We start from the raw sequence: 111,557 nt of genomic DNA on the forward strand, positions 1-111,557 counted from the left end.
CGCACATCGCCATAGCGGAAAGCGGTGGATTCGGAATGGTCCGCATTGTGGAGAATGAGACGGTCATCGCCATAGCCGCGGGAGTTGAACGGCGTCTCCACTTCGATGAAGCCCTTCTCGCCGTGAAAGATCATTGTCTGGCGCGCGGCCATCTGCGTTGAGACGTAGAAGCTCAGCTCGAAATCCCCGAAATCCGCCTTGGCGCTCGCGTAAATATCGGTGCCGAATTTCGGATCGCGCTCGACCACCGCCTGCACGCGCAGGGGCTCCTTGCCGGTCACGAAGCGCGTGGTGACGGTGGGGTAGACGCCGATGTCGGGCAGTGCGCCGCCGCCGAGCTCTGGCCGGTTGCGCATGTTGTTGGGATCGACATTGTAGTAGGAGAACGCGCCCTGCACGTGCCGCAGCCGGCCGATGGCGCCGTTGCGGACGAGTTCTCGCGCCTTCAGCCACTGCGGATGGTAGGTGACCATATAGGCTTCGGAGACCAGCACCCCGTTGCGGTCGCGTGCCTCGATGACCTGCTGGATATCATCCGCCCTGAGCGCGAGCGGCTTTTCCACGAGCACGTGCTTGCCCGCATCCGCGGCCTTCACCGCCCATCCCACATGCTGCGAGGTGGGCAGCGGGATGTAGACGCCGTCCACTTCTGGTGAAGCCAGCAGCGCCTCATAGGAAGAGAAGACGTGCGGAATGGCGAAACGCTCCGCAAGCGCTCGTCCCCGCGCCTCGTCGCGGCTGGCGATGGCCGTCACCACGCCATTTTCCGAATCCATGAGCTGCGGGATCACCTGCTCGCGGGCGATCTTGGCGGTGGACAGAATACCCCAGCGGAACATGGCTTCCTCCTCGATTCAGGTCCGCCATTCATATCCGCACGTCGACGGGGTGTGAATAGCAGGCTCCCGCGAAGGCCGCTTGCGTGCCGGTCAGGCGTTTTCGATTTCCTCGATTAAGCTCTGCAGTTCGCCCAGGTGCGGCAGTTCGCGGTAGCGCAGCTCGCCTTCCGGCGGATCATCATGCTCGAACGTCCAGGTGAGTTCATGGGGAACGAAGACGCCCCAGCTTCCCGCGCGGATCGCCGGGATGACGTCCGATTTCAGCGAATTGCCCACCATCATGGAGCGTTCGGGGCCGTCGCCATGACGGCGGAAGATGCGGGCATACGTCTCGACCGTCTTGGTGCTGACGATCTCGACGCCGTCAAAGAAGCCGCCCAGACCCGATTGGGCGAGCTTGCGCTCCTGGTCGAAGAGATCACCCTTGGTGACGAGCACAAGCCGGTAGCGCCCTGCGAGCGCCTCGAGGGTGTCGGCCACATGTGGCAAGGGTTCGATCGGATGCCGCATGAGGTCGCGGCCGATCTCCATGATCCGGCCCAGGACCTCGCCTGGAACCCGGCCCTCCGTCACCTCGACTGCTGTTTCCATCATCGAGAGCACGAAGCTCTTAATGCCGAAGCCGTAGAATTCGAGATTGCGCATCGCCGTCTGAAGCAGGCGCTCCGACAGATGCTGCGTGTCGGCATGATCTGCTAGAAGTGCGGCGAAGCGCTCTTCTGTCAGGCGGAAGTACCGCTCATTTTGCCAAAGGGTGTCGTCTGCGTCGAAGCCGATGGTGGTAAGCCGCATGAAGAAGGCAAATACCGGCGAAAGTCGGCCAAGTCCACCGTTGGAGAGCGTGCGCGGTCACCCATAGGCGGCATCCCTGCAAGGGTGTTCGCGACCGCCACACGGGCGCCACGCCCGAACGGGCTAGGGGGCCGGATGTTCGGCGGCGAGTTCCTCGATGATGGGGCAGTCGGGGCGGTGATCTCCCTGACAGCTTGCGACCAGGCGGACCAGCGTGTCGTGCAGGCTCATCAGCTCGGCGATCTTGCGGTTCACCTCCCTCAGCTTCGCCTCGGCAATCGCCTTCACGTCGGCGCTTTCGCGCGAGGCATCGCCATAGAGCGACAGAAGCTGGCGGCACTGTTCCACGGTGAAGCCCAAGCTACGCGCACGCTGCAGGAAGCGCAGCCGATGGACATCCTCGGCCGAATAGTCCCGGTAGCCATTTTCCGCCCGTTCGGGCTTCAACAGGCCGATTTCCTCATAGTAGCGGATGGTCTTGGCCGGCAGGCCAGACGCCCGCGCGACGGCTCCAATATTCATGGCCGAACCTCGTGCAACATTCGCCCGATAGGTGGTCGCTTCCGCACGGCCACGCAAGCCTCACTTCAAGGGAAGGCTACGCAGCCGCAGGGCGTTGGCAATCACCGAGACCGAGGACAGGCTCATGGCCGCCGCCGCGATCATGGGTGACAGAAGCGTGCCGAAAACCGGATAGAGCACGCCCGCGGCGATCGGGACGCCGAGCGAATTGTATACGAAGGCTAGGAACAGATTCTGCCTGATGTTGCGGATGGTCGCCCGCGCCAGAAGCCTTGCCCGCACGATCCCGGCGAGGTCTCCCTTCACCAGCGTGATGCCCGCGCTTTCCACCGCCACATCCGCGCCCGTGCCCATGGCGATACCGACATCGGCGGCGGCAAGGGCGGGGGCGTCGTTGACCCCGTCCCCGGCCATGGCCACGCGGGCGCCCTTGGCATGCAACTCGTCGATGAGCTTCTTCTTGTCTTCGGGCAGCATGTCGGCGCGCACTTCATCGATGCTCAGAACACGCGCGACGGCATTTGCCGTGCGGGCATTGTCGCCCGTCGCCATCACGATGCGGAGACCGGCCTGGTGGAGAGCGCGGATTGCGTCGGCGCTCGTCGCCTTCACCGGGTCTGCGACGGCGACCATTCCCGCGAGCCGGCCGTCAACGACCACGAACATCACCGTTTTGCCCTCATCGCGCAGCACGCCGGCGCGGGTCTCCAGCGCCCCGCTTTCCACCACGAGATCGCGCATCATCGCGCTGTTGCCGAGCGCCACCGAGCGGCCGGAGACTGTGCCGGTGACACCCTTGCCCGTCACCGCCTCGAAATTGGCCGCGTCGGAAAGCGGCACAGAGCGCTCCTGAGCGCCGGCGACGATGGCTTCGGCAAGCGGATGCTCCGAGCCCCGTTCGAGGCTCGCCGCCAGGGTGAGCAGTTCGCCTTCGCCGAAACCGTCCGCAGCGATGACATCGGTGAGGCGCGGCTTGCCCTCTGTCAGCGTGCCGGTCTTGTCGACGATCAGCGTATCGACGCTGGCGAATCGCTCAAGAGCCTCAGCATCCCTGATGAGCACGCCCATCTGCGCGCCCCGGCCCGTCGCCGTCATGATCGACATAGGCGTGGCAAGGCCGAGAGCGCAGGGACAGGCGATGATGAGCACCGAGACAGCCGAGACAATGGCGAAAGCCATGCTCGGCGCCGGACCGAAGATGGCCCAGACAATGAAGGCCAGGATGGCGACGGCCACGACGCTCGGCACGAAATAGGATGAGACCCGATCGGCCATGCCCTGAATGGGCGCGCGGGAGCGCTGCGCCTTGGCCACCATCTCCACGATCTGCGAAAGCATGGTCTCGCGACCGACCTTTTCAGCGCGCATGACAAGCGTGCCGTTCTTGTTGATCGTTCCGCCGGTCAGCCGGTCGCCCCCGGTCTTTTCGACGGGGACGGGCTCGCCGGTAATCATCGATTCGTCCACGGACGAGCGGCCTTCGACCACGACGCCGTCCACCGGCACGCTGTCGCCCGGCCGCACGCGCAAGAGGTCGCCCGCCTGCACCTCATCGAGCGGTATGTCGGCTTCCGTTCCATCGTCAGCGAGCCGCCGCGCCGTCTTGGGCGCAAGGTCGAGCAGGGCGCGGATCGCCGAGCCGGTGCGCTCCCGCGCGCGCAGCTCCAGCACCTGGCCCACGAAGACCAGCCCCACGATCACGGCCGCCGCCTCGAAATAGACGGGCACCGCGCCATGCGCTGCGCGGAACTGCTCCGGGAAGATGTTGGGAAAAAGCGTGGCCGCGAGGCTGTAGCCATAGGCGGTGCCCACGCCCATGGCGATCAGCGTCCACATGTTCGGGCTGCGGTTGACGATGGAATCGTAGCCCCGCCGGAAAAAGGGAGCAGCCGCCCATAGGACCACCGGCGTGGTAAGCACGAGTTCGGCCCACGCGGCGGCGCGTTCGCCCATCCATTCGCGGATGGGCAGGCCAAGCATTGGCCCCATCGCGATCACCAGAAGAGGGATAGAGAACAAGGCGCTCACCCAAAGCCGCCGCGTGAAGTCCACCAGTTCGGGATTAGGGCCTTCCTCTCCTGTCGGCACGCCCATGGGCTCGAGAGCCATGCCGCAGATCGGGCAAGCGCCGGGCGCATCCCGCACGATCTCGGGATGCATGGGGCAGGTGTATTGCGTGCCCTTGGGCATGGGCTCGGCGGCCGGCCGCGGTTCGAGATGTCGTTCCGGGTAGTCCTCGAATTTCTTCTGACAGCCCGCCGAGCAGAAATAGTGACCGATGCCTTCATGGCGCGTGAAATACCGTGCCGTGGCGCGGTCCACCTTCATGCCGCAGACGGGATCGGTCGCCTCCAGATACGCTTCGGGATTTTGCATGAACTTGTCGCGGCAGCCCTGGCAGCAGAAGTGGTAGGTGTGGCCCTGATAGGTTGCCTTGGGTTTTCCGGCCTCTGGGTCCACAAGTATGCCGCAGACCGGATCGCGGGTCACACCCGCTTCCGCGCCAGGCGCGGCATGGCTGTGCGGCGCCGCGGGGAAATGGGCATGATCGTGGTCGTGGTTCGCGTGCGCGTCTTTCATGGGCGTGCTCCTTAACGCCCGCCCCTGTAATCCTTCCAGTAACTGGAAGGTCAAGTGCGAAGTGCTTCCCGCCTGTTCATCAATGGTCTTGCCGCCATTCCGTTGCCCCGCGGGTGGCGTATAAGCGGTTTCAGGCGCCTTTCTGCCGCAGGCGGTTCCAGAGGATGGGCAGTGCGATCACCGTGATGAGGAGCAGGCCGGTAAAGATCGACATGACGATGCCCGGCACGTTGAGAAGGCCAAGCCCGAAGGTGACCAGCCCCATGATGATGGCGGCAAGGACGACGCCGGGAATGCTGCCCGCGCCGCCCAGAATGGACACGCCGCCTAGAACCACCATGGTCACCACCTCCAGCTCCCAGCCGAAGGCGATGGAGGGGCGTGTGGAGGCAAGCCGGGAAGTAAGGCAGATCGAGGCGATGCCCGACATGAGCCCCGTCAGGCAGAAGAGGATGAATTTCACGCGCTCCACCGGCACGCCCGAGAATGTTGCGGCGACGGGGTTGTTGCCGATCGCATAGATGGTGCGGCCGAAGCTCGTCCTGTGGAGCAGCACGCCGAAGACGAAGGCGGCAACGATGAACAGCACAAGTTCGAAGGAAATCACCCACCAGACATAGCCCTGGCCGAAGAAGGCGAAGCCTGCCGGATAGCCCTTATAGGCCTGGTCGCCGAGGATGATGTAGGAGATGCCGCGAAAGAGACTCATCGTGCCGATGGTGACCACGATGGAGGGCAGACCGAGCCGCGTGACCAGGGCACCGTTGAAGATGCCGCAGGCAAGACCGGTGCCTATGGCGATCAGCACAAGAACCGGCGTGTCTGCGCCCGCCTGCACGGCCATGCCCATCATGGTGGAGGAAAGGGCGATGATGGCCGCGACGGAAAGATCGATTTCGCCGGCGACGATGAGCAGCGCCATGGCGAGCGCGATCAGCCCCTTTTCCGTGAAGTTGAAGGTGAGGTCCGAAAGTGACCAGACGTTCAGGAAATAGGGCGAGGCTAGACTGTTGGCGATGAAGATGGCGACAGCCACCACGATCAGAAGCGTCTCCCAGCTGAACAGCGCCATGCGCCAAGGGTTTTCCAGCCGGTCGGGAATGTGGGGGCGGGTGGAAGCGACTGTCATGCTTCGGCTCTCCGAAGGATCAGACGGCCTTTACGGCGCTCGGCCTGCGCGTTGAACCCCACGGCAAGGATGATCGCCCCGCCGGAAATGGCGAGCTGCCAGAAGGGCGAAATGTTGATGACCGGCAGCGCGTTCTTGACGATGCCGAAGAATAGCGCGCCAAGCACCGTACCGGTGACCGATCCTATGCCGCCCATGATGGAAATGCCGCCGATGACGCATGCGGCGATGATGTCGAGCTCGAAACCGCCGGCGATGTCGACATAGGCCACCGCGTAGCGTGACACCCAGAGATAGCCCGAAAGGCCAGCCAGCGCTCCGGCCAGCGTGAAGGCAGCAAAGCGGGTGCGGCCCACATCGATGCCCGTATAGATGGCTGCGGTGGGGTTCCCGCCTGCCGCATAGAAGGCGCGCCCCAGCGGGGTGCGCGTGATGAAGAGTGCCATCACGCCCATCATCACGACGGCGATCCAGGAAAGCAGCGGCAGGCCCAGCAACACCATCCGCGGCAGGGCCTTGAAGGCAGGGCTCATCTGATGCGCGTTCACCCATTCGCCGCCCGAGATCACGAAGATGATGCCGCGATAGATGGTGAGCGTGCCAAGCGTGACGACGATCGGCGGGATGTCGAGCTTCCACACGAGCAGGCCATTGACTGCGCCGAGCGCGGTGCCGATCACGATGCCGAGGGCGACAAGCAGAGGGATGGGTATTTCCGGTATTACAGCGTTGATCATGGCGACCACCATGCCGCAAAGGGCGAGATTCGCCGCCATGGAGAGATCGATGCAGCGCGTCAGGATCACCATCATCTGGCCGAGGGCCAGGATGATGAGGATGGAGGTGTCGTTGAAGACATTCGCCAGATTGGCGGGACTCACGAATCCCGGAAAGCGCAGGGCGATCAGCGCCAGCAGAACGAGAATAGCAGCAAGAAGCAGCGCCTCGCGGGATTTGAGAAACCTGGTCATGCCGCGCCTCCGATACCTGCCGCGGTGCGCACCAGCTTCTCCGCGTCGGCTTCCTCGCGCGCGAATTCAGCCGCGATCCGCCCCTCGCGCATGACGATGATGCGGTCAGACATACCCAGGATTTCCGGAATCTCGGAGGAGACCATGATAATGGAAAGGCCCTGAGCCACCAGCTCGCTCATGAACTCGTGGACCGCCGCCTTGGAGCCGATGTCGATGCCCTTGGTGGGCTCATCGAGGATGATCACCCGTGGTATGGTGGCAAGCCACTTGGCAATCACCACCTTCTGCTGGTTGCCGCCGGAAAGCGTGCCCACATCGCGGTCGAGGCTCGCGGCGCGGAGGTCAAGCCGCTCGGCATATTGCCGGGCAAGTCTGAATTCCTCCGCAAGTCGCAGGAAGCCGTAGCGGGACGTTCGCTTTAAGGCAGGCAGGGTGATGTTCTGGAAGATCGGCAACCCAGCAATCGCGCCCTGCCGGCCGCGCTCCTCCGGCACATAGACCATGCCATAGCGGATCGCCTGCTCCGGGCTGCGAATGATGGCCACCTTCCCGTCGATTTTGACCGCGCCCTTTGAAGGCTTGGTAACGCCGAACAATGCCTGCATCAGCTCGCTGCGGCCAGAGCCCACGAGGCCATAGAAGCCAAGGATTTCGCCGCGTCTGAGCTCAAAGCTGATGTCCTCGAATTCCGTCGGATGGCAATAGCCGGAGACGGTCAGAACCGGTTCCCCGATCTCGACCTTTTTCTTCGGAAAAATCTGGTCCACCGGCCGGCCGACCATCAGGCGCACCAGGGCGTCATGATCGGTTTCGGATATCAGTCCGGCGCCCACGCTTTCCCCGTCGCGGAAGACGGCATAGCGATCCGCGATTCGGAACACCTCGTCGAACTTGTGGCTGATGAAGAGGATGGCCTTGCCGTCGGCTTTCAGCCGCCCGATGAGCGCGAAAAGCTCCTCGATTTCCTTCTGCGAGAGGGCGGCGGTCGGCTCGTCCATGATGACGATGCCCGCCTCAATGGAAAATGCCCGGGCGATCGCCACCAGATGCTTGCTGGCGATGCCGAGATCGCGCAGCCGCGCCTGCGGGTCGATGTCGGCGCCGATGCGCTTGAGCACGGCGGCCGCTTCCGCGACCATGCGCTTGCGGTCGATCAGGCCGAAGCGGCCGCGCGGCGCGTGGCCGAGAAAGATATTCTCCGCCACCGAAAGCTCGTCGAACAGGACGGTTTCCTGATGGATGGCGGTGATGCCCGCTCGGTGCGCGTCATAGGCGCTGGAGAAGGAAACTTCCTTTCCGCCGAGGAAGATGGTGCCCTCGTCCGGCTGGTAGATTCCGGTCAGTATCTTCACCAGCGTGGACTTGCCTGCGCCGTTTTCGCCGACAAGCGCGGTCACTTCGCCGGGATAAAGCTCGAGCGAAACCTTCGACAGCGCGCGCACGCCCGGGAAGCTCTTAGACACGCCGGAAAGCGCCAGCACCGGCTCATGCGCGCGGGCAGGGCTTTTCTCTACCGGTCCATGTCGTGCGTGCTGAAGCATGGCGCGATTGCTGCGGTTTCCTCTTGGCGGCGCGACAGACGCGCAGGGCGCGAAACCCTTACCGGCCTTGGCCGCCTCTCGCTTCGGAGCGCCGGGCTGCGATTCCGGCGCCTTTCCCCACCCATCCTGAGGGAGGAAGAGGTGGCGAGGGGCCGGCTCACAGGTGCCAGCTCCCTCCGATGCCCTTAGAAGATGTCCTTGAACTGTTCGATGTTCGAGGCATCGTAAACGAAGGGCTCGGCCATCGCGCCCTCGTTGTTCTGGTCAAGCGTCACCGTGCCCACGCGGCCCATGCTGATCTGGGCGCCCGGCTCGGCGGTGGCCTGACCGGTGGCGAGGTTGTAGGCGATCATGGTCGCGGCGTAGCCAAGATCAATCGGATTCCAGATGGCAAAGCTCTTGGAGGCGCCGGATTCCACATGTGCCGCCATCTCCGAAGGAAGCCCGAGCCCGGTGACGTTGATCTCGCCGATTTTGCCTGCGTCGGTGACGGCCTGGGCCGCTGCCACGATGCCGACCGAGGTGGGCGCGATGATCGCCTTCAGGTTCGGATAGCTTTGGATCAGGCCCTGCGCCTCACGGTAGGACTTGTCGGCCAGATCGTCGCCATAGACCGTGGTGACGAGGTTCACGCCCGGATATTCCGGCAGAACCTTCTTCATCTCCGCGATCCAATTGTTCTGGTTGGTGTGCGTCGCCGAGGCGGACAGGATGGCGACCTCGCCGCCGCCCTCGGGCAGGTGCTCGGCGGCCATCTTCACGCACATTTCCCCGATCAACTGATTAGACGAGGGGTTGAGGTGCATCTGCCGCCCCTCTGGGGCAACGCCGGAGTCCCAGGAGATCACGGTGATGCCGCGGTCCATCGCCCGCTTCAACGTCGGCACGAGCGCGTCCGTGTCATTGGCGGAAACCGCTATGGCGTCAACATTCTGGGCGATGAGCGAGTTGATGACTTCGATCTGCCCTTCCGCCGTGGTATCGGTGGGTCCGGTGTAGATTACCTCCACATTGCCCAGTTCCTTGGCGGCTTCCTGTGCGCCCTCATTTGCGGCCTCGAAGAAGCCGATGCCCAGCGCCTTTGCCACCAGGGCGATACGCACTGTCTCCTGCGCATGCGCGCTGCCGACCATAAGAGCCGCCGTCGCGGCGGCGGTCACCAGAAGTTTCCTTACAATGCTCATTGTTTCCTCCCTTGAGCGCTTGAAAGGCTGTCCGCTCGCTCCTCATGCGGGCAGCGACGATTCCTCCTGTCTTGGCGATCCGCTGCGGGCAATGATCAGACGCACGCCCGCATTCTTGAGCATTTTGGCTTCGCGGTCTTCTATGCCCTCATCCGTGATGACCGTGGAAATGCGTGAAAGGCCGCACAGGATGAGGCTAGAACGCTGTCGGAATTTCGAGGAATCCGCCAGCACGACTAGCTCCTCGGCCTGGTCGATGAGTTTCTGTTCCGCCTGAATCAGCAGCGGATCGCTTTCCATCAGCCCTAGCGGCCCCAGGCCCTGCGCCCCCATGAACATGCGCCGCGCATAGAAGTTGCGCGTAACGTCGTTGTCGAAGGGCGACAGCACGATGTTCTGCTCACGATAGATCGTGCCGCCGGGCAGCACCACCGTATTCTTGGAATGCTTGATGAGGTGCTCGGCGATCACGAAGGAATTGGTGAGAATCGGCATGCGCCGGTTCGTGAGGAAATGCACCATCTGGAAGGTGGTCGTCCCGCCATTGATGATGATCGGCTCGCCATCCTCGCACAGCTCCACCGCCTCGCGGGCGATCGCCCGCTTCTCCGCTGCATGCAGGGCCTCGTTCACGCGGAACGGACGACCGGCTAGTCCCACGATCTGCGGCGGGTTGAGCGCCTCCGCCCCGCCGCGTACGCGACGGAGCCGCTTCTGCACATGAAGGGCCGCGATGTCGCGCCTGATCGTCGCCTCGGAAGACGAGGTCATCTCGACCAGCTCCTGCACCGTCACAACAGGCTTTTCCTGAACGGCGGACAGGATGATCCGGTGGCGTTCCTTCTCGTGCATGATTCCTCCCAAACGCAATCATCAAGGCATTCAAAACGCGCATTGTCAATCAAATTCAATCACAATCTTCCCATGTCCGCTGCAGCATGATTGTTATTGATCGTTTATGATTGACATTAGCGCGAGCCAGGTGTGAATTGAGACATATGCGCCTCTCTTCCAGGCGCTACGGGAGGATTCCTAATGCTGGACAAACGCCCCGCCGCGCGGCTCGCCAATCTGTGGGACGAGGCGAAGGTCGCCACGATGAGCGAGCCGGAGCAGTTGCTCTACCGGTCGAACCTGCTCGGCTCCGACAAGCGCATCACCAATTACGGCGGAGGCAACACCTCGGCGAAGATAACGGAAAAGGATCCGCTCACGGGCGAGCCCGTGGAGGTGCTGTGGGTGAAGGGCTCGGGCGGCGATCTCGGCTCCATCAGGCTCGCCGGCTTTGCCACGCTCTACATGGAGAAGCTCAAGGGCCTGAAGCGTCTCTACCGCGGCGTGGAGCACGAGGACGAGATGGTGGGGTATCTGCCTCACTGCACCTTCAACCTCAATCCGAGAGCGGCTTCCATTGATACGCCGCTGCATGCCTTCGTGCCGAGGAAGCATGTGGACCACATGCATCCCGATGCCGTTATCGCCATCGCGACGGCGGAGAACAGCCGCGAGCTGACGGCGGAGATCTATGGCGGCGAAATCGGCTGGCTGCCGTGGAAGAGGCCGGGCTTCGAACTTGGCCTGTGGCTGGAGCGGTTCTGTCGCGAGAGCCCCGAGGCCAAGGGTGTTGTGCTGGCGGGCCACGGGCTCTTCACCTGGGGCGAGACCGCGCGGGAATGCTACGAGACTACCATCGCCACAATCAACCGTGCCATCGAATGGCTGGAGGCAAAGACGGCGGGCAAGCCGGCGTTCGGCGGGCCCGTCCGGCCCGTGCTGCCCGCCGGGGAGCGGCAGGCCGTTGCTGAGCGGCTGATGCCCGCGATCCGCGGCATGATTTCCGGAGCGGAATGGAAGGTTGGCCATTTCGACGATTCCGACGCGGTGCTGGAGTTTGTCGGCTCCCGCGACATGGAGCGGCTAGCTGCGCTGGGGACGAGCTGCCCTGACCATTTCCTGCGCACCAAGAGGACGCCCCTGGTCGTGCCCTTCGATCCGGCTCGCCCCGATGTGGAGCAGACTGTCGCAAGCCTTGCTGGGGCGCTGGAGGAATACCGCAAGGGCCACGCGGCCTATTACGAGCGCTGCAGGCGGCCTGACAGTCCGCCTATGCGCGACCCCAATGCCGTGGTCTATCTCGTGCCCGGCGTCGGCATGATCACTTTCGCCAAGGACAAGGCAACGGCGCGGGTTTCGGCGGAGTTCTACGTGAACGCCATCAATGTCATGCGCGGCGCCTCTGGCGTTTCGTCCTATGTCGGCCTCGAGGAGCAGGAGGCCTTCGACATCGAATACTGGGTGCTGGAGGAGGCCAAGCTTCAGCGCCTGCCCAAGCCAAAGTCTCTAGCGGGGAAGGTGGCGCTGATCACCGGCGGGGCAGGGGGCATCGGCCGGGCCACCGCCGAGCGGCTGCTTAGGGAGGGGGCTTGCGTGGTTCTGGCGGACATCGACGAGCATGCGCTTGCCGCGACCGACGAAGAGTTCGCGAGTCGCTACACCTGCGACCAGGTCCGCTCCGTCCGGCTGGACGTGACGAAGGAGGAGGATGTTGCCCGGGCCTTCGCCCATGCAACGCGCGAATATGGCGGGCTGGACATTCTCGTTTCCAACGCGGGCATCTCGTCAGCCGCGCCGGTAGACGAGACGGAACTTTCGCTGTGGAACCGGAATATGGAGATTCTCTCGACCGGCTACTTCCTGGTCGCGCGGGAGGCTTTCCGGCTGATGAAGAAGCAGAATACGGGCGGAGCCATCGTCTTCATCGCCTCGAAGAACGGCCTCGCCGCCTCACCCAAAGCTTCCGCCTACTGCACCGCCAAGGCGGCAGAAATTCATCTTGCGCGGTGCCTTGCGCTGGAGGGGGCGGAGTTCGGCATCCGCGTCAACACAGTGAACCCCGACGCGGTGCTGCGCGGCTCCAAGATCTGGTCGAGCGAGTGGCGCCAGCAGCGCGCGGCGGCCTACAACATGAGCCCGGACGAGTTGGAAGAACATTACCGCAAGCGCTCGCTCCTGAAGCTCAGCGTGTTCCCGGAGGATGTGGCCGAGGCCGTCTATTTCTTTGTTTCCGACGCGTCGGCCAAGTCGACGGGCAATATCCTGAACGTCGATGCGGGCAACGCGCAGGCATTCACGCGCTAGACCGGTTCAGTGTTAAGGAGCGGCACAGGGAGCACATTTCTGAGGAGGAGGAAATGAGCGAAGCTGGAATCGACGCCGGCCTGATCGAAAAGCACAATGAGAGCCGCATGGAGGCGCTGCGCCGCGACTATGAGGCGCTCGGCGAGCAGCTCGACCGGCGCGGCATCGCCATCGACGCCATCAAGGAAAAGGTGGCTGCCTTCGGCGTTGCCATCCCCTCTTGGGGCGTGGGTACAGGAGGCACGCGGTTCGCGCGCTTTCCTGGGCCAGGGGAGCCGCGCGACATCTTCGATAAGCTTGCCGACTGCGCCGTCATCCAGAGTCTCACCCGCGCCACGCCCACCGTCTCGCTCCACATCCCTTGGGACAAGGCTGACCCTGCCCTGCTGCGCGAGGCGGCCCAGCGCCTGGGGCTCGGCTTCGACGCCATGAACTCCAACACGTTCCAGGACCATCCGGGTGACCGCTATTCCTACAAGTTCGGCTCGCTCTCGCACACGGATGCGGCCACGCGCCGGCAGGCGATCGAGCACAACATCGAGTGTATCGAGATCGGCAAGGCCATCGGCTCCAGGGCGCTCACGGTGTGGATCGGCGATGGCTCAAACTTCCCCGGCCAGAGCAATTTCACCAAAGCCTTCGAGCGCTATCTAGACTCCATGCGCGCCATCTACGCCGCGCTGCCGGATGACTGGCGCATCTTCACCGAGCACAAGCTCTACGAGCCGGCCTTCTATTCCACCGTCGTGCAGGACTGGGGAACCAACTACATCATCGCCCAGGAGCTTGGTCCCAAGGCCTTCTGCCTGGTCGACCTCGGCCATCACGCACCCACCGTGAACATAGAGATGATCGTGGCGCGGCTCATCCAGTACGGCAAGCTCGGCGGCTTTCACTTCAACGATTCGAAATACGGAGACGACGATCTCGACAGCGGGTCGATCGACCCCTACCGGCTTTTCCTCGTCTTCAACGAGCTGGTGGATGCCGAAAAGCGAGGCGCGGCGGGCTTCAATCCGGCCCATATGCTCGATCAAAGCCACAATGTCACGGACCCGATCGAAAGCCTGATGGTCTCGGCCACGGAGGTGGCGCGGGCCTACGCGCAAGCGCTGCTGGTGGACCGCAACGCGCTGGAGGCCTACCAGGAGTCGAACGACGCCCTCATGGCCACGCTCACGCTGAAGGCCGCCTTCCGCACCGACGTGGAGCCGATTCTCGCCATGGCGCGCGTGGAGAAGGGCGGTGCGGCCGATCCGGTGGCGGCCTTCCGTGAAAGCGGCTACCGGCGCAAGGTGGCGGAGGAGCGACCCGCGGTTGCGGGTGGCGGCGGCGGGATCGTCTGAGGCGCGTCTCAGATCACCCGAAGATCAGGTTCGGCAGGAAGAGCACCGCCTCCGGCACGAAGACCAGGAACAGCGTGATCACGGCCACAGCCGCAAAGAGCGGTATCGACTCGCGCGTATAGGCGCCGATCGGGCATTTCAGGATCGAGCAGACCGCATACATCGCCGCGCCCACGGGCGGGGTGAAGTTGCCAATCGTGGCGGCGACGAGGAAGATCATGCCAAAATGGACGGGATCGCCGCCAAGCTGGCGGATCAGCGGCAGGAAGATCGGCGTCAGCATGATGATCAGCACGGTGGCGTCGATGAAGAAACCGGCCGCGAGAGTGAAAAGCGCAATGAGCACCATCACGCCTTCGAGGTCCTGCGTAATGCCCAGGATCAGTCCGGAGACCACCTCCGGCACTCTCTCAAGCACGATGCCGTAGCTGAAGATCGCCGAGAGCGCGATGAGGAACATCACAGAGCCGACATCGCTGAGGCTGCCTTCGAGCGCCTCCAGGAAGGCGCGTGTCTTCATCTTTCGGTAGATGAGCACGCCGATGAAGATCGCGTAGACAACGGCGAAGGCACCGATCTCGGAAGGCGTGAAGACGCCCGTGCGCAGGCCGAGAAGAAGGAAGACGGGAAAAAGAATGGCCCAAATGCCGCCCGTGAAGGCATGAGCGGTCTCGCGTAACGTCGGCCGCTTTTCGCGCTCCGGCTTGTAGCCGCGCCGCTTCGCCGTCAGCCACACGGTAGCCGACAGACCGATCCAAAGCAGGATGGCGGGCACGAAACCGGCGGCGAACAGACGGCCGATCGAGACCTGCCCGATCGTGCCGTAGAGAATCATGCCAATTCCAGGTGGTATGGTGGGTGTCAGCACGGCACCGAAGGAAAGCACCGCGGAGGCAAACCCGAGCGTGAAACCGCGCTTCACCATTTCCTGTCCTAGCATCCGTGCCTGCATGGCCGCGTCCGCGATCGCCGAGCCTGAGACGCCGCCCATCAGTGCCGAAAGCGCGAGGGAGACCTGCGCTAGGCCGCCCGTCATCCGGCCGGTGAGAACCGAGGCTAGCTCTAGAAGCCGCTCGGTGATGCCGGAGCGGTTCATGAAATTGCCAGCCATGATGAAGAGCGGAACGGCAAGCAGGGCGAAATTCTGCGTCTGGGAAACCGTGACCTGCACGGGAATCGTAAAGGGCAGTTCCGGATGCTGGAGGAAGAACAGTGCGCCCGAAATCCCGATGGCGAAGGCCACCGGCATGCCCATCAACAAGAGAATGAGGAAGGCAATGGCCACGATCAGCATGAGGCTTCACCCTTCCGCCGCGGCGCGCGGACGAAGCCATCCTCCCGCAGCGCCGAACAAAGCCTGATGAGCGTGGTGATGAGCAGAAGCACTCCGCCCACCACTATGCTTGCGGTCACCCATGAGTAGCTGACGCCCGGCATGCCCTGAAAGGCGCGCGCCCGGCTGACCCAGGACAGCCACACGCCCGCATAGATCACGTAGACCAGGAAACCGGCGATGATCATATGATTGATGTAATCAAGCGCCCGGGCGGCTTTAGGCGGCAATCGCCGCGTCAAAATCTCGATGGACATGAGCCCGTCCTGCCGCCAGGCGATGTCGGCGCACAGGAAGCAACCCCAGGCGAAGAAGCAGGTGGCAAGATCGATGGTCCAGTTGAGCGGGTGGCCCATCATGCGCGCCACGCCGTTCAGGAAGATCAGGATCACCATCAGGAGCAGCAGGGTTCCGGCAAGGACCGCTTCGGATTTTCGCAAGAACATGAAGAGCGCGTTCATCCATCCTCTCCGGAACCCTCACCCGGCAAACCGGATCATTCCGGCGTTCATAAAGCGCCGGAATGATCTCTAAGCTTTTGATTTATTTCAATTTCGGACGGAAAGCGGCATCCGCTTTTCCAGAATCGCCTTAGTTCCGAATCTCCGACTGCACCTTGTTCTTCGCCTCGACAAGGCCGAGCGCCTCATAGGCTGCTTCGCCCGCCTTGCGGAAAGCGTCGAGATCCACATCCTCCACAATGGTCATGCCGCGCTTGACGAGCTCCGCCTTGGCGTTTTCCTCGGCCTTCTGCATGACCGCAGAGGTCTCCTGACCCGCCGTCCGGCACTCCTCCACCAGCGCGGTCTGGTACTCTTCAGGCAGGCTGTTGAACCACTGCGAGCTCACTACCTGGAAGTTCACCAGAAGTATATGCTTCGTCTCGCTGCCATGGCTCAGGACCTCGTTGAGGTTCGCTGCGGTGATGTTGGGATAGACGAGCTCTGCCCCGTCCACCGCCTGCTGCTGCAGGCCGGGATAGATGTCGCCGAAATTCATCGCCGTAGGCACAGCACCCAGTGCGCGGACGGATTCCTGCCAGATTGGTGCAGGGGGCGTGCGGATGCGCAAGCCGTCCAGATCCTCCGGCGTGCGGATCGGCTTGTTGGTGAAGAAGTGGCGGAAGCCCTGCACCCAGTCGAAGCACACGACCTTCAGCCCATGCTGATCGGCAAGTTCCTGCTGCCATCCCTGCATGGTGGGCGAGTCGGCGAGCTTGAAGGCTTCCTCATAGGACTCCACGAAATACGGACCGTTCACGACGGCGATCCCGGGCACATAGTTGCCGAGACGTGCCGAGTCCGTGTTCTGACCGATATTGGCGCCCTGGCGGATCTGCTCGATGATATCCTCCTCCACGCCAAGCTGGGCACTGTGGAAGACTTCGACGGTGAGCCCTCCATTGGTCCGCTCCTTGACGCGCTCGGCCCATTTGAGGAAGCCCTGATGGAAGGGCTCGCTCGGTCCCAGCACGTGATTGAAGCGAAGGGTGTATGTCTCCTGTGCCTGGGCGGTGCTATGCGCGAGCGCAAGGGCCGCGGCGGCGCAGGCGGCCGAAAGCATTCTTCTCAGTCCGTTCATGTCTTCTCCTCCTTGTTCAACTCACCCACTCCACCTGCCGGAGACGATGATCAGCGTCCCGCTTACGCGTCACCGTTTCCCGGCAGTCCGACGCCATACCCTTCCGCAAGGCGCCGGAAAGCCTCCAGCGTGTCGGGATCCAGCGGAATTCCCTCGGCCGCACGCCGGTCCGCTTCCGCCCACTCCCGGTCGCCCGGCGCCATGACCTTGCCGCCCGCGCGCGCCGGCGAGCCGCGCAGCGTGGCAAGATAGCGCCGCATCCCGTCCTCGAAACCCGTGTCCTCGCCGAAAGCGTCCGGCCGGATTGCCATGACGAAAGCGCCCAGCCCACGGGGCGTTGAATAGTCCGGCCCGAACATGGGCGCGATCTCGAAGGAAAGCCGCATGCCGGAAAGCACGGCGCTGAAGATTTCGGCGAGGCCCGCAAGACCCGCGCCCTTGTAGCCGAACTCACCTCCGAGCGGCGCAAGCATCTCGGCCTCGCCGGGCTCTTCCGTGTCTTCGCCGTCGCCGCGCGAAGCCGTGCCCGCGGGCAGCTTGCGGCCGAGGCTCTTATAGAGCTGGATGCGATTGTAGGGGATCGCGCTTGTGGCCATGTCGAGCAGCCAGGGCCGCTCGCCGGACACCGGCACCGCGCAGGCGATCGGGTTGGTGCCATGAAAGCGCATCGCGCCGTCATGCAGCCGCACGAAACTGTCGGAATTGCACATGGCCATGCCGATCATGCCACGCTCTGCGGCCGCGAGCGCATAGGCGCCGGCCGGCCCGAAATGGGAGCTGTTGCGGATGGCGACCGCGCCGATGCCGAAGCTTTCCGCCATGCGCACCGCCTCCTCCATGGCGAAGAATGCGGCCAGCGCGCCATGCGCGTCATCGGCGTCGAGCGTGGTCGTGGCGCCGCCCTTCCGCAGAAAACGCAGGTTCGGATTCGGGTTGACGCGACCTTCAGTAAGGACGCGGACATAGTGGTCGAGCAGGCGCACGCCATGACTGTCGATGCCGAGGCGGGAGCCATGCATCATGGCGCGGGTCGCCGCATCCACCGTCGCTTTATCCGCTCCGGCGGCCGCAAGCACGTCCCTGCAGAATTGCTCGATCGCGTCCGCCGGGAAGCGACGCGGGGTGCTTGAGTGCGCTCCGTCTGCGGCGGCCGTCACAGGGTCTGCCCTCCGTCTACGATCATCACCGTGCCCGTGGTGAAGGCAGACTCGTCGCTTGCCAGGTAGAGCGCCGCCGCTGCCATTTCCTCCACCTTGCCGAGCCGCCCCATGGGCTGGCGCGCGATGAAGGTGCGGCGGGTCGCCTCCGGATCTTCAGTCGCCGCGATCCGCTCTTCCAGCGACGGCGTATGCGTTGTGCCGGGGCAGAGGGCGTTCACCCGCACGCCGGTGCGGATCACATCGCGCGCCACGGCCTTGGTGAGGCCGATGACGGCCGCTTTGCTGGCACCATACGCGGCGCGGCCCGGCACGCCGGTGATCGAGGAGGCAACCGACGCCACATTGACGATCGAGCCCGAGCCAAGCTCAATCATTCCGGGGAGTGCGGCGCGCATGGTGTGGAAGCAGGAGGTGACGTTCTGGTCCAGGCTTCGCGCCCAGTCCTCCGGCGAGCAGTCGAGCAGCGTGCCATTGTGCACCCAGCCCGCGCAGTTGACCAGAATGTCGAGAGGACCCGCCGCTTCAATGGCGCGGGCAACGGCGGGACCATCCGTCACGTCGAGCGCAACGGGCGTGATGGAGGGCGAAATCTCGGGCAGGTCCCGCATCTTCTCCGCCGTCCGGCTGGCGGCAATGACGGTAGCCCCTTCCGCCGCGAAAGCGAGCACGATGGCGCGCCCGATGCCTTGTCCCGCCCCGGTCACGAATGCGCGCTTGCCGACGAGCCGATCTGCCACTTCCGCTTACCTCCCGGCAGAAACTGCCTCCAGTTCCGCTCATAATGTCTATTGTGTACACTATACGATATCTGCGCGCTGGACAAGTTGTCTTCGCCCGGGCAAGCAGGGGCATGATGCGGCAATCAGGAGAAAAGATGCGCGGTACATCGGCTCGCACTGCAAGCGGGGATGAGCGTTTGTCGAAGGACCTGCTGAGCGGTGGCCTTGCGCCGCGGCTTTACCAGCGTGCCTACGGGATCATCCGGTCGCAGATTGCCGAAGGCGTGTTGGCGCCGGGCGCCAAGCTCACCGAATCGGCGGTGGCCGCCCAGTTCGGCATCAGCCGGGCGCCTGCACGGCGGGCGCTCGCGGAGCTTGAGCGGGATGGCCTTCTCATCAAGGCGGCCGGGCGCGGCTATGCCGTTCGCCCGCTTGCCGGAGGGGCGGGCGCCGTGCCGCGGCCTGCTGCGGCCCCGGTGGATGAGGATGTCCGCCTCGTGTCGCGTTCGAGCTGGGAGCACATTTACGCCGAGGTCGAGGAGGAGATCATTGGCCGTATCTCTTTCGCAAGCTGGCGGGTCAATGAGGCGGAGCTGGCGCGCTGCTATCGCGTGAGCCGCACCGTGGCGCGCGACGTGGTAAGCCGGCTGCACAGTCGCGGCCTTCTGCGCAAGGATGAACGCTCGCGCTGGTATGCCCCCGCGCTCACGCCGAAGCATGTGGGCGAGCTATACGAGCTGCGCAGCATTCTGGAGCCCGTGGCACTTGCCAAGGCGGCCGCGCGCATTCCGCCAGGATTCCTGGCTGAAATGCGCGAGCGTCTGGAGGACGCGATCGCCCATGCCGAAACCATCGAGGGGCCGACGCTCGACCGGCTGGAGCAGGACATGCACGTCACGCTGCTCAGCCATTGCGGCAATCACACCCTAATGCAGGCGATCACCATGCCGCAGTCGCTACTCATCGCGCACCGCTTTCTCTACCGCTGGACGCCACGGCTGTTCGAAACGGAGCCGTTTCTGGCCGAGCATATGGAAATTCTGGAGCATTTGGGGGCGGGCAGCGTTGACACTGCGGCTGCCGCGCTGGAACGGCATCTCAAGGGTTCGGGCAGCCGGGCCCTGGCGCGCGTGGATGTCATCAGGCGGGAATTCCGCCCCGAAAGCCTGCCCTATCTCGAGCGCCTGGAAGACAACTGACCGGTGATTTCTGCACACATCCGGATGCTCGGCTACTCGGCGGCGACCGGTGCGGACCGTGCGGCCTGCTGCTCGAGCCGCGCCCATGATGGCCGCTCGAACAGGAAGCGGCCGTAGCCCAACCATTGCACGAGACCGTAGAGGATCACCGGTCCGGTCACGCCCGCAAATGTCACTATGAGGGAGACGAGCCCGATGTTCTCGATGAGCCCCGTCTTCAGAAGGAAGACGCGTGTGGCCGCCATCGGCAGGAAGAAGGCGAGATAGACGACGATCGAATGTTCGCCCAGCCAGACCAGCCAGCGCATCGGCCGCAGGAGAGAGACAAGTGCGGCGACGCCGACCACCAAGCCAGCGCCCGCCAGGCCGAGCAGCAGCGAGATCAGCGGCAGTTCTGAGAAGCCACCCGTGGCACCGGAATTACCCGGGTCCGGCTGCAGCCAGGATGCGAGAGAGGCCGGCGCGGGTGTGAAGACGAGGAAGGTGTGAAGCGCGGCCCAGCCGAGACAGAGCGCCAGAAAGGCGGCGGGCCGCTGCCGCACCCACGCGGCGAAGCTAAACACATGGGCGGCGAAGGCGTATCCCGCGAAGAAATAGACGTAGCGGCCGCAGAACTCGTCCAAGATCACTGAACCCGTATGAACAGGCAGCGCTTCGAGCACGGCCGCGCCTATGAATATTACCCAGACGGGAACCGGCCGCAGCAGGCGCGTGACGATGAAGAAGACCGGCAGCAGATAGATGAACCAGAGCGTGCCGAACGGTTCGACATAGGCGGTAAGATAGGCGCGGAGCGCGCCGCCCCAGCCTTCTTCCGCTGCGATGCCGGGCGCCTTGAAGACGAACTGGATGGTCAGCCACAGCACATAGAAATAGGCGAAGTGCACCACCTTCCGGTCGATATAGCGCAGCCAGCCCCGGTCGATCGTAAGGCCCAGGAAGAGGCCTGAGATCAGGAAAAAATCGGGCATACGGAAAGGACGGGCAAAGGCCACGACCCAGTGCATGAAGCCCTCGCGTCCTGCGGCAAGTTCGACCCCGATGGTCGAGTGCATCATGACGACCATGATGATGCAAAGGCCCTTGGCCGCGTCGACCCAATCGATGCGCTGCCTTCCGGACGTAGCGGCATATTCCGGCACTGTCGTCACTCCTCGTTTCGCCCGCACGGCGGCCTGAAAAGCCTGCCCGAGCCCATCAAGCTGTGGATGAAGACGCTTAACGGGCCCTTAAATCCCCGCAATTAGCCTGCGCGAAAGGGACGATGGCCGCCAAGCGGCCTTCTTCGGGGACCGGACAGGGGATGGCCAAGCGTAAAAAGCGGCAGACTCGCATCGAGCCGACCTTCGGCGCATCCGCGCCGCGCCGGCGCGCTGGCAGCCTTACGGTCGGCCCGTCGGACCGGGTGTTGCCGCCCTCGCGGCGCAGCAGGGGTGGCAAGCGCAAGTCCGGCAGGCGGCGGACACGGCGCTCCGGCTTTTTCGGCCTCCTGCACGGCCTCGTCTACTGGTCGCTCGTTCTGGCGCTGTGGGCCGGTATCGCGGGTATAGGCCTTGCCGCCTATTACGGCGCGCAGATGCCGAGCGCGACCACCTGGGCGATTCCCGACCGCCCGCCCAATGTGAAGATTCTCGCCGCCGATGGACGGCTGATCGCCAATCGCGGCATGACCGGGGGCGAGGCCGTCGGCCTGCACGAGATGTCGCCCTATATTCCGCAGGCGGTCATCGCCATCGAAGACCGGCGGTTCTATTCCCATTGGGGCATCGATCCGCTCGGGCTTGCGCGCGCCGTGATCGAGAACCTGATGCAGGGGCGGATCAGCCAGGGCGGTTCCACAATCACCCAGCAGCTCGCCAAGAACCTGTTCCTAGAGCCCGACCGCACGATCGAGCGCAAGGTGCAGGAGGCGCTGCTCGCCCTCTGGCTGGAGCACAAATACGCCAAGGACCAGATCCTGGAGATGTATCTCAATCGTGTCTATTTCGGCGGCGGTGCCTATGGCGTGGAGGCAGCGGCACGGCGCTACTTCAACAAGTCCGCGCACGACGTCACGCTGGCCGAGGCCGCGCTTCTGGCGGGTCTGCTCAAGGCACCCTCGCGCCTTTCGCCCGCGCGTGACCCCAATGCCGCCGAAGAGCGCGCACAGGTGGTGCTGACCGCAATGCGAGAGCAGGGCATGATCGGCGACAGCGAGCTGGCGGCGGCCATCAGCGCGCCCGCCACCCGAGCGGCCGCCTATTGGACTGGCTCGGAGCACTATGTCGCCGATCGGGTGATGGAGGAGCTGCCGGATCTCGTCGGCAACGTCCAGAAGGATATCGTCGTGCGCACCACCATCGATCTCGATCTGCAGAAGCAGGCGGAAAAGACGATCCGCCACCTCATCGACGAGAAGGGCAAGGAGCTCAAGGTAAGCCAGGGTGCGCTGGTATCGATCGACGGCTCAGGCGCCGTGCGCGCTATGGTGGGCGGCTATGACTATGCCCACAGCCAGTTCGACCGCGCTTCCGAAGCTCGCAGGCAACCGGGCTCCGCCTTCAAGCCCTTCGTCTACATGGCCGCGCTCGAACAGGGGCGCACGCCGCACAGCGTGCGCAACGACGCGCCGGTCAGAATCGGCAACTGGAGCCCGGAAAACTATCAGGGCAAGTATTATGGGCCGGTCACGCTCGCCGAGGCGCTCGCCCGCTCGCTCAACTCGGTGGCCGCACAGCTCGTCATGGAGGTCGGGCCGAAGGCGGTTGTGGAGGTCGCGCACCGGCTGGGCATTGAATCCGATTTAAGGGCCAACGCCTCCATTGCGCTCGGCACTTCTGAGGTGACGCCGCTGGAGCTGACCGCAGCCTATGTTCCCTTCGCCAATGGCGGCTTCCGGCCGCAAATCCACATCGTGGAGCAGGTTACGACCACCGATGGGCGTCTCGTCTACAAGCATGAGAAGGGATCATTCCCGCGCGTAGCAAGCCCGCAGGTCGTCGGCATGATGAACGCCATGATGGCCGGCACGATCGAATATGGCAGCGGCAGGGGTGCCGCCATCGGCCGGCCTGCAGCCGGAAAGACCGGCACCACACAGGCTTCGCGGGATGCCTGGTTCGTGGGCTATACCGCCAATCTCGTCACCGGGGTCTGGTTCGGCAACGACGACGGAAGTCCCACAAGAGCGACCGGAAGCAGCCTGCCGGTAACGGCCTGGCGCGAATTCATGACCTTCGCCCATGAAGGCCTGACGGTCGCGCGCCTGCCGGGTGAGTGGCGCTCCGACCGGATGCCCCCTGCGACCGCGGAAGCCCGGCAGCCCGCGGCCACACCTGCCAGCGCGCCGCGCGCCGGAGGCCGGCTGGTGCCGCCTGCCGAGGTGGGCGGGCCTCCGCAAAGGCGGGAGCTTTCCATCATCGACATCATTCTCGGCCGCTGAGCTTTTGGCTCTACCGCATTCGCCGCGCAGCAGCTACATAGGCGACATGAGACGGAGGAAGCGGTGAGCAGGGCCGACGAGAGGAAGACATTGGTGCTTACGGGCGCGAGCCGCGGCATCGGCCATGCAACCGTCAAGCGCTTCTCGCGCGGGGGATGGCGGGTCATCACCTGCTCGCGCCAGGCCTTCTCCAAGGACTGTCCCTGGCCCGCGGGGCCGGAGGATCATATCCAGCTCGACCTGTCGGATCAGGAGGGCGTGGGCATCGCCATTGCGGAAATCCGCCACCGTCTCAGCGCCAATGGCGGGCGGCTCCATGCGCTCGTCAACAATGCCGCCATTTCGCCGAAACTCGAAGGCGGCGGGCGCTTGAACTCCATCGACACACCCATGCATGTGTGGCGCGATGTCTTTCAGGTGAATTTCTTCGCCCCGATCATGCTGGCGCGCGGCCTCTTCCGGGAACTCTCGGCGGCAAAAGGCTCGATCGTCAATGTCACTTCGATAGTGGGGAGCCGCGTGCATCCTTTTGCCGGTACGGCCTATGCCACGTCCAAAGCGGCGCTTGCCGCACTCACGCGGGAAATGGCGGCCGACTTCGGCCCGCATGGCATTCGTGTCAACGCCATCGCTCCGGGCGAGATCGAAACCTCGATTCTCTCGCCCGGGACGGACAAGCTCGTGGAAACCATTCCGCTGCGCAGGTTAGGCCGCACCGAGGAAGTGGCGGAAACGATCTTTTTCCTGTGCTCCGAGAGCGCGTCCTATGTCACGGGTGCGGAGATCCACATCAATGGCGGCCAGCACGTATGAACGCCCGCTTCCTGAATGAGCGCTCGCTCATCTACTCCCGCGTCAGCACTTTCTCGATTTCGTAAACAGCGTGGTTGGTGAGCGTCTTCGGCACCTCGCCCGCCACGCGCCGGTCCACCTCCTTGTGCAGTGCCTTGCGCAAGGCTCCAAGCACGGCGGGCGGAGCGACGAGGACGATCTTTTCGAAACGCCCCTTGTGGGCGAGATGATAAAGCTGGTCGGCGACTTCCTCGGCAAAACGTTCTTTCTCGATGCGGTGCCAGTCCGTTTCCTCGAAGCTGCTTTTGTTCGGCATGCCTGCGTCGAAATAGCGGCCGGGCTTGTCCGTCCCCTGTTCGCGGGTTGGCGGATTCTCGTCCCGCAATTCGCGCACCACCTCCAGATTGGGATACTCGGCGTCGCCTTCGTTGCGCAGGAACAGAGCCTTCTCGCCGTCAGCCACCAGAACCCAGATTCCATGGGCCAGCCGGATTCCCGCCATTCAAGCCTCCATCGACAAATCAGTAACCGTTGACGAAACGCTTCGAATAGAGGCCGCGTTCCACCCGCGGCGGCAGTGGATGAATTTTCTGCTGCTGCGCAACGAGGCGCAAAAGAGATTTGAACCGGCATGCTCCGGCGCGACTGGGTTTCTTCTGAAAATGCCAGCCTGTAGGCACAATCCAGCCGGTCATCCAGGAGACTCGTCCATCATGGCTGCAGGGCCCGCCAAATTGAACGCATTTCCCGTTTTCATGCGGGTGGAAGCCCGGCGCGTCGTCATCGTTGGCGGCGGCGAGGAGGCGCTTGCCAAGGCGCGGCTGATGGCGCAGTCGAGCGCGGAGCTGATCGTAGTCTCTGCGGCGCCCGAGCCCGCGCTGATCGAATGGGCGACGGCAAACAGCGTAGAGCTCATCCAGGAGCCATACGGGAAAGCCTTTCTTGAAGGCGCGGCGCTTGTCTTCGCCGCCACGGGCGAGGAAGAGGCCGACCGCGCCGTCGTTGATGACGCGCGATCGCTGTCCATTCCGGTCAATGCCGTGGACCGCCCGGAGCTTTGCGATTTCTTCACGCCAGCGCTCGTTAACCGGGCTCCCGTTGCCGTCGCCGTCGGGACGGAAGGGGCAGGCCCGGTGCTTGCGCAGATCATCCGCGCACAGATCGACCGGCTGCTTTCACCATCGCTCGGTCGGCTCGCCGTGCTCGCCGCATCCTATCGCGAGGCGGTGGAACGGCGCGTGCCGAAGGGAGCGCCGAGACGGCATTTCTGGAAGGCGTTCTTCGGTGGCACGCCCGCGCGCGCGGTGGCGACGGGCGACATCCGACGCGCGGCGCTAGCGGCCGAACGGCTGCTGCAAAACCCGGCTGCCGGGCAAGGCCATGTCGCCCTGGTCGGCGCGGGCCCCGGCGCGGAAGACCTTCTCACCCTTCGTGCGCAGCGCCTTCTGATGGAGGCGGACGTTATCGTGCATGACGCGCTGGTGCCGGAAGCGGTGGTTGCGATGGGTCGGCGCGACGCGGAGAGGATCGCTGCAGGCAAGCGCAAGGGCTGCCATTCCAAGACCCAGGAGGAGATCAATGAGCTCCTCATCCGTCTGGCCAGAGAGGGCAAGCGCGTCGTGCGGCTGAAATCCGGCGATCCGCTGGTCTTCGGCCGCGCGGGCGAGGAACTGGCCGCGCTGCGCGAGGCCGGCATTTCTCATGAAGTGGTGCCGGGGGTGACTGCAGCTGTCGCCGCCGCTGCCGACTTCGAACTGCCCTTGACGCTTCGCGGCGTCGCCTCCTCACTAGTCTTCACCACCGGGCACGATCTGAAAGGCGAGGCGCTGCCGGACTGGGCGCGCCTTGCGATCGATGGGGCCACCGTCGCGGTCTATATGGGCCGTTCCACCGCCGCTGAAGTGGCCGGGCGCCTGCAGGAGGCGGGGCTTTCGCCGGACACGGCCGTCGCCGTTGCGGAGAATGCCAGCCTGCCGCAGCGCCGGCTGTTTCACGGTACGCTCTCCGATCTGCCAAGCCTTCAGGATCGCGTGGACCTGACCGGCCCGGTGCTCACCATCATCGGCGATGCGGTCGCCGGCGCCAGTTTCGAGGGATCACAGCCGCTTGCCGCCTGGCGCGGCAGCAAGGCGAAAAGCCGAAGGAGGCTGACCACATGAAGATTCTCGCGGCAAATCGGCTGACCGACGGCGTAGCCGTGTGGCTCGGAGAGGACGATGTTTGGGTCGAAGACATAAGCCAGGCGCGGGTCGTCCGCGACAAGGAAGGCGAGGAAAGCCTGCTCAGGACCGGCGAGGTGGCGTTTCAGCGCAATGAGGTCGTAGACGCCGAACTGGTCGACGTTGAGGTTGTGGACGGCGCCATCCGTCCGCTGCGCCTGCGCGAGCGCATCCGCGCGGCGGGGCCGACCATCCATCCCGAAATCGGCAAGCAGGCGCTGAAACGCGCCGTCACCCTGGTCTGAGGATCATCAGGATGTACCGCTACGACGAATTCGACCATGCCTTCGTGAAGGCCCGCGTCGCCCAGTTCCGCGATCAGGTTGAGCGGCGGCTTTCCGGCGAGATCACGGAGGCGCAGTTCAAGCCACTCAGGCTGATGAACGGCGTCTATCTCCAGCTCCACTCCTACATGCTGCGCATCGCCATTCCCTATGGCACGCTGGCGCCCAGGCAGATGCGCATGCTGGCACATATTGCGCGCACCTACGACAAAGGATACGGCCACTTCACAACCAGACAGAACCTGCAGTTCCACTGGCCTGCGCTGAAGGACGTGCCGGAGATTCTGGAGCATCTGGCCTCGGTCGAAATGCACTGCATCCAGACCAGCGGAAACTGTGTTCGCAACATCACGGCCGATCACCTGGCGGGGGCGGCTGCAGACGAGGTGGCCGATCCACGGCCCTATGCGGAGATTCTTCGCCAGTGGTCGTCGCTGCATCCGGAATTTTCGTTCCTCCCCCGCAAGTTCAAGATTGCGGTTACGGGGGCGGAGCGCGACCGGGCGGCCATTCAGATTTATGATATCGGGCTGCATCTGAAAAAGGACGCGGCTGGACGGCTGGGCTTTGCCGTCTATGTCGGCGGCGGGCTCGGCCGCACGCCCATTCTCGCCAAGAAGATCCGCGATTTCCTGCCGGAGGAAGACCTTCTCGCCTATGTGACGGCAATCCTGCGTGTCTACAATCTCTACGGCCGGCGCGACAACAAGTGGAAGGCGCGCATCAAGATCCTCGTGCACGAGACAGGCGCGGAGGAGCTGAGAAGCCAGGTGGAGCACGAGTTCGCCGGGATCAAGAAAGGCGGCGAACTGAAGCTTCCTGAGGCAGACATCCGCGCTATCCAGGCCTATTTCGCACCGCCCGCTCTCGAGCCCCGGCCCGAGGGGGATGCAGCTGTTGCGAAAGCGGCTGCCGAAGACCCAGGATTTGCTGCCTGGATCAGCCGGAACCTGCATACGCACAAGAACCCGGACTATGCCTGCGTCACCATCTCGCTGAAGGGCATCGGCGAGGTGCCAGGAGACATCTCGGCTGATCAGATGGAGGCCGTCGCCGACATTGCCGAGCGATTCGCCTTCAGCGAAATCCGGGTCAGCCACGAGCAGAATCTGGTGCTGCCGCATGTGGCGCGCGCCGATCTCAAGCAGGTCTACGACCGTCTGGTGAAAATCGGGCTCGCAACGGCCAATGCCGGGCTCGTCACCGACATCATCGCCTGCCCGGGTCTTGACTATTGCGCGCTTGCAAATGCCCGGTCCATCCCTGTCGCCCAGCAGATCGCCACCCGCTTCGCGGACCCGGTTCGGCAAGAGGAGATCGGAGAGCTCAAGATCAAGATCTCCGGCTGCATCAATGCCTGTGGGCACCACCATGTGGGCCACATCGGGATACTCGGCGTGGAGAAAAAGGGATCGGAGCTCTACCAGGTCACGCTGGGCGGTTCGGGCGACGAGAACGCGGCACTGGGCGAGATCATCGGCCGCGGCTTCGGGCCGGATGAGATCGTCGACGCCGTGGAGACCATCATCGAGACCTATCTCAGCCATCGTCTGGACAAATCCGAGACCTTTCTCGCCGCCTACCGGCGGCTGGGACCTGCACCATTCAAGGAGGCGCTTTATGGCAGCGAAGCAAAGGCTGCTTGAGGCCGAAACCGAGGCGCTTGAGCTCGACGCCCGGTACGGCCATCTTAAGGCCGAGGCGATTGTCGAGCTGGCGGTCGAACGCTTCCGCGATGCCGGCGGGATCGCCGCCATCTCCTCCTTCGGCGCAGATTCGGCAGCGCTCCTGCACATGGTCGCCAGCGTGGACAGGTCGGTGCCGGTGGTGTTCCTCGACACCGGGCAGCATTTTGGCGAGACGCTGGAATACCGCGACCAGCTTGCCGAGGATCTGGGCCTCGAAAATCTGCGCGTCATCCACCCCAGGCAGGAGACGCTTCTTACGCGAGACCCTGACGGGAAGCTTCACGCATCCGACCCGGATCAGTGCTGCGAAATCCGCAAGGTGGAACCGATGGCGCGGGCCGTGGAGCCCTATGCGGCGTGGTTCACCGGGCGCAAGCGGTATCAGTCGGCAACCCGAGCGAAGATGCCTGTCTTCGAGGCTGTCGGCCCGCGAATCCGAATCAATCCGCTCGCCCGATGGACCACGGCCGATCAGGCTGCCTATATGCGCGCCCACAATCTGCGGGAAAATCCTCTGGTGGCGTTCGGATACTTCTCCGTCGGCTGCTTCCCGTGCACGGAGCCGGTGAAGGCCGGTGAGGATCCGCGCAGCGGCCGCTGGGCGGGAAGGGCCAAGACCGAGTGCGGCATCCACCTGCCCGGCCTCGAAGAACTGACCACCGCGGCGTGAGTTGGCGATGACATCAGCAGTCTTCCAAAGAGGCATCGGCATGAGCAGTGAGGATACCCTGGTTCCGGCGCATCGCCTCTGGACACCGGAGGGTTTTCGCGAAGACGAGTGGCGGCACGCCGAGAGCGCCGAGGCGCTCGAGGGCAACGGCAACGTCATCCTGCCGCTCCCCGTCTTCCTGGAGCTTGATCCGGCCTTGCGCGAGAACGCGTTTTCGCGAATCGGCGTCAAGCTGGCGCCGGGCGAACCGCTCGATGCGATCGTGCCCTTTCTCGACCGGCTTCTTCTGGTGGCGCTGGTCTTCCCTGCCTACAATGACGGGCGCAGCTACTCCAAAGCCGAGCTTCTGCGCTCCCGCTACGGATATCGCGGCGACATCCGTGCGGTGGGCGACGTTCTGATCGACCAGGTTTCGCACATGCTGCGCTGCGGTTTCACCAGCCTTGAGGTGACGAATCCCGTGGCGATCGCGCGGCTCAAGGCGGGGCGGCCTGGCGGCCTTTCGCTTTACTCCCAGCCAAGCGCGGCAACCCCCGGGCGGCCAAGCAAATACGCCTGGCGCAGGATTCCGGTGCAGGCCTGATCACGCGAAAATCCGCGGGGCATCTACAATCTGCGGCCGCGCGCACTATATATTTTGTCATAAGGGGTAACACGGCGCGCGAATGCTGCTATAGCTCGCGCGCCTTCCGAGTCGCTGCTGACGGCGTCTCCATGCCGGCTTATAACCAACTTGCTCGCGGCCAAGCCGGCGATCCTTTCTGAAACACCAACAGGAGAAGGAAGAACATTGCAGGTTATCGTTCGCGACAACAATGTAGACCAGGCTCTCAAGGTGCTGAAAAAGAAGATGCAGCGAGAGGGCATTTTTCGCGAAATGAAGTCTCGCCGCGCCTATGAGAAGCCTTCGGAACGGCGCGCGCGTGAACGCGCCGAAGCCATCCGGCGCGCGCGAAAGCTCGCGCGCAAGCAGGCCCAGCGCGAAGGCCTTTTGCCGAAGAAGAAAAAAGCCGCGTAGGCAGGCAATCCGAAAAGCGGAACCTGTTTTCCCTCGGAATGCGGGAAGCCAGAACGTGGATCATCTCGGCGTTTTTATGAAGCGCTGAAATGATTCACCGGCCTCTGGCGCTTCCCGCAGTCGCATTACCATGCCGTGAAGTGCTTTTTTCGGCCTCCTGCAGCTTGCGCAGGAGGTCGTGCCATTTTGCCGGCAGTTCGCGTCTCAACTCGAAACCGGGCAAGCCGTTCAAATAACGCATGTTTTCCGCGCGGCGGATCTGCTGGCTGATGACAAGCGCAATGTCCGGCGCACCCGCCGTCCTGTAGTTATTGCGCCGCATCGTCATTCCCGTGTTGCAGGACTTACCTTCAAATTTCCGGAAACAACGCCTTAGGGGCAAAAATCGTTCCGGAACAATGATTAAGACATCTGATTCGTAGAAGTTTGGTAAATATTTCATAAAACTGTGATCTTTCGCAATCTTAACTCCGGATGGCAAGGGTCATAAAGGGCTTTTCTCCACCACTTTTTACCATATCAATCGCTGCCCTAATCCAAGACAGGCCAGGCGCCTCAAGCGCATCCGCCAGCAAAACGTCAACCTTTAATTAATTACGCGTGTAACGGGAAAATTAACCCTAATTTGACCTTTAGCGGACAATTTCGCCACCAGTAGCGGCTTTGTGGGGATTCGGGGGGCGGCTCGATGAACAAGTCCCGCATCATTATTCTGGGCGTCGCGGCGCTTGCCGCGATCGGCGCGGGCTATATGGCCAAGAACCTTGCGACTCCCGAGCAGCAGGTTGCGGCGGAGCCTGTTCCCGAAACGCCAGCGATAGAGCTGGCCGAGGTGCTCGTGCTGGCCCAGGACGTCCCGATGGGCGAGCCGGTGGGCGAAGCACTGCGCTGGCAGCCCTGGCCGGCCGAAGCCGTCAACGAGAACTTCATCACGCGCAACCGGGAACCCGACGCTGCGGAGGAGCTGCGCAATGGGATCGCTCGCGTCAATCTTTATGCGGGCGAGCCGCTGAGGCGCGCGAAGCTCATTCGCGCTGATTCGAGCTTCATGTCCGCCATGCTGCCACCGGGCAAGCGGGCGGTGGCAACGCAGATCGCGGCCGACACCTCAGCGGGCGGCTTCATTCTGCCCGGCGACTATGTGGACGTCATCATGACGCGGCGGGCCGCCAGCGGCATGACCGCCAGCGGCTTCATCACGGAAACCATTCTGGAAAACGTCCGCGTGCTCGCCATCGACCAGATGATCCATGAGGATGAGGAGGGCCGGCGCGTCCAGGTGGGCGAGACGGCCACGCTGGAGCTGACGCCGGAGCAGGCGGAGATCATCACCGCCGCCCAGCAGATGGCCGACCGCCTAACGCTCGCCCTGCGATCCATCGCCGATGTCGACCAGGAAGCCGGGACCCAAGGTTCCTATCTCGTCACCGGTGCCGGGAGCGGCAACAGCATCCGCCTGATCAAATCGGGCGAGGTCACGATTGTGGGGGCGCCCAGATGAATGCCAAGACAAGCAAATCAGTTTTCCGGCGAATTGGCCGCGCGGCCTTTCTGATGGCCGCAGCCGGCTTTGTCGCCGTGCCGGCAAGCCTGCCCGCCCTTTTCCCTTCGGCGGCTCATGCGGGGGACGTGATCCAGGCGAGGACCGCCCCGCAGCGAATCAAGCTCGGGCTCAACAAGTCGCTGGTCGTGGATCTTCCGCGCGACGCTTATGACATTCTCGTCGCAAACCCTGCGGTGGCCGATGCGGTTACCCGTACGGCGCGGCGCATCTATCTTTTCGGCAAGCAGGTGGGGGAGACGAACATCTTCGTCTTCGGCCCCAATGGCGAGCAGATCGCCAGCCTCGACATTCTGGTGGAGCGAGACGTCGCGGGGCTTGAGGATTATCTCAAGCGCTTCGTCCCGAACTCCGACATCCATGTCGAGCTGATCAACGACAATGTCGTGCTGACGGGCACTGTGGAGACGCCGCTTGACGCCATGCGCGCCGCGCAGCTCGCGCAGGCCTTCGTCACCGGCGGCGAGGCCACCACGGGACAATATGCGCTCACAGCGGCGGCACCCACCGATGGCGGCGGCGTCGACATCAACAATCCTGACGGGCAGCGCCAGAGAAGCAAGATCATCAACATGCTGCAGATCCTGGGGGAGGACCAGGTGACGCTGAAGGTCACGGTCGCCGAAGTCAGCCGCTCGGTGATGAAGCAGCTCGGCGTGAACATGATCGCTAGCGGCTCTGTGGACGGCATCACCTGGGGCGCGATTTCCGACAGCGTGTTTGGCCTCGGCAAGCCCATCTCCTCCTCCCAGCTGGCGCTCGGGGGCTCGCTGATCGACGCCTATATCAACGCCATGGAACAGGCCGGTGTGATGAAGACGCTGGCTGAGCCGGCATTGACGGCGGTTTCCGGCGAAAAGGCCACCTTCCGTGTCGGCGGCGAATTCAATCTCGTCACGGAGATCGACTCGGACGATCAGGGGCGCAGCTACGAAGTCGAAAAGATCGAATACGGCATCGGCCTCGAATTCCTGCCGACGGTGCTGTCGGCGGGGCGGATCAGCTTGAAGATCCGCACGCAGGTGTCCGAGCCAACGATGCAGGGCAGCGTCGCCGCAAGCGGCGGTGAGGGTATATTCCGGCGGGGTAGAGGCTACACAGCCGGCACAAACCTGATCTCCATCCGCAAGCGGCTCGCCGACACGACGGTGGAGTTGCCGTCCGGCGGCTCCATGATGATCGCCGGCCTCGTGCAGGACGACGTGCGCCAGGCCATCAGCGGCCTGCCGGGCCTGTCGAAGGTGCCGGTGCTCGGCACGCTCTTCCGCAGCCGCGACTTCGTGCGCAACGAGACCGAGCTCGTTGTCATTGTCACGCCCTATCTCTCGCGGCCGGTGGCGCGCACTGCGCTCGTCAAGCCGGACGACAATTTCAACCCGCCGAGCGACGGCGCCGGAACATTCCTTGGCCGTGTCAACCGCATCTACGGGACGATGAAGACCAATCTGCCCGACGGCCGATATCACGGCGTCGTGGGCTACATCTACAAGTGATGGGGAGGGGCAAGCCATGTTCCTATTCCAAGCAAAGAAGGCGGCGCCGATCCTTGTTGTGGCTGCGGGTCTGCTCTCCGGCTGCGCCGGGCGCGACTCCGTCACCGTTGGCGCCGTGCCGGACGACTACCGCACCCGCCACCCCATCGTGTTGAGGGAAACCGAAAAGACGCTCGATATTCCGGTGAGGATCCTCTCGCACCGGCTATCGCCCCAGCAAAAGGCGACAGTGGAAGCGTTCCTGGAGGATTACGGCGACAGCGGCCCCTCCGTGATGACGATTCTCGTCCCGGAGGGTTCCGCCAACAGCGGCGCGGCGAAGGGTGTGGCGGATGACCTTGCCGCCTTCCTGCAGCGGCGTGGTGTATCCAAGGGTTACCTCCAAATCTTGCCCTATGACGCAAGCGGCGAGGTCACCGCACCGATCCGCCTCTCCTACGGAAAGCTTTCCGCTTCCGTGGAGCCCTGCGGACGCTGGCCTGACGACATGCTCAATACTTACCAGAACCGGAACTATGCCAATTTCGGCTGTTCCTACCAGTACAACCTTGCTGCCCAGGTGGCCAACCCGATGGATTTCCTGGGTCCGCGCAAGCAGACTACGATCGATGCGGAAAACCGCACCGGCGGGATCGAGAGATACCGGGGCGTGCCCGAGCCTCAGTATAAAGCCGGGCAGGTCTCGGACGCCGTCAGGGAAAACAGCGAAGTCTTCTATTAACCAACCAACGCAGGCACGCGATGTCCGATCTTGCCTACGAGACCGAACACCCGGAGCGCTGGAGCCCCGAGCAGGAAACCGAGGTGCTGCAGGCGCTGCGCCCGGTGCCGCGCATCTCCATTCAGGCCTTCTGCGAGACGGAGGCCATCGCCGATCCCATAGAGCGGGCCGCGCAGGACCGCCGCATGGCCAAGGCGCATCTGAAGGTGCATATGGGCGGCATTGCGACGGCGATCGAGTTCTACCAGAGCGCCGCCACGCCCAATCTCATCATTCTGGAATCGCGCTCCGAGCCCAAGGAGTTGCTCTCCGCCCTTGGCAAGCTTGCCGAAGTCTGCGATCCCGACACCAAGGTAGTGGTCATCGGTCATTACAATGACGTGTGGCTCTACCGCGAGCTGATCCGCGCCGGCATCTCCGAATATGTGGTGGCGCCGGTTTCCATGGCTGACATCATCAGCGTGATCGCCGGCATTTTTGTTGATCCGCAGGCCGCGCCCCTAGGGCGCACCATCGCCTTCACCGGTGCAAAGGGCGGTGTGGGCTCTTCCACCCTGGCGCACAATCTCGCCTGGGCCATGTCGCGCCTGTTCGAGAGCGAAGTGCTGGTGGCCGATCTGGACCTTCCATTCGGCACGGCCAACATCAATTTCGACCAGGATCCGGCGCAGGGGATTGCGGAAGCCGTGTTCTCGCCGGAGCGGATCGACGAGGTCTACCTCGACCGGTTGCTCGCGCAATGCGCGGAGCGGCTTTCGCTGCTTGCGGCGCCTTCCACGCTCGACCGGCCCTACGATTTCGATCCGGAGGCCTTCTCCCAGATCATCGACACCGCACAGCGCACGGCTCCGCTGGTCGTGCTCGACGTGCCGCATATGTGGACGGGCTGGTCGAAGACCACGCTGGCGCGCGCCGACGATGTGGTGATCACGGCCACGCCCGAGCTCGCCAATCTACGCAATGCGAAGAATCTGGTCGATACGCTTCGCAAGCTACGACCTAATGACGGGGCACCGAAGCTGATCATCAACCAGTCGGGCGTACCCAAACGCCCGGAGATCAGTGTCGACGATTTCGCCGACGCTCTCGAGATCACGCCGCTCGCAGTCATTCCGTTCGAGCCGCAGCTTTTCGGCAAGGCCGCTAATAACGGTCGCATGCTGGGCGAGATGGACCGCAACCACCCCATCGTCCAGACCATAAACGAACTGGCGCATGTACTGACCGGCCGTCGTGAGCTCAAACCGAAGAAGAAGACCGGCCTGTCGGCGCTTTTCGGCAGGCTGACCAGGAAGTAGGCCATGTTCGGTAGAAGAAGCACGGGCGCGGGCACGAACGGTTCGGCAAGGCCTGCCGGCCTCCGGCCAGGGCTGGCGGACGGCGAAACGATCGTCGCTCCCGAGCCCGCGCCTGCCGGCCCCTTGTCCGGCTCCTCGGCTGTGCCAATTCCGCCGGGTAGCGCCGCACCGGCGGCCCGAAGCGCGCCGCCCAGCCGCGCCGCCGAGCAGAGCTCTGCACCGTCGAGCGGCACGGCGCGCGTTCCGCGCGAGCGCAGTGAAAGCTACTACGATACCAAGGCGCAGGTCTTCTCTGCGCTGATCGACACGATCGATCTTTCGCAGCTTGCCAAGCTCGACGCCGACAATGCGCGCGAGGAAATCCGCGACATCGTCAACGACATCATTGCGATCAAGAATTTCGCGATGTCCATCGCCGAGCAGGAGGAACTGCTCGACGATATCTGCAACGACGTTCTGGGTTTCGGACCGCTAGAGCCGCTGCTGGCGCGGGACGACATCGCAGACATCATGGTGAACGGCGCCCACAACGTCTATATCGAGGTTGACGGCAAGGTGCAGGAAACGAACATTCGTTTCCGCGACAACCAGCAGCTTCTCAATATCTGCCAGCGTATCGTTAGCCAGGTGGGCCGCCGCGTGGACGAGTCGAGCCCGATCTGCGACGCGCGCCTGCCGGATGGGTCGCGTGTCAATGTGATTGCCCCGCCGCTGGCGATTGACGGCCCGTCGCTCACCATCCGCAAATTCAAGAAGGACAAGCTGACGCTCGATCAGCTCGTCCGTTACGGCTCCATTTCGCCCGAGGGCGCAGAGCTTCTGAAAATCATTGGCCGCGTGCGCTGCAATGTCATCATCTCCGGCGGCACGGGCTCGGGCAAAACCACGCTGCTCAACTGCCTCACCCGGTTCATCGACCCGACCGAGCGCATTATCACCTGCGAAGACTCGGCCGAACTGCAGCTCCAGCAGCCGCATGTGGTGCGGCTGGAGACGCGGCCGCCGAATCTGGAAGGCGAGGGCGAGGTCACCATGCGCGAACTGGTGCGCAACTGCCTGCGCATGCGGCCGGAGCGCATCATCGTGGGCGAGGTGCGCGGGCCTGAGGTTTTCGATCTGCTCCAGGCCATGAACACGGGCCATGACGGCTCCATGGGCACGATCCACGCCAACAGCCCGCGCGAATGCCTGAACCGCATCGAATCCATGGTGGCAATGGGCGGCTTCCAGCTTCCGCAGCGCACGGTGCGCGAAATCATTGTCGGCTCCGTGGATGTCATCATCCAGGCGGCCCGCCTGCGCGACGGTTCGCGCCGCATCACCCACATCACTGAGGTGGTCGGCATGGAGGGCGATGTCATCGTCACCCAGGATCTGATGCTTTTCGACATCAGGGGCGAGGACACCTCCGGGCGCATTCTGGGCAAGCATGTATCGACCGGCATCGGCCGGCCAGCGCTGTGGGAGCGCGCGCGCTATTTCGGCGAGGAGGCGCGGCTGGCGGCTGCCCTCGAGGCCATGGAAAAGAAGGCGGACTGATGGACCTCTCGTTGCTGGGCTTCGTTCTGCTTGCTGCGGTGAGCGCGGCGGCGGTGGCCTATGCGCTGATGTTCAATACGATCTCCGCGGAGCGGAAGGCCGAACAGCGGCTGGAATCCGTGAAGCGGGTGGAAACCGACCGTAATGTGATTCGCGCCACGCGTGAGCGCGCCAGTGAGGCGGCCAGGCGCCGCAGAACCATCCAGGAATCGCTGAGCGAACTCGAAGCCAGACAGAAGGACCGCGACAGGTATCTCACAAGGCCGCCGCTCAAGATCCAGCTTCATCAGGCCGGAATCGAGATGCCCATGCGGCGTTTCTATATGCTCAGCACGGCCGGCGGTATCTTTCTTGCGTTCCTCGCCCTGATTGCGGGCGCGCCGCTGTGGGTGGTTCCCGGTGCCCTGCTGGCGGGCATCTTCGGCATACCGCGCTGGATCGTGGCCTATTTGCGCAAGCGGCGCGTGAAAGCCTTTCTGGACGAGTTCCCCAATGCGCTCGACGTCATCGTGCGCGCCGTTAAATCCGGCCTGCCGCTCAACGATGCGGTGCGCATGATCGCCGCGGAAGCGCGCGAGCCCGTGAAGTCCGAGTTCCGCCGGCTGGTGGAGGCCCAACAGCTCGGGCTATCCATGGCGGAAGCCGCCATGCGCATGTCGGAGACGATTCCCTGCCCCGAGGCCAACTTCTTCGGCATCGTCATCCAGATCCAGAGCCAGTCCGGCGGCAATCTTTCGGAGGCGCTGGGCAATCTGTCGCGCGTGCTGCGGGACCGCAAGAAGATGAAGGCGAAGGTGCAGGCGCTCTCGATGGAGGCGAAGGCATCCGCCGCCATTATCGGCGCTCTGCCGGTCGTCGTGGCGGTCCTCGTCTACATCACCAGCCCCGGGTACATCATGCCGCTTTTCACCACGAGCGCTGGACATCTCGTCCTCGGCGTCTCGGCCGTCTGGATGTGCATCGGCATCTTCGTCATGCGCCAGATGATGAATTTCGAGGTGTAGCGTGAGCGCCGATTACGTGGTCAATACGCTCACCGATCCGAGCTTCCTGCTCGCGCTTCTGGTGTCCATCGCCGTCTTCGCGACGGTCTTTACGATCCTGCCGGTGGTCGGCGGCGACACGCTCAAGGCGCGCATGAAATCAGTGGCGCTGGAGCGCGAGGAACTGCGCGCCAAACAGCGCGCGCGGCTGGCCGCCGAGGCCGACCGGCGCCGGCGCGGCGGGCTGCGGCAGCAGGACGCCTCACGCATGCGCGCGATCGTCGACCGGCTCGATTTGCGCAGGGCGCTCGCCGATGAAGCCACCGTGACCAAGCTCAGAACAGCTGGCTTTCGCGGCCAGAGCCCGCTGACGAAGTTCCTCTTCTTCCGCCTTGTGCTGCCCTTCGTCGGCCTGGCGATAGCGGCGTTCTGGATTTTCGGGCTCGGTGCGCTTTCACAGCAACCGCCGTTCATACGCATATTCGCATGCATACTGGCGGCCTATGCGGGCTTCTATGCGCCGGTGCTCTATATCTCCGACCGGGCTACCAAGCGTAAGAAATCGATCCAGCTCGCGTGGCCCGACGCGCTCGACCTGCTGCTGATTTGCGTGGAATCGGGCATGTCCGTCGAGGCGGCGTTCCGCCGCGTGGCGGAGGAGATAGGCTCGCAATCGGTCGCGCTGGCCGAGGAATTCGTGCTTACCAATGCCGAGCTTTCCTTCCTTCAGGAGCGCCGGCAAGCCTATGAGAACCTTGCCAACCGCACTGGGCTCGAAACGGTCAAAAGCGTCTCCCAGGCGCTCATCCAGGCCGAGCGCTACGGAACGCCCGTTGGCCACGCGCTGCGCGTGCTTGCAAGTGAAAGCCGCGACGCGCGCATGAACGCGGCGGAGAAAAAGGCGGCCGCCCTGCCGCCCAAGCTCACCGTGCCGATGATCCTGTTCTTCCTGCCGGTGCTGTTCGCCATCATTCTCGGCCCGGCGGCCATTCAGCTCACCGGCAGCGGCGTCATGGGGAACTGACATCAGGCCGTTTGCGCGGGCTCGGTGCAGGCCGCGCAGATGCCGCGGATTTCGATGACCGTCTTTGCAGGCTTGAAGCCGTGCGCATCCACCCATCCGTCCAGCCTCGCCTGCAGTTCCGCGTCGGCGAATTCATCGACGCGGCCGCAGGTCTCGCATATCGCGAACCCGATCACCTCGTGACGATGGCAATCCGGGTCGGCACAGGCAACGAAGGCGTTCAGGCTTTCCAGCCGGTGGACGAGCCCAAGCTCCTGTAGCTTTTCCAGCGCCCGGTAGACCTGGAGGGGGGCACGGAAACCTTCTTCGCGAAGCAGATCCAGGATCGTATAGGCGCTGAGCGGCCCCTCCGCCCGGTTGAGCGCCTCGAAGACGAGCGCCTGGTTGCGCGTCAGGTCGTGATGCATGCTCATGCGCCATGACTCCTGCCCATGACCCGTCTCAGGACGGGAAATGAACCCACACTCACAAGAAAGATAAGCAGGGCGGCGACCACGATCGATGGGCCTGAAGGCGTATCGAAATGAAGCGAGGCGGTAAGCCCCCCTGCCACTGCCGCCACTCCGCAGAGCGAGGCCGAGATAGCCATGGTTTCCGGGGTGGAGGCGAAGCGTCTGCCTGCGGCCGCCGGAATGATGAGCAGTGACGTAATCAGAAGAATTCCGACGATCTTCATGGCGATGGCGATCATGGCGGCCATAAGAAGCATGAAGACAAATTCGGCTCGCTCGGGCTTGAGACCCTCCGCCTCCGCGATCTCAATATTGACGGTGGCTGCGAATAGCGGCCGCCACAGCCACGCCAGTACGGCCAGCACCACGGCTCCGCCAGCATAAATCACGGCGATGTCGAAGCGGGAGACGGCGAGGATGTCGCCGAAAAGGAAGCCCATGAGGTCGATGCGAATCCAGCTCATGAAGGCGATCATCACCAGCCCCAGGGCCAGCGTGGAATGGGAAAGGATGCCGAGGAGAGCGTCGGTGGACAGCGTTCCCTTCCGCTGCAGAAGGACGAGCGCCAGCGAGGCGATTCCCGCGACGATGAAGACGCCGGCCGTCAATTCGAGCTGGAGCAGGAAGGCGAGCGCCACCCCCAGAAGGGCGGAATGGGCCATCGTATCGCCGAAATACGCCATGCGCCGCCAAACCACGAAACAGCCGAGCGGACCCGCCACCAGTGCCAGGCCGATTCCTGCGACAAGGGCGCGCGTGAAGAAGTCGTCAAGCATCATGCCGCTCCGCGGCCAGATCCTTCTCCGCCTCCCCGGCATGGTGATTGTGGCCATCCCCGCAGTCTTCGGCAATCGTGCCGTCCGCCAGCCTCACGCGGCCGTCCGGCAGGTGGGTGTGATCGTGATGGTGACGGTAGATCGCCAGCGTCTCACCTGCACGCGAGCCGAACAGCCGCGTGTATTCGGGGCTCCTCACGACGCTCTCGGGCGTGCCGCGACAGCACACATGGCCGTTCAGGCAGACCACCATATCGGTTTGAGCCATCACCACATGCAGGTCGTGGGAGATCAACAGGATGCCGCAACCCGTGCGGTCGCGCAGTTCACGGATAAGCTGATAGAGAGCTATTTCGCCAGAGAAATCGACACCCTGCACTGGCTCGTCCAGCACGAGCAAATCCGGCTTGCGCGCCAAAGCGCGGGCAAGCAGCGCGCGCTGGAATTCGCCACCCGACAGCGCCTGGACCTCCATATTTACAAGATGCGCGATCCCAACCGCCTCCAGCGCCTCCGTCATCGCATCGGTCCTTAAAGGACCCGTCAGTTGCATCAGGCGGCCCACCGTCAAGGGCAGCGTCCAGTCCACGCTCACCTTCTGCGGCACATAGCCCACCTTCAGGCCGCGTGCCCGTACGACAGTGCCCTCATCCGGCTTCAGCACGCCTATGGCGGTCTTGACCGTCGTGCTCTTGCCCGAACCGTTGGGCCCCACGAGGGTGACGATCTCGCCCCGCCTGACTGCAAGGTCCACGCCGCGGACGAGCCATCGTCCGCCCCTGCGGACACCGGCGTTTTTCATTTCCACCAGCATGGCGCCTTCCGCATTCAGATAAGACTGCAGCACCTTCGGCACCTCCTTGCGAAGCCGTATGGCACACGTTATAGCATTACGCAAGCGATATGTAATGTCATAACATTCAACTTCCCGGAGAACACGGATGATGAGTAGGAGCCTGGCTGTCCTTGCCGCCGCGCTGGTGCCGCTTTTTCCCGCCACCGCCGCCCTCGCCCTTGACGGCGTTGTGGCGTCGATCAAACCGGTACACTCGCTGGTGGCCGCGGTGATGGAAGGCGTTGCGGAGCCGCAGCTGCTGGCTAAAGGGGCGGGTTCCCCGCACACCTATTCGATGCGGCCTTCCGAGGCGGCGATGCTGGAGAAGGCAAAGGTGGTCTTCTGGACCGGCCCAGGCCTTGAGCTCTTCCTGGAAGCGCCACTCGATACTCTTGCGGGCACGGCCAGGGTCGTCGCGCTTTCCGAGACGTCCGGGCTTAGGCTGCTTGATCTGCGCGAGGGCGGCGCCTTCGAGGCCCACGCACATGAGGACGAGGCAGGCCATCATGATGGTCATCAGTCCAATGCCCATGATCACGAGCATGAGCATGAAGGGCACGCGCATGAAAACCACGAGCGCGGCGGGCATGGGGATAATGGGGCGCTCGCGGGCAAGGACATGCATATCTGGCTCGATCCGGAAAACGCACGGCTGATGGTGCGCCGGATCGCTGCCGTTCTCTCCGAGGAGGACCCCGGCAATGCCGAAGCCTACCAGGCAAATACAGGGAAGGTGGAAGCGAGGCTCGACGCTCTCACGGCTGAGGCAGAGGCAATTCTGGCCGGTGTGCGGGAAAAGCCCTTCGTCGTTTTTCACGATGCCTATCATTATTTCGAACGCCGGTTCGGCCTTTCGGCCGCCGGCTCCATCACGGTCAACCCGGAGACGGCACCCGGCGCCCGGCGCCTCGCCGAAATACACGAGAAGATCATCGATCTTGGCGCTTCCTGCGTGTTTTCCGAACCGCAGTTCGAACCCAAGCTCATCGATGTCGTGACCGAGGGAACGAACGTTCGTACGGGTGTTCTCGATCCGTTGGGCGCGGACATCGAAGACGGCCCGGAGCTCTATTTCACACTTGTCAGCAATATGGCCCGGTCGCTGGCGGGTTGCCTGTCTGGCCGGTAATCTCGTGCAGGGGCACCCCGCTACTCGTGCCTATCGGAATGATCGTGTCCGCCTGCTCTTCCCGGCAGGCCACGAAACGTCTAGCTTTCCCCGAATCTTTGGGGGAAGCGCACCGTGATCACCATCATCGGCTCGATCAATCTCGATCTCATTGCCCGTGTGGAGAGGCTGCCGGCGCCGGGCGAGACCGTACCCGGCCACGGCTTTTCCACCGCACCCGGCGGAAAGGGCGCTAATCAGGCGCTCGCGGCGCGCCGGGCGGGCGCCGCCGTGCGGATGGTTGGCGCCGTGGGCAAGGACGCCTTTGCCGCTGAAGCGCTCAGCCTTCTTGCCGATGCCGGGGTCGATCTTGCGTACGTCAAGGAGACCGCCGCCCCGACAGGAACGGCGATGATCCTGGTGGGCGGCGATGGGGAGAACATGATCGCTGTCGTTCCGGGCGCCAATGGCGAGGTCTCGCCTCAGGATGCGGAGGCGGCGGGTCTCCGCGAGGGAGGCTTCGTTCTCCTGCAGCACGAGATACCGCTTTCCACGGTGGAGGCGGCCCTGAACGCGGCGCGTTCTGCCGGTGCGGTCTCCCTGCTCAACACCGCGCCCTTCCATGCGGAGGCGGCCGGTTTTCTGGTGCTTGCGGATTATGTGATCGCGAACGAAACGGAGTTCGACCTCTATGCCACCGAACTCGCCCTCGAAGGGGCGAACCGCGAGGATAAGATGCGCGCCTTTGCCCACAGGACGGGGCGGAGACTTGTCGTGACGCTGGGCGCGAAAGGCGTTCTTGCGGCCACCAAGCAGGGCCTCCTGCATGTGCCCGCACCCTCCATCACGCCGGTCGATACGGTCGGTGCGGGTGATACGTTCTGCGGCTATTTGGCCGCCGGCCTTGCGGAAGGCCTGGAACTCGAAGCCGCCCTGCGGCAGGCAGCAGTGGCCGGCGCCCTGGCCTGCCTCAAGCCCGGCGCACAGCCTGCGATTCCCCTGCGGGTGGAGGTGGACGAGCTGATGGTCCGGCTCTGATGCCGCTCAACTGTGGGCGAAGATGTCCGTGTCCTCCCAGCCCATCAGATCAAGCCTGGCGCGGGCGGGCAGGAACTGGAAGCAAGCCTCGGCCACGGCCATACGGTTTTCGCGCTCCAGCCGCTGGCGCAGGACATCGCACAGGCGGTGAAGATAAAGCACGTCGGAAGCGGCATATTCGAGCTGCTCCGGCGAAAGCTTCTCTGCCGCCCAGTCGGAGGACTGCTGCGCCTTAGACAGCGTGACTCCCAGAAGCTCGTGGCAGATGTCCTTGAGCCCGTGCCGGTCGGTATAGGTGCGCGTCAGCCGCGATGCGATCTTGGTGCAGAAAACCGGCTCCGGCATGACACCGAAGGTGTGGTAGAGCACCGCGATGTCGAAGCGGGCATAGTGGAAGAGCTTGGTGATCTTGGGATTGCCGAGCAGCGCGGTAAGATTGGGCGCCGAGCTCTGCCCCGCCGCGATCTGCACGATATCCGCCGTGCCGTCCCCTGGCGAAAGCTGCACGACGCAGAGCCTGTCGCGGTGCGGTTTCAGGCCGAGCGTTTCTGTGTCGATGGCGACAGCCTCGACATCGTAGCGGGAAAGGTCCGGCAGGTCGTTCTGGTGGAATCGGATCGTCATGGCTCTATCCGCGCGCCAGGGCCGTCAGAATCCGCGCCCAGGAGCGCTGGCCTTTGTGGAAGGAGGAAAGCTCGTACTTCTCATTGGGCGAGTGGATGCGGTCGTCCGCGAGGCCGAATCCGACCAGCAGCGACTCCATGCCCAGAAGGTTCTGGAAACTGCCGACGATGGGAATGGACCCGCCCATGGCGATCGCAACCGCCGGCTTGCCCCACTCCTTGGTGAGCGCATCCTGAGCCTGCCTTACGAACGGCGAATCATGCCTAAGCTGGATGGCCGGCGAGCCGCCGTGGGGTGCAAAGGTCACGGAGCAGTCGGAAGGAACGCGGGCGCGCACGAAATCGCGGAACGCGGCGCGAATCTTGTCTGGGTCCTGCTTGTGCACGAGACGGAACGAGACCTTGGCCGAAGCTTCGGATGCGATCACCGTCTTGAAGCCCTGGCCCGTATAGCCGCCCGAAATGCCGTTGACCTCGGCTGTAGGACGCGCCCAGACTAGCTCCAGCGGGGAGCGGCCCTTTTCGCCGGCCGGCACGGAAAGACCGATGGGTCCGAGCATGCTTTCGGCGGTGCAGTTGAGCGCCTCCCAGCTCTTCAGAACCTCCGCCGGCGTCTCCTCCACGCCGTCATAGAATCCGGGAATGGTGACGCGGCCCTCCTCGTCGTGCAGATCGGCGAGAGCCTTGGCTAGGATGTGGATCGGGTTGGCCGCGAGGCCGCCGAAGAAGCCCGAATGCAGGTCGCGGTCGGCTGCCCGGACAGTCACCTCTTCGCCGACGAGGCCGCGCAGGCCGATACAGATGGCCGGCGTCTCCCGGTCCCACATGGAGGTGTCGCAGACCAGCGCGAAATCGGCCTTCAGCTCAGCCGCGTGTTTCTCAAGGAACGGAATTAAGGATGGCGAACCCGATTCCTCTTCGCCCTCGAACAGAACCGTCACCCTGCAGGGCAGCCGGCCATGCACCGCCTTGTAGGCGCGGCAGGCCTCCACGAAGGTCATGACCTGGCCCTTGTCGTCGGACGTGCCGCGCCCGGTGATAATCTTGCGTCCCGGCTCGACCTCTTTCACCGCCGGCGCGAAAGGATCGCTCTCCCACAAGGCAAGCGGATCGACGGGCTGCACATCGTAATGACCGTAGAAGAGCACGTGCGGCCCTTCTCCGTCATGGTGACCGACGACCATCGGATGACCCGCCGTCTCGCGCACGCTGGCGTCGAAGCCGATGGAGCGCAGGTCGTCCGCCAGCCATTCGGCCGCCTTGCGGCACTCCGCCGCGTAGGCTGGGTCGGTGGAGATCGACGGGATGGCAAGAAGGCTGAAAAGGCGTTCAAGGCTCTTGTCGATCGACTTGTCGAGATGTTCGAGAACGGGCGCGATGTCGGACATTTTGGAAGCCTCTCGTTGTCTCGCTTCTGCCGGAGGCGGCTGCCCCGCACTGTGCGGCGCATTGCCTTCGGCTCATGTTAAAAGGGGCCGCGGACGGCCCCCCTTTTTCCGTTTTCAATGCGTCCCTTACCAGTAAGGGCAGGAATTGTCCTCCAGGAAGTTGTGAACCTGGATTTCGCCGGAGATGATCTTCGCCTCGGCCTCCTCGACCGCCGCCTTCATCTCGTCCGTGATCAGCTCAGCATTGTATTCGTCAAGCGCGTAGCCGACGCCGCCCTCGGCAAGCCCAAGGTCTTGCAGCCCGTAGGTGAACTGGTCGTTCATGGCGTCCATAAAGGCGTTGTAGACCGCCACGTCGACACCCTTCACCATGGAGGTGAGCACGTGGCCCGGATGCAGGTAGTTCTGGTTGGCGTCCACACCGATGCCCAGCTTCCCGGCATCGGCCGCCGCCTGGAGAACGCCCACCCCGGTGCCGCCGGCCGCGTGATAGATGACATCCGCGCCCTGATCGATCTGCGTGCGGGTGATCTCCGCGCCCTTGGTGGGATCGTTCCAGGCCGCGGGCGTATCGCCGGTATAGTTGCGGATCACGGTCGCGTCGGGATTGGTGGCCTTAACGCCGCCCACATAGCCGCATTCGAACTTGCCGATGAGCGGGACCTGCATGCCGCCGACGAAGCCCACCGTGCCCGTCTCGGAGGCAAGAGCCGCCAGAACGCCGACGAGGTACGAGCCTTCATACTCCTTGAAGACGACGGAACGTACATTGGGCTGGTCCACCTTGTCGTCGATGATGACGAAGTCCACGTCGGGATATTCGGGCGCGACGCGGTTCAGATATTCCACCCAGGTGAAGCCGGCCATGACAATGGGATTGTGGCCGCGCTCGGCAAAGCGGCGGAGCGCCTGCTCGCGCTGGGCGTCGTTGGAAATCTCGAACTCGGCATACGCGATGCCGGTCTCCTCCTTGAACCGCTCGGCGCCCGTATAGGCCAATTCGTTGAAGGATTTGTCGAACTTGCCGCCGAGATCGTACAGCACGGCCGGAGAAAAATCCTCCTGGGCCATCGCTACCGTGGCCATTCCGGTTGCGGCCAGAAGGCCGAGAACGATACGCTTCATGTGATCCACACCCTGTCGGTTTCCTGGCACGGACCGGTGCGGCTTCTGCCCCGGCCCCGGCAGGGCTATACCCCGCCTGAGCGCACTTTTGCACGGGGCGCAGCAAAATTCACGCATAAATTGATACCCGAAACAGAACGCTCTTCTAAAGCCGGTCACTTCGTCGATGGCGAGCTGGACCTCACGAGCCGGCTTGCCCTCGGTTTCGCCTACGATGATTTCACCGACGATGACGGGCAAATTTGGCGCAACGGTAAGGGTAGCGTCTCCTATGAGTTCGATGAGCACTGGAAGCTGTCCTTCGGCGTCTCCTACACCGAAACTGATGTTGCCGCGGGCGATTGCGGCGTCCAAGTCCGGCTATGATGGCTCCGCCTCGATGCCGGCGTGCGCGTGGATTACCAGATCGATAACCACAGGCGCGTCTATGCCTTTGCCCAAGGCACGCTCGACCGCTCCGGCGACATCGACCGGAATGATCGGGCCGGTGTCGTCGGGGAAATGAAGCTTACCGACAAGATCGGCCTTAACGGTGAGATCTCCTACGGCATCCACGGGCCGGGGGCATTTCATGAACGCCGGGATGATCTGGATCCTTGATTCTTGCTTCCGTATTCCCGGGCGAACCGGTAATCACGACCGGCTCCCCGCCGTGTATGAAGCGGCGATGACACGCCGGCTCTTAATCACGTTCGAGAATCATGGGTCCGGTGTCGAAGCAATGATCGTTGCCCGGCAGTGATGAAGCACGCCAGCGAATTTAATTCAGTTCATTTGACTTAAAACCGGCATTTGCGTTACGGTCGATTTCGGAGGAGGCTGGGCGATGCTCAAAGGCACGAACCAGGAAGTGGGACGGCCGCATAACCGGCGTATCGTGCTTGAGACGATACGCCAGCATGGTCCTCTGTCGCGTGCCGAGATCGCCCGGCACGTCGGCCTGACGATCCAGACCGTCTCGACCATCACCTCAGAGCTGCAGGAGCGCGGTTTCGTGCGACTGCGCCCAGGCGTGCCAAAGGGGAGAGGCTTTCCCGCCCCCGTTCTCGAGATCGACCCGGATGGCGGCTATGCCTGCGGCGTGTATGTCACGCCGCGCGGGCTTGAGGCTGGCCTCGTCAATCTTTGCGGCAAGGTGCTCTCGCGCCGGGCCGTCGAAGCGCCGCGAATGTCCGCGGAAGAGGCGTTCGCCCGCATCGGCGCCATGGTAGCGGAGCTGAGAGCGGACTGTCCGCGGGAGCGCTTCATCGGTGTGGGCATGGCCATGCCCGGCCCCTTCGATATCGAATCCATGAGCTTCGTTGGGCCCACCACCATGGAGGGATGGGCGGGCGTGGACGTCTATGAAAGCCTTCGAGACGCCGTCAGCTGCCCGGCCTTCGTGGAGGTGGACAGCGCTGCCGCGGCCCATTGCGAGCGCCTTTACGGCGTGGGGGAGGAGCTGTTCAATTTCTATCATCTGTTCCTGGGCGTCGGCCTCGGCGGCTGCGTCATCTATGACGGGCAGGTGGTGCGCGGCGCTTGGGGAAACGCCGGAGAAGTGGGGCACATTCCGCTCGTGCCGGACGGTGATCCCTGCCCGTGCGGGAACCGGGGCTGTCTTGAGCGCTATCTCTCGCTTGAGGCCTATGTTCGCCGAACCGCCGTCATCGGCGAGGCGGAGTGGCTCAAGGAGGTCGCGCCCCTGCTGCGCGCGGCGATCGTGACCATCGAGAATCTCTTCGATCCGGAAACCATCGTGCTGGGCGGGCTCGCGCCCGTAGAACTACGGCTGAAGTTGCTCGCCTTGACGGCGAGCCTGCCCAATTCGCTCGCCGCGCGGCGCGACCGGCGCCACCCGCGGGTCATCCTCTCACGGTGCGGCACCGATGCCGTGCTGCGCGGGGCGGCCTCGCTTGCCATCACGCAGGTGCTGTCGCCACGCTTTGCTGGCCCGCCCCAGGCGGCCGCCAACCGGGCGGCGGGCGACCCCTTTGCAAGGACGGGGAGAGCGCGCGTTGAGTGAGAATCCGCCGCTTCTGAAGCTAGAGGCGATCAGCAAGAATTTCGGCGCGATCGAGGCGCTGAAGGGCGTGGACATGGAAATCCGCGCCGGCGAGGTCGTCGCGCTCTTGGGCGACAACGGCGCCGGTAAGTCCACTCTCGTCAAGATCATCTCCGGCGGGCTGCGGCCAAGTAGCGGCAGGATCATCATGGAGGGCACGCCGCGCGACTTCGCCTCGCCGGCCGAGGCGAAGGCAGCGGGCATCGAGACGGTCTATCAGGATCTCTCCCTCTGCATCAATGCCGATGTGGTGGCGAACTTCTTCATGGGCCGGGAGATCACGAAGCGGTTTTTCGGCATTCCGATCCTGCAGGAGCGGGCGATGGAAGCGGTGGTGGCGAAGGCGTTGGCCGATGCCGGAACCCGAATTCCTTCGCTCAGGACCAATGTGGAGCATCTGTCGGGCGGGCAGCGCCAGGCCATTGAGCTGAACCGCTTCGTCCATTGGGGCGGTAAGCTGGTTCTGCTCGATGAGCCTTTCGCCGCGCTGGGCGTCGAGCAGACCCGGCGCGGGCTGGATATGATCCGTCAGGTGGTCGCGCGCGGCATCGGCGTCGTCATCATCACACACATCATGGCTCAGGCCTTTCAAGTGGCCGACCGGATCATCGTCATCCGGCACGGCAGGGTCGCGGGGGACGTGAGAACCGATGAGACGACGCCCGAGCAGGTCATCGACATGATCACAGGAGGAACCCTGTCCGGCGCCGGCAAGGGCAGGGATCAGGGGAACAGCAGTCCGGCAACTGGCGAGAGGGAGTCCAGTCAATGAGGAGAGTTTTTGGAATGTTCGCAGGCGCCGTACTTGCCGGTGCCATGCTTGCGTCCTCGGCATTCGCCCAGGACAAGGGCACGATCTACTACATGGTGCCCACGCTGCTTGATGAATTTCAGACCGAGTCCGTCAACGCCATCGAAAGCTTCCTGGCGCAGGTGGGTTACGAAACGGTGACGCTGAACGCGGACAACAAGACCGATCTTCAGCAAAGCCAGATGAACGACACGATCCTGCTGGATCCCGCGGCGATCGTCATCGCGCCGGTGGACTTCAACGCGTTGGCGCCCGCGATCGAGCAGGCGCGGGAGGCGGGCATTCCCGTCATGGTCTTCGACCGGCAAGTCACCTCCACCAAGGTGGATTTCACTTCGGTGGCCGGTACGGTCGAGATCGGCCATGTGGCGGCCGCGGAGATCCAGCGCCTCCTGGAGGAGAAGAACGGGTCCGTTTCCGGCAAGGTCCTTCAGGTGCTGGGCGATCCGGGAGATCCCTATACGCTCGACATCCAGAAGGGCTTCGAGGAGCGCATGGCTGACCATCCGGAGGTGGAGATCATCTCCCTGCCTGCCATGCAGTGGGAGGCTTCGAACGCCGGCTCCATCGTCGCTGACCAGCTTCTGGCCAATCCCGATATCGACCTGATCTTCGTGCATGCCGCGCATCTGGCCGTCGCCGCCGTGGCCTCGCTGGAGGCCGCTGGTAAGCAGCCAGGCGACGTGCTGCTCGTCTCCTCCAACGGCGCGCCCGTTGGGCTAGACCTTATCCGCCAGGGATGGGAGCAGGTTGAGGTCGAGCAGCCGCTTTATGCGCAGGCGGCCGCGATCGCCATGTTCGCCGACAAGGTGGTCAATGGCGAGGAGATCAAGCCCGGCACGTACAATGTGCTGGGCCTCGAATCGGAAATCACCATCGAGGAATGGGGGCCGAACCTGAAAATTCCAGGTGCCGCGATCACTGCAGAGAATGTGGACGAGCCGCGCTTCTGGGGCAACCTGACCCCGCCGAGCGACCCTATCAAGCCGGTGGAATAACGGCGTAAGGCGCAACCCGATCGAAAGAGCCGGCCCGCTCCGCCGGGCCGGCACATTCCCTTCCACAGGACAGCCCGATGACGCCCGCGCGCCGCGCAACGATCGAATTCCTGCTCGACAATCTCGTATGGCTGATGCTGATTGTCGTGCTGATCGTCTTTTCGCTCACCGTTCCGCGATTCTTCCAGTTCGGCATCTTCGCCAACATCATCGAGCAATCGACCTTTGTTGGCGTGATGGCGATCGGTCTGGCGATCGTCATCATTTCCGGCAATCTCGATCTCTCAGTGGAATCCACCGCCGCGCTCGCCGCGATGGTGACGGGGCTTCTGTTCGCTACTCAAGGAATCGGCCTGGGCATCGCGCTTGAGCCGGCGTGGCTCATCCTGCCCGTCTCGCTCGCGATTGCGATGCTCGTCGGGGCGGCGGTTGGTATGGCCAATGGCTTCTTCGTGGTGAGGCTGGGCATGAGCGCCTTCATCGTCACGCTCGCCTCCTTCATTTGGGTGCGGGGCCTCGTCGTGGCGATCTCGGGAGGGCGCTCCGCACAGAGCCTGCCCGCTGCGATCCGGGTCGTGGGCACGGCCGATATCCTGGGCCTGCCGCTGCTTGCTTGGATTTCGGTGGGCTGCTTCGTGCTTTTTTCCTTCATCATGGCCAAGACGCCCTTCGGCCGCTACGTTACGCTCGTCGGCGGCAATCTCGAGGCGACCTATCGCGCCGGCATCAACAGCAACAGGATTCTCTTCGTGAGCTTCGTGCTCGCGGGCCTGCTTGCCGGCGTAGCCGGATGGCTGCTAGCCATCCGCACCTCTGGTGCCACGGCCAATTTGGGCGTGGGCATGCTTTTCAACGCCTTTGCCGCCGTCGTCATCGGCGGCGTGAGCCTGAAAGGCGGCATCGGCAAGCTACCGGGGGTCTATGCCGGCGTTCTGCTTCTTTATTCCATCCATACCGCCATCAATCTGATGGGGCTGCCGGCGCACTACACCCAGATGATCCTGGGAGCGCTCGTGCTTGCGGCGGTCCTGCTGGACACTTTGAAACTTCGGCTCAGGGAGAAACTGCTTTGACGGGACGGCTGAAGGATCGAGCGGCGCTGGTGGTCGGCGGCGCACGGGGTATCGGTGCGGCAATCGCCGAGCGCTTCGCTCAGGAGGGCGCGAGGCTCGTGCTGGCGGATGTGGAGGAGCAGGCGGGCGAGGAACGGGCTCGGGCGCTGAACGCGCTGTTCGTGCGCGCCGATGTCTCGCAGCCGGACGATGCCGAACGGGCGGTGGAATTGACGGTCGCCCAATATGGCCGGATCGACATCCTGGTTCAGAACGCGGGCATCTATCCATGGACGCTGATCGAAAACATCAGTCCGGAGGAGTGGGACCGGGTCTTCGCCGTCAACATGCGCGGGACGTTCCTTGTGGCCCGCGCGGCCCTGTCGCACATGAAGGCGCAAAAATACGGGCGCATGATCTTCACATCCTCGATCACGGGCCCGCATGTGACCAGCCCCGGCCATGGACACTACTCGGCCACCAAGGCTGCCATCAATGGCTTTATCCGCGCTGCGGCGCTCGAGTTCGCGCCCTACGGCATTACGGTCAACGGCATCGAACCCGGCAATATTCTCACGGAAGGCATGAAGGCCCATCGCAGTGAGGCCTTCATTCAGCAGATGGCAAGCTCGATCCCGCTCGGCAGGCTCGGCACGCCGGAAGATGTCGCCAACGCCTTCCTGTTCCTCGCCTCAGACGAGGCGGCCTACATCACAGGCACGACCATCGTCGTGGATGGCGGCCAGCTTCTCCCTGAGGGCGGCAATATCGGCATCAATCCCGATTAAGGGCATGGCGCCGTGAGCGCAAAGCTGAGCCGCTTTAGAATCCGTTTTCGATGCGCTGGAAGATGACGGTCGCGAAAGAGGAAATCTGCGCGCCGACAAAAGGGCCGGAAAAGGCGACGGCCAACAGGATGGCGACGATCTTGGGCACGAAGGTGAGCGTGATCTCCTGCACCTGGGTGAGCGCTTGCACCAGCGCAATACCGACACCCACGACCATAGCGACGATCACCGCCGGACTGGCCGCCGCCAGCACCGTCCATATGGCATACTGGACCAGATCGAGGGTGTCGGCTTCGTTCATCGCTCAGCGGATCACGACGCCAGGGCCGACGATCACCTCCTCACCGCTCTCCAGCTTGGCAACTACGCCGTCGCTGTAAAGCTTCACCTCGGTCACGATGCCGGTCACCTCGCCATCGGCGGAAGTGATCTCGCGGCCCACGAGACCGCTTGCCTGCGAAAGGGAGGAAGCGGCCAGGATCTGCTCCAGCTTCACGTTGATCTGCACCGACTGCTCGACCTGCGAGAAGGTGGCGAGCTGCGCCACGTAATCCGTCGATTCCATCGGGCTCGTCGGGTCCTGATTCTTCATCTGAGCGACCAGGAGCCGCAGGAAGGATTGGTAGTCCACAGTCTGGGGCGAGGCCACTTCCTGCTGGCTCCGCGGTACTGCAGTCACTGTCGAGACGTTCATGGCTATTGTCCCACCGCCCTTGGTAATGCGATTTCTGCGATTTCTTCCTGTGTTCCGGCATTCTGAAGAAGCTCGGCCTCCAGCGGATAGAGGCTGCGGATCACTTTCAGGGCTTCGTAGACCTGATCTTCCGACACCAGTGCGTCCACATGCTTCAGCCCGGCGAGCAAACGCTCATCGCTGAGAATCGCAAGAAGACGGGCGAGCATCTTGCGGTATTCCTCGCGGGAGCGGTCGGCCGTTTCCGGGTCGATCAGCATGAGCTGCACAGCGAAATAGAGCTGACGCAGCGGGGTCGTCGCATCCTCCGCCTGCAGAACATGGTGCTGCAGCAGGAACTGCACGTCGTTCAGGAACTCGAGCGAAACTTTCCGGTCAACCCGGACGACGGCGCCGTTGATGTAGATCTTGTCGTTGGCCTTGAGCGAGATCTTCAGCGTGCTGGTCATTTGAGCCCGTCGCGGATGATCTCGGAAACCTCGATCAGTCCATCGAAGTTCTGGGAGCGGCCCTGGCGGATCGCCTCGCCCTCGCGCAGCAGCCAGATTCCGATGGAGATCAGATTGGCGCGAAGTTCCGCGGGCAGCTCATTGTCGCTGCTGGCCAGATCCTCAAGGAAGGAGGTCCAGAGGCGGTTCATGAACAGGATGGCCTCGATCGCCTCGTGCGAGTTGGGCCCCGCTTCCCGCGCCGCGCGTAGAAGCTCGATCGAACGCGAGAGAACCTGACGTTCGCGGTCCTTTGCGTCAGCGATCGAATCGGCCTGAATCTCCTCATAGGAAAACTGGTACATGGGATCCCGTTTCGCTTGCTATGGCAGGTGCCGCAGGAGGCTGAGCTGCTGGATGCGCGCGGTTAGCGCGTAAGCCGTTTCGATCTGTGTCAGCAGCTCGTTGACCCGCGTGGCCGCCTCGTAGGGATCGACATTCTCCATGCCGCCGACCATGGATTTGAAAAGATCGATCTGCGCGGAGACCCGCTCGCTGGCCTGTGAAATCCGGTTCTCGACCAGACCCACTTCGGACTGAAGCTGCCCCACATCGGCGATCGCCTGGCTCACGACCCTGATCGAATGCTCGTAGAGTGCCTTGCGGGCGCTCTCGCTGAGCGGCATGCGCAGAAGATCCGAAAGGGCGGCTCCCACCATTGCCAGCCTGCGGAATCCGTTGTTGTTGGCGGTCGCGGATGTCTCGGCGTTTTCGTTGAGCGTGATCCGTGTGGTGATCTTCTGGTCGGAGGCATGGGACCATACGCCATGCCAGCCGTCGTTCAGGAAGCTGGCTTCCAGCTCCTGAAGAAACGCTTTCATCTCATCGCCGGTAATCTGGGCAGCCTGGTCATCGCCATTCGGAAAGCCGAAATAGTCTTCGAAGAACTCATCGAACGCCTGCTTTGCAGGCGATGCGGGGTCGGAGAAATCCTCGAACGGCCGGACATCCGTGTTGATGCCGGCAAAGAGATATTCCCCGTTGAGGCTCGTATTGAGCACGCTCGTCATGGCGGCCAGGGTGTTTTCCGCAGCGGCGCGGATCACCGCCGTATGTTCGGGGTTGGAAACGGCGCCCGTAAGCGTAGCCAACATCTCTTGGGCAAGTTCGCCAATATGCTGCAGCCCATGCTGGGTTGCGGCGAGCCGCTCGCTCGCCAGGCCGTTGGAGTCGAGCAGGCTTTCCAGCCGCGCAATGTCTCGCGAAATGGAGTAGCTGATGCCTGAACGTGCGCCCAGAGCTAGGCCGGTATCGGCGACCTTGCCGGTCGCCAGCTCCCGCTGGGCCTTGGTGATTTCCGTCTGCATGCGCATCACCTGATGGCGAAGGGCATGCGAGACGGTGCTGCTCGATACGAAAGAGGTCTTCATGGACGGCCGGCTACCTCCATCAATCTGGACAGCATTTCATCCACCACGCGTATGATCCGGGCAGATGCCTCGTAGGCGCGCTCCAGTTCCAGAAGGAGCGCCATTTCCTCGTCGATATTGACGCCCGTGGCATTCGACAGGATTTCCGCCGTGTGGCGCGCGAGCGCGCCTTTGGCCTCCAGGCCGCCGGCGGCATTCTGGCGCAAGCCCTCCAGCCATCCGATCGATTGGGCCGTGAAGGCGGACAGGCTTGCAGTGTCGTCCAGCCCCGCCTCGGCGTGGAATGAGAAGGGTTCGTCAAGCTTGTCGAGGAAGCTGTGAAGAAGCTCGGAGTAGGACGCCGAACCGTCGGTGTTGAAGGTGTAGGAAATCCCGTCGCGCAGCCGCTCCGGGTTGCTGACGACCACCGAACTGAGCTCGATTCTGCCGGCAAGCCCGTCAACAATGCCGCCAGCCGCCGGCAGGTCCGTATGCGGCGTGCCGTCCTCTTCCGTCCATACGAACAGCCCCGTCGACGCGGCGCCAGAGGGAGGCTCGGCGAAGGCCATGATGACGCCGCGTGCGATCTCGTCGAGCTGACGCTGCATGGTGACTGCCGCGTCGTCGCGCAACTGCAGGAGCGCGGCGAGGCTTCCCATCGCGCTCGTGTTGCCGCCCTGGCCCGGTGCAAGCGGCACGCCATCGATGAAGACGGGGTTGCCCACCGTGCCTGCTGCATAGACAGGAGTTGCAGCAAAGGCGACGGGACGCGGCACGGTTTCAAAAAGCGTCACGCCGTCTGCGGTGGTCAGGATCACGTCGTTGTCAGCCCGCGTGATGACCGACACCGGGACGATCGCGGAAATCTGCTTCAGCAACGCGTCACGCCTGTCGAGGGCGTCGGATACGTCCTGACCGGTGCGCGTGCCCGCCACGACCTGCCGGTTGGCGGTCTCGAACTCGCCAAGCAGCCGGTTGAGATCGTTCACCGCCGCCGCGATGTCCCGATCCACCTCGGCCCTGAAGGACTGGACCGCTGCCGCGCCCTCGTTGAGGGAGCGAACCATGCCACGCGCGGCCTCGACCGCCGCCGCGGCCAGGGCCCGGTTTGACGGCGTGGCGGCATAGGCCTGAAGCGCTTCCTGAAGCGCGCCGAGAGCGGCTGCGGGCGAGGCCGCGTTGTCTGCGCCGTTCACCCTGAGGCGCAGGGTATCAAGTCGCTCGGTAAGCACCGACTGCGCTTCGGCGCCTGAAATGGCGGCGAGGTTCTGACGGAAAAGGACGGCATTGGTCGCTCGGCGGATTTCAGCGATGCGGGCGCCAGGCGCCATGCTGGACAGGACGGCCGAACGTCTTGCGTAATCGGGATTGGAAGCCTCCGACACGTTGCGCGAGACGATGCTTGTCTGGCGCGAGGTATTGAACAGTGCCGATTGTGCGATGCTCAACGCGGAGGTCAGCGACATATCCCTGTTTTCCGATCCTTTTGACGTTCCTGCCCGTTACCGCTTCAGATTGACCAGGAGTTCCATCAGGTCCGATCCGGTCTGGAACACCTTCGAGTTCGCTGTGTAGTTGCGCTGCGACTCGATCATGTTCGTAAGCTCCTCGGCGATATCGACATTGGAGCTTTCCAGTGCGCCGGAGACGATGCTGCCGAAGCCAGTCGCGCCGGCGAAACCGATTCGGACCGCACCGGATGTGGGCGACTCGGTGAAGATGTTGCCCGAGAGCACCTGCAATTGATCCGGGCTTGCCACATTCGCGAGCGGAATCCGGTAGAGGGGCTTGAAGGAGCCGTCTTCATACTGTGCGTAGACAATGCCGTCGTCGCTGATCTTGATGCTCTCGACGGTGCTCGGCGGGCTTCCGTCCACATAGGCGTTCTGGACCTGGAAGCCCGCATCGAGCTGCGTAACCTGGGAGAGGTCGAGAGTGACGGTATCGCCGCCCGGAACCGGGATATCTATATTCGATGTGCCCGTCAGCTGGCCGGTCGTAGCATCGAAGGTCAGCGTCCCCAATACCAGCGGACCGGAGCTGTAGGGGAATGACGTCTCCGGGGCCGCATCCGCCCGGTTAAAAACGGCGACCTCCCACTGATTCGCACTGGTCTTGGTGAAATAGACGTCGAGCAGAACCTTTTCGCCCAGGTTTCCGTAGGCCACCAGCGAGGTCTTGGCGGAATATTGAGCGCCGGCACCGTTGGCGGAGGGCAGGTTCGCGGCAGCAACAATCTCGGCATCCAGCGGAAGATTGCCCGCGAAAACGCCGTTGCGCGAAGGCGTAGCCACCAACTCCGACTGAGTGATCGTCACCGGCTCCAGTCCGGCATAGCCGTTGGCGGTCGCCGCCGGCGTTCCATTGGCGAAGCTGTAGCCGAGCAGCCGGAAGCCCGCGGCATTCACAAGCTGGCCCTGGTCGTCGAGCACGAAGGAGCCCGCGCGGGTAAGCGCGGGCTGCCCAGCGCTGTCCTGAACCACGAAGAAGCCGTTGCCCTTGATGGCTAGATCGGTCACCGAGGTGGTGTACTGAAGCGCGCCCTGCACGGAAATCGCGTTGCGCACCGTGGTGATCACACCGCCGGAATTGTAGGCGCCCTGAGTGCTGGGAATGACCAGCGTGGAAAACTCCGTCCGCGCCCGCTTGTAGCCGTTGGTGCTGGAGTTAGCGATGTTGTCGGCAACCGTGGACAGGCGGTTCGCCTGCGCGTTCATGCCCGACACGCCCGTCTTCATCATGCCGTAAAGGCTCACGTCCCTCTCCTTGCTTTTGCGCACTCCGGCAAAGATTAGCCCTCAGGACTTGCGTGAAACTGGCCGGAACCTTGCCGCGCGCTGGGCTACGTGATCAGGCGATAACCGAGGTAGCGCTTGGAATCGATCGGATCGAAGCCAAGCTTCGAGCGAAGCTTCTTGCGCAGCTTGCTGATGTGGCTTTCAACGACGTTCTCCTCGACCTCCTCATCGAAGATTCCGTAAACGGCGTTGAAGATCTGGGTCTTGGTCACCCGGCGCGACGCGTTGCTCGCCAGATATTCGAGGATACGCCGTTCGCGCCGCGGCAGGGGGAAAGGCTCGCCATCGATTTCCGGGTCGCGCCCATCCGCGAAGATCCGCATCGGACCAACGGCGACGAAACTTGCATCCTCATGCTGAGCGCGGCGCCTGATAGCGCTGATGCGCGCCAGGATCTCGCGAACATGCACCGGCTTGCGTACGACATCGTCAACGCCGGATTCGAACAGTCTCAACGTGCATTCCAGCGAATTCTGCTCGGCAAGTGCAATCACTGGTGCATCCGACCGATCACGGATGCGTCGCGCCGGCACCTCCGGAGCGGCGCACTGCCCGAGCAGGAAGGCGCGGACCACTTTCAGTTCTTCGTCCGCCGCCGTCTCCACCCACTCGTCAAACGCGTCGGGTTCGAAGCTCGCCGTAGCGAACCCCTCACGGCTGAACAGTGAATGGAATCCTTCTGTTACGAGCTCACGCTCGTCCACCACCACTATCATCGGTCCGCCCCCGAATCAGTTTGTGTACCAAGAGGTACCCGGTGAATGGATTCGCGCACAAGATATTTTTTACGGCAAATTAATCTTCGTGATATGCAACTTTTATTTGCAGAAAGCTTTTGCCCGAGGGGTCCATTCTCCGAAGCCTGTTGCCACCATATTGGCGATCACGCGGCATAGATAACGCTTGTGCGCGGGAGCATTGTCGGGACCGGCGTGGTATCGCGCCACGGCCATGGCCCAGGTATCGTAATTCTGCTTCAGACGGCTGAGAAAGCGCGCCGCGTAATCGACGTTCTGGCGCGGATCGAGCATGTCCCGAACACTGCGGAAATGGCTGGCGTGGTAATGATAGTTGATCTGCATACAGCCGAGGTCGATGAGCCGTGCGCCGCGTGCGCGCGCTTGCATGAATGCGGAAACCGCCTCTTCCAGGCTTTCGGCGATGACGGCTCGGCCCTCTATGTTGAGGGCATAAGGGCGCATGCTGCCCTTCACGCCGGTCTCGGTAAGCCCCACGGAATAAAGAATTCCAGCCGGTATGCCGTATTTGCGGGCGGCGGCGAGGATTTCCGCCTCGCAGGGATTTGCCGCTGCAAGGCTTGCTGAGAGGAGGAAGCCGGCGAGGCTGCTAAATATAAAGATCGCCCGCCGGGGCGCCATCGCCCGGATCCTCCGTTGCTCTGCCCGCTATGTGCTGCCGGCCACTTTCCTCCCGGCGCGCGCCGGATTGAGGTCTTGCATCCGGCCGCCCTTGGTGCGCGGCCGCATGAAAGCCGTCGGTGCCGCTTCTGATCTCAGGGCCTCCGCCCTGCGGCTGCTGGACAACGATCCGGTCGACATCGAAACCCAGCCCCCGCAGCGCGCGCATCATGCCATCGCCGTCGGCGCTCAGCCTCTTATAGGCCTCTGCGGTCTCGGGCTGGATTTCGACCGAAAGTTGTGTTCCGCTCATCATCATTTTCACGGAGACGGATCCGAGCTCGGCAGGATGGAGCTGAATTTTTATGCCATGCAGGATTTTCCGATTCGATTCGGACGATGACGGGAGGATTTTGACCGCCGCGTTCGCAAGTTCAGGCAACGCATTCAGGTCGGAAATCAGGGCTGAAGTCGTGGTGCTGAGCGCTTGAGCGGGGGCTTGAGCCGGGGAAGACGCCGCCGGCAACGCCGTGCCGGACGCGCGAGGAAGCGGTTCTGCTCGGCTCGTATTCCGTCCCGTCTCCGGTTCAGGTGCGGCGGAGCGTTGGGAAGCGGTCTTCATCGCAGTGATGGCGGTCGGATTGCGGCGCCCGGCATTCGCCTCCCGCTTGTCCCCACCGTCAGTCTCGCCGTGTGGCGGCAAATCCGCATCTGGAACCGGCACAGGCTGCGACATCGCGCGCGGCTCCTTGCTCGCGGCAGGCCTTTCCTCGGCCACGATGGCCGGCATCCGTTCAGCGGCTGCAGGATTCGTGACAGGGCGCGAGCCGGGCGGCTGGGACGGATCCGCTTCAACGGAGGGTTCATGCGGCGGCTGCGGATGGATGGCGGCGGCATCGGCCGGCTGCGCCTCCGGTTCCTCTCCGCCATCCTTTTCATCGAGCTTCGGCAATGCCCGGGACTGCTCCGGCGAGGGTTTCGCCTCTGCCTTGCGCTGAGTGCCGCCTTTTTGGCGGACAAGCTCTACGTCCTTATCCGCCGCATCGGCCTGATCCGTCGCTGGCGCAACCAGGGCGTCGAGCAATGCCAAAAGGCGCGATTCCACCGTGTGCAGACTTTCGAGGTCATGACGTGGCGGTGCGCCGGACGGGTTCCGGCTGATCGTCAACACCTCGGCGAAAGCGCCGGAATGGGGCAGGGGCAGCTTGCCGCCGCGCTTCGGGACTTGTGTCCCAAGCATGAGAGCTTCCGTTGCCTTGGCCGTTTCGGTCATGGCGTTTCCTCCATCAGAAGCGCGTCGACATCGCGAAGCAGCTTCATCCGCTGTGCGACGAAAGCCGCATGCTCGGGCTCCGCGGCCACCTCGTCCGGACTGCTGGCGCGTTGCAGGAGCGTGCGCTCAGGTCGCGACACCACCTGAGAGGCAACCTTCCTGGCGGCCAGAAGCAGGCGCCGGTCGCTTTCTGAAAGGCGCCGGGCGTCGATCTCCTCAAGTACTGCCAACGCCTGCCGGACATCCGGCGAGGCGACGGCTGCGGCATTGGCGTAGAGAACCGCGCGAGGATCCGGCTGCTGCCCGTCTTTGCCGGGCAGTCGCTCCGCAGCGCCCGTGGCGAAGGCGAGCAGCCGCTCGTGCCCCTCGATGGCGCTGGCACGGGCGATGCGAAGATAGATCGTGCGCGCTTGCTCGGGGCTCATCGCCAGCGTTACCTCCTCGACGAGATCGAGGTCGATGGTGTCGCGGAGCGTTATGACGGTGGCGATGAAGGCTTCGGCGAACTGGCTCGCATAGGGCGAGCGCAGAAACCGGCGCACATAGTGTGACGCGGCGCGGGCCGCGCAGTGCGCGTCGTCAAGCTGCGCGCAAACATCGATGGTGCGGCGCAGAGCGGCTTCCTCGATCAGCGTCCCCGGGCTGAGAAGCCGCGCCTGGTCGAAGAGTTCCAGCGCGCGTTTCGGGTTTTCGGGAGCGGCGAGCGAGCCTGCCAGAAGGGCGAAGGGGCCTCCCAGAACCTCACCCAGCTCAAGCGGCTCCACGTCCCGCAGCGCCTTGTTCGCCTCGGGCAGATTGCCGGAAGCATAGTGGATCACGCCTATGCCGAGGCGCGCGTAGAGACCCTGCAGATCGAGCCCGGATATCACCTTTTCGAGCGTTGCGGGATTGCCGCCGCTAGCCCCATAGACGAGCAGCGCCCGCAGATTGCGCGGATCATCGAAATCCTCTGGGGCGGTCTCCTTTAGCCGCTTGTCGATGATGGCGAGGAGCCGGGTCTGCATGGGCAGATCGGCATGATCGCCATCGGCGATTCCGTCCTGAAGGAGCTGGAGGGAGCGGATCATCTGATAGGGCTGCAGCCCGTCTGCCGCGGCCGGGAGGACCGGCCCGCACAAAACGGCCCCAAGCAAGAGCGCACGGGCAAGGCGCCTCATTCCGGCACCTCCAGCAGAATCTCGATGCGCCGGTTCGCGTCCGCCAGCGGCGCGTCAGGCAGCTTCAGGCGGCGGTCGGCAAAGCCCGCCACTTCCTTGATACGCTTTTCGTCAAGACCACCACGCACCAGCATGTACTGTGCCGCATGGGCGCGGGCGGTGGAGAGACGCCAGTTGTCGTAATCGCCGCTCGTGAAGGGGCGCGCGTCGGTATGGCCGTGGATGCGGATATTACCGGGGTGCTCAGCAAGGGTCCGGGCGATCTTCTCCATCGCGAGCACGAGGGCGCGCTCGGGAACCGCCGAGCCTACGGCGAACATGCCCTGGCGGATGTGGTCGGTGACGGAAATCAGCACGCCGTCGTCTCCGGCCGCGACGCTGACGGAGGCGGCAAGCCCCTCGCCTTCCAGCGCCTTCACCAATTCCTCGCGGATTTGAGCGGCGGCTGCTTCGCGCTTAGACGCGGGAGGGGAAGCTTCCGGCTCTGTCTGGTCCTCAGACAACTCCTCTTCGCTTTGGGCGGCAGGATCAGCGGCGCGCCCAGCCGGTGCGCCGACTTCCAGGGCCGCTTCGTCCGAAGGTTGAGCCTGGTCGCGCCCGATCGCGGCCTCATCCTCTACGGCAGGCGCTGCAGTCTCGCCCGGTTCTGCGGCGCGCTTGAACTCTCCCGTCTCGACAGCCTCCCTGTCCGCGCCACTGGGATTTTCCCGAACCTGATCGGGATCGCCCTCCACGCCTATGCCGGGCACGGCAACCTGCTGCGACCAGAAGTCCGGCGCGAAGGGATCGCGATAGGCCTCGCCACCCGAAGCGCCCGAGGAGGGCCCTGCATTCTGCTCTCCGCCCTCGCCCCTGCTCGAAATGTTCTGGTCTCTCCCGGTCTGAGCGGCGATTTCCGCGAGCACCGCGTAAGGGTTGGAGAAGAAGTTCTGGTCGGAATACCGGAACACGCCGGCCAGATCCGGCCCGCCGGGCGATTCGGAAGAGGAGAATTCTTCCGCGCCCGGTGCCTGCAGGTCGTTGCTTTCCTCCAGCGGCTCCATCGTATCGGTGCGCTGCAAGCCGTCACTGATCTCCTCCACGCCCTTGGCGCTGGTGCTGCGATCCATCAGCTTGACGGGATTGAAGTAGCTTGCGAGCGCCACTCTGGTTTCCTCGTTGGCGGCGTTGATCAGCCACATCACCAGGAAGAAGCACATCATCGCCGTCATGAAGTCGGCGAATGCGATCTTCCAGACGCCGCCGTGATGCCCGTCTTCCTCGCCATCGCCGCCGCGGCGCACGATGATGATCTCGGGGCGGCGCTCCTCGCCGGCCACGCTCATTGAAGCACCTCGGAAAGAACCACCGACCATTCGGCCAGTCGCGTTTCGAAGAGACTTTCGTCAATCTCCGCTGCGATATCGAAGCCGGGCGCTTCGGTGAAATCGACCCGGGCCGCGAGGTCGCCAAGCTGCGCCTTGAGGGCTGACCACAAAAGCGCATTGCCGCGCACATGGACGCGCACCGCGCCGTCCTCCTTGAGGATCGCTCGGAGAATGCGCTCGAACTCGGCAACCGCCTGTTTCTGCAGGTCCTCGCTCAGTGCCGCGCCCAGAATGCGGGCGGCAAGGCCGCTGGTCACGGAAACCACCTTCTGCTCCAGCGCCTCGAAACAGGCCTTGACGGCGGCACCTGCTTCATCGCCGAACCGCGCGAGCGCCTCCTGCATCTCTTCCGCGTGTTGCGCCCGCTCGGCAGCCAGCTTCGCCTCGTGTTCCAGGGCCAGGCGCTCGGCCAGGGCCGCCTCCGCCTTGGCAACCGCTTCGGCAACCGCCTCCCGCAGCTTCTCCTCGGGGTCCTTGTCCGCCGCCTTCGACTCCGCCGGGCGGATGCGCGGCATGGAAACGCCGAAATCGGGCAGCGCGTCGGCCAGTGCAAGCCTTGCCATCAGTTCGCGGCCTCCGCTTCAGCGCGCACCCATTTGCGCAGGATCATTGCCGTGCGCTCCTCACTCAAATCGACCATACGGGCGAGGCGGGCATGCGGCCCGGGCCTGAACCGTATCCGGCCTTCCTCTTCTTCCTCTTCTTCGTCATGGACCTCTCCGTCAGCAGCAAGGCGCAGCTGCGCCTGCTCGGCCGATGGGGTGGCGAGCTCCGGCACCTGGGCGCCATCCGCCATGGCTGGCGCCATCAGCATCCTGCCGAGCGGCTTCAGGCCGAACCAGGTGATAAGGAAGGCAACGAGAATGAAGGCGGCCGCGTTGATCAGCGTTCCGGCATGCTGGGCCAGATAATAGGCGGGGCCGGGCGAAACGATTTCCTCCCCGTCCAGCCCTTCGATGAACTCGACGGCCGCGACATTGAGCTTGTCGCCGCGCTGCTCGTCGAGGCCGGCGGCCGAAGCAACGATCGCCTCGATCTCCTCCAGCCGCTCTGAGAGCGCCTGGGGCGAGGTGGAGGGCCCAAGCAGCGAGGCGAGACGGCTCTGGTTCACCACCACCGCGATGGAGAGCCGGGTGACCTGGTAGCCGTTGCTGACGATCGCGATCCGCTTCGTGTTCAGCTCGTAATTGGTGGTTTCCTCGCGGCGCTCGCTCTGTTCGGTCGAGCGCGGCGTCTCGCCCGCCGGCGTCTCTTCCTGGGGAAGGTTCTGCTGCACCGTCGTCGGTGTGGCGGCGGTTTCCTGCGTCGCGCTGTCGGCCGTACGAACGATCTGCACCGAACGTTCAACACGCGAATCGGGATCGTAGATCACCTCCTCGATCTGGCGCGAGTCGGTGTTGACCTCCGCCTTGACGCTGGCGCGGAAATTGTCCGGCCCCAGATAGGGCGCCAGCGCGCGGCGGATATTCTCCTCCACCTGCGCCTCGACGGTCCGCTCCACACCGATGGAGCGCTGGGCGGAATTGTTCGCTAGGTCTTCACCAGCCGCCAGCAGGATGCCGGAAGAATCGAGCACCGTCACCTTCTCCGCCGTAAGGCCCGGCACTGCGGCGGCAACGAGATAGCGGATCGACGCGGCCTTGGCCGCGGCATCGATGCCCGACGTGCGGATCACCACGGAGGCGGAAGGCTCCTGCGCCTCGCGGCGGAAATTGCCGCGCTCGGGCATGACGATGTGAACGCGGGCCGCCTTGATGCCGGCGATGGACTGGAGAGTGCGGGCGATCTCGCCTTCGAGCGCGCGCACGCGCGTCACCTCCTGCATGAAGGTGGTCAGACCCAGGGAGCCCACATTGTCGAACAGCTCGTAGCCCGCGTTCGTGCTGGTGGGCAGGCCCTTTTCGGCCAGCAGCATGCGCGCCTGGGCGGTACGGCCGGCCGGCACGAGCACGGTGGTGCCGTCGGAGGCGACGTCGAAGCTGATGCCGGCCTCGCCGAGCACCAGGCCGATCTGGTTGACGTCCGAGCGTTCGAGCCCAACATAAAGCGTCTCATAGGCCGGGCGGTTGAGGTAGATCGCGCCGGCCACGACGACGGCCATCACCAGCGCCAGAACGCCGCCCATCATGGCCAGGCGCCTCGGTCCCAGGCTTTTCAGGTTTTCGACGACGGTCTGAAGCTGCTCCGGCAAAGCCTCGATACTCCCAGCAGTGAACCCGGGGGTGAGGCTAGCGGGCGAAGCTTGTGCGAAAATGAAATGGGGGCCGCAGAACGCGGCCCCCGCATCGCCAGATCGCTTTTCCGATCAGCGGAAGAGCGACAGGATGTTCTGGGCGTTGGAGTTGGCGATCGACAGCGCCTGGATGCCGAGCTGCTGCTGCGTCTGCAGGGCGGCAAGCCGCGTCGACTCCTCGTTCATGTCGGCATCGACCAGCTGGCCGACGCCGCGGTCGATGGCGTCCATCAGCGCCGAGGTGAACTCCGTCTGAAGGTCGATGCGCGACTTGGCGGCACCGAGCGCCGAGGCGCCGCTGGCAAGGCCGGAAAGCGCGGTCTCGATGCCCGTCAGGGTGTCGTTGAAGTCCGTGTCGTCCAGGCCGGCCGTCGTCACGTCGATGTTCAGCACCGTGAAGGTCGCAGCACCAGCGCCGGTGGTGGTGAACTGGGTGTCGAGGATACCCGTGTTCATGCCGCCCGTGTCGACCAGGCGCACATCGGCCAGCGTGATCTGCAGGCTGCCGGTCGTCACATTGCCCGAGGAGTCACGGTTGTAGGACGAGATCACGCTGAAGGTCGTCGTCGTGGCCGTGGAGTCCGTCGACAGGAGGTTGGTGCCGGCATAGCCGGCATTGGCGATCTCGGAGAGCTGAGCCTGCAGGGCGCCGATTTCCGCCTGGATCTTGGCGCGGTCCTGGGTTCCCGAGCTCTTGGCCAGAAGGACCTTCTCCTTGATCTGGTCGACCACCTCGACGGCCTTGTTCATCGCCGTGTAGGCGGTGTCCACCTTGCCGGCGGCGAGGCCGAGGGCGTCCTGAACGACCGAGTTGGCCTTGTTGTCCGAACGCATGGTGGTCGCGATCGACCAGTAGGCGGCGTTGTCCGACGCCTTGTTCACGCGCATACCGGTGGAGATGCGCTCCTGCGTGGTGGCGAGGTTCTTGTTGATGTTGGCAAGCGTCTGCAGCGCCGTCATCGCGGACGCATTGGTCAGAAGGCTGGACATGGGCTATCCCCCGTCGGTTTGAGATTTTTGGGGACATACCGGGCCGTCCGGTATGGCGGAACGGCATCATGCCAGTGGCCGTATCAGGCTCACTCCGCCATGCTTGCACCGGCAAACATGGCGGCAAGTTCCTACCAAATGGTAACCGCTGGAAAAAGATTCAGGCGAAGGAGCGCACCAGGCTGCCGACGAGCAGGTTCCACCCGTCGATCAGCACGAAGAACAGGATCTTGAAGGGCAGAGAGACCACGGTCGGCGGAAGCATCATCATGCCCATGGACATGGTGATGGTGGCCACGATCAGGTCGATCACCAGGAAGGGGAGAACGACAAGAAAGCCGATCTCGAAACCGCGGCGGATTTCCGAGATCATGAAGGCGGGAATGAGAACGCGCAGATCCGCCTCGCCCGCCTGTGTCGTCTCGCCGCCCCGTTCGGCCGCGAGATCGGCGAAAAGGGCATAGTCTTCATCGCGCACATTGTTCGCCATGAAGGCGCGGAAGGGCTCTGCAATGCGCTCGACCGCCTCCGCCTCGGAAATCTCGTTGTTCATCAGCGGGCGGATACCATCTTCCCAGGCCCGGTCGAATGTCGGCGCCATGACGTAGAAGGTCATGAACAGCGCCAGGCTGACGAGGATGAGATTGGCGGGCGTGGTCGGCAGGCCGATACCGGCGCGCAATATCGAAAAGGCGATGACGAAGCGGGTGAAGCTCGTCACCATGATGAGGATGCCGGGCGCCAGCGAAAGAACCGTCAGCAGCCCGAAAAGCTGGATGATGTATCCGGCCGCGGTGCCGTTCGCCTCGCCCGCCAGGGCCTGAAAATCGAAGCCCTGCGCGCCCGCCGGAACGGCGGCAGCCAGAAGGGCGAGGAGGGTGGCGAAAGTCCGCGTCATTCGTAGATGAACGTCTGGATGAGGATGTCGGTTACGCGGCCATCGCTGCGGATGCGCGCCCGCTCGCGCAGGTCTTCCTTGAGATGCTGGAAGCCACTCGCGCTTTCGATCTGCTTGAGCTTCAAGGCGCGCAGATAGGCGAACAGATCCTGATGAACGGCCCTGGCGAGCGCCGGATCGGCCGGGCCGTCAAAGACGGCGACGAGTTCCACTCGCACCCACACATCCGTGGGATCGGCCAGGTTCGTAGTGATCGCGTCAAGCGCCAGGACGCTCGAATCGGGCTGCTCGGCTTCGTCAGCCGAAGCGGTTTCTTCCGCCTGCCGCGATTCGGGCCTGAAGGAGCGGGGTTCCGGATCGGCTGGCCGCTCCGCTTCGAGCCGGCTGCCCGCAAACCAGCCCATGCCGATGGCAAGCGCCGTTACGGCGAGGAAGGCCGCTGCCTGCGCAATGAGCGACGGGCCTTTTTTCTTTTCTTCCTGTTCGACCAGCGCCATGGCTCACCCGTCAGAACGGCAGCACGGCATCGAGGATCTGTTGGCCGTAGGGCGGTTGCTGCACTTCCGTCAGCCGTCCGCGCCCGCCATAGGAAACCCGCGCCTCGGCAATGCGGTCGTAGGAGATCGTGTTGTTGGGCCCGATGTCCTCGGGCCGCACGATGCCGGCGATGGTGAGGACACGCAGCTCGGCGTTCACCCGCACCTCCTGGGTGCCCGCGATGCGAAGGTTTCCGTTGGGAAGCTTCTCGGTCACGATGGCTGCCATAGTGAGCTTCAGATTCTCCGAACGCTCCGTGGCGCCGAAGCCATTTGCCGAGGTACTGGAGCCTATGGAGCCGTCGGCCGCCGCGGAGCCTCCACTCGAGCCCGCGGTAAACGACCCGGCCAATGCAAGACTTCGGTCGGATTCACGGGAGCGCTGCGATTCGTTGCGGAAACGCGCGCGGTCGTTGATGGTGATCTCGACGGTGAGGATATCGCCGACATCGAGAGCCCGCGGATCGGTGAAAAGGTGGCTCTGCCGGTCTCTCCACAGGGAATATCGCGCGACCGGCGGCGAACTTCTCTTCGGATCGGTATAGGCCGAACCGAGCGTCGGCTGCGCGCCGATGCCGACCGGCGAAAGGGCCGGCGGCTTGCCGATCTCTTCGGTGGCGACACAGCCCGAGACCACAATGGCCGCGAGGACGCCCAAGCCGCGCAGAAGGACCGTCATGATGGATCGCTCGGGCGAGCGGCACTCGCCATGATGGTGGTCAGCGCCCCGGCGGTCTTGCTGTCCATTTCGTTGAGGATCGTGGCAGCGCTGCGCGGATCGAGCTTCATCAGGATCGCGGCGGCAAGCTCCACCCGCACCTCGGCCAGACGCTCGGCCGCAGCATCAGGCCGCATGCCGGAATAGATGTTCACTAGGTCCCGCTCGGCCTGTTCCAGGAAGGAATTGCGCCGGGCGAGCCACTCCTCATATTCGGCACGCTTCTTTTCCAGCGCCTCGATCCGGACGTCGATCTCCTTGCGCAGCTTCTCAAGCTCCGCCTCCTGCAGAAGGTAGCGGCGGTCGCGCGCGGCGTCGACGATGTTAGCGCAGTAGCGCTCCATTTCGTCATTGCTTGCCGTCTCCTCGGCGCGGGCACTGCCCGGCAACATGGATGCGGACAGGAAAATGGCGAGCGCTAGGGAGGCCCGGCTGGGAAGGGAGCGGTATTTCGGATGGCAAGCTCTCATGGACACACCTACTGCAGCACCAGCTCGGCCTGCAGCGCGCCGGCTGACTTGATGCCCTGCAGGATTGCGATGATGCCGTCTGGCTTCACGCCAAGCCTGTTGAGCCCGGAAACCAGCGTCTGAAGGTCCGGCCCGTCGAGCACGGCCACCTTGGCGTCCGGCTGTTCGGCTTCGATCACGGTCGCCGGCTCGATCTCCGTGTGGCCGCGCGAGAACGGCTCGGGCTGGACAACCCGCGGCATCTCGGTGACGCGCACGGTCAGCGCACCGTGGCTGATCGCTACGCGCGAGATGCGCACGTCGTTGCCGATCACGATCGTGCCCGTGCGCTCGTCCACCACCACCCGCGCCGGAACGTCCACATCGACCACGAGGTTTTCCAGCTCGGCATAGAAGCGGGCGGCGGAGATGCCCTTCGGCTTCTTGACGTAGACCGTGCGCGAATCCCGCTCGGAGGCGAGTGCCGCGCCGAAACGCTTCTTCGTATACCTGTTAATGGCATCGGCAATGCGCACGGCGGTCGAGAAGTCGGGATTGCGCAGTTGCAGGGTCAGCATCAGGAGATCGTCGAAGGAGGCCGGGATGTGACGCTCCACAAGGGCGCCGTTCGGCACGCGGCCGGAGGTAGGCACGCCGCGCGTCAGGCTTTCGGCCTGTCCTTCCACCGCGAATCCCGACACGATCACCGGCCCCTGGGCGACAGCATAGATTTCGCCGTCCGGAGCGCTCAGGGGCGTCATGACGAGCGTTCCGCCCGCAAGCGATGTGGCATCGCCAAGGGAGGAAACCGTCACATCGATCCGCGCGCCGGACTGGACGAAGGGAGGCAGGTCCGCCGTGACGATAACGGCGGCGACATTGTTTGCCCGCGCCCGGCCCCCTTCCGTCGCAATGCCGAGATTTTGCAGCATGGCGCGGATGGACTGCTCCGTGAAGGGCGAATTGCGCAGGCTGTCGCCCGTGCCGTTCAGGCCGATCACGAGCCCGTAGCCGATGAGTTGGTTGTCGCGCGCGGCCAGAACTTCCACCACATCCTTGATGCGCGAGGATGCGTCGGCCGGGAGCGCTAGGAGCAGGGCGACAGACACAAGAATGCTGCGCAGCATCATGACGCGCCGATCCTCACAGTCCCGTCACCCATGACGACGCCGGTAATAATGGCGCCGCTGTCGATGTTGCGCAGCCTGATCACCTCGCCGGCAGCGCCCGATTCGAGCGGCACGGCTAGAAGCGAAATCGTGAGGTTCCCGTCGATGAAGGTGACCGTGACCGCCTCGCCCCTCTCCACGAGATAAGGCTCGCGCACGGAGGAGAGCGGCACCAGCCTGCCGGGCAGAAGCGTGCGGCGCGCCACTTTCCCGTCGAGATCCTCCAGCCGGTGTGCGACCGAAGCCATGTCTCTCAGCGGACGGCGAAGGATGACCTCGTCGAGCGCATCGGCTGAGATCGTCTCGCCCGGATAGATCACGCGGACCGGCACGACCGCCGTTTCCTGGGCCAAGGCCAGGGCGGCCGGCAGGGCCAGCACGAGACCCAGAGCGGCCAGCAGGAGGGATCGGCCGGAAAAGCCCGCCTTCATGGCATTACCGGATCGACTGGGTAACGGTGGCCGCCATCTCGTCGGCCGCGCGGATGACCTTGGAGTTCATCTCATAGGCGCGTTGGGCGGAGATGAGCTCGGTAATCTCCTTCACCGGGTCGACATTGGAAGCTTCCAGATAGCCCTGCTCGACCGTAGCGAAGCCCGGATCTCCCGGAACGCCGACATTGGCCGGGCCGGAGGCTTCCGTCTCGCGGAAAAGGTTGTTGCCGAGGGGTGCAAGCCCCGCCTCGTTGGCGAAGGTGGCAAGCGTGAGCTGACCCAGCTCTTCAAGCTCGATCTGCCCATCGATCCGGGCAAAGATCTGGCCGGACTTGTTGACGATGATGTCTACCGCGTTGTCGGGGATGACGATCTCCGGCATCACCGGGAACCCGTCGGCGGTGACGATCTGGCCTTCCGCATTGGTGCTGAAGGCGCCGGCGCGAGTGTAGAGAGGTGTGCCGTCCACCCCCTCGATCTCGAACCAGCCCTTGCCGTTCAAGGCCAGGTCGAGCTTGTTGCCCGTGTGGCTGAGCGAGCCCTGAATGTGGAGGCTGCGCACGGCAACCGTCTTCACGCCAAGGCCGATGTTTACGCCCTCGGGAACAATGTTCTGGTTTGCCCGCTCGGGCACACCCTGCAGGCGCTCGACCTGATAGAGGAGATCGGAGAATTCAGCGCGCGCACGCTTGAAGCCGGTGGTGTTTATGTTGGCGATGTTGTTGGCGATGACCTCCAGATTGAGCTGCTGGGCGGTCATGCCTGTCGCGGCAATGGCCAGGGCCTTCATCGGTCGGTCTCTCCTCAGATCGCCATGCGGCTGATTTCAAGATAGGCGGTGACGATCTTGTCGCGGATCGCGATCGCCGCCTGCAGCGACTGCTCGGCGCTCAACACGGCGTCCACCACCTCGCGCGTATCAGCTTCGCCCTTCAGCCCCTGAAGCGAAACCGCCTCGGCGGTCTCGAGCCGCGTTATGGTGGTGGAGGCCAATCGGGTCACCATCTCGGCAAAGGCTTCGCCCATAGCCGCCTCGGGGCGGCCGGGCTCGGGCAGCAGGCGTTGCGTGCCGGGTATGCGCTGCAGGTCACCGATGCCAGGTATCATCACGAGCTCCGCAACAGATCGATGGTCATGGAAATCATCTCGCGCGCCTGCTTCATGGTCTGCAGGTTCGCCTCATAGCTGCGGCTGGCCTCGCGCATGTCGGCCATCTCGATCAGCATGTTCACGTTCGGCAGCTTTACGTAGCCGAACTCGTCCGCGGCCTCGTGGCCCGGCTCGTACTCGATCCGGAAGTCCGATTGGTCGCGCGCGATAGCCGAAACCCGGACCATGCTGCCGCCCGTGGCGCGGTCAAGCTCGGCGGTGAAGCTGATCGTCTTGCGCCGATAGGGATCACCACCTGGAACGTCGCTTGTCGATTGCGCGTTTGCGAGGTTTTCCGAAACGACGCGCATGCGCTCCGATTGCGCGACCAGCCCGGAACCCGCGACCTTGACGGCGGCGACAAGTGCGTCGGCCATTCTCACCCCCTCGCTGTCATCATCATCATGCGGTGAAACGCCTTGACGATCGCCGTGTTGAGCTCGAAAGCGCGGCGGATTTCACCCGCCTTGCCCAGCTCCTGCTCGAGCATGACGCTGTTGCCGGAGGGCAGTACCGGCGAGCCCTCCTGCTCCTTGACGGCTATGGGCTGCTCCTCGCCCGCGTAGCGGTGCGCGGCGTGCGTGGCCCGCATGGTCACGCTCGTGTCGTTCAGAACGTTCTCGAACGGCTCCACATCGACCGCCCTGTAGCCCGGCGTGTTGATATTGGCGATGTTGCCGGCGACGGCCGCCTGCCGGACCGAAAGCCAGCGCGCCTGCTGCGAGGCCAGATCGAACAGGTTTACAGGTTGCATCGCGGCTCTCCCGGAATTTGCAAGGAAGATAGGCGGCCAGTCTTGCGCGGGCCTTGCGTGCTCTCGGCGCAAAGCGGGATCTTCCGGTCATCGGAGGTCACGAGAACCCAGCTTCCATCCTCTCCGAGCACCACGTCGTCCACGCGGCTTCCGTCGGGCAGCGCGGAGCCGCGCTCGACGATCCAGAATCCGTCCTTATCCTCGATGATGGCGCGCCCGTTGACCGCGTCGATCAGGCGGAAAGGCACCAGATCTCCCGGGAAGGGCTGATGCAGCGGAGCGTCCGTCTCCAGCGGTCCAGGGCTGATGGTGCCGGTCGCCCTGAAGTCGAGGAGGTTCACGTGAGCCCAGTCGGCCGGCGTTAATGCGCCCGCCGCGGACCAGTCTTCAGAACCCGCATCTGCCGCGCCCGAAAAGGTGAGCGGCCTGATGCCGAACTCATCCTGATTGAAGAAGATGTACCACGGAAAGACGGCGCAAAGCGTGGCGAGCGCAATTCCCGCGAGGGCGAAGAACCAGTCGCTTCTGTCGCGTCCCTCCTCTACCAGCCTTACAGGCGCGGCCTTTCGCGGCTCCGCCGGAAGGTCCTCCGGCAGTTCCTCGACAGGGGTGGAGTCGGGAAGCACTAGGCCGGCAAGCCTATCGGCCATGATTTTCCTCCCTGGCCTTCAAATGCGCGGCCAATTCGGCAAAGGCGTCTGCGGCGGGCGGGTCCTTGGGGCTCTGCCGCAAGGCGTCGTAGATGACCGGCACCTGGCGCACCGCCAGATCAAGTTCGGGATCGATGCCCGGCTGAAAACCGCCGAGCAGGCGGATGTCGCGCGTTTCCTCGTAACGGGCGATCATCGCTTTCAAACGCTGGATCACGGCCCGCTTGTCCTCGCCCCATGCGCGGTCCGCCAGACGCGAAATGGAGGCGAGCGGATTGACGGGCGGGTAGCGCCCTTCCTCTGCAATGGCGCGGTCCAGCACCACATGGCCGTCGAGAACCCCGCGCACGCAGTCGGCCACGGGGTCGTTATGATCGTCTCCGTCCACGAGAACGGACAGGATGGCGGTGATGGAGCCGCGCCCGCTCTCGCCCGGGCCCGCCCGCTCCAATAGGCCCGGTATGTCGGTGAAGACGGAGGCCGGGTAGCCACGCGCCACAGGCGGCTCGCCGGCAGCCGTCGCCACTTCGCGGGCGGCATGGGCGAAACGGGTAATGGAATCCACGATGAGGAGGACCTTCTCGTCCCGGTCGCGAAAGCCTTCGGCCACGCGCATGGCGGTGTCAGCAGCCCGGCGGCGCATCATGGCGCTTTCGTCGCTTGTTGCGACCACAGCTACCGTCTTTGCGAGGCCAGCCTCGCCGAGTGTGTCTTCCAGAAATTCGCGCACTTCCCGTCCGCGCTCGCCGATCAGCGCCAGCACCACCGTGTCGAAGGCGTCGGCGCGCGCCAGCATCGCAAGCAGCGTCGATTTGCCGACGCCCGAGCCGGCGAAGATGCCGATGCGCTGACCATGACAGAGTGGGGTGAACAGGTCGATGACGCGCACGCCTGTGGCAAAGGGAGTGGTCACACGCTGACGGCGGAGTGCGGGCGGAGTGCGCGGCCGGTCTTCCGAGGCTTCGGCGGGCGGTCTGATGAGCGGCGGCCCGTCATCGACCGCGCGCCCCAGCGCGTCGATCACCCGCCCGCGCCAGCTTTCATGCGGGACGATGTCGATCACGCCGGCGGCGAATACCGGCTGGCCGAGAGCGATGTCGGCGCCCGCCTCGTAGGGAGCCACAAGCACATCACCGGCGGCGATTCGCACCACCTCTCCGCGCCGCTCCATGCCGCGGCTGCGATAGGAGACGATGTCGCCCAGAAGGACCGCGTGCGAAATGCCGCGCACGCGAAAACTGCTCGGCGTGACTTCCGAGACGCGCCCCCCGCGCCGCACCAGATGGCGCGGGTCACGGAAACGCATATAGGCGGCGGCAAGCGCCTCCAGCGCATTCGCGGCGGGCCGGGCCATCAGCCACCCATCGTCTTGATGGCCTCCTTCTGAGCGTTGTCACTGTCGCGCATCAGGGCGGTGACCTGCTCGAAGGTGCGCTGCACCTGGATAAGGCGCATCATTTCCTCAACGGGATTGACGTTCGATTCCTCGACAAAGCCCTGGACCACGCCGACATCCATCATATCCACTAGGGGCTGCGGTTCGCTGTTCGGTAGGAATCCGGAATTGCCATAGCGGATCGAATCCGGGCCGGGCACGAAGGAGAAGAGACCGATGGCCCCGACGGGCTGTCCGTTCTGCTGGAGCATGCCGTCGGCTCCGACCTCGGGCGGTCCTGCCAGCGGATCGAGCACCAGCGGCGTGCCGCCCGGATCGAGCACCGGATACCCCTGAAGCGTGACGAGTTCGCCTGTCTCGCGCATGGTGAAGCGGCCGTCCCGCGTCATCATAGGCCCAGCCTCGGTCTCGACGGCAAACCAGGCATCGCCCTGCACGGCGAAATCAAAGGGATTACCCGTCTCACGCAGGGCGCCCGCACGTATGTTGTAGCTATCGGCTCCAGGAGAGACGAAGCTGACGGCTTTGGCGGTGAGGCCCGTCAGCACATCGTCGAAGGTGACCTCGCCCGCCTTGTAGCCTACGGTTCCGGCATTGGCCACGTTGTCGGCGAGCGTGTTGAGGCGGCGCTCAAGCGCCACCTGCGAGGAAAGGGCGACGTAATAGCCTGTCTGCACGGCGTCTATTTTCTCAACTGTGCGATAGTCAAAAGTATATCGGTCGAAATGCCGAACTCGGCCGGCGGGCTGACGAGCGCGGCGATGGAGTTGCGCTGGTTGAAGGTGGGGTTCTTGAGCTCCCACATCGTGGTAAAGCGCTTCAGGAATTCGTCCAGCTTCGCTTCGTCGCGAAAATCCTCCAGGTCCAGACGCTCCTCGAACATGGCGACCTGCTTGTCGATGTCCGCCTGGGCGAGAAGATCGGGAAAGCCGAGCGTGGTGCGCACCACCTGCGACAGCGCCGGATCGGCCAGCACCTCGTAGAAGGATTTGAGGCTTCCCGCCTTGCGCTGGAAATAGAGCGCCAGGCGCACGCCCTCGTTCTGTGCGCCGGCATCCTCTTCTAGGGTCTGCCTCAGATATTTCTGAACCGTTCCGGTGGTCGGACCATAGAGGCCCGTGGTCTGCTCGCCGTAGCGGGCGAAGTTGAAGGTCTCGACAAATTCCCGGTAGCGCTTGTCGGTGAGCTTGTTGGCGAAACTGTCGGGATCGTCGATGCCACCCTCCAGCGCCTTGACCATGAACGCCTTCGCATAGGCCATATCCTCCAGCCCATGGGCCTTCATGGCATAGCGGAACAGCCGGTCATCGGCGACGAATTCCTCAATCGAGGTCACCTTGCCGATATTGGCCAGGTAGTATTCCGTCTCGCGCGCCACCATCGGCTGCGCCTCGATGCGGCTGATGGAACGCTCCATATCCCGCACGATGAGCTGGTAGCCTGTGTAAGTGTTGATCACGCCGCTGTCCCCCAGGTCCGGGGCAGACGCTAGCGCGCAAGCCTTGCGCGAGGCTTTTCTTCCCCTGCTTCAAGCCTCACGCAAGCCACAGCCGCTACTTCGGATATGGTTTCAATCATGCGAAGGGCGGAAAGTGGGCATTCTGATCGGATTGGTTGTCACCCTCGGCTGCGTCATCGGCGGCTTCATGGCCATGGGCGGGCATATCGTGGTGCTCTTTCAACCGTGGGAGGCCGTCATCATTTGCGGCGCCGCCTTCGGCACCTTTCTCGTCGCCAATCCCATCGCCACGGTGAAGGACGCCGGCAAGGCCTGCATCGAAGCTTTCACCCACGCCGTGCCCAAGCAGACGGAATATCTCGAAACGCTAGGTGTGCTACACAGCCTGATGCGCGAACTGCGCTCCAAATCGCGCAGCGAGGTGGAGCCGCATATCGACAATCCGTATGAGTCGCCGATCTTCCAAGCCTACCCGACCGTCCTGAAGAACCGGGACCTTACCCATTTCATATGCGACTATTGCCGCATCATCCTGCTCGGCAATGCGCGGCCGTTCGAGATCGAGGCGCTGATGGACGAAGAGATCCAGACCATCCGGCGCGACAAGCTGAAGCCCTATCACGCCCTTCAGGCGGTGGCCGACGGTCTGCCCGCGCTTGGCATCGTGGCCGCGGTGCTCGGCGTGGTGAAGGCCATGGGCGCGCTCAACCAGTCGCCGGAGATTCTCGGCGCCCTGGTGGGTGCGGCCCTGGTTGGCACGTTCCTCGGCATTTTCCTGTCCTATGCGGTGGTGGGGCCGATCGCGGCCAAGATCAAGGTCGTGCGGGACAAGAAGAACCGCCTTTACGTCGTCGTGAAGCAGACCCTGCTTGCCCACATGAACGGCTCGCTGCCGCAAATGGCCCTGGAGTTCGGACGCAAGACCATTTCCGCACATGACCGGCCGTCGATCGACGCGGTCGAGCAGAAGACGCTCGGCATCGGCACGGCGGAAGATCAGAAAAAGGCCGCCTGATGCAGATGACGCAGGACGGCACCGATACCGATCTGATGCGCAGCCGCATCATCGAGCGCCTGGTGGGCGCCACCGGTGATCCGGACCGCGTGAGCGCAGCCGCGCGTTCGACCGGCATCCGTGCCATCGCCAGCGTCCAGGAAATGCTGAAAGACCGGTTCGGGACGACCGTCGACATCGACCTTGCCTCGGTCGAGATCGTGCGGCTTGCCGAGGCAAAGCCGGATATCGCCTCGCTAGACGTGCTTGCCGTTCTGTCCGCGCCGAGAATGCCCGACGCCTTGATTCTACAGCTCGACCCGATGGCGCTGTCGCTCTTGGTGGCTGTCTTCTTCGGCGGCGATCCGGAGCTTCCCTCCGCACCGCTCAACCGGCCGGCTTCGGGATTTGAGCTCGACATTGCGAGCGTCGCCTTTGAAATGTTCGCCCTGGCCATCAACGGGCACGGGCCGCGCGCGCTCGGCCTGCGCATTGGCGGGCTGCAGCCGCTTGCCGGGCCGGTTGCGCTGAAGCGGTTTACGGTGCGCGATGGGCCGGGCGTGCGAATCGATTTTTCGATCGGCACGGGCGAGGCGGCCGGCCGCTTGAGCGCATGGATGCCACAGCGCGTGCTCCTCGAGGGGCGCGGCGGGCCGGAGGCTGCGACGGCACCGTCCGAACCGGAGGAATGGCGCCAGCGCTTCGGCGAGCAGGTGCTGCGCTCGGGCGTCCGGTTGGTCGCGACGGTTCCGTTGATGAAGATGCCGCTGGGCGCCATCGCCGGGCTGCAGCCAGGGCAGGTGATCGAGATGGGCGAGGATGTGCGCGGGCGAGCGCGTCTTTCCGTCCGCGACCGCATTCTTTTCGAATGCGAGCTCGGCAAGCTGGGCCAGCACTACACCGTGCGGGTGAAGCAGGCATTCGATGCCAGGCAGCACGTCGTTGACGGGCTGGTGGCCGATCACGGGAGAGACAAATGAGCAAGGCCAATCCGGTGCGTGACGCTGACGAGATGTTCCGCGAAAGCACGGACGAATTGGGCATGGCCGCCCTGCGGGAAGAAAGCGTCCGGGAAGGCGACCATCACGATCTCGTCATGAGCATTCCCGTAGAGGTGCAGATCGTGCTGGGCAGCGCCGAGATGCCGGTTTCGGAGCTGATGGCGCTGAAACGCGGATCGACCGTTTCGCTCGACAGACGTATCGGCGAGCCTGTCGATATCGTGGTCAATGGTCGGCGTATCGCCACCGGTGAGATCATCATCCTCGAGCATGATCCGAGCCGCTTCGGTGTCCGGCTCACCGGAATCGGTGACGCGGCGAAATGAGCGCGCAAAACGGTCAGTTCTCTCCAGGGCAGCCCGTGAAGCTTACGCAGGCCCAGAAGGCCGCCGCCGTGCTGGTCGCCATGGGCAAGCCCTCGGCTGCGCGGCTCTTGAAGTTCTTCAAGCTGGATGAGCTGAAGATACTGATCGAGGCTGCGCGGCGCCTGCGCACGGTTCCGCAGGCGGAGCTCGAAAAGGTCATCCAGGAGTTCGAGGACGAGTTCACCGAAGGCGTGGGCCTGCTCGATTCGGCGGACCGGATCGACATGCTGCTTTCGGATTCGCTGCCGCCGGAAGAGATAAATCTTCTGATGGGGAAGGAGAACACCCAGGAGATCGACGGCGGAGACGTCTGGCGTGAACTGGAAAAGCTCGAGCCGGCGCGGCTGGCGAAAATTCTCGAGCAGGAGCACCCGCAGACGGTGGCGGCGATCCTGAGCGCGATGGCGCCGCAGGCTGCCTCGCGGGTTGTGGTCACGCTGGACAGGGCACTGCGCGGCGAGGTGATGCGGCGGCTTGCGAGCCTGGGCCAGATTCCTCCGGCCGCGCGCCGTCTCATCGAAAGGCGCATTACGGAAATCCTGCGTACGGAAGCGAAAGGCGGCAGCGACTCGGAGGGGCAGGCCCGCGTTGCCACCTTGCTCAACGAGCTCGACAAGGAGACGGCCAACGAACTCATCCGCGATCTGGAATCGGCCGGAGCGGAGGATGTGGATGCCATTCGCGCACGTCTATTCACATTCGACGACGTCGTTCATCTCTCGCAGAAGGCGCGCGTCACGCTGCTGGACGGCCTTTCTACCGACCTTGTGACGCTCGCTCTGCGCGATGCCTCTCCAGAGGTGAAAGAGGCGGTTCTCTCGGCGCTCGGCACGCGCTCGCGGCGCATGATCGAATCCGAACTCTCCATGCCCGCGGACGGCGTTCCGGCCGACGAAGTGGCTTCCGCGCGGCGCCGCATCGCGGCAACCGCACTCCAGCTGGCCCAGGAGGGAAAGCTGGAACTGCCCTCCACGCGCCAGGCGGCATGATCCGGCATGTCCGAGGCCCCGGACAAGGAAAGCAGAACGGAGGAGGCCACCGAGAAAAAGGTGCGCGACTCCATCGAGAAGGGCCAGCTGCCGTTTTCACGGGAGGTTCCGGTTCTCGCTTCCTTTCTGGCGGTGCTCGCCTTCGTGCTCTTCTTTGCCGAGGACAGCGCCGTGCGTCTTGGTGGATTCCTGTCCATCTTCCTCGAGCGCGCCGACGAGTGGTCGCTTGACACGCAGACGGATGCTATCGCGATCTACCGCCTTGTCTATCTGGAAGTCGCCAAGGTCGCGGGAATCCTGATGCTGCTCCTGATCTCGGCAGGAATTGCCGCGTCCGTGCTGCAGAACACGCCGCGCTTTGTCGCTGAACGGGTCCGGCCCAAGGCCTCCAACATCTCCCTTGCCAGGGGCTGGTCGCGGCTTTTCGGTCCGCGCGGACTTGTCGAATTCGCGAAGTCGCTCGCCAAGCTTTTGGTGGTGGGCGGCTTCATCACTTATGTGTTGCGCTCAGCGGACAGCCGGCTGCTTGACGGCATGACCACGCACCCGTTCGCCTTTGCCGGCGAAATCCGCGAGATCATCGCCGATGTGCTGATCGCCGTCGTGATGGTGATGACCGCGATCGCGGCGGCCGATTTCGTGTGGTCGCGCATCAAGTGGCGGCAGGACCTACGCATGACGCGGCAGGAGATCAAGGACGAGCAGAAGCAGCTCGAAGGCGATCCCATCGTCAAGGCGCGGCTGCGCTCGCTTGCCCGCGACCGGGCGCGCCAGCGCATGATGGCTGCCGTACCGAAGGCCACTCTTGTCATCGCCAATCCGACGCATTATGCGATCGCGATGCGCTACCAACGCGATCGCGATCCAGCGCCGGTCGTCGTGGCGAAGGGCCAGGACCTGATCGCGATCCGCATCCGCGAGATCGCAACGGAGCACGGCGTCCCAGTGTTCGAGGAACCCGCTCTCGCGCGCTCCATGTACCGGCAGGTTTCAGTGGACAGCCTCATTCCGCCCGAATTCTACAAGGCCGTCGCCGAGCTAGTCCGCCGGGTCTATGCCCTGAACGAGGCGAGGAGGAGAATTTCATAGGATGCTTCGGCAACCGCACACGTCGAGCCGCGAAATCATCGTGGCCAATGCCATCCGCGAGGTGGTCAGCGAGCTGAGGCTCGTCGATCCGGCGGACTACATCGCGCTCATCCGGCTAGAAAGCATGGCGAGCCTCTCCGACATCGTCATGTCGGCGGCCGAGCTTTACCTTATGCCCGGCACGCTGAGGTTGGGGCACGGTTCGGAGGCTCACATATCCTGGAACGAACCGCCGCGCATAGTGCTGGACCTCGAACTGCGGCCGAAGGGCGTGCGGGTCTATCTGAAACTCACGCTGAGCGCCGACGAGGCCAGCGTGGAACTCGGCTACGTGGCCTTCGACAAGCCTTCGGACGATCCCGAAGCCAATACGCTCTTCCTGCAACAGGCGCTGGAGAATGCCCGCCTTCGCCGGACGCCGCCCTCGCGCGCGGGATGCGACACGCAGACGGGCTGACGGTAACTGTTCAGCGCTTCGTCGCCGGAGAGCTGCCGGCGATCCCACCTTCGCGCAAGCTTCGCCGCCTATCCTGAGTGAAAGGGGGCGCGAATGGCACTCAGCGAGAGCATCGGCATCGAACAGCGCAAGCACAGCCGCGACATCGGCTTTGCCGTCGGCATTGTCATCATCCTGACGGTCCTGTTCCTGCCGATCCCGGCCTTCCTCATCGATGTGGGGCTTGCCTTCTCGATTGCCTTCTCGGTCCTCATCCTGATGGTCGCGCTGTGGATCCAGCGGCCCTTGGACTTCTCCTCCTTTCCAACGGTCCTGCTCATCGTCACGATGCTGCGGCTGTCGCTCAACATCGCGACAACGCGCATGATTCTCTCGGAAGGGTATGAGGGGGTAAATGCCGCGGGCTACGTCATCGGCGGCTTCTCCCGATTGGTGATGAGCGGCGATTTCGTGATCGGCCTCATCGTCTTCCTCATCCTGATCGTGGTGAACTTCGTCGTCATCACCAAGGGTGCGACCCGCATCGCGGAGGTCGGCGCGCGCTTCACGCTGGACGCCATTCCCGGCAAGCAGATGTCCATCGACGCCGACCTTTCCGCGGGCATCATCGACGAGAAGGAGGCCCAGCGCAGGCGGCGGGAGCTCGAAGAGGAGAGCGCCTTCTTCGGCGCCATGGACGGCGCCTCGAAATTCGTACGCGGTGATGCCATCGCCGGCCTTATAATCACGGCGATCAACATCATCGGCGGGATCGCCATCGGCTATGCGCGCCACGGCATGAGCCTGGCAGAGGCGTCCGATGTCTTCGTGAAGCTTTCGGTCGGCGACGGTCTGGTGACGCAGATTCCAGCGCTGATTGTCTCGCTCGCGGCGGGCCTGCTCGTCTCCAAGGGCGGCACGCGCGGGTCGGCCGATCAGGCCGTCTTCGGCCAGCTGGGCGCCTATCCGCGCGCCCTCTTCGTTGCCGGTATGCTTCTCGGCGTGCTAGGGCTGGTTCCGGGCCTTCCTGCTCTTCCCTTCCTCGCGCTTGCGGGCACGATGGCAGGTCTCAGCTACATTCTTCCGCGCCAGCGGCGCCAGCAGGAGGAAGCCGCCGCCGAGGCGGAGCGCCAAAGGCAGCGCGAGGCAGCGGAAGAGGAACAGGAGTCGGTCAAGGCATCGCTGAAGACCGCCGAGATCGAACTGCTTGTGGGTAAGCAGCTCTCCACGCGGCTCATCGCGTCGCATCGCGAGCTTGCCTTCCGCATGAACAAGATGCGCAAGAAGTTCGCGGCCCAGTACGGCTTCGTGGTGCCGGAGGTGCGGCTGGCGGACGATTTCTCGATACCGCCCAAGAGCTATCGCATCCGCATCCACGGCGCGGTCGTGGCCGAATATCAGCTCCGCGTCGGGGAACTGATGGTGCTGCTCGGAAGCAAGCCGCTGCCGAACCTGCCCGGCGAGGAGGTGAAGGAGCCCGCCTTCGGCATGCGCGCCTATTCCGTCTCCGAAATGTTTGCGGAGGAACTGAAGAACAGCGGCTACGCCTATGCCGACAACATGGCGGTGCTGCTGACGCACCTTTCCGAAGTCATCCGCAACAACCTGCCGCAGCTTCTGTCCTACAAGGACATGAAGGCGCTGATTGACCGGCTCGACCCCGAATACCGCAAGCTGGCCGACGAGATATGCTCCGCGCACATCACCTATCCGGGCCTACAGGCCGTGCTCAAACTTCTTCTGGCCGAGCGCGTGTCGATCCGCAACTTGCACCTGATTCTCGAGGCGATCGCGGAAATCGCGCCGCATATCCGCCGCACTGAGCAGATCGTGGAACATGTGCGCATCCGCATGGCGCAGCAGATCTGCGGCGATCTCGCCGAAGGGGCCGTGCTGAAGGTGCTGAGGCTCGGGAGCCGCTGGGATCTGGCCTTCCACCAGGCCCTGAAGCGCGACGCCAAGGGCGAGGTGCGGGAGTTCGACATCGACCCGCGCCAGCTCGAGGAATTCGGCCAGGAGGCTGCAAAGGTGATCCGCATGCATCTCGATGCAGGCGAGCGTTTCGTACTGGTGACGGCGCCCGAGGCTCGGCCCTATGTGCGCATGATCATCGAGCGCCTCTTCCCCAACCTTCCGGTTCTGAGCCATGTGGAGATCGCCCGGGGGGTGGAGCTCAGCGTGCTCGGATCGATCTCCTGACGGCCATGCCGCCGCACCCGGTCTTCCCATGCAGCCGCCTTTGCCGCACGGGCAGCTGAGCCATGCTGGAAATGGCCGTTCTTGCCGCGTTTCTGGCCTTCTGCCGCATCGGTGCCTGCATGATGCTCATGCCGGGGTTGGGCAGCGCGCGGGTGCCGATGCAGGTGCGGCTGTTTCTCGCCGTCAGCGTATCGCTGGCCCTGCTCGTGCATCTGTGGGAGGCGATCGCGCCGCACGTCTCGCGCCCGCCTTCCGAGCTTCTTCTTCTCATCGCCTCGGAACTTGCGCTCGGCGCTCTCATCGGCCTGGTGGTACGCTTTTACGTGCTCGCGCTGCAATTCATCGGATCGGCCATCACCATGCTGTCCGGCTTCGGCATGGCCGCCGCGGATGTCGCCGTGGAGGAGAACAATCCGCAACCCGCGATGGCAGCCATCATCTCCCTGGCGGCGCTGATGCTGCTGTTCGCGCTGGATTTCCACCATGCGATCTTCAGGGCGTTGATCGCATCCTACGAGCTCGCACCGGTCAGCGTGCTGTTCAATCCCCGCTCGGCGTTGATCGACCTGTCGGATACGCTGTCGGAAGCCTTCTTCGTGATGATCAGGCTCGGCAGTCCCTTCGTTGCCTATGCTATCCTGGTCAATCTTGCGGTGGGCTTCCTCAACAAGCTCGCACCGCAGATACCTCTCTACTTCATCTCGCTTCCCTTCGTGATCGCGGGAGGCCTTATCCTCCTCTATTTCGGCATCGGCACGTTCCTCGCACTCTTTGCCGACGGCTTCATCCCCACCACCCTCGGGAGATAAGCGATGGGCCGGCCGAAACATGAGAGGCTGAAAAGGCTGGTGACATTGCAGCAGCGGGTGAAGGCGCTCCACGATGCGCGACATGCCGCGCATCTCACCGAGGCACGCGTGGCTGAGCAGGAGGCGGCCGCGCTGATCGAAAGCCTCAACGATCCCAAAGGCGTCGCCGCGCTCTTCCCGGCGCTCGTCCATGCCCGCATTGAAAGCGCGCTCGCGCGGCGGGACGCAAGCTGGAAGGAAGCCGCCAGGGAGGCCGGTGAGAGCGCTGCCGCCCGCGCGCGCGTCGAGCGGGCCGGGCAGGCCTACAGGCAGGCGCTCGGCCAGCACGAGCGGGCGCTGGAGGCCAAGACGATTCTCGAACTTCTGGAGCAGCGCCTTTCGCGGAAAGCCGGGGGCTGAAGATCATCCGGAGCCAAGCAAGGCGGGACAAGCCTGCCGCAAGCTTCTGCTGCCATAGTCGGCATGCAAACCAGAAAGGAGGCACGCGCCGCCGTGTCGATACTCCCGCCGGGCGACATATTGCTGGAAGTGACCAGGGCTGCCGACCCAGAGGCGGTTGCTGCGGCCCACGCGCGCCTTAAGGCGCAGGCCGTAGGGCGGTCGGACACCTTCGACGTGCCCGCCACGCAGGCCAAGACGGCACGGGCCGATACAAAGCCGCCGGAGCATTTTGTCCAGTTCGAGGCCATGGTGCTCCAGACCTTCCTCAAGAGCATGCTGCCGGAGGAGACGGGGGCCCATTACGGCAAGGGGCTTGCCGGCGAGATGTGGCGCGACCTGCTTGCCGATGCGCTGGGCATGGCCCTGGCGGAGCGCGGCGGAATTGGCATTGCCGAGCAAGTACTGGGCTCGCGTGGTGCGGAACTGGCCGGCGGGCAGGCCGCCTCCGAGGTGGACATGGCGACGGCGCTCGTGCAGGAGATCGAGCGGAAGATGGCGAAGCGCCTCGACGGAGAGGACGATCCCGCCGCCCGCAAGCCCAGCTAGTTTTCCATGGAAACGGAAGCACAGATGCGTGAGACTTCGAGCGAAGCAGGCACAGCATTGGCCGGCGAAAAGGCAGTGAGACCGCGTGCGGAGGCCCTTCTCGCGCTGATCGGCCGCATCGAGGAAACGGTGGAGGCCGAGGTAGCTGGCATCCGCTCCAATGCCCGGTTCGACATTAAGGCCTCCAACGCGCGCAAGAGCCGCCAGCTCTACGAGCTCGGCCGGGCATTCGAGGGCCTTGATCCCGAGTCCCTCGACAGCGAGCATCGCGCTGCTCTCGCCCGCCTGCGCGAAAAGCTCGCCGTGAACGAGGCCGCCATCCGGGCGCATTTGAGCGCCGTCGGCGAGGTGGCGAGCCTCCTGCAGAAGGCGATCGAGGAGGTGCAAGCCGACGGCACCTATTCGATTAGCGCGTTCGGCCGGCCCTGATGATCAAGTTCGTTCTGGCCGCGCTGTGGGCAAGCATCGTGACCCTCGGGGCGGTGCTTTATTCCTATCAGTACGCCCGGGACGACGGCGATACCGTTGCTGCGCCGCCTTTCTTCGGCGGGCTCGACTACGTGCGCACGGGCGTGATTTCCGTACCAGTGGTGCGGGAAGGCGCGGTGAACGGCTACTTCCTCGCCAGACTGGTCTATACGGTGGAGCCAGACAAGGTGAAGCGGCTTTCCGTTCCGGCCGACATGCTTCTAGTCGACCAGGTGCACACCTACCTTTACGCCAATCCGCAGATCGATTTTTCCGACCGCTCCGCCTTTGATCTCAATGCGTTCCGCGCCAATTTGCGCGACAGCATCAATGAGCGGGTGGGCGAGCAGCTCGTCCATGACGTGATCGTCGAGCAGATCGACTATCTCTCGAAGGCGGAGATTCGGGATCATGCGCGGCGCCGCGCCGCCTCCTCCGCTCAGGAAGGCTAGATTCCACCCGTATCGGCCTTTCGGGAAGGTTCCCGCTATTCGTTCGCGCTGATGCGCGGGGAGGCGGTCGGCCAGGCAAGCTCGGTGGTTCGGGCAATCATCGCCTCGACAACGGCGAACATGGCCGTATTCGCGTCCCATGTCCGGTCGATAGAGACCCGGCACGGAAGCACCACCTTGGCGAAGCGCGAAATGGGCGAGATCCATTCGTCCGTCACCAGGATCACGAAGGCGCGCCGCTTGCGAAGCAGGCTTGCCGTCTCCAGCATCTCCGAATCGTAGCGGCGCATGTCAAAGAGCACGGCCGTATCGCCCGCCTTAATATCCAGGATCTGATCGGTTCTGGCCGCCATGCGGCCGTCGAGGCGCCGAACGCCAGGCCGTACCAGGCGCAGATGGGCCTCCATGTACATGGCAAGCGCGTCGGTAAAGCGCCCGCCCGCCAGATGGCAGGAGCGCTTCGGGTCCGCCAGTCGGCGGCAGGCGGCTTCGAACTCCGCTTCCGGTATGCGCGCGGCGGTGGCCGCGATGTTGGCGGCAAGCTGCGCGACGAAGCGGTCGAGGAAATTTCCGCCATCCTCGCGCGGCTTGTTGCGGCTGCGCTCAAGGGGAGACTTCGTGCGCTCCTTGAGCTCCTCGCGCAGGGCGCGCTGAAACTCTGGATAGGACCCGAAGCCGAGCCGCGCGACGAAGCGCAGAACGGTGGCGGGGCTTGCGCCTGCCGATTTGGCGAATTCGGCAACGGGAGCGAGGCCGATCATCGGATAATTCGCAAGCAGGCCGCGCGCCGCCCGTCTTTCAGCGGACGTCAGGCGCTCGATCGTTTCATGGACCCGCTCTTCCACCGTCGCGTCCGCCATCACTCCCCCATATGAAACGTTCGTTTCAGTATTGACAGAAATCCCGCTTCTGGAATTACATCACCAGGTGGAGAGAGGGAAGGTGGGATCGGTGGACGGTTCTGCGGACAAGGCGGTGGAAGTGGTGAACACCCATGCGGCTTCGCCGTTTCTCCTCGTCTGCGACCATGCGTCGAACCGCTTTCCGGAGCGTTATGGCAATCTCGGCCTTGGCGAGGCGGAACGCATCAGCCATGCGGCATGGGATCCGGGGGCGCTCGCCGTCAGCCTGGCATTGAGCGGCCTTCTTGACGCGACGCTCGTCCATTCAACCATTTCCCGTCTCATAATCGACTGCAACCGGGCACTGGACGCGCCCGACCTGATCTGTACGCAGTCGGAGACGGTCCAAATCCCCGCCAATGCAAATCTGGACGACACGGAGCGCAGCTTCCGCATCGCCGCATATTATCAACCGTTTCACGATGCCGTCGCCGCGGTAGTGGGGCGGCGCAAGGCGCAAGGCCGGGAGACGATCCTGGTCTGCCTGCACTCTTTCACGCCGGTCTATTTCGGGGTCAGCCGCCCATGGCCGATCGGCCTTATCCATGGCCATGACGCGCGCTTCGCGGCGGCGGTGGCGGATGCCCTGAAGGCGCGGATGTCGGACCTCGAACTGGGCTGGAACCAGCCATATTCGGCCGCCGACGGTGTCACGCTGACGCTGGAGCGGCACGGAGATGCAAACGGGCTGGCATCAGTCATGATCGAGCTGCGCAACGATGAGCTCCGGACGCCCGCGGCGGTTTCGGCCTGGGCGGAAAGGCTTGCGTCGGCATTGATCGCCGCACGCGAGAGCGTGGATGCGCGGGAACCGGCAGGGCTTGCAACTAGGGAAGGGTAGGGTGCCGAAGCCGATCAGACTCTATGTCCATTATGTGGATTTGATGAACCGGCGCATCGGCCGGTTCGCAATGCATATCCTTTTCGTATTGATGGCCGTTCTTCTCTATTCGACGGCTTCCCGTGTGTTTCTCGGAATTCCGGTGAACTGGTCGCTGGAGATGAGCCAGTTCCTCCTGTCTGCCTACTATCTTCTCGGCGGGGCCTATTCGCTGCAGCTCAACGCCCATGTGCGCATGGACCTCTTCTACAGCCGGCTTTCGCCGAAGCAGAAGGCGGCCACCGACGCGGTCACCATCGTATTCGTGCTCTTCTACCTGGCGGTGCTGTTCTGGGGCGGGCTGTCCAGCACGCAATACGCGATCGAATACAGCCAGAAGAACTATACCTCCTGGGCGCCGCTTCTGTGGCCCATCAAATCCATCATGACGTTCGGCATCTTCCTGATGCTGCTTCAGGCGATTTCCTGCTTCTTCAAGGATCTCGCGCTTGCCCGAGGGAAGCCGATCGCATGAGCTCGGAACTCATCACCCTCTTCATGTTCTCCACGATGATGGTGCTGCTGATCACCGGTCAGCGCGTCTTCGGTGTGATCGGATTCGTCGGCGCGGCGGCCGCGCTCTGGCTGTGGGGCAAGGGCTCGGCCGAGCTGCCGTTCAACGCCAGTTTTCAGGTGCTGAACTGGTATCCCCTGATCACGGTGCCGCTCTTCATCTTCATGGGATTCATGTTTTCCGAATCCGGCGTCGCCAACAGCCTCTACCGCATGTTCCACGTCTGGTTCGGCGGGCTGAGGGGCGGCCTGGCGCTGGGCACGATCGGCCTCATGGTGCTGATCGCCTGCATGAACGGTTTGAGCGTGGCCGGAATGGCGATCGGCGCCACGGTTGCCCTGCCGGAGCTGCTCAAGCACCGCTATGACAAGGTGATGGTGACCGGCGTGATCCAAGCGGGCAGCTCGCTTGGTATCTTGGTGCCGCCGAGCGTGGTTCTGGTGCTCTACGCGATGATCGCGCGCCAGCCGGTGCTGCAGCTCTGGCTTGCGGGAGCGATCCCCGGGCTTCTCATGGCAGCGCTTTTCGCCGCCTACATTTTCATCCGCTGCCGGATCAATCCTGACCTTGCGCCCGCCATGCCCAAGGAGGAGCGCGACGCGATCACGCTCGGCGAGAAGCTCCGCCTGCTGCGGGCGGGCATCCTGCCGCTTCTGGTCTTCGGCGTCATGATGGGGCTGTTCCTTTCAGGGATCACGAGCCTTGTGGAAAGCGCCGCCGTCGGTGCCCTCCTGTCGCTGCTTGCTGCCGTCTTCTCCGGCCGCTTCTCGCTCAAGGTCCTTGAGGAAAGCACGCGTAACACGCTGGGCATCAGCTGCATGTTTCTTTGGATCATCCTGGCGGCGCTCTGCTTCGGTGCCGTCTATGATGGGCTCGGCGCGGTGCGGGCCATCGAGAACCTGCTTCTCAACCAGCTCGGGACGGACCGCTGGACGGTGCTGACCCTGATGCTTCTGTCCTTTATCGTCCTGGGCATGTTCCTGGACGATACGGCGATGCTGGTGATCGTGGCGCCGCTCTACATTCCGTTGGTGATCGCGCTTGACTTCAATCCGATCTGGTTCGGCGTCCTTTATACGATCACCTGCCAGATTGCCTACATCACGCCGCCATTCGGCTACAATCTCTTCCTGATGCGAGCGATGGCGCCGCCGGAGATCACGCTTGGCGACATCTATCGCTCCATCGTCCCTTTCGTCGGGATGATGGGGCTGATGATCGTTATCCTCATGCTTTTTCCCGATCTCGCCCTCTGGCTTCCCGGCTGGTGGACGGCCCGATGAAAGGCATGGCCGGCGCGTGAAGGAAGGAGGTGGTCGCAACGCAAAGAGAAGAAACCGAGCAGGAAGGGGACAGGTCGAGGACGGCCCGTCCCGTGCGCAAGAAAGGGGAACATGACATGAGCGACAGCAAAATCACCAAACGCGACTTTATCCGCAATGCGGGGCTGGCAGCGGCGGGAACCGTTGGCGCGGCCACCCTCAGCACGCCCTATGTCGTCCGCGCCCAGACGCCGATCCGCTGGCGCATGCAGACCTACGCCGGACCGGCGCTGGCCGAACACGTCATCAAGCCGGCCATCGACGCCTTCAACAAGGCGGCCAATGGCGAGATGGTCATAGAGCTCTATACGTCGGACCAGCTTGTGCCGCAGGGCGAGCTTTTCCGGGCCGTGCAGCAGGGCACGATCGACGCGGCGCAGAGCGACGACGATTCCATGGCGTCTCCCGTCGATGTCGCCGTCTTCGGCGCCTATTTCCCCTTTGCTTCCCGCTACAGCCTTGACGTGCCGGCCCTCTGGCACTGGTATGGGCTGAAGGAAATCTGGGAAGAAGCTTATGGCGAGGTCGAAGGGGTGACCTGGCTTTCAGCCGGCGCCTGGGACCCCTGCAATTTCGCCACCACCAAGCCGATCCGCAGCCTCGACGATCTGAACGGCCTGCGCGTCTTCACCTTCCCAACGGGCGGCCGCTTCCTGAGCCGCTTCGGCGTGGTGCCCGTGACGCTGCCCTGGGAGGACATCGAGGTGGCGATCCAAACAGGCGAAATCGACGGCATCGCCTGGTGCGGCGCGACCGAAACGCACACGGTCGGCTGGGCGGATGTCACGAAATACTATCTCACCAACAACATCAGCGGTGCGTGGGCCGGATCCTTCTTCGCCAACACGGAAAGGTGGGAGGCCGTCCCGGACCATCTGAAGACGATCTTCCAGCTCGCCATGGATTCCTCGCACTACTATCGCCAGCACTGGTACTGGTGGGGCGAGGCGCACTACCGCACGACGGGCGGCAAGCTGGAGCTCACCACGATACCGGAAAGCGAGTGGAAGAGGGTTGAGGACGAGGCGATGGTCTTCTGGGACGAAATTGCCGCGACCAGCGAGCGGAATGCCCGCGTGGTTCAGATCCTGAAGAACTACGCCGAGACGATGCGCAAGGCCGGGGCTCCCTACCGCTACGCCTGAGGAGACAAGCCGGCCCCGTATCGGGCGGGGCCGGCCATCAACTTTGCCAAGGAAAACACTCCATGACCGCCTACACGCTCGACGCGCTGAAGGCCGATGTCTCGGCGGGCAACATCGATACGGTGCTGGTTGCCTTCCCCGATATGCAGGGACGCCTGATCGGCAAGAGATTCCAGGCCGAGTTCTTCCTCGACAGCGCATTGGAAGAAACCCACGGTTGCGATTATCTGCTGGCGAACGACATCGATATGGAGCCAGTGCCGGGCTATGCAGCGGCGAGCTGGGAGAAGGGTTATGGCGATTTCGTCATGAAGCCTGACCTTCCCACCTTGATGAAGGCCGCTTGGCTCGAGGGCACCGCGCTTGTGCTTTGCGATCTGGTCGATCACCATCACCACGAGCCCGTCGCGCATTCGCCGAGAGCCGTCCTGAAGAGGCAGCTTGCCAGGCTGGAAAAGCTCGGCCTCACCGCGAATTTCGCCTCCGAGCTCGAATTCTACCTGTTCGACGAGGATTACCGCACGATCCACGACAAGGGATACCGCGACCTCAAGCCCGCGGGCTACTACATCGAGGATTACCACATCTTCCAAACGACCAAGGAAGAGGCGGTGATGCGGGCGATCCGCCGCCAGCTTCAGGCCTCGGGCATTCCCGTGGAGAACTCGAAGGGCGAGTGGGGGCCGGGCCAGGAAGAAATCAATGTGCGCTATGCCGAGGCCCTGACGATGGCCGACCGGCACGTGATCCTGAAGAATGCCGTCAAGGAAATCGCCCACGCTCAGGGCAAGGCGGTGACCTTCATGGCGAAGTGGGACTATGCGCTCGCCGGCTCATCGAGCCATATCCACATGTCACTTGCCAGACACGGCAAGAACGCCTTCGTGGATGAGAGCGATCCCCTCGGAATGTCCGCCCTCATGAAGCACTTCGTGGCGGGCCTCCTGAAATACGCCGCCGATATCACGGTGTTTCTCGCGCCCTATGTTAATTCCTACAAGCGCTTCCAGGCCGGCACCTTCGCGCCCACCACGATCACCTGGAGCGGCGACAACCGCACGGCCGGCTTCCGGCTCTGCGGCGAGAAGACCAATGGCATCCGCATCGAGTGCCGCATAGGCGGGGCGGACCTCAATCCTTACCTTGCCTTTGCCGGCCTGCTTGCCGCCGGCATCAAGGGCATCGAGGACGAGCTTCCCCTCGACCCTCCGTTCAACGGGGATGCCTATGCCGGAAAGGAGCTGCCGCAGGTGCCGAAGACCTTGCGCCACGCCATCGCCGCGCTCAGGCAGTCGAAGATGCTGCGTGATGCGCTGGGGGCCGAGGTGGTCGAACATTATGCGCATACAGCCGATTGGGAGCAGTTCGAGTATGACCGCCGAGTGACCGACTGGGAGCTGAAACGCGGCTTTGAGCGGTACTGACGGTGGAGCGTCGCATGCGCATGATGAAGGTGAAGCCATGACCGAGGCGGTGAAGATCATTTCTCCCATCGACGGCCGCGTCTATGCGGAGCGGCCCGTGGCCTCCGCAGCGGAAATCGAGACCGCGCTCGACCGCGCGCGGGCCGCGCAGCGCGCCTGGGCCGCGACGAGCCTTGCCGAGCGCACGGCGGCGCTCACGCGCTTCACGGACGCGCTGCTTGCCATGAACGACGAGATCGTGCCCGAGCTTGCCTGGCAGATGGGCAGACCCGTGCGCTACGGCGGCGAACAGCGTGGCGTGGAGGAGCGCGCGCGCTACATGATCTCCATCGCGGAAGAGGCGCTCGCTCCGCTAGAAAAGAAGGACAAGCCCGGCTTCATTCGTTACATCCGCCGCGAGCCGCTCGGCCTCGTGCTGGTGATCGCGCCGTGGAACTACCCGTATCTGACGGCCATCAACTCCATCGTTCCCGCCCTCGTGGCGGGGAATGCCGTACTGCTCAAGCACGCGAGTCAGACCCTTCTGGTGGGCGAGCGTTTCCAGAAGGCTGCGGACGCGGCGGGCCTGCCGGAGGGCCTGTTCTGCAACATCGTCATGGACCATGAGAGCACGGAGAAGCTGATCGCTTCCCGCCGCATCGACCATATCTCCTTCACCGGCTCGGTCGAGGGCGGACGGCGCATCGAGAAGGCCGCCGCGGGCACCTTCGCCACGCTCGGGCTGGAGCTCGGCGGCAAGGACCCGGCCTATGTGCGCCGCGATACCGATCTCGACTACACGGTCGAAAATCTGGTGGACGGCTCGTTCTTCAATTCGGGCCAGAGCTGCTGCGGCATCGAACGCATTTATGTGGATGCCCCCATCTACGACGATTTCCTGGAGCGCTTCATCGAAACCGCGAAGGGGTGGACGCTGGGGAACCCGCTGGACCCTGAAACGGTGGTTGGGCCCATGGCCCGCGCCTCCTTTGCCGATCATGTGCGCCAGCAGATCGCCGAGGCCGTGCGGCAGGGCGCGAAGGCCCATCTCGACATGAAGCATCCGGAGGACAGGAAGGGCTCGCCGTATCTCGCGCCGCAGGTGCTTTCGAACGTCAATCACCAGATGTCCGTCATGCGCGAGGAGAGCTTCGGGCCGGTTGTGGGTATCATGAAGGTCTCCGGCGATGAGGAAGCCGTCACGCTGATGAACGACAGCCCCTATGGCCTCACCGCCTCGATCTGGACGAAGGATCTTGAGGCGGCCGCCCGCTTGGGCGACCGGATCGAGACGGGCACCGTGTTTGCCAATCGCTGCGACTATCTGGACCCGGCGCTGGTCTGGACAGGCGTAAAGGATACCGGCAAAGGCGGTGCGTTGAGCGAGATCGGCTACCACAATCTCACGCAACCGAAATCCTACCATCTGAAAGAAGTCTGATCCCCCGATGACCACGCGCGCCAACTGGAACTATCCCACTGTCGTCCGTTTTGGGGCCGGCCGCATTGCCGAACTGCCCGAAGCCCTGAAGGCGGCAGGCATTTCACGGCCACTGCTTGTGACCGACGCCGGTCTTGCGGGTCTGCCGGTCACCCGGCGCGTGCTCGATATCCTGCGCGAGGCGGGCTACGAGGCCGCCCTTTTCTCGGATGTGAAACCTAACCCGGTCTCGGCCAATGTCGAGGCGGGGATCGCTGTCTTGAGACAGGGCAATCATGACGGCGTGATCGCCTTCGGCGGCGGTTCCGGGCTCGATACGGCGAAGGTGATCGCCTTCATGGCAGGCCAAACGCGGCCCATGTGGGATTTCGAAGATATCGGCGACTGGTGGACCCGCGCGGACCCGAGCGGCATTCTGCCGATCGTCGCCGTGCCTACCACGGCAGGCACCGGTTCGGAGGTTGGCCGCGCGGGCGTGATCACCGACGAGCGGACGCACACCAAGAAGGTGATCTTCCATCCGCTGATGATGCCGAAGGTGGTGATCGCCGACCCGGAACTCACCGTAGGCATGCCGCGCTTCATCACCGTGGGAACGGGCTTCGACGCCCTTGCCCACTGTCTGGAGGCTTATTGCGCACCCGGCTATCACCCGATGGCCGACGGCATCGCGGTGGAGGGCATAAGGCTCGCGCTGGAGAACCTGCCCAAGGTCGCCGTCGAGCCAGATGACATCGAGGCGCGCGGCCACATGATGAGCGCGGCGGCGATGGGCGCCACCGCATTCCAGAAGGGCCTTGGCGGCATCCACGCCCTGTCGCACCCGATTGGCGCGCTCTATGACACGCACCATGGCATGACCAATGCCGTGTTCATGCCCTATGTGCTGGTGGCGAACCGCCCGGCGATCGAAGATCGGATCAAGCGGCTCGCCGCCTATCTCGGCCTTGAGCCGACCTTCGAGGCGTTCCTGAAAGCCATCCTCGACCTGCGCCGGGAGCTCGACGTGCCGCACAGCCTCAAGGACATGAACATCGATGGGTCTGAGCACGAGCGCATAGCCGAGATGGCCATTGCCGACCCGACTGCCGGCGGCAATCCGGTGCGGCTTACCAAAGAGCTGGCCTTGCGGATATTCGACCGGGCCCTGGAAGGGCAGGTGGGCTGATCCCAATTGTCTCCTCGACCTCCAGGCGGCGCCCCCGACGGTGCATCAAGAAGGGCTGTTTAACGTTTAACGCGGTTCTCTCTTCCGCGCCGAGATCAGAAGCATCATCGGCCGCTCGATCTCTTCGGCCAGTTCAGGCGACTGTTCAAGCTGCTTGCGCGTCGGGGCGAATTCCTCTACCCGGCGCAGCACGAAGCCAGCATCGATCAGTGTGTCGAGCGTGGTGCCCAAGGTCCTGTGGTACTTCAACACGCCTTTGACAAACCAGTCCGTGCGGCGTTCCCCCTTGGTCGAATAGCTGTTAACCGGCCAGGTTTTCCGCCGGTCCTCATCGACGATCCGTATGCGCCGCCGCGGCCATGAAGATGGGATGCTCGGTCGTGAAGCCGCAGCCCAGATCGGCGACGCGCTTGCAGGTGCGCTGAGGTAGCATGGCCGGATTGCAGGCTATTCGGGTGCGCCCTCCAGCCCGTGCACCTGCCGCGGCAACTGCGTGTAGGCGACGAAGAAATGGGATTGCCGTAGATATTCTGTGCCACGGCTGACTCGAAGGGAGCGAGGGAGAGGGCGTTTCCGGCTGGGCTACACGCCGGCAGCGCTTTTAGCCGGATCGCAGCGGCCTACATCATCGTCTGGCGATTTGAGCACGAAGCGCAGAACCAGTTCCACCGCGTGCCGGCGCAGCGCCTCCTGTCCTTCCGGCCGGTAGAGGCTGTCGCCGAAGATGCGTGAAAACGTTGCCCGGTTGGACACGTTGAAGAAGCTTAGCGCGCTGATTTGCCAGTGTAATTCAAGCGGTTCGACATCGTCGCGGAAAAGGCCGGCCTCACGGCCGCGGCGGCAGATCGCCTCGAGCTTCTCGATGGCGCCGGCGTTCATCCGGCCGATCAATTCGGACTGCTCCAGATAGGCCCCGTGATGGATGTTCTCTATCATGACGAGCCTGATGAAATCAGGGTTCTGCCGGTGATGGTCGAAGGTGAATTCCACCAGCCGGGTCAGCGCCTCCACCGGCGGCAGATGATCGAGGTCAAGTCGCTGCTCACCCTCGCGCACCTTTCGGTAGGCTTCCTCCAGAACCCGGCGGTAAAGCCCCTCCTTGTCGCCGAAATAGTAGTAGATCATGCGCTTGGACGTGCGCGTCTTGGCGGCGATCTCGTCAATGCGAGCGCCCGAAAGGCCACTCTCGGCGAACTCGGCCATCGCAACAGCCAGGATATTTGACTGCACGCCGGCCGGGTCCTGCTTCCAGCCGCCGCGGCCGCCGGTCTTCTCAGTTGCCAGGTCCGGTTCGCGCATCGCGTGCTCCTTACTTCGCGCCTTCTTCTAGACGAATTAACCGCCTCGTTCAAAGCGCTTGACTGAATTAACCAGATAGTTCAAAATTAAAAGGTCGAGGCGCGAATGGGAGGAAGCGTTTGGAGCCCGCCAGGACCCATCCATTGCCGGAAGGGCCGGAAGGCAGAGAGCCTCTGCCCTCGCAAAGCCGCGCGGTGCTGGTGGGCCTGCTCGGGCGCGGAATCCAGTTGTCGCGCACGCCGGCCATGCACGAAGCAGAAGCGCGGGCGCGCGGCATATCCTACGTCTACAGGCTCATCGATGCCGACCTTATGGGCGAGCCGGCCCCCTCGCTCGCTGACCTTCTCCGGTTCGCGGAGTATCTCGCCTTCACCGGCTTCAACGTCACCTTCCCATTCAAGCAGGAAATCCTGCCGCTTCTCGATGAGCTTTCGCCCGCTGCTCGCGAGTTGGGTTCGGTCAACACCGTGGTCTTCCGGGATGGTCGCCGCTTCGGCCACAACACGGATGTATGGGGTTTTGGGGAAAGCTTCCGTCGCGAGATGGGCGAAGCGGCGAGGGATGCCATATTGCTGCTTGGCGCCGGCGGCGCGGGCGCGGCTGTCGGCCATGCCCTGCTTGAGAGCGGCGTCCACCGGCTGCGGATTGCTGACGTCGAGCCGGCAAAGGCCGCTCAGCTCGCTACGCGTCTTTCGCGTCGGTTCGGACCCGGACGGGCTGAAGCGGTTGCCGACGTCGCCACCGCCGCATCGCGGAGCGACGGCATCGTCAATGCCTCGCCCGTCGGCATGGCGAAGCTACCGGGCATGCCGCTGCCTGCCGCCTGTATCGAGCCGCGCCACTGGGTGGCCGATATCGTCTACTTTCCGCTGGAAACGGAACTGCTCCGCCACGCGCGGCGCCTCGGCTGCCGGACCATGTCGGGAGAAGGCATGGCGGTGTTCCAGGCGGTACGCGCCTTCGAGCTTTTCACCGGCGTCACGCCGGACGTCGATCGGATGAAGGCAGCTTTCGCCGCCTTCGACCGTGCGCCCACCAGACAAACGGGCTAACCAGGAAGCAACAGGGAGGATCCTCATGACACACCATGCTACCCGCCGCCAGTTCCTTGCCGGAACCGGCATTCTCGCAGCCACCGCGGCCTTTCCGGCCCTCGCGCAGGACAAGCCGAAACTGCGCTTCTCGGCCGTGTTCTCCGAGCAGGACATCCGCGCGGAAATGATGAAAATGTTCGCCGACGCGATCGCCGACGATTTTGCCTTCGAAGGCTATTACGGCGGCAACCTGTTCAAGCAGGGCACCGAGCTCGTCGCGATTCAGCGCGGCAACCTCGAGATGGGCAACATCGCCCCGCAGGACATTTCCAAGCAGATCCCCGCCTGGTCGATCGTGACGGCCGGATACCTCTTCCGCGACGCCGCCCATGTGAAGACCTTCTTCAACAGCGACCCCGGCAAGGAGCTGAAGAAGATGGCCGAGGACCAGCTCGGCGTCGTCATCCTCGGCCCGACCTATTTCGGCGTGCGCCAGGTCGGCCTCAAGCCGGAGAAGGAGATCAAGACACCGGCCGACATGGCGGGCATCAAGCTCAGGATGCCCGGCGGCGATGCCTGGCAATTCCTTGGGGAGGCGCTCGGCGCCAACCCGACGCCGATGGCCTATGCCGAGGTCTATACGGGTCTCCAGACGGGTGCCATCGACGGGCAGGACAATCCGCTTCCCAATGTGGAGAACATGAAGTTCTACGAGGTGATGAGCCAGATCGTGCTGACATCCCACCTCGTCGGCTTCGACCTGCTCACCGTCTCCAAGAAGGTGTGGGACGAAATGGGCGCGGAGAAGCAGGCGAAGTTCCAGGCAGCAGCCGACGCGGCAATCGACTTCTCGACCGACAAACACCTTGCTCGCGAGCAGGAACTCATCGAGATCTTCAAGGAAAAGGGGCTGAAGATCTACGAGCCCGATGTCGAGGCCTTCCGCAAGCACGTGCAGGAAAAGTACCTGGCTTCGGACCTCGCCAAGGATTGGCCCGAGGGCATGGTCGACAAGATCAACGCCCTTTGATGCGAGCGAACCGCAGCAGCCGCTCTATGGCGGGCGGCTGCTGCTTCCGATCGGGAGGATGAGAGGAGGCATGGCATGACGCCAGGCATTCAGCGATGGGGCTTGTGGCTCTACCGGCGCGCGGAAAACGTGCTCGCGGCCATGCTGGCGGTAATGTTCTTCTCCTTCCTCCTGCAGATATTCTTCCGCTACGTGCTCAACTGGCCGTCCGGATGGGCGCATGAACTGAGCTCCATCCTGTGGATCTGGCTCGTGCTCTGGGGTGCCGCCTTCGTGCTCACCGAGCAGGAGGAGATGCGCTTTGACCTGATCTACGCCTCCGTCGGCGAGAGGACGCGCAGCGCCATGTTCCTGATCTTCGCGGCAGCGCTCATCTTCCTCTATGGCTTCTCCTTCCCGGCGGTGTTCGACTACGTGACCTTCATGAAGGTGGAGAAGAGCGCCTACCTCAAAATCCGCTTCGATTGGCTGTTTTCGATCTATCTCGTCTTCGTCGTCGCCATCATCGTGCGCTACCTCTACCTCTCCTGGAAAGTGCTCAGAGGCCGCGCGCCCGACGAATATGATCCATCCAAGGCGGGGTCAGGCGTATGAGCCTCGCCAGCCCCTTCTCGCTTTGCATCGTGACCATCACGGCACTGGCGCTGCTCGGTCTGCCGATCGGCCACGCCATGATCGCCGGCTCGATCCTCTATCTCTGGCTCGCTGGCCTCGACATGGGCACAGCCGCCGAACAGTTCCTGAACGGGATGTATGTCAACTACATCATCCTCGCCGTGCCGATGTTCATTCTGGCGGCCGAACTCATGAATATCGGCTCGATGACCGACCGGCTGATGAAGTTCTGCAACGCGCTGGTCGGCCGCTTCCCGGGCGGGTTGGCGCAGGTCAACGTGCTTCAGTCGATCATCTTCGCAGGCATGAGCGGTTCAGCCATCGCCGACGCGGCGGGCTCCGGCAAGATCATGCAGAACATGATGACGGCAGACGGGAAATACCCCGCCAGCTACGCAGCAGCACTTACGGCGGCAACCGCCGTGATCGGGCCGATCATCCCGCCGTCGATCCCGATGATCATCTACGCCCTCGTGTCGGATGCCTCCATCGGCTATCTGTTCCTCGGCGGGGTCGTGCCGGGCTTGCTGATGGCGGCCTTCCAGATGATCCTTGTCGCCGTCCACGCCCGTTCGCGGAAATTCCCGGTCGAGCCGCCGACGCCGCTTCGTGCGCTGCCTAGAATAACCTGGCGTGCATTGCCGGCGCTGATGATGCCCGTCGTGCTTCTGGGCGGCATCTATTCCGGCATCACGACGCCGACCGAAGCGGCAGCAGTTGCTGCCGCTTACGCGCTCGTCATTTCGGTAGTGCTCTATCGCAGCGTTTCCTTCGCCGAGTTCTACCAGTCCGTACTGGCAAGCGCCCGCACCACCGCCTCGATCGGCATGCTGATCGCCGGTGCGCTCGTCCTCAACTACGTCGTGACGATCGAGAACATTCCGGATGCGCTGCGCGTCCTCTTGACCTCGTGGAACCTGTCGCCGACTGGCTTCCTTCTCCTCGTCAATGTCATCCTGCTCCTGCTCGGCTGCATCCTGGAAGGCACGACCATCATCCTGGTCATCCTGCCGGTCTTCATCCCGACAGCCAACGCGCTCGGCATCGACCTCGTGCATTTCGGCGTGATGTGCATCGTCAACATCATGCTCGGCCTGGTGACGCCACCCTATGGCCTGCTGCTCTTCATCATGACCCGCATCGCCAACGTGCCGCTGATCGACATCGTGCGCGACGTTCTGCCGTTCCTCTACACCATGGTCCTGTCGCTACTCGTGATCACCTTCTTCCCCGACACCGTGCTCTGGCTGCCGCGCCTCTTCGGCTATCAGGGCTAAGCAGGAGGACAAGCATGGCCGCCAAGCCGATTTTCATCCTTAACGGACCTAACCTCAACCGCCTCGGCACGCGGGAGCCGGAAATCTACGGCACGGTCACGCTGGCCGAGATCGAGGCCATGTGCCGCGAGGCGGCGGGTGAGACGCCCGTCCGCTTCCACCAAACCAATGCCGAGCACCAGCTCGTCGACTGGGTGCATGAGGCGATTGACGAGGGCTCGGGCATCCTCATCAATCCGGCGGGCCTCTCCTTCCGCTCCATTCCTCTGCTCGATGCGCTCAAGATGTTTCCCGGGCCAATCATCGAGTTCCACATCTCGAATATTCACCGGCGCGAGGAGATCTACCACAAGTCGCTGGTCTCGACCGTGGCGACGGCCGTGCTGGCGGGTCTCGGCCCGTGTGGCTATCGCCTGGCGGTGGAGGCGCTGATCGGGATGATCGGCGAGGCGCCAAAATGAAAACTTCCATCGCCACCGTTTCGCTCAGCGGCGACCTGCGCGAGAAGCTCGCGGCGATCGCAGCGGCGAGCTTCGACGGGGTGGAGATTTTCGAGAACGATTTTCTTGCCTTCGATGGCACGCCCGCGGAGGTCGGCGCGATGATTCGCGACCACGGGCTGGAAATCACGCTGTTCCAGCCCTTCCGCGACTTTGAGGGGCTGCCGGAGCCGCAGCGAAGCCGGGCCTTCGACCGCGCTGAGCGCAAGTTCGACCTGATGCAGGAGCTCGGCACCGACCTGATGCTGGTCTGCTCCAACGTTTCTCCGGCGGCGCTCGGCGGCATCGACCGCGCGGCGGCCGACTTCCACGAGCTGGGCGAGCGGGCGGCGAAGCGCGGCCTGCGGGTCGGCTACGAGGCGCTCGCCTGGGGTCGCCACATCAACGACCACCGCGACGCTTGGGAAATCGTGCGGCGCGCCAACCATCCGAACATCGGGCTCATCCTCGATTCCTTCCACACGCTGGCACGCGGGATCGACGTCGAGACCATCCGGGCCATTCCCGGCGACCGCATCTTCATCGTGCAGCTTGCCGACGCGCCGCGCATGGAGATGGACCTGTTGCAGTGGAGCCGGCATTACCGCAACATGCCCGGCCAGGGAGAGCTACCGATCACCGACTTCATGCGCGCGGTGGCGGCTACAGGCTACAACGGACCGCTGTCGCTTGAGATCTTCAACGACCAGTTCCGCGGCGGCTCGCCGAAGACCATCGCCATCGACGGTAAGCGCTCGCTTCTCAATCTCATGGACGAGGTGCGCCGCGCCGAGCCGGCACTCGCCATCGACGTGCCCGCCATGCCGGACCGCGTGCAGGTTGAGGGCGTCGAGTTCGTCGAATTCGCGGCCAACGAGGAAGAGGCCGCCGAGCTCGGCATGCTGCTTTCGAGCATGGGTTTCTCGCCACAGGCCCGGCATCGCAGCAAGGACGTGGTTTTGTGGCGGCAGGGAGGGGCCGAGGGCGGCATCAACATCGTCATCAATACCGAGCGGGAGGGCTTTGCGCACTCCTCCTACCTGGTTCACGGCACCAATGCCTATGCGCTCGGCATCCGGGTCGAGGACGCGCAGGCGACCGTGGCGCGCGCCCGCGCGCTGGGCGCGGAACCCTTCGAGCAGAAGCACCGGCCGGGGGAGCTCGCGATCCCCGCGATCAGGGGTGTGGGTGGCGGCGTCATCTATTTCATAGACAGCCGCAGCGAGCTGGCGCGGGTCTGGGAGATCGAGTTCGAAGCCTTACCGGAGCGTGCGACAAAGAGCGCCGGCCTGGTCGCAGTGGATCATGTGGCCCAGACGATGAACTACGAGGAGATGCTCACCTGGGTGCTGTTTTACACTTCGATCTTCCGGACCGAAAAATTGCCCATGGTCGACGTCGTCGATCCAGGCGGACTGGTGCGCAGCCAGGTGATCGAAAGCGAAGACGGCGCGCTGCGCCTGACCCTCAACGGCGCGGAAAACCGGAAGACGCTGGCCGGCCACTTCATCGCCGAGAGCTTTGGCTCCTCGATCCAGCACCTCGCTTTCCGATCCGAAGATATAGTTGCCACCGCCGCGGTGTTGCGCAAGCTCGGCTTCAAGCCGCTCGAAATCTCGCCCAACTATTACGACGACCTCGAGGCGCGCTTCGGCCTAGAATCGTCGCTGCTTGAAAAGCTCAAGGTGTTCAACATCCTCTACGACCGCGACGAGGCTGGGGAATACTTCCAGCTTTACAGCACGAACTACGGCGAAGGTTTCTTCTTCGAGATCGTGGAACGCCGCGCGGGCTATCGCGGATATGGCGCCGCCAACGCCCCGTTCAGGATCGCCGCCCAGAAGAGAGCGATCCGACCGCTGGGAATGCCCAAACGCTGATTGTGTAAGAGGGGAACGGGCTTCGGAACTGGATGGTGCGAGCGTCGCCCGGGCTCCATGCGAACTGCGAAACATCCACTCCCATTGCTACGACGGGCAGGCGCCGTCTGTTGTCAAAGTTCCGTTGCCCCTCTTTCAGATGTCCTTCGTCCCTTGGAGAAACGGGTGCTGATCCGCTCTACCACAGGCCGAAAAAGCGCCCAGTGCTGCGGGGCCAACACCCTCCCAATTATATATCTCCAGGTCAGTCGCACAGGCGCTAGACAGCTCGAATTCACATGCTATAAGACACGCGCCTTGCGACGGAACGGCAAGGCGCAGTCAGCTTGGAGGGGCGGATACCCGGCCAGGCAAGCCCAGGTAGCTCAGTTGGTAGAGCAGCGGACTGAAAATCCGCGTGTCGGTGGTTCGATTCCGCCCCTGGGCACCAACAACATAAATGGCTTAGCGCCAATTTCTCTCGATTTCATGTTGCGCATGTTGCAAACCAGTTCCCTTGATTTCCAAGGGTTTCCTGTCGCACTCGGCTACTCCATGCGACGAGGACGCGATATGGGAGGGTGGGGATGTCATTTCAAGGAGGTGTAGGCTCACACAGCCAGCCTACACCTCCACTACATAGGTGACGGACTGGTGCTTCCGTCCTGTGTCCACTAGCGGGTTGGCGGACTTCTTCAGCCTGGCCGCCAACGCGCCGGTGAAGGCGACCAGCCCCCACATGGTGCTGTCCGACCCGAACAGGTTTGCGATCTCACGGCCAATCTTTTTCAGCCGGTCCACCGCAGCTTCGGCAGCGCCGACCGATCTTGTGAACCCCTGGCTCAGCGAGGCGGACCAGCGGACCAGGGTTCCGTCCGCGTCCCGAGCGTCAATCTGATCGAGAAAATCGGCAAGCCGGTTCTTCCTCGAAAAAGCCGCCGCGTCCGACCCGGAGCTTGAGCTGGTCCCAGGCGTCACCCAGGTTGCTGATCATGCCCTCCCACGTCTCACTGTGGCGGAGCATGCAGGATTTCGCTTCTCCCGGATCACGAGTGCCAAGCGAGATTTTCTCTTCATCTTCCCCACCACCGAATGAAGGGCGTCGGGGACGCGCCGCCGGAACAAAAATCCCTGTTTTGGGGTGACGGATCGGACGGGCCATCCTCAAAACCATCGTGTGTACCGCCTTTGTGTACCAAAGAGGCGGCAGCAAATGCCTTGCTACACAAAGCTTTGAAGGTTTTCAACGGCTTAGGGGCTAGATGGCGGAGAGAGAGGGATTCGAACCCTCGATACGGTTTCCCGTATACACGCGTTCCAGGCGTGCGCCTTCAACCACTCGGCCACCTCTCCGCAAGGGCAATGGACGCTGATCCTCATTGCCCGGGGTTCATCTAGTCGAATTGGCGGCGAATGCCAAGATGGGTGTATCCGCTCCAGCCAAATCTCCGCCCACGCGCGGATAAAAGATTTATGGCGCCGGCCTGTCGGACGGAGAGTGGCAAATCTCCGCCCACGCGCGGATAAAAGTTCGCTTTTGCGAAACGCAAGGCGGGACCGACGCAAATCTCGGTCCGCCCGTGGATCAAAAGCGCGTGTCCTGATTGCTAATACCGGCGCGGGCACCTATGTCCTTCAAGCAAAAGTCGTGATCGCCAGGTTCGGTATGCGTATCCTCTTTAGGCTGCTGTCGCTTTTCGCGCTGGCGATTTCCGTCATCATGGCCGTGGTCGATGCCACGCGCTCGGTCGCCGTATCCGCCTGGACCTTCACCCCACTGATGGAAAGCTGGCGGGCCACATGGCCGGACATGCTCGAAGCTGTAAGGCGCGCGATCGAGAGCCGCGCGCTACCCTTTCTCTGGGACCCGGTGCTGATTTATGTTCTCTCGTTGCCGGGCTGGCTGGTCTTTGCGGTCCTGGCGCTGGTCTTCCACGCGATTGGACATCGCCGCTACCGGCCGGGCGAATCGCTCGCGGCCCCTCTGTAGATGCCAAGGAGATGAAACCATGTTCCTTGTCCCTGAAGCGAAGCTCAGGATGCCTGAGCCGGAGGAAGCCTTGCCAGGCCGGGCGCAGCCCATCCCAACCGCCCAGACCCATTTTGTGAACGGCAGGCCGCTTAAAGGCCCCTATCCGCAGGGCACCGAAAGGGTGCTCTTCGGCATGGGCTGCTTCTGGGGCGCGGAACGCCTGTTCTGGCAGGTGGAGGGCGTGTGGGTCACCGCCGTGGGCTTTGCTGGAGGGCTGACCCCGAACCCGACTTACCGCGAAACCACGACGGGGCTCACCGGGCATGCCGAGGTGGTTCTCGTAGTCTACGATCCCAAGATCGTCTCTTTCGCTACGCTCCTGAAGCTTTTCTGGGAAAGCCACGATCCCACGCAGGGCATGCGCCAAGGCAATGATGTGGGCACCTCCTACCGCTCAGTCATTTACACGACCACCGAGGCACAGTTTGCCGAGGCGCGCGCCTCGCGGGAGGCGTATCGAGCGGCGCTGAAGGCAGCGGGCCGCGGCCCGGTGACCACAGAGATTGCCCCTGCGCCGGAATTCTACTTCGCCGAAGCTGAACACCAGCAATATCTGGCCAAGAACCCGGGCGGTTATTGCGGCCTCCAGGGCACCGGCGTTTCATGCCCGCTGCCGCGCGAGGCAGCGTCCTGAGCAGGGTAGACCGGGAGAGCGCGAATTTACCGCAGGTCCCGATGAGGCCGGCTCGCATTTCAGCATGTCCGCTGGATACGGCACATGCAGGCCGTTGATCGTCCGGCGGATGAGGAAGGCCGCTACCTATTGACTCCGCCCGCCTGAACCCGGGCCCTATAGGCCCGCTCCGTGGCGATGGCCTCGTCCGTGGTGATCTGATCGGCGCCGAGTTCCAGCAGTGCGGAGAATTTTTCCCACTCCTCGTCGCTGAAGCCGGCCTCGGGATTGGCCGGGTTGAAGGTCCAGGCGTCGACCAGCGCGCCGTGATCGTGGCAGATGCCGATGAGGTCGATCCCGTCCGCCTTGGCAGGAAGAACAAGCTCCCACGATAGATAGACGATGTGCGGCCGGGTCGGCCCCTTGAGTTCCTGCACGAGCTGGCCCGCGAGGTCGCTTTTCCGGCCAGCGCGATAGAGATCCAGAAGACGGAAGGAAGGTTCGAGCCCGCGCTCGATCCCCGGAAGCCGCTCGCTGATGGCTAGCGTCAGCTCTGTGCTGTCGCCGCTGACGACCAGCTTGCCCTCGCATCCCGCGAAGAATGTTGCAAGCCGCTCCACCCCCGTCTGCCCGACGGCCGAGACGTCATCCTTCATGTCGAGCTGGAGCAGGGCTTCCGGATGTCCGGGGCCGAGCGCTTGCGCAAGGTCGCTCGCCAACAGCACGGGCCGCGGGGCGCCTGCGCTCCGATAATGCAGCGCACGAATCTCTTCGCCGGTGCACTCTGCCACGGCGCCGGTCCCATCCGTTTCGCGGTCCAGCGTGCCGTCATGCAGCACGGCGAAGTCGCCATCGCGCGTGACCCGCAGGTCAACCTCCATCGACGCCCCGAGCCTAAGCCCCTCCGCAAGGGTTTCGGCATCGAAGAGCGGATCCCGCCGCCTGCGACGAAGCCGGTGCCATTTGAGCCGCACGCGCCTGCCGCCATGGACGATGGCAACGCCCGTACTGCTGCCGGCATGCCCGGCCTCTTGTCCTGATAAAGCCTGATGCGTCATACGGATGGTGTGATTGGAAGTGGTGGTGCCGCACGCCGGACTCGAACCAGCGACCCACGCATTACGAATGCGTTGCTCTACCAACTGAGCTAGTGCGGCATGTTCGCCTTGCGCCGCCTGATACAGATATCCCGGGTGAAGATCAAGTGACGTTCATTAGGCAATTCGCCGACAGGCGTCCCACGTGTCTTTCGACTTGGCGGTGGACTCTGCGAAACTCTCGGCTAAGCTATCGCCCGAACCGCCCTGAGAGGACGGGCGGCGTGCAACGGACATTCGCGAGGAGGACGCCATGGCGGAAATCTCAATGACGGTGAACGGCCGCAAGGTCACGGCCACGGTGGAGGACAGAACCTTGCTCGTCCACTTCCTGCGCGAGCATCTGGGCCTGACAGGCACCCATGTGGGCTGTGACACGTCCCAGTGCGGCGCCTGCGTCGTCCACCTCGACGGAAAGGCGGTGAAATCCTGCACCATGCTGGCCGCCCAGGCATCCGGCAGCGAGGTGCTGACCATCGAGGGGCTTGCCCAGGACGGCGAGCTGCATCCCGTCCAGGCCGCGTTCAAGGAGTATCACGGTCTGCAATGCGGTTTCTGCACGCCGGGCATGATCATGGCTGCCGTCGACATAATCAACCGCCATCCAAACGGGCTCGACGAGAAGACGGTGCGCGAGGAGTTGGAGGGCAATATCTGCCGCTGCACCGGCTATCACAACATCGTGAAGGCGATACTCGCCGCATCCGAAGCGATGAGAGGCAGGGCGGCAGAGGCGGCCTGAGGAAAGCAGCAATGCAACAGGTGAATGGAGGGCAGCGGCGCTGATGCCTTGGCATCCCGGCCCCCGGAACGGCCCCGTCCATTCACCTTCACCATTTACGCTTACGGCGGAGGAGGAACGTCATGGGCATTGAAGGAATAGGCGCGCGGGTGACGCGCAAGGAGGACAGGCGGTTCGTCACCGGTCTCGGCCGCTATGTGGATGACATGGTGCTGCCGGGCATGAAGCATGCGGTGTTCGTGCGAAGCCCGCATGCGCATGCGAAGATCGCGGGCATAAGGACCGATCAAGCGAGGGCCATGCCAGGCATCATCGCCGTGCTGACGGGCCCGGAGTTGAAGGCTGACGGCATCGGCAATCTCATCTGCGGCTGGATGATCCATTCCAAAGACGGCACGCCGATGAGGATGGGTGCATGGTCGCCGCTTGCGGTGGACCGCGTGCGCTATGTGGGCGAAGCGGTGGCGGTGGTTGTGGCCGAGACGCGCGGCCAGGCGCGCGACGCGGCAGAGAAGGTGGAGGTGGACTATGAAGAGCTGCCCGCCGTCACCGACGCTGTCGAGGCCTTGAAGCCGGGCGCGCCTCAGCTTCACCCGGAGGCGGAAGGCAATCTCATTTTTGACTGGGAGCTGGGCGACGCGAAAGCCGTGGACGAGGCGCTCGCCAGCGCGGCGCACGTAACGCGCATGAGGATCGTCAACAACCGGCTCATCCCCAATGCGATGGAGCCCCGCGCAGCGCTCGGCCACTACGACAGGGCGGAAGACCATTTCACACTGTGGACGACCAGCCAGAATCCGCATGTGGCGCGCCTCGTTATGAGCGCCTTCTACAATGTGGCGCCGGAGAATAAGCTGCGGGTCATTGCGCCGGATGTCGGTGGCGGCTTCGGCTCCAAGATCTACATCTATCCGGAGGAGATCGTCTGCCTATGGGCGTCGAAACGGACGGGCGTGCCGGTGAAGTGGACGGCCGACCGGACGGAAAGCTTCATGTGCGACGCGCATGGCCGTGATCACGTGAGCGAGGTGGCGCTCGGCTTTGACGCCGATCACCGCATGGTGGCGCTGAAGGTGGACACGATCGCCAATCTCGGCGCCTACATGTCGCTCTTCTCCTCCTGCGTGCCCACCTATCTCTACGCCACGCTTCTGTCAGGTCAGTATGTGATCCCGGCCATTCACTGCAATGTGCGCACAGTCTACACCAACACCGCACCGGTGGATGCCTATCGCGGCGCGGGGCGGCCCGAGGCCACCTATCTGATCGAGCGCACGGTGGAGACGGCAGCCCGCGAGCTGGGGATTTCTCCGGCGAAGCTGAGACGCAGGAACTTCATCCGCGAGTTCCCGTACCAGACGCCCGTCATCCTGAACTATGACACCGGCGACTATGAGGCTTCGCTCGAGGCGGCCCTGAAGGCGGCGGACTATGCCGGCTTCCCCGCCCGCAGGGAGGAAGCGAAGCGGCGCGGCAAACTGCGCGGCATCGGCATGAGCTGCTATATCGAGGCCTGCGGGCTTGCGCCTTCCCAGGCGGTGGGATCGCTCGGGGCCGGCGTCGGCCTGTGGGAATCGGCCGAGGTCCGCGTCAACATGGCGGGCACCATTGAGGTGCTGACCGGCTCGCACAGCCATGGACAGGGGCACGAGACCACCTTTGCGCAGGTGGTAGCGGACCGGCTGGGCGTGCCGATCGAGCAGGTCTCGATCATCCACGGCGATACCGACAAGGTACAGATGGGTATGGGCACCTACGGCTCCCGCTCCGGTGCGGTGGGCCTGTCCGCCGTCGTCAAGGCGCTCGATAAGGTGGAAGCCAAGGCGAAACGCATCGCGGCTCATCTTCTGGAAGCCGACGAAAGCGACATCACCATCGAAAACGGCGAGGTGAAGGTCGCCGGTACTGACCGCAGCCTGCCCTGGGCACAAGTGGCGCTTGCCGCCTACACGGCGCACAATCTGCCCACGGGCATGGAGCCGGGCCTGAAGGAGAGTGCCTTCTACGATCCGGCGAACTTCACCTTTCCTGCCGGCTGCCATATCGCGGAAGTGGAGGTGGACCCCGAAACGGGACACACCACTGTGGTGCAGTTCGTGGCGGCGGATGACTTCGGCAACATCATCAACCCTATGATCGTGGAAGGCCAGGTGCATGGCGGGGTGGCGCAGGGCATTGGCCAGGCACTGCTCGAAGGCTGCCGCTACGATCCGGCATCCGGCCAGCTCATCACCGCCTCCTACATGGACTACACCATGCCGCGGGCGGCCGACCTGCCTTCCTTTGCCGTAGCGACGACCAACACGCCCTGCCCGAACAATCCGCTCGGCATCAAGGGCTGCGGGGAGGCCGGGGCCATCGGCTCGCCGCCAGCGATCATCAACGCCATCACGGATGCGATCGGCACCAACGACCTTTCCATGCCCGCAACGCCGCAGGCGGTGTGGGAGGCAATCCGCAGACAGGGCCACTAGGAGAACCAGCGGGCAGGAAGGAGCAGGCAGCAGCAGGAGGGCGGCGAAGGGATCTTGCCCTATCCGCCACGAAACACCCGGCACCTTGCTCCTTTCCGCCGCTCAGTGAGGAGAACCCCATGTATCAGACCACCTATCACCGCGCTTCCTCGGTTGCAGAAGCCGTGAAGCTGCTCGCCGATTCCGGGGATGGAAAATTCGTTGCCGGCGGGCAGACGCTTATCCCGACCATGAAGCAGCGTCTGGCGGCGCCGACGGATCTGATCGACCTGCGCCACATATCCGAACTCAAGGGTATTTCCTTCTCAGGCAATGAGGTGCGCATCGGCGCGGGCACCACCCATGCGGAAGTGGCCTCCAATGCCGCTCTCGCCGGCATCTGTCCGGCCATTTGCCATCTGGCCGGCCACATCGGAGACCCGCATGTGCGCCACATGGGCACGATCGGCGGCTCCCTCGCCAACAACGATCCCGCGGCGGACTATCCGGCGGCCGTGCTGGCACTCGGGGCAACAGTGCATACCAGCAAGCGGAGCATTGCCGCGGATGATTTCTTTGCCGGCCTGTTCACCACCGCGCTCGAGGAGGACGAGATTATCACCGCCGTCTCTTTCACCGCTCCGGAAAAGGCAGGCTATGCCAAGTTTCCCAATCCCGCCTCGCGTTACGCGCTCACAGGCGTGTTCGTCGCAAAGCGCCCGGATGGGGTTCGCGTTGCGGTGACCGGAGCGGGCGAGGATGGCGTTTTCCGCGCGGAAGCGCTCGAGCAGGCCCTTTCCACCTCTTTCGATCCATCGGCGCTCAACGGCATTTCGCTTCCATACGATGGCCTGTTGTCCGACATTCATGCCTCGGCGGAGTACCGCGCCCATCTCATAGTGGTGATGGCCAAGCGGGCGGTGGAAGCCGCCAACGCCTGAGCATCCGCTGGGAGCGGAAGGCTACAGAGCCATTCCTGCAAAACGATTCCTGTAAAAGGCCGCCTTCGGGCGGCCTTTTACTGTTAAGCCGTACTCTTTCTGATCTTTCTGACCCGGAGGACAGGCACGCAGGCAGCTGCCTTGCACCCAGGCTCTGCGAAAGCCGTACTGGCAGCCTCTTCTCCTTGTATCAAAGCGAGAAGGGGCCTCGCGGAATTGTCACAATTCGTTATGTGCAGAAATATCTCGTTACAACTATATTGAAGCTGTCTGTAGGTTGGATGCTGTTTCGCAGCGAGGGGCTGAAGCCGTTGAAAAAACAGGAGACTGTACCCGCGGTGCCGGAGCGCCGCCGCCTGTTCCCTGTGTCCCGCAAAACCGCGGTCCGTTCCGTGGCGGCTCTGCTTGCCTTGCTTACGGTGGGCCTGGTGGTGGCGGTGCGCACCATTCCGGAATTCATCCTTTACCGCGAACGGCTGGTCTTCAACCTGTTGGAGATCAACAGCGACATCGAGCTCAAGCCGCTGGATATCAAAACGCATGATGGTCTGACGCTGCGCTCCTGGTACCATCGTCCGGCCGAGGGCAAGCCGGTCATCGTCTATTTTCCCGGGCGGCTTGAGGATTTGATCCGTCGGCCCGCGCATCTGTTCCATCTGGCCGAGCAGGGCTATGGCCTCACCCTTGCGGGCTATCGCGGCTATGGCGGCAATCCGGGCTATCCGAGCGAGCACCTGCTTTACCGTGACGGAACAGCGCTACTAACCAAGCTCACCCATGAGGGGCTCGCGCCGGATGGCATCGTGCTTTACGGCTATTCGATGGGCACGGGCATCGCGAGCTACGTTGCAACGGCAACCAGGCCGCGGGCGCTGATACTGGAGGCGCCCTTCACCTCCTTCCCCGATGCGGTGCGCCAACAGGCGCCATCGGTGCCCATCTGGCTCGTGCGCAGCCGCTTCGATACCCGTTCGCGCATAAGCAACATCGATGCGCCCATCCTGCTTCTTGCTGGGGAGCAGGACCGCATCACGCCGCCCGATTTCGCCAAGGCGCTGGCCGCGCTCAGCCAGGGTGTTGCCAAGCTGGAGATCCTGCCGGAGGCGAACCACGTCAACATGGCCCGACGCGGGGCGCTGGAAGCCGTCTCGAGCTTCCTTGTCAGCATCGCAGGCGGCGGCGTGGAGCATGCCGCCGCGCAGCAGGACCCGGATGTGTTGCCGGCCGTGATGGAGAACTGATCTGGATCCTTTTCGTGTTTCCGGAAACACAAAAAGGATCCAAGTTATTGTTTTGCCCAATTCCGGGCGGAAAACCGGAAACCGCTTTTCCCGGAAACTGCGCTAGGCGGCGCGCCTCCGGGCCAGCCTCCTGCGAATGCTTTCCACATCCGCGCGCGGCGTGGCGGCGAACAGCGTCTTCGTGTAATCGTGCTTTGGGCTTGAGAAGACCTCGTCGCGCGTGCCATATTCCACCGCCTCGCCGAAATACATCACCATCACCTCGTCCGCGATATAACGGACGACTGAAAGGTCGTGGCTGATGAAGACGTAGGTGAGGCCGAATTCGTCCTGTAGGTCGGCAAGCAGGTTGAGGACCTGCGCCTGCACGGAAAGATCGAGAGCGGAAACCGGCTCGTCAAGCACCAGAAGCTGCGGGTTGAGCATGAGCGCCCGTGCGATGGCGATGCGCTGGCGCTGTCCGCCGGAGAACATGTGCGGATAGCGGTTGAAGTGCTCGGGCCCAAGCCCGACCTTCTTCAGCATTTCCATGGCGCGATCGCGCCGCTCCGAGGCCGGAAGCTTCGCGTTTATGATCAGCGGCTCCATCAACACGTCGCCGATCTTCTGCCGCGGATTGAGCGAGCCATAGGGGTTCTGGAACACGATCTGCACCTTGCGGCGCAGCTCTGGCGTGAGCTTCTGACGCGCGATGTCCACCTTTTCGCCGTCGATGAAAAGCTCGCCCCCGGTGGGGGCGTCGATCATGGTGATCATGCGCGCAAGCGTGGACTTTCCGCAGCCGCTCTCGCCGACGATGGCGAGCGTCTTGCCCTTTTCGAGCTTCAGGCTCACGCCCTTTACGGCGTGGACCGTGCGGGCCTTGCGGAAAAGCCCGCCCCCCACCACGTAATCGCGCCGGATGTCGCGCGTTTCCAGCACTATGCGGCTCATGGCTGGCCTCCCGTATAGGGCGCCTCTTCAAGCGCGAAGTCGGTCACGGTGGGCAGCCGGTCGCCAACCGCATTTTCCGGAAGGGCCGAAAGCAGCGCCTTCGTATAGGGATGCTTCGGCGCCTCGAAGAGGGAGAGCACGTCGGCTTCCTCCATCTTGCGCCCCTTGTATTGCACGACCACGCGGTCGGCCGTCTCCGCCACCACGCCCATGTCGTGGGTGATCAGGATCATGCCCATTCCG

Annotated in this window: 117 protein-coding genes, 3 tRNA genes and 1 pseudogene (2 of these 121 running past the window's edge); 59 read left to right on the forward strand and 62 right to left on the reverse strand. The window is 63.7% G+C overall.

The window, feature by feature from the left end; translation table 11 throughout:
* The 9 genes from NYR54_RS02685 to NYR54_RS02725 all read right to left on the reverse strand — a co-directional run.
* Positions 1-839, reverse strand: the 5' portion of a protein-coding gene (locus NYR54_RS02685) for a Gfo/Idh/MocA family protein (protein ID WP_261513905.1). The gene continues 148 nt to the left of window position 1, outside the view; only the first 839 of its 987 coding nucleotides appear in the window; the start codon lies at positions 837-839; its stop codon lies off the left edge, out of view.
* A 90-nt stretch (positions 840-929) separates the two neighbouring features.
* Entirely contained in the window at positions 930-1,631 is a 702-nt protein-coding gene (locus NYR54_RS02690) for an HAD family hydrolase (protein ID WP_261513906.1), read from the reverse strand.
* Positions 1,632-1,754: 123 nt separating this feature from the next.
* Complete coding sequence (gene cueR, locus NYR54_RS02695) at positions 1,755-2,153, reverse strand: Cu(I)-responsive transcriptional regulator (protein ID WP_261513908.1); 399 nt, start codon at positions 2,151-2,153, stop codon at positions 1,755-1,757.
* Between the two features lie 60 nt (positions 2,154-2,213).
* Positions 2,214-4,733 carry a heavy metal translocating P-type ATPase gene (locus NYR54_RS02700; RefSeq protein WP_261513909.1) on the reverse strand — a complete coding sequence of 840 codons (2,520 nt, stop codon included), beginning with the start codon at positions 4,731-4,733 and terminating at the stop codon, positions 2,214-2,216.
* Between the two features lie 130 nt (positions 4,734-4,863).
* Positions 4,864-5,862 carry an ABC transporter permease gene (locus NYR54_RS02705; RefSeq protein WP_261513911.1) on the reverse strand — a complete coding sequence of 333 codons (999 nt, stop codon included), beginning with the start codon at positions 5,860-5,862 and terminating at the stop codon, positions 4,864-4,866.
* Complete coding sequence (locus tag NYR54_RS02710) at positions 5,859-6,833, reverse strand: ABC transporter permease (protein WP_261513913.1); 975 nt, start codon at positions 6,831-6,833, stop codon at positions 5,859-5,861. The genes NYR54_RS02705 and NYR54_RS02710 overlap by 4 nt, the downstream gene beginning before the upstream one ends.
* Positions 6,830-8,377, reverse strand: a complete 1,548-nt coding sequence (locus NYR54_RS02715) for a sugar ABC transporter ATP-binding protein (protein WP_261513914.1) — start codon at positions 8,375-8,377, stop codon at positions 6,830-6,832. The genes NYR54_RS02710 and NYR54_RS02715 overlap by 4 nt, the downstream gene beginning before the upstream one ends.
* A 185-nt stretch (positions 8,378-8,562) precedes the next feature.
* Positions 8,563-9,561, reverse strand: a complete 999-nt coding sequence (gene rhaS / locus NYR54_RS02720) for a rhamnose ABC transporter substrate-binding protein (RefSeq protein ID WP_261513916.1) — start codon at positions 9,559-9,561, stop codon at positions 8,563-8,565.
* 42 nt (positions 9,562-9,603) lie between these two features.
* Positions 9,604-10,413, reverse strand: coding sequence for a DeoR/GlpR family DNA-binding transcription regulator (locus tag NYR54_RS02725; protein WP_261513917.1), 810 nt, complete (start codon positions 10,411-10,413; stop codon positions 9,604-9,606).
* A 183-nt stretch (positions 10,414-10,596) separates the two neighbouring features.
* Here NYR54_RS02725 and NYR54_RS02730 point away from each other — a divergent pair, with 183 nt between their 5' ends.
* The gene (locus NYR54_RS02730) at positions 10,597-12,699 is read left to right on the forward strand and encodes a bifunctional rhamnulose-1-phosphate aldolase/short-chain dehydrogenase (RefSeq protein ID WP_261513918.1); all 2,103 of its coding nucleotides are present in this window, start codon (positions 10,597-10,599) and stop codon (positions 12,697-12,699) included.
* Positions 12,700-12,752: 53 nt separating this feature from the next.
* Entirely contained in the window at positions 12,753-14,045 is a 1,293-nt protein-coding gene (gene rhaI / locus NYR54_RS02735) for an L-rhamnose catabolism isomerase (RefSeq protein WP_261513920.1), read from the forward strand.
* A 13-nt stretch (positions 14,046-14,058) separates the two neighbouring features.
* On the opposite strand, the gene NYR54_RS02740 is transcribed toward rhaI, so the two are convergent.
* The 5 genes from NYR54_RS02740 to NYR54_RS02760 form a co-directional block, all read right to left on the reverse strand.
* Complete coding sequence (locus NYR54_RS02740; protein WP_261513921.1) at positions 14,059-15,339, reverse strand: TRAP transporter large permease; 1,281 nt, start codon at positions 15,337-15,339, stop codon at positions 14,059-14,061.
* The gene (locus NYR54_RS02745) at positions 15,333-15,839 is read right to left on the reverse strand and encodes a TRAP transporter small permease (protein WP_261513922.1); all 507 of its coding nucleotides are present in this window, start codon (positions 15,837-15,839) and stop codon (positions 15,333-15,335) included. Before NYR54_RS02745 ends, NYR54_RS02740 begins: the two co-directional genes overlap by 7 nt.
* Before the next feature lie 130 nt (positions 15,840-15,969).
* The gene (locus NYR54_RS02750; protein WP_261513923.1) at positions 15,970-16,959 is read right to left on the reverse strand and encodes a C4-dicarboxylate TRAP transporter substrate-binding protein; all 990 of its coding nucleotides are present in this window, start codon (positions 16,957-16,959) and stop codon (positions 15,970-15,972) included.
* A 62-nt stretch (positions 16,960-17,021) separates the two neighbouring features.
* The gene (locus NYR54_RS02755) at positions 17,022-18,116 is read right to left on the reverse strand and encodes an Ldh family oxidoreductase (protein WP_261513924.1); all 1,095 of its coding nucleotides are present in this window, start codon (positions 18,114-18,116) and stop codon (positions 17,022-17,024) included.
* Positions 18,113-18,856: an SDR family oxidoreductase gene (locus NYR54_RS02760; protein WP_261513925.1), complete on the reverse strand. Its 744-nt coding sequence runs from the start codon at positions 18,854-18,856 to the stop codon at positions 18,113-18,115. Before NYR54_RS02760 ends, NYR54_RS02755 begins: the two co-directional genes overlap by 4 nt.
* Before the next feature lie 137 nt (positions 18,857-18,993).
* Between NYR54_RS02760 and NYR54_RS02765 the strand changes: the two genes are divergently transcribed.
* The gene (locus NYR54_RS02765; protein ID WP_261513926.1) at positions 18,994-20,037 is read left to right on the forward strand and encodes a GntR family transcriptional regulator; all 1,044 of its coding nucleotides are present in this window, start codon (positions 18,994-18,996) and stop codon (positions 20,035-20,037) included.
* A 32-nt stretch (positions 20,038-20,069) separates the two neighbouring features.
* Here NYR54_RS02765 and NYR54_RS02770 read toward each other — a convergent pair whose 3' ends face one another.
* Entirely contained in the window at positions 20,070-21,179 is a 1,110-nt protein-coding gene (locus NYR54_RS02770) for an acyltransferase family protein (RefSeq protein ID WP_423738557.1), read from the reverse strand.
* Positions 21,180-21,340: 161 nt separating this feature from the next.
* Here NYR54_RS02770 and NYR54_RS02775 point away from each other — a divergent pair, with 161 nt between their 5' ends.
* Positions 21,341-23,458: a transglycosylase domain-containing protein gene (locus tag NYR54_RS02775; protein WP_261513928.1), complete on the forward strand. Its 2,118-nt coding sequence runs from the start codon at positions 21,341-21,343 to the stop codon at positions 23,456-23,458.
* 63 nt (positions 23,459-23,521) lie between these two features.
* Positions 23,522-24,271, forward strand: a complete 750-nt coding sequence (locus NYR54_RS02780; RefSeq protein ID WP_261513929.1) for an SDR family NAD(P)-dependent oxidoreductase — start codon at positions 23,522-23,524, stop codon at positions 24,269-24,271.
* A gap of 31 nt (positions 24,272-24,302) precedes the next feature.
* Here the strand turns inward: NYR54_RS02780 and NYR54_RS02785 are convergent, their stop codons facing one another.
* A complete protein-coding gene (locus tag NYR54_RS02785; protein WP_261513930.1) occupies positions 24,303-24,752 on the reverse strand; it encodes a host attachment family protein in 450 nt (149 codons plus the stop codon).
* A 19-nt stretch (positions 24,753-24,771) separates the two neighbouring features.
* Positions 24,772-24,945, reverse strand: coding sequence for a hypothetical protein (locus NYR54_RS02790; protein WP_261513931.1), 174 nt, complete (start codon positions 24,943-24,945; stop codon positions 24,772-24,774).
* Positions 24,946-24,963: 18 nt separating this feature from the next.
* On the opposite strand from NYR54_RS02790, the gene cysG reads away from it, so the two are divergent.
* The 6 genes from cysG to rpsU all read left to right on the forward strand — a co-directional run bounded on the left by cysG (position 24,964) and on the right by rpsU (position 30,129).
* The gene (cysG, locus tag NYR54_RS02795) at positions 24,964-26,409 is read left to right on the forward strand and encodes a siroheme synthase CysG (RefSeq protein ID WP_261513932.1); all 1,446 of its coding nucleotides are present in this window, start codon (positions 24,964-24,966) and stop codon (positions 26,407-26,409) included.
* Positions 26,406-26,714 (forward strand): DUF2849 domain-containing protein, encoded by a 309-nt coding sequence (locus NYR54_RS02800; protein WP_261513933.1) that lies wholly within the window; start codon positions 26,406-26,408, stop codon positions 26,712-26,714. The genes cysG and NYR54_RS02800 overlap by 4 nt, the downstream gene beginning before the upstream one ends.
* A gap of 11 nt (positions 26,715-26,725) precedes the next feature.
* Positions 26,726-28,399 carry a nitrite/sulfite reductase gene (locus NYR54_RS02805; RefSeq protein ID WP_261513934.1) on the forward strand — a complete coding sequence of 558 codons (1,674 nt, stop codon included), beginning with the start codon at positions 26,726-26,728 and terminating at the stop codon, positions 28,397-28,399.
* Positions 28,374-29,111, forward strand: coding sequence for a phosphoadenylyl-sulfate reductase (locus NYR54_RS02810; protein ID WP_261513935.1), 738 nt, complete (start codon positions 28,374-28,376; stop codon positions 29,109-29,111). The genes NYR54_RS02805 and NYR54_RS02810 overlap by 26 nt, the downstream gene beginning before the upstream one ends.
* Positions 29,112-29,151: 40 nt before the next feature.
* Entirely contained in the window at positions 29,152-29,694 is a 543-nt protein-coding gene (locus NYR54_RS02815; RefSeq protein ID WP_261513936.1) for a DUF934 domain-containing protein, read from the forward strand.
* A 207-nt stretch (positions 29,695-29,901) separates the two neighbouring features.
* Positions 29,902-30,129, forward strand: a complete 228-nt coding sequence (gene rpsU, locus NYR54_RS02820) for a 30S ribosomal protein S21 (RefSeq protein WP_261514071.1) — start codon at positions 29,902-29,904, stop codon at positions 30,127-30,129.
* Positions 30,130-30,223: 94 nt separating this feature from the next.
* Here rpsU and NYR54_RS02825 read toward each other — a convergent pair whose 3' ends face one another.
* Positions 30,224-30,571, reverse strand: a complete 348-nt coding sequence (locus tag NYR54_RS02825) for a hypothetical protein (RefSeq protein ID WP_261513937.1) — start codon at positions 30,569-30,571, stop codon at positions 30,224-30,226.
* 246 nt (positions 30,572-30,817) lie between these two features.
* Between NYR54_RS02825 and cpaB the strand changes: the two genes are divergently transcribed.
* Genes cpaB through NYR54_RS02860 form a run of 7 tightly spaced genes read left to right on the forward strand, consistent with a single transcriptional unit; the run spans position 30,818 to position 38,748 of the window.
* The gene (cpaB, locus tag NYR54_RS02830; protein WP_261513938.1) at positions 30,818-31,630 is read left to right on the forward strand and encodes a Flp pilus assembly protein CpaB; all 813 of its coding nucleotides are present in this window, start codon (positions 30,818-30,820) and stop codon (positions 31,628-31,630) included.
* Positions 31,627-33,183 (forward strand): type II and III secretion system protein family protein, encoded by a 1,557-nt coding sequence (locus NYR54_RS02835; RefSeq protein ID WP_261513939.1) that lies wholly within the window; start codon positions 31,627-31,629, stop codon positions 33,181-33,183. Before cpaB ends, NYR54_RS02835 begins: the two co-directional genes overlap by 4 nt.
* A 16-nt stretch (positions 33,184-33,199) precedes the next feature.
* Positions 33,200-33,904 (forward strand): CpaD family pilus assembly protein, encoded by a 705-nt coding sequence (locus NYR54_RS02840; RefSeq protein WP_261513940.1) that lies wholly within the window; start codon positions 33,200-33,202, stop codon positions 33,902-33,904.
* Positions 33,905-33,924: 20 nt separating this feature from the next.
* A complete protein-coding gene (locus tag NYR54_RS02845) occupies positions 33,925-35,202 on the forward strand; it encodes a CpaE/TadZ family protein (RefSeq protein ID WP_261513941.1) in 1,278 nt (425 codons plus the stop codon).
* Positions 35,203-35,205: 3 nt separating this feature from the next.
* Positions 35,206-36,741, forward strand: a complete 1,536-nt coding sequence (locus NYR54_RS02850) for a TadA family conjugal transfer-associated ATPase (protein WP_261513942.1) — start codon at positions 35,206-35,208, stop codon at positions 36,739-36,741.
* Positions 36,741-37,745 (forward strand): type II secretion system F family protein, encoded by a 1,005-nt coding sequence (locus NYR54_RS02855; protein ID WP_261513943.1) that lies wholly within the window; start codon positions 36,741-36,743, stop codon positions 37,743-37,745. The genes NYR54_RS02850 and NYR54_RS02855 overlap by 1 nt, the downstream gene beginning before the upstream one ends.
* Position 37,746: 1 nt before the next feature.
* Positions 37,747-38,748, forward strand: a complete 1,002-nt coding sequence (locus tag NYR54_RS02860) for a type II secretion system F family protein (protein WP_261513944.1) — start codon at positions 37,747-37,749, stop codon at positions 38,746-38,748.
* A 2-nt stretch (positions 38,749-38,750) separates the two neighbouring features.
* On the opposite strand, the gene NYR54_RS02865 is transcribed toward NYR54_RS02860, so the two are convergent.
* From NYR54_RS02865 to NYR54_RS02875, 3 genes are read right to left on the reverse strand one after another with little or no spacing between them, the layout of a single operon-like run.
* On the reverse strand, positions 38,751-39,161 hold the full coding sequence (locus NYR54_RS02865; protein WP_261513945.1) for a Fur family transcriptional regulator: 411 nt from the start codon (positions 39,159-39,161) through the stop codon (positions 38,751-38,753).
* Positions 39,158-39,976: a metal ABC transporter permease gene (locus tag NYR54_RS02870; protein WP_261513946.1), complete on the reverse strand. Its 819-nt coding sequence runs from the start codon at positions 39,974-39,976 to the stop codon at positions 39,158-39,160. The genes NYR54_RS02865 and NYR54_RS02870 overlap by 4 nt, the downstream gene beginning before the upstream one ends.
* The gene (locus tag NYR54_RS02875; RefSeq protein WP_261514073.1) at positions 39,969-40,790 is read right to left on the reverse strand and encodes an ATP-binding cassette domain-containing protein; all 822 of its coding nucleotides are present in this window, start codon (positions 40,788-40,790) and stop codon (positions 39,969-39,971) included. The genes NYR54_RS02870 and NYR54_RS02875 overlap by 8 nt, the downstream gene beginning before the upstream one ends.
* Positions 40,791-40,920: 130 nt before the next feature.
* Here NYR54_RS02875 and znuA point away from each other — a divergent pair, with 130 nt between their 5' ends.
* Together znuA and NYR54_RS02885 are read left to right on the forward strand one after the other, a co-directional pair.
* On the forward strand, positions 40,921-41,940 hold the full coding sequence (znuA, locus tag NYR54_RS02880; RefSeq protein WP_423738558.1) for a zinc ABC transporter substrate-binding protein ZnuA: 1,020 nt from the start codon (positions 40,921-40,923) through the stop codon (positions 41,938-41,940).
* Positions 41,941-42,054: 114 nt separating this feature from the next.
* Positions 42,055-42,957, forward strand: a complete 903-nt coding sequence (locus NYR54_RS02885; protein WP_261513948.1) for a ribokinase — start codon at positions 42,055-42,057, stop codon at positions 42,955-42,957.
* Between the two features lie 6 nt (positions 42,958-42,963).
* On the opposite strand, the gene NYR54_RS02890 is transcribed toward NYR54_RS02885, so the two are convergent.
* The 3 genes from NYR54_RS02890 to NYR54_RS02900 form a co-directional block, all read right to left on the reverse strand.
* Complete coding sequence (locus NYR54_RS02890; protein ID WP_261513949.1) at positions 42,964-43,581, reverse strand: ribonuclease D; 618 nt, start codon at positions 43,579-43,581, stop codon at positions 42,964-42,966.
* 4 nt (positions 43,582-43,585) lie between these two features.
* On the reverse strand, positions 43,586-44,968 hold the full coding sequence (locus NYR54_RS02895) for a M20/M25/M40 family metallo-hydrolase (RefSeq protein ID WP_261513950.1): 1,383 nt from the start codon (positions 44,966-44,968) through the stop codon (positions 43,586-43,588).
* 126 nt (positions 44,969-45,094) lie between these two features.
* The gene (locus tag NYR54_RS02900; protein WP_261513951.1) at positions 45,095-46,093 is read right to left on the reverse strand and encodes a BMP family lipoprotein; all 999 of its coding nucleotides are present in this window, start codon (positions 46,091-46,093) and stop codon (positions 45,095-45,097) included.
* Here NYR54_RS02900 and NYR54_RS02905 point away from each other — a divergent pair, their 5' ends adjacent.
* From NYR54_RS02905 to NYR54_RS02935, 7 genes are all read left to right on the forward strand, one after another.
* Positions 46,094-46,459 carry a hypothetical protein gene (locus NYR54_RS02905; RefSeq protein WP_261513952.1) on the forward strand — a complete coding sequence of 122 codons (366 nt, stop codon included), beginning with the start codon at positions 46,094-46,096 and terminating at the stop codon, positions 46,457-46,459. It begins immediately after the preceding gene.
* A 21-nt stretch (positions 46,460-46,480) separates the two neighbouring features.
* Positions 46,481-46,693 carry a hypothetical protein gene (locus NYR54_RS02910; protein WP_261513953.1) on the forward strand — a complete coding sequence of 71 codons (213 nt, stop codon included), beginning with the start codon at positions 46,481-46,483 and terminating at the stop codon, positions 46,691-46,693.
* Positions 46,694-46,919: 226 nt separating this feature from the next.
* Positions 46,920-48,098 carry an ROK family transcriptional regulator gene (locus tag NYR54_RS02915; protein WP_261513954.1) on the forward strand — a complete coding sequence of 393 codons (1,179 nt, stop codon included), beginning with the start codon at positions 46,920-46,922 and terminating at the stop codon, positions 48,096-48,098.
* A complete protein-coding gene (locus NYR54_RS02920; protein WP_261513955.1) occupies positions 48,091-48,909 on the forward strand; it encodes an ATP-binding cassette domain-containing protein in 819 nt (272 codons plus the stop codon). Before NYR54_RS02915 ends, NYR54_RS02920 begins: the two co-directional genes overlap by 8 nt.
* A 14-nt stretch (positions 48,910-48,923) precedes the next feature.
* On the forward strand, positions 48,924-49,946 hold the full coding sequence (locus NYR54_RS02925) for a sugar ABC transporter substrate-binding protein (protein WP_423738551.1): 1,023 nt from the start codon (positions 48,924-48,926) through the stop codon (positions 49,944-49,946).
* 77 nt (positions 49,947-50,023) lie between these two features.
* Complete coding sequence (locus NYR54_RS02930; RefSeq protein WP_261513957.1) at positions 50,024-51,019, forward strand: ABC transporter permease; 996 nt, start codon at positions 50,024-50,026, stop codon at positions 51,017-51,019.
* Entirely contained in the window at positions 51,016-51,786 is a 771-nt protein-coding gene (locus NYR54_RS02935) for an SDR family NAD(P)-dependent oxidoreductase (RefSeq protein ID WP_261513958.1), read from the forward strand. Before NYR54_RS02930 ends, NYR54_RS02935 begins: the two co-directional genes overlap by 4 nt.
* Before the next feature lie 34 nt (positions 51,787-51,820).
* Here NYR54_RS02935 and fliQ read toward each other — a convergent pair whose 3' ends face one another.
* From fliQ to NYR54_RS03080, 29 genes are all read right to left on the reverse strand, one after another.
* A complete protein-coding gene (fliQ, locus tag NYR54_RS02940; protein WP_261513959.1) occupies positions 51,821-52,087 on the reverse strand; it encodes a flagellar biosynthesis protein FliQ in 267 nt (88 codons plus the stop codon).
* A gap of 3 nt (positions 52,088-52,090) precedes the next feature.
* Positions 52,091-52,480 (reverse strand): flagellar hook assembly protein FlgD, encoded by a 390-nt coding sequence (gene flgD, locus NYR54_RS02945; protein WP_261513960.1) that lies wholly within the window; start codon positions 52,478-52,480, stop codon positions 52,091-52,093.
* 2 nt (positions 52,481-52,482) lie between these two features.
* Complete coding sequence (gene flbT / locus NYR54_RS02950; RefSeq protein ID WP_261513961.1) at positions 52,483-52,929, reverse strand: flagellar biosynthesis repressor FlbT; 447 nt, start codon at positions 52,927-52,929, stop codon at positions 52,483-52,485.
* On the reverse strand, positions 52,926-53,273 hold the full coding sequence (gene flaF / locus NYR54_RS02955; RefSeq protein WP_261513962.1) for a flagellar biosynthesis regulator FlaF: 348 nt from the start codon (positions 53,271-53,273) through the stop codon (positions 52,926-52,928). The genes flbT and flaF overlap by 4 nt, the downstream gene beginning before the upstream one ends.
* A gap of 18 nt (positions 53,274-53,291) precedes the next feature.
* Positions 53,292-54,338 carry a flagellar hook-associated family protein gene (locus tag NYR54_RS02960; protein ID WP_261513964.1) on the reverse strand — a complete coding sequence of 349 codons (1,047 nt, stop codon included), beginning with the start codon at positions 54,336-54,338 and terminating at the stop codon, positions 53,292-53,294.
* The gene (flgK, locus tag NYR54_RS02965) at positions 54,335-55,783 is read right to left on the reverse strand and encodes a flagellar hook-associated protein FlgK (protein WP_261513965.1); all 1,449 of its coding nucleotides are present in this window, start codon (positions 55,781-55,783) and stop codon (positions 54,335-54,337) included. The genes NYR54_RS02960 and flgK overlap by 4 nt, the downstream gene beginning before the upstream one ends.
* 36 nt (positions 55,784-55,819) lie before the next feature.
* On the reverse strand, positions 55,820-57,073 hold the full coding sequence (locus tag NYR54_RS02970; RefSeq protein WP_261513966.1) for a flagellar hook protein FlgE: 1,254 nt from the start codon (positions 57,071-57,073) through the stop codon (positions 55,820-55,822).
* A gap of 86 nt (positions 57,074-57,159) precedes the next feature.
* Positions 57,160-57,831: a response regulator transcription factor gene (locus NYR54_RS02975; RefSeq protein ID WP_261513967.1), complete on the reverse strand. Its 672-nt coding sequence runs from the start codon at positions 57,829-57,831 to the stop codon at positions 57,160-57,162.
* Between the two features lie 102 nt (positions 57,832-57,933).
* Positions 57,934-58,494 carry a transglycosylase SLT domain-containing protein gene (locus tag NYR54_RS02980; protein ID WP_261513968.1) on the reverse strand — a complete coding sequence of 187 codons (561 nt, stop codon included), beginning with the start codon at positions 58,492-58,494 and terminating at the stop codon, positions 57,934-57,936.
* Positions 58,463-59,746, reverse strand: coding sequence for a flagellar hook-length control protein FliK (fliK, locus tag NYR54_RS02985; RefSeq protein ID WP_261513970.1), 1,284 nt, complete (start codon positions 59,744-59,746; stop codon positions 58,463-58,465). Before fliK ends, NYR54_RS02980 begins: the two co-directional genes overlap by 32 nt.
* Positions 59,743-60,903: a chemotaxis protein gene (locus tag NYR54_RS02990; RefSeq protein ID WP_261513971.1), complete on the reverse strand. Its 1,161-nt coding sequence runs from the start codon at positions 60,901-60,903 to the stop codon at positions 59,743-59,745. The genes fliK and NYR54_RS02990 overlap by 4 nt, the downstream gene beginning before the upstream one ends.
* On the reverse strand, positions 60,900-62,228 hold the full coding sequence (locus NYR54_RS02995; protein WP_261513973.1) for a MotB family protein: 1,329 nt from the start codon (positions 62,226-62,228) through the stop codon (positions 60,900-60,902). The genes NYR54_RS02990 and NYR54_RS02995 overlap by 4 nt, the downstream gene beginning before the upstream one ends.
* On the reverse strand, positions 62,225-62,833 hold the full coding sequence (locus NYR54_RS03000; protein WP_261513974.1) for a hypothetical protein: 609 nt from the start codon (positions 62,831-62,833) through the stop codon (positions 62,225-62,227). The genes NYR54_RS02995 and NYR54_RS03000 overlap by 4 nt, the downstream gene beginning before the upstream one ends.
* A complete protein-coding gene (gene fliF, locus NYR54_RS03005; protein ID WP_261513975.1) occupies positions 62,833-64,461 on the reverse strand; it encodes a flagellar basal-body MS-ring/collar protein FliF in 1,629 nt (542 codons plus the stop codon). Before fliF ends, NYR54_RS03000 begins: the two co-directional genes overlap by 1 nt.
* A 114-nt stretch (positions 64,462-64,575) precedes the next feature.
* Complete coding sequence (locus tag NYR54_RS03010; RefSeq protein ID WP_261513976.1) at positions 64,576-65,493, reverse strand: flagellin N-terminal helical domain-containing protein; 918 nt, start codon at positions 65,491-65,493, stop codon at positions 64,576-64,578.
* Between the two features lie 160 nt (positions 65,494-65,653).
* Positions 65,654-66,391, reverse strand: a complete 738-nt coding sequence (fliP, locus tag NYR54_RS03015; RefSeq protein WP_261513977.1) for a flagellar type III secretion system pore protein FliP — start codon at positions 66,389-66,391, stop codon at positions 65,654-65,656.
* Positions 66,388-66,888: a flagellar basal body-associated FliL family protein gene (locus tag NYR54_RS03020; protein ID WP_261513978.1), complete on the reverse strand. Its 501-nt coding sequence runs from the start codon at positions 66,886-66,888 to the stop codon at positions 66,388-66,390. Before NYR54_RS03020 ends, fliP begins: the two co-directional genes overlap by 4 nt.
* 10 nt (positions 66,889-66,898) lie before the next feature.
* Positions 66,899-67,606, reverse strand: a complete 708-nt coding sequence (gene flgH, locus NYR54_RS03025; protein WP_261513979.1) for a flagellar basal body L-ring protein FlgH — start codon at positions 67,604-67,606, stop codon at positions 66,899-66,901.
* Positions 67,603-68,115 carry a MotE family protein gene (locus tag NYR54_RS03030; RefSeq protein ID WP_423738552.1) on the reverse strand — a complete coding sequence of 171 codons (513 nt, stop codon included), beginning with the start codon at positions 68,113-68,115 and terminating at the stop codon, positions 67,603-67,605. The genes flgH and NYR54_RS03030 overlap by 4 nt, the downstream gene beginning before the upstream one ends.
* 8 nt (positions 68,116-68,123) lie before the next feature.
* Entirely contained in the window at positions 68,124-69,224 is a 1,101-nt protein-coding gene (locus tag NYR54_RS03035) for a flagellar basal body P-ring protein FlgI (protein WP_261513980.1), read from the reverse strand.
* Complete coding sequence (flgA, locus tag NYR54_RS03040; RefSeq protein ID WP_261513981.1) at positions 69,221-69,694, reverse strand: flagellar basal body P-ring formation chaperone FlgA; 474 nt, start codon at positions 69,692-69,694, stop codon at positions 69,221-69,223. The genes NYR54_RS03035 and flgA overlap by 4 nt, the downstream gene beginning before the upstream one ends.
* A 4-nt stretch (positions 69,695-69,698) precedes the next feature.
* Positions 69,699-70,487, reverse strand: a complete 789-nt coding sequence (gene flgG, locus NYR54_RS03045; protein ID WP_261513982.1) for a flagellar basal-body rod protein FlgG — start codon at positions 70,485-70,487, stop codon at positions 69,699-69,701.
* Between the two features lie 14 nt (positions 70,488-70,501).
* Positions 70,502-70,804: a flagellar hook-basal body complex protein FliE gene (gene fliE / locus NYR54_RS03050; protein ID WP_261513983.1), complete on the reverse strand. Its 303-nt coding sequence runs from the start codon at positions 70,802-70,804 to the stop codon at positions 70,502-70,504.
* Positions 70,804-71,223: a flagellar basal body rod protein FlgC gene (flgC, locus tag NYR54_RS03055; protein ID WP_261513984.1), complete on the reverse strand. Its 420-nt coding sequence runs from the start codon at positions 71,221-71,223 to the stop codon at positions 70,804-70,806. The genes fliE and flgC overlap by 1 nt, the downstream gene beginning before the upstream one ends.
* Before the next feature lie 2 nt (positions 71,224-71,225).
* Positions 71,226-71,600, reverse strand: a complete 375-nt coding sequence (gene flgB / locus NYR54_RS03060; protein WP_261513985.1) for a flagellar basal body rod protein FlgB — start codon at positions 71,598-71,600, stop codon at positions 71,226-71,228.
* Entirely contained in the window at positions 71,588-72,250 is a 663-nt protein-coding gene (locus NYR54_RS03065) for a hypothetical protein (RefSeq protein WP_261513986.1), read from the reverse strand. Before NYR54_RS03065 ends, flgB begins: the two co-directional genes overlap by 13 nt.
* Entirely contained in the window at positions 72,240-73,604 is a 1,365-nt protein-coding gene (gene fliI / locus NYR54_RS03070) for a flagellar protein export ATPase FliI (RefSeq protein WP_261513987.1), read from the reverse strand. The genes NYR54_RS03065 and fliI overlap by 11 nt, the downstream gene beginning before the upstream one ends.
* Positions 73,604-74,323 (reverse strand): flagellar basal-body rod protein FlgF, encoded by a 720-nt coding sequence (gene flgF, locus NYR54_RS03075; RefSeq protein ID WP_261513988.1) that lies wholly within the window; start codon positions 74,321-74,323, stop codon positions 73,604-73,606. The genes fliI and flgF overlap by 1 nt, the downstream gene beginning before the upstream one ends.
* 5 nt (positions 74,324-74,328) lie before the next feature.
* Entirely contained in the window at positions 74,329-75,105 is a 777-nt protein-coding gene (locus tag NYR54_RS03080) for a DUF1217 domain-containing protein (protein WP_261513989.1), read from the reverse strand.
* 133 nt (positions 75,106-75,238) lie between these two features.
* On the opposite strand from NYR54_RS03080, the gene motA reads away from it, so the two are divergent.
* From motA to NYR54_RS03140, 12 genes are all read left to right on the forward strand, one after another.
* Positions 75,239-76,120, forward strand: a complete 882-nt coding sequence (motA, locus tag NYR54_RS03085) for a flagellar motor stator protein MotA (protein WP_261513990.1) — start codon at positions 75,239-75,241, stop codon at positions 76,118-76,120.
* Positions 76,120-77,079, forward strand: a complete 960-nt coding sequence (locus NYR54_RS03090; RefSeq protein WP_261513991.1) for a FliM/FliN family flagellar motor switch protein — start codon at positions 76,120-76,122, stop codon at positions 77,077-77,079. The genes motA and NYR54_RS03090 overlap by 1 nt, the downstream gene beginning before the upstream one ends.
* A complete protein-coding gene (fliN, locus tag NYR54_RS03095; protein WP_261513992.1) occupies positions 77,076-77,426 on the forward strand; it encodes a flagellar motor switch protein FliN in 351 nt (116 codons plus the stop codon). Before NYR54_RS03090 ends, fliN begins: the two co-directional genes overlap by 4 nt.
* Positions 77,423-78,454, forward strand: a complete 1,032-nt coding sequence (locus NYR54_RS03100) for a flagellar motor switch protein FliG (RefSeq protein WP_261513993.1) — start codon at positions 77,423-77,425, stop codon at positions 78,452-78,454. The genes fliN and NYR54_RS03100 overlap by 4 nt, the downstream gene beginning before the upstream one ends.
* Positions 78,455-78,460: 6 nt before the next feature.
* Positions 78,461-79,543: a flagellar biosynthesis protein FlhB gene (gene flhB, locus NYR54_RS03105; RefSeq protein WP_261513994.1), complete on the forward strand. Its 1,083-nt coding sequence runs from the start codon at positions 78,461-78,463 to the stop codon at positions 79,541-79,543.
* A gap of 1 nt (position 79,544) precedes the next feature.
* Positions 79,545-80,000 carry a hypothetical protein gene (locus tag NYR54_RS03110; RefSeq protein WP_261513995.1) on the forward strand — a complete coding sequence of 152 codons (456 nt, stop codon included), beginning with the start codon at positions 79,545-79,547 and terminating at the stop codon, positions 79,998-80,000.
* Between the two features lie 93 nt (positions 80,001-80,093).
* On the forward strand, positions 80,094-82,178 hold the full coding sequence (gene flhA, locus NYR54_RS03115) for a flagellar biosynthesis protein FlhA (RefSeq protein WP_261513996.1): 2,085 nt from the start codon (positions 80,094-80,096) through the stop codon (positions 82,176-82,178).
* Positions 82,179-82,240: 62 nt separating this feature from the next.
* Positions 82,241-82,987, forward strand: a complete 747-nt coding sequence (gene fliR / locus NYR54_RS03120; protein WP_261513997.1) for a flagellar biosynthetic protein FliR — start codon at positions 82,241-82,243, stop codon at positions 82,985-82,987.
* A 3-nt stretch (positions 82,988-82,990) separates the two neighbouring features.
* Complete coding sequence (locus tag NYR54_RS03125; RefSeq protein ID WP_261513998.1) at positions 82,991-83,386, forward strand: hypothetical protein; 396 nt, start codon at positions 82,991-82,993, stop codon at positions 83,384-83,386.
* A 93-nt stretch (positions 83,387-83,479) separates the two neighbouring features.
* Positions 83,480-83,974 carry a rod-binding protein gene (locus NYR54_RS03130; RefSeq protein ID WP_261513999.1) on the forward strand — a complete coding sequence of 165 codons (495 nt, stop codon included), beginning with the start codon at positions 83,480-83,482 and terminating at the stop codon, positions 83,972-83,974.
* A gap of 24 nt (positions 83,975-83,998) precedes the next feature.
* Positions 83,999-84,403 (forward strand): hypothetical protein, encoded by a 405-nt coding sequence (locus NYR54_RS03135; RefSeq protein ID WP_261514000.1) that lies wholly within the window; start codon positions 83,999-84,001, stop codon positions 84,401-84,403.
* On the forward strand, positions 84,403-84,894 hold the full coding sequence (locus NYR54_RS03140; RefSeq protein ID WP_261514001.1) for a hypothetical protein: 492 nt from the start codon (positions 84,403-84,405) through the stop codon (positions 84,892-84,894). Before NYR54_RS03135 ends, NYR54_RS03140 begins: the two co-directional genes overlap by 1 nt.
* 35 nt (positions 84,895-84,929) lie before the next feature.
* Here NYR54_RS03140 and NYR54_RS03145 read toward each other — a convergent pair whose 3' ends face one another.
* Positions 84,930-85,754, reverse strand: a complete 825-nt coding sequence (locus tag NYR54_RS03145; RefSeq protein WP_261514002.1) for a MurR/RpiR family transcriptional regulator — start codon at positions 85,752-85,754, stop codon at positions 84,930-84,932.
* 91 nt (positions 85,755-85,845) lie between these two features.
* Between NYR54_RS03145 and NYR54_RS03150 the strand changes: the two genes are divergently transcribed.
* The 7 genes from NYR54_RS03150 (at position 85,846) to NYR54_RS03180 (ending at position 93,669) form a co-directional block, all read left to right on the forward strand.
* Positions 85,846-86,637: an N-formylglutamate amidohydrolase gene (locus tag NYR54_RS03150; RefSeq protein WP_261514003.1), complete on the forward strand. Its 792-nt coding sequence runs from the start codon at positions 85,846-85,848 to the stop codon at positions 86,635-86,637.
* 1 nt (position 86,638) lies between these two features.
* A complete protein-coding gene (locus NYR54_RS03155; protein ID WP_261514004.1) occupies positions 86,639-87,151 on the forward strand; it encodes a TRAP transporter small permease subunit in 513 nt (170 codons plus the stop codon).
* Positions 87,148-88,473, forward strand: coding sequence for a TRAP transporter large permease (locus NYR54_RS03160; RefSeq protein WP_261514005.1), 1,326 nt, complete (start codon positions 87,148-87,150; stop codon positions 88,471-88,473). Before NYR54_RS03155 ends, NYR54_RS03160 begins: the two co-directional genes overlap by 4 nt.
* 116 nt (positions 88,474-88,589) lie before the next feature.
* On the forward strand, positions 88,590-89,657 hold the full coding sequence (locus tag NYR54_RS03165; RefSeq protein WP_261514006.1) for a TRAP transporter substrate-binding protein: 1,068 nt from the start codon (positions 88,590-88,592) through the stop codon (positions 89,655-89,657).
* 62 nt (positions 89,658-89,719) lie between these two features.
* Positions 89,720-91,081 (forward strand): glutamine synthetase family protein, encoded by a 1,362-nt coding sequence (locus NYR54_RS03170; RefSeq protein WP_261514007.1) that lies wholly within the window; start codon positions 89,720-89,722, stop codon positions 91,079-91,081.
* A 37-nt stretch (positions 91,082-91,118) separates the two neighbouring features.
* Positions 91,119-92,501 carry an aldehyde dehydrogenase family protein gene (locus tag NYR54_RS03175; protein ID WP_261514008.1) on the forward strand — a complete coding sequence of 461 codons (1,383 nt, stop codon included), beginning with the start codon at positions 91,119-91,121 and terminating at the stop codon, positions 92,499-92,501.
* A gap of 7 nt (positions 92,502-92,508) precedes the next feature.
* Positions 92,509-93,669 carry an iron-containing alcohol dehydrogenase gene (locus NYR54_RS03180; RefSeq protein WP_261514009.1) on the forward strand — a complete coding sequence of 387 codons (1,161 nt, stop codon included), beginning with the start codon at positions 92,509-92,511 and terminating at the stop codon, positions 93,667-93,669.
* Between the two features lie 66 nt (positions 93,670-93,735).
* Here the strand turns inward: NYR54_RS03180 and NYR54_RS03185 are convergent.
* Both NYR54_RS03185 and NYR54_RS03190 read right to left on the reverse strand, forming a co-directional pair.
* Positions 93,736-94,208 (reverse strand): annotated as a pseudogene (locus tag NYR54_RS03185) (hypothetical protein).
* 43 nt (positions 94,209-94,251) lie between these two features.
* A complete protein-coding gene (locus NYR54_RS03190; RefSeq protein WP_261514010.1) occupies positions 94,252-94,968 on the reverse strand; it encodes a TetR/AcrR family transcriptional regulator in 717 nt (238 codons plus the stop codon).
* 119 nt (positions 94,969-95,087) lie between these two features.
* On the opposite strand from NYR54_RS03190, the gene NYR54_RS03195 reads away from it, so the two are divergent.
* From NYR54_RS03195 to NYR54_RS03225, 7 genes are all read left to right on the forward strand, one after another.
* Positions 95,088-96,020, forward strand: coding sequence for a shikimate dehydrogenase (locus NYR54_RS03195; protein WP_423738553.1), 933 nt, complete (start codon positions 95,088-95,090; stop codon positions 96,018-96,020).
* 25 nt (positions 96,021-96,045) lie between these two features.
* Positions 96,046-97,032, forward strand: a complete 987-nt coding sequence (dctP, locus tag NYR54_RS03200; RefSeq protein WP_261514012.1) for a TRAP transporter substrate-binding protein DctP — start codon at positions 96,046-96,048, stop codon at positions 97,030-97,032.
* A 75-nt stretch (positions 97,033-97,107) separates the two neighbouring features.
* Positions 97,108-97,626, forward strand: coding sequence for a TRAP transporter small permease (locus NYR54_RS03205; RefSeq protein ID WP_261514013.1), 519 nt, complete (start codon positions 97,108-97,110; stop codon positions 97,624-97,626).
* Positions 97,623-98,924 carry a TRAP transporter large permease gene (locus tag NYR54_RS03210; RefSeq protein ID WP_261514014.1) on the forward strand — a complete coding sequence of 434 codons (1,302 nt, stop codon included), beginning with the start codon at positions 97,623-97,625 and terminating at the stop codon, positions 98,922-98,924. Before NYR54_RS03205 ends, NYR54_RS03210 begins: the two co-directional genes overlap by 4 nt.
* A gap of 14 nt (positions 98,925-98,938) precedes the next feature.
* The gene (locus tag NYR54_RS03215; RefSeq protein ID WP_261514015.1) at positions 98,939-99,385 is read left to right on the forward strand and encodes a type II 3-dehydroquinate dehydratase; all 447 of its coding nucleotides are present in this window, start codon (positions 98,939-98,941) and stop codon (positions 99,383-99,385) included.
* Entirely contained in the window at positions 99,382-101,283 is a 1,902-nt protein-coding gene (locus NYR54_RS03220) for a bifunctional sugar phosphate isomerase/epimerase/4-hydroxyphenylpyruvate dioxygenase family protein (RefSeq protein ID WP_261514016.1), read from the forward strand. The genes NYR54_RS03215 and NYR54_RS03220 overlap by 4 nt, the downstream gene beginning before the upstream one ends.
* 354 nt (positions 101,284-101,637) lie before the next feature.
* Positions 101,638-101,713 (forward strand) — tRNA-Phe (locus NYR54_RS03225).
* 173 nt (positions 101,714-101,886) lie between these two features.
* Here NYR54_RS03225 and NYR54_RS03230 read toward each other — a convergent pair.
* Positions 101,887-102,240 (reverse strand): hypothetical protein, encoded by a 354-nt coding sequence (locus NYR54_RS03230; protein WP_261514017.1) that lies wholly within the window; start codon positions 102,238-102,240, stop codon positions 101,887-101,889.
* Between the two features lie 285 nt (positions 102,241-102,525).
* Positions 102,526-102,615, reverse strand: a tRNA-Ser gene (locus tag NYR54_RS03235).
* A gap of 295 nt (positions 102,616-102,910) precedes the next feature.
* Here NYR54_RS03235 and NYR54_RS03240 point away from each other — a divergent pair.
* On the forward strand, positions 102,911-103,252 hold the full coding sequence (locus NYR54_RS03240) for a hypothetical protein (RefSeq protein WP_341484277.1): 342 nt from the start codon (positions 102,911-102,913) through the stop codon (positions 103,250-103,252).
* A 19-nt stretch (positions 103,253-103,271) separates the two neighbouring features.
* Positions 103,272-103,928: a peptide-methionine (S)-S-oxide reductase MsrA gene (gene msrA / locus NYR54_RS03245; protein ID WP_261514018.1), complete on the forward strand. Its 657-nt coding sequence runs from the start codon at positions 103,272-103,274 to the stop codon at positions 103,926-103,928.
* A gap of 122 nt (positions 103,929-104,050) precedes the next feature.
* On the opposite strand, the gene NYR54_RS03250 is transcribed toward msrA, so the two are convergent.
* Positions 104,051-104,965 (reverse strand): glycerophosphodiester phosphodiesterase, encoded by a 915-nt coding sequence (locus NYR54_RS03250; protein WP_261514019.1) that lies wholly within the window; start codon positions 104,963-104,965, stop codon positions 104,051-104,053.
* A gap of 23 nt (positions 104,966-104,988) precedes the next feature.
* A tRNA-Thr gene (locus NYR54_RS03255) sits at positions 104,989-105,064 on the reverse strand.
* A 193-nt stretch (positions 105,065-105,257) separates the two neighbouring features.
* On the opposite strand from NYR54_RS03255, the gene NYR54_RS03260 reads away from it, so the two are divergent.
* The 4 genes from NYR54_RS03260 to NYR54_RS03275 all read left to right on the forward strand — a co-directional run bounded on the left by NYR54_RS03260 (position 105,258) and on the right by NYR54_RS03275 (position 110,381).
* Positions 105,258-105,746 (forward strand): (2Fe-2S)-binding protein, encoded by a 489-nt coding sequence (locus tag NYR54_RS03260; RefSeq protein WP_261514021.1) that lies wholly within the window; start codon positions 105,258-105,260, stop codon positions 105,744-105,746.
* 122 nt (positions 105,747-105,868) lie between these two features.
* Positions 105,869-108,220 carry a xanthine dehydrogenase family protein molybdopterin-binding subunit gene (locus NYR54_RS03265; RefSeq protein ID WP_261514022.1) on the forward strand — a complete coding sequence of 784 codons (2,352 nt, stop codon included), beginning with the start codon at positions 105,869-105,871 and terminating at the stop codon, positions 108,218-108,220.
* A 119-nt stretch (positions 108,221-108,339) separates the two neighbouring features.
* Positions 108,340-109,140, forward strand: coding sequence for an FAD binding domain-containing protein (locus NYR54_RS03270; protein WP_261514023.1), 801 nt, complete (start codon positions 108,340-108,342; stop codon positions 109,138-109,140).
* A 281-nt stretch (positions 109,141-109,421) separates the two neighbouring features.
* A complete protein-coding gene (locus NYR54_RS03275) occupies positions 109,422-110,381 on the forward strand; it encodes an alpha/beta hydrolase (protein WP_261514024.1) in 960 nt (319 codons plus the stop codon).
* A 102-nt stretch (positions 110,382-110,483) separates the two neighbouring features.
* Here the strand turns inward: NYR54_RS03275 and NYR54_RS03280 are convergent, their stop codons facing one another.
* Together NYR54_RS03280 and NYR54_RS03285 are read right to left on the reverse strand one after the other, a co-directional pair.
* Positions 110,484-111,314 (reverse strand): dipeptide ABC transporter ATP-binding protein, encoded by an 831-nt coding sequence (locus NYR54_RS03280; RefSeq protein WP_261514026.1) that lies wholly within the window; start codon positions 111,312-111,314, stop codon positions 110,484-110,486.
* Positions 111,311-111,557: the 3' end of an ABC transporter ATP-binding protein gene (locus tag NYR54_RS03285; RefSeq protein WP_261514027.1), read on the reverse strand. It continues 608 nt past the right edge of the window; 247 of the gene's 855 nt are visible here — the last part of the coding sequence; the start codon falls outside the window, past its right edge; it ends in the stop codon at positions 111,311-111,313. Before NYR54_RS03285 ends, NYR54_RS03280 begins: the two co-directional genes overlap by 4 nt.

Source organism: Chelativorans petroleitrophicus (genome assembly GCF_025398195.1).
Lineage (GTDB): Bacteria > Pseudomonadota > Alphaproteobacteria > Rhizobiales > Rhizobiaceae > Chelativorans > Chelativorans petroleitrophicus.

Bases quoted from the DNA above. Each gene is read 5' to 3' on its own strand.
- flgB (WP_261513985.1), bottom strand. From the start codon at position 71,600: ATGCAACCTGTAAACCTGTTCGATCTGGCCTCGCAGCAGGCGCGCTGG.
- NYR54_RS03275 (WP_261514024.1), top strand. From the start codon at position 109,422: ATGCTGTTTCGCAGCGAGGGGCTGAAGCCGTTGAAAAAACAGGAGACT.
- NYR54_RS02745 (WP_261513922.1), bottom strand. From the start codon at position 15,839: ATGAACGCGCTCTTCATGTTCTTGCGAAAATCCGAAGCGGTCCTTGCC.
- flbT (WP_261513961.1), bottom strand. From the start codon at position 52,929: ATGACCAGCACGCTGAAGATCTCGCTCAAGGCCAACGACAAGATCTAC.
- NYR54_RS02690 (WP_261513906.1), bottom strand. From the start codon at position 1,631: ATGCGGCTTACCACCATCGGCTTCGACGCAGACGACACCCTTTGGCAA.
- NYR54_RS02925 (WP_423738551.1), top strand. From the start codon at position 48,924: ATGTTCGCAGGCGCCGTACTTGCCGGTGCCATGCTTGCGTCCTCGGCA.
- flgG (WP_261513982.1), bottom strand. From the start codon at position 70,487: ATGAAGGCCCTGGCCATTGCCGCGACAGGCATGACCGCCCAGCAGCTC.
- flgC (WP_261513984.1), bottom strand. From the start codon at position 71,223: ATGGCCGACGCACTTGTCGCCGCCGTCAAGGTCGCGGGTTCCGGGCTG.
- NYR54_RS02765 (WP_261513926.1), top strand. From the start codon at position 18,994: ATGCGCGGTACATCGGCTCGCACTGCAAGCGGGGATGAGCGTTTGTCG.
- rhaS (WP_261513916.1), bottom strand. From the start codon at position 9,561: ATGAGCATTGTAAGGAAACTTCTGGTGACCGCCGCCGCGACGGCGGCT.
- NYR54_RS02805 (WP_261513934.1), top strand. From the start codon at position 26,726: ATGTACCGCTACGACGAATTCGACCATGCCTTCGTGAAGGCCCGCGTC.
- NYR54_RS02850 (WP_261513942.1), top strand. From the start codon at position 35,206: ATGTTCGGTAGAAGAAGCACGGGCGCGGGCACGAACGGTTCGGCAAGG.
- NYR54_RS02750 (WP_261513923.1), bottom strand. From the start codon at position 16,959: ATGAACGGACTGAGAAGAATGCTTTCGGCCGCCTGCGCCGCCGCGGCC.
- flgD (WP_261513960.1), bottom strand. From the start codon at position 52,480: ATGAACGTCTCGACAGTGACTGCAGTACCGCGGAGCCAGCAGGAAGTG.
- NYR54_RS03280 (WP_261514026.1), bottom strand. From the start codon at position 111,314: ATGAGCCGCATAGTGCTGGAAACGCGCGACATCCGGCGCGATTACGTG.
- NYR54_RS03180 (WP_261514009.1), top strand. From the start codon at position 92,509: ATGACCACGCGCGCCAACTGGAACTATCCCACTGTCGTCCGTTTTGGG.
- NYR54_RS02785 (WP_261513930.1), bottom strand. From the start codon at position 24,752: ATGGCGGGAATCCGGCTGGCCCATGGAATCTGGGTTCTGGTGGCTGAC.
- NYR54_RS03220 (WP_261514016.1), top strand. From the start codon at position 99,382: ATGAAAACTTCCATCGCCACCGTTTCGCTCAGCGGCGACCTGCGCGAG.
- NYR54_RS03145 (WP_261514002.1), bottom strand. From the start codon at position 85,754: ATGGCGGACGCGACGGTGGAAGAGCGGGTCCATGAAACGATCGAGCGC.
- NYR54_RS02730 (WP_261513918.1), top strand. From the start codon at position 10,597: ATGCTGGACAAACGCCCCGCCGCGCGGCTCGCCAATCTGTGGGACGAG.
- cueR (WP_261513908.1), bottom strand. From the start codon at position 2,153: ATGAATATTGGAGCCGTCGCGCGGGCGTCTGGCCTGCCGGCCAAGACC.
- NYR54_RS02855 (WP_261513943.1), top strand. From the start codon at position 36,741: ATGGACCTCTCGTTGCTGGGCTTCGTTCTGCTTGCTGCGGTGAGCGCG.
- NYR54_RS03065 (WP_261513986.1), bottom strand. From the start codon at position 72,250: ATGGCCGATAGGCTTGCCGGCCTAGTGCTTCCCGACTCCACCCCTGTC.
- NYR54_RS02800 (WP_261513933.1), top strand. From the start codon at position 26,406: ATGAAGATTCTCGCGGCAAATCGGCTGACCGACGGCGTAGCCGTGTGG.
- NYR54_RS02915 (WP_261513954.1), top strand. From the start codon at position 46,920: ATGCTCAAAGGCACGAACCAGGAAGTGGGACGGCCGCATAACCGGCGT.
- flgK (WP_261513965.1), bottom strand. From the start codon at position 55,783: ATGTCGCTGACCTCCGCGTTGAGCATCGCACAATCGGCACTGTTCAAT.
- NYR54_RS02980 (WP_261513968.1), bottom strand. From the start codon at position 58,494: ATGGCGCCCCGGCGGGCGATCTTTATATTTAGCAGCCTCGCCGGCTTC.
- fliK (WP_261513970.1), bottom strand. From the start codon at position 59,746: ATGACCGAAACGGCCAAGGCAACGGAAGCTCTCATGCTTGGGACACAA.
- flgA (WP_261513981.1), bottom strand. From the start codon at position 69,694: ATGAAGGCGGGCTTTTCCGGCCGATCCCTCCTGCTGGCCGCTCTGGGT.
- NYR54_RS02900 (WP_261513951.1), bottom strand. From the start codon at position 46,093: ATGAAGCGTATCGTTCTCGGCCTTCTGGCCGCAACCGGAATGGCCACG.
- fliE (WP_261513983.1), bottom strand. From the start codon at position 70,804: ATGATACCTGGCATCGGTGACCTGCAGCGCATACCCGGCACGCAACGC.
- flgH (WP_261513979.1), bottom strand. From the start codon at position 67,606: ATGACGGTCCTTCTGCGCGGCTTGGGCGTCCTCGCGGCCATTGTGGTC.
- NYR54_RS02870 (WP_261513946.1), bottom strand. From the start codon at position 39,976: ATGCTTGACGACTTCTTCACGCGCGCCCTTGTCGCAGGAATCGGCCTG.
- dctP (WP_261514012.1), top strand. From the start codon at position 96,046: ATGACACACCATGCTACCCGCCGCCAGTTCCTTGCCGGAACCGGCATT.
- NYR54_RS02810 (WP_261513935.1), top strand. From the start codon at position 28,374: ATGGCAGCGAAGCAAAGGCTGCTTGAGGCCGAAACCGAGGCGCTTGAG.
- NYR54_RS03165 (WP_261514006.1), top strand. From the start codon at position 88,590: ATGAGCGACAGCAAAATCACCAAACGCGACTTTATCCGCAATGCGGGG.
- NYR54_RS03170 (WP_261514007.1), top strand. From the start codon at position 89,720: ATGACCGCCTACACGCTCGACGCGCTGAAGGCCGATGTCTCGGCGGGC.
- NYR54_RS03140 (WP_261514001.1), top strand. From the start codon at position 84,403: ATGATCAAGTTCGTTCTGGCCGCGCTGTGGGCAAGCATCGTGACCCTC.
- NYR54_RS03000 (WP_261513974.1), bottom strand. From the start codon at position 62,833: ATGGCAAGGCTTGCACTGGCCGACGCGCTGCCCGATTTCGGCGTTTCC.
- fliQ (WP_261513959.1), bottom strand. From the start codon at position 52,087: ATGAACGAAGCCGACACCCTCGATCTGGTCCAGTATGCCATATGGACG.
- NYR54_RS02825 (WP_261513937.1), bottom strand. From the start codon at position 30,571: ATGAAATATTTACCAAACTTCTACGAATCAGATGTCTTAATCATTGTT.
- NYR54_RS02895 (WP_261513950.1), bottom strand. From the start codon at position 44,968: ATGTCCGACATCGCGCCCGTTCTCGAACATCTCGACAAGTCGATCGAC.
- NYR54_RS03175 (WP_261514008.1), top strand. From the start codon at position 91,119: ATGACCGAGGCGGTGAAGATCATTTCTCCCATCGACGGCCGCGTCTAT.
- NYR54_RS03125 (WP_261513998.1), top strand. From the start codon at position 82,991: ATGGGCCGGCCGAAACATGAGAGGCTGAAAAGGCTGGTGACATTGCAG.
- flhA (WP_261513996.1), top strand. From the start codon at position 80,094: ATGGCACTCAGCGAGAGCATCGGCATCGAACAGCGCAAGCACAGCCGC.
- NYR54_RS02975 (WP_261513967.1), bottom strand. From the start codon at position 57,831: ATGATAGTGGTGGTGGACGAGCGTGAGCTCGTAACAGAAGGATTCCAT.
- NYR54_RS02725 (WP_261513917.1), bottom strand. From the start codon at position 10,413: ATGCACGAGAAGGAACGCCACCGGATCATCCTGTCCGCCGTTCAGGAA.
- fliP (WP_261513977.1), bottom strand. From the start codon at position 66,391: ATGACGCGGACTTTCGCCACCCTCCTCGCCCTTCTGGCTGCCGCCGTT.
- NYR54_RS03090 (WP_261513991.1), top strand. From the start codon at position 76,120: ATGCAGATGACGCAGGACGGCACCGATACCGATCTGATGCGCAGCCGC.
- NYR54_RS03190 (WP_261514010.1), bottom strand. From the start codon at position 94,968: ATGCGCGAACCGGACCTGGCAACTGAGAAGACCGGCGGCCGCGGCGGC.
- NYR54_RS03250 (WP_261514019.1), bottom strand. From the start codon at position 104,965: ATGACGCATCAGGCTTTATCAGGACAAGAGGCCGGGCATGCCGGCAGC.
- NYR54_RS03035 (WP_261513980.1), bottom strand. From the start codon at position 69,224: ATGATGCTGCGCAGCATTCTTGTGTCTGTCGCCCTGCTCCTAGCGCTC.
- NYR54_RS02995 (WP_261513973.1), bottom strand. From the start codon at position 62,228: ATGAGCGTGGCCGGCGAGGAGCGCCGCCCCGAGATCATCATCGTGCGC.
- NYR54_RS03030 (WP_423738552.1), bottom strand. From the start codon at position 68,115: ATGAGAGCTTGCCATCCGAAATACCGCTCCCTTCCCAGCCGGGCCTCC.
- NYR54_RS03270 (WP_261514023.1), top strand. From the start codon at position 108,340: ATGTATCAGACCACCTATCACCGCGCTTCCTCGGTTGCAGAAGCCGTG.
- msrA (WP_261514018.1), top strand. From the start codon at position 103,272: ATGTTCCTTGTCCCTGAAGCGAAGCTCAGGATGCCTGAGCCGGAGGAA.
- fliI (WP_261513987.1), bottom strand. From the start codon at position 73,604: ATGGCCCGGCCCGCCGCGAATGCGCTGGAGGCGCTTGCCGCCGCCTAT.
- fliR (WP_261513997.1), top strand. From the start codon at position 82,241: ATGCTGGAAATGGCCGTTCTTGCCGCGTTTCTGGCCTTCTGCCGCATC.
- NYR54_RS02865 (WP_261513945.1), bottom strand. From the start codon at position 39,161: ATGAGCATGCATCACGACCTGACGCGCAACCAGGCGCTCGTCTTCGAG.
- NYR54_RS02835 (WP_261513939.1), top strand. From the start codon at position 31,627: ATGAATGCCAAGACAAGCAAATCAGTTTTCCGGCGAATTGGCCGCGCG.
- NYR54_RS03265 (WP_261514022.1), top strand. From the start codon at position 105,869: ATGGGCATTGAAGGAATAGGCGCGCGGGTGACGCGCAAGGAGGACAGG.
- NYR54_RS03160 (WP_261514005.1), top strand. From the start codon at position 87,148: ATGAGCTCGGAACTCATCACCCTCTTCATGTTCTCCACGATGATGGTG.
- NYR54_RS03205 (WP_261514013.1), top strand. From the start codon at position 97,108: ATGACGCCAGGCATTCAGCGATGGGGCTTGTGGCTCTACCGGCGCGCG.
- NYR54_RS02715 (WP_261513914.1), bottom strand. From the start codon at position 8,377: ATGCTTCAGCACGCACGACATGGACCGGTAGAGAAAAGCCCTGCCCGC.
- NYR54_RS03260 (WP_261514021.1), top strand. From the start codon at position 105,258: ATGGCGGAAATCTCAATGACGGTGAACGGCCGCAAGGTCACGGCCACG.
- NYR54_RS02705 (WP_261513911.1), bottom strand. From the start codon at position 5,862: ATGACAGTCGCTTCCACCCGCCCCCACATTCCCGACCGGCTGGAAAAC.
- flhB (WP_261513994.1), top strand. From the start codon at position 78,461: ATGTCCGAGGCCCCGGACAAGGAAAGCAGAACGGAGGAGGCCACCGAG.
- NYR54_RS03215 (WP_261514015.1), top strand. From the start codon at position 98,939: ATGGCCGCCAAGCCGATTTTCATCCTTAACGGACCTAACCTCAACCGC.
- NYR54_RS02845 (WP_261513941.1), top strand. From the start codon at position 33,925: ATGTCCGATCTTGCCTACGAGACCGAACACCCGGAGCGCTGGAGCCCC.
- NYR54_RS03100 (WP_261513993.1), top strand. From the start codon at position 77,423: ATGAGCGCGCAAAACGGTCAGTTCTCTCCAGGGCAGCCCGTGAAGCTT.
- NYR54_RS02700 (WP_261513909.1), bottom strand. From the start codon at position 4,733: ATGAAAGACGCGCACGCGAACCACGACCACGATCATGCCCATTTCCCC.
- NYR54_RS03210 (WP_261514014.1), top strand. From the start codon at position 97,623: ATGAGCCTCGCCAGCCCCTTCTCGCTTTGCATCGTGACCATCACGGCA.
- flaF (WP_261513962.1), bottom strand. From the start codon at position 53,273: ATGTACCAGTTTTCCTATGAGGAGATTCAGGCCGATTCGATCGCTGAC.
- NYR54_RS03135 (WP_261514000.1), top strand. From the start codon at position 83,999: ATGCGTGAGACTTCGAGCGAAGCAGGCACAGCATTGGCCGGCGAAAAG.
- NYR54_RS02790 (WP_261513931.1), bottom strand. From the start codon at position 24,945: ATGACCGGCTGGATTGTGCCTACAGGCTGGCATTTTCAGAAGAAACCC.
- NYR54_RS02710 (WP_261513913.1), bottom strand. From the start codon at position 6,833: ATGACCAGGTTTCTCAAATCCCGCGAGGCGCTGCTTCTTGCTGCTATT.
- NYR54_RS02930 (WP_261513957.1), top strand. From the start codon at position 50,024: ATGACGCCCGCGCGCCGCGCAACGATCGAATTCCTGCTCGACAATCTC.
- NYR54_RS02740 (WP_261513921.1), bottom strand. From the start codon at position 15,339: ATGCTGATCGTGGCCATTGCCTTCCTCATTCTCTTGTTGATGGGCATG.
- rhaI (WP_261513920.1), top strand. From the start codon at position 12,753: ATGAGCGAAGCTGGAATCGACGCCGGCCTGATCGAAAAGCACAATGAG.
- NYR54_RS02990 (WP_261513971.1), bottom strand. From the start codon at position 60,903: ATGAGGCGCCTTGCCCGTGCGCTCTTGCTTGGGGCCGTTTTGTGCGGG.
- cpaB (WP_261513938.1), top strand. From the start codon at position 30,818: ATGAACAAGTCCCGCATCATTATTCTGGGCGTCGCGGCGCTTGCCGCG.
- NYR54_RS02960 (WP_261513964.1), bottom strand. From the start codon at position 54,338: ATGAAGACCTCTTTCGTATCGAGCAGCACCGTCTCGCATGCCCTTCGC.
- NYR54_RS03110 (WP_261513995.1), top strand. From the start codon at position 79,545: ATGCTTCGGCAACCGCACACGTCGAGCCGCGAAATCATCGTGGCCAAT.
- NYR54_RS03010 (WP_261513976.1), bottom strand. From the start codon at position 65,493: ATGTCCAGCCTTCTGACCAATGCGTCCGCGATGACGGCGCTGCAGACG.
- NYR54_RS02775 (WP_261513928.1), top strand. From the start codon at position 21,341: ATGGCCAAGCGTAAAAAGCGGCAGACTCGCATCGAGCCGACCTTCGGC.
- NYR54_RS03020 (WP_261513978.1), bottom strand. From the start codon at position 66,888: ATGGCGCTGGTCGAACAGGAAGAAAAGAAAAAAGGCCCGTCGCTCATT.
- NYR54_RS02815 (WP_261513936.1), top strand. From the start codon at position 29,152: ATGAGCAGTGAGGATACCCTGGTTCCGGCGCATCGCCTCTGGACACCG.
- cysG (WP_261513932.1), top strand. From the start codon at position 24,964: ATGGCTGCAGGGCCCGCCAAATTGAACGCATTTCCCGTTTTCATGCGG.
- NYR54_RS02840 (WP_261513940.1), top strand. From the start codon at position 33,200: ATGTTCCTATTCCAAGCAAAGAAGGCGGCGCCGATCCTTGTTGTGGCT.
- znuA (WP_423738558.1), top strand. From the start codon at position 40,921: ATGAGTAGGAGCCTGGCTGTCCTTGCCGCCGCGCTGGTGCCGCTTTTT.
- NYR54_RS02890 (WP_261513949.1), bottom strand. From the start codon at position 43,581: ATGACGATCCGATTCCACCAGAACGACCTGCCGGACCTTTCCCGCTAC.
- fliN (WP_261513992.1), top strand. From the start codon at position 77,076: ATGAGCAAGGCCAATCCGGTGCGTGACGCTGACGAGATGTTCCGCGAA.
- NYR54_RS02875 (WP_261514073.1), bottom strand. From the start codon at position 40,790: ATGCTGGTGGAAATGAAAAACGCCGGTGTCCGCAGGGGCGGACGATGG.